The sequence below is a fragment of the Streptomyces sp. NBC_00252 genome, from assembly GCF_036187565.1.
Taxonomy (GTDB): Bacteria; Actinomycetota; Actinomycetes; order Streptomycetales; family Streptomycetaceae; genus Streptomyces.
In genome coordinates this window covers 461,374-576,716 of record NZ_CP108087.1, presented here as the reverse complement: position 1 = coordinate 576,716, position 115,343 = coordinate 461,374, and the positions used below count along the sequence as shown (strand labels likewise).

Genomic DNA, 115,343 nt, shown 5'->3' with positions numbered 1-115,343 from the left:
ACACCGTCTTCGCCAACATGCACCTCGCCTACGAACTGCTCTCCCCGGCGATGCAGAGCTTCCTCGGCACCCTCACCGCTCTCCACGACGGCGCCCTGCCGTGGACCGCCGCGGGACAGACCCCGCCGCCCGAGTACGAGGTGCCGCGCACCGAACAGCCCGTCGTCGTGCGCCACCCCGAGACCGACCGCAAGCTGCTGTTCGTCAACGCCCCCTACACCTCGCACATCACCCAGCTGTCCCGCCCCGAGAGCGACGCGCTCCTCGACATGCTGTACGCGCACATCGCGCGCACCCCGCTGCTGCACTGCCGGGTCCGCTGGCAGGAGCGCACCCTCGTCCTCTGGGACAACCGCAGCGTCCAACACCACGCCGTCTGGGACTACTTCCCGCACACCCGGGAGGGCCGCCGCATCGCGGTCGACGGCAGTCGCCTGCACGCCTGACCCGGTTCCCCGACGGAAGCGACCGTGCCCATGACCGCCGTCCCCGAGGACTTCCTCGCCGCACGACACACTCCCGCCCCGGCGCCCCCGGCCTGGCCGGGGCGGCTCGCCACCGCCCTCCACGAGGAGCTGCCGACGGACGCCCGGGACGCCTGGGCGGCTCGTCTGCACACCCTGCTCGGCGCGGGACCGGACACGGGCACGCTGCGCGCCGTCCACGTCTGGCACGCGGACACGGTCCTGCCGCTCCTGGGGGAGGACCCTGTGTTCGCGGCGCTCGGCGCCCTGCACCGCGACGCGGCACAGGGCGGGACGGCGGACCGGTGCGCCTGGCGGACGGCACTCACCCCGGTGCTCGTGCACCTCTACGACGCCGCCTACGACCGGACGGGCGCGTATGCCGAAGCCCACACCGGCGCCCGTGACTACGCGCTCGCCAACGGCTTCTCCGCGACCGACGCCGACGCCTACGGTCACGAGTACGCGTGGTTGAGCAGCGACGCGAACGCGTTGGCCTGTGCCGAGGCCCACGCGGAGGCACTCGGCCCGGCGCTGGCGCGCGCCTATGCGAGCGACGGGTGCGAGGCGTACGCCGACACGTTCCCCGAGGCCCAACTCCGTGCCGTGGCACGGGCCTTGGGGGCGGAACCCGTCACACGGCTGGCCGAGGGGTTCCTCTCGGCACTGGAGGCGTGTCGACCGTAGCGGCCGCTCTGGAGTATGCGGGTGCTTGTCCCCGGACGGTTCAGTCGTCGTCGCCGAACGGCAGGGAGTCGAGGTCGCCGGTGAAGTCCGCCGCGTCCGGGAACATCAACTCCAGTGCCTCGTCGGGGAGTTCGGGCCGGGCTCCGGAGATGTTGAGCGACTGCTCCGTCCAGATGCACTTGCCGGTCGGTGTGTAGCGGGTGCCCCAGCGCTGGGTGAGGGCGGTGACGAGTTGGAGCCCGCGGCCGCCTTCGTCGGTGTCCGTGGCGCGCCGGATGCGGGGCATCGTCAGGCTGCCGTCGAAGACCTCGCAGATCAGTTCGGCGCCGTGCAGGAGCCGTAGGCTGACCGGGCCCTTCGCGTGGCGTACGACGTTGCCGACCAGCTCGCTCGCGAGGAGTTCCGTGGTCGGTGTCAGGTCCTCCAGGCCCCAGGTGCGCAGCTGTTCACGGACGTGGCGGCGGGCCTGGCCGGCCGCGCGCGGGTCCTCGGGCAGCGGCCAGGAGGCGATCCTGTCGCCGGTCAGGGCGTGCAGCCGGGCCACGAGGAGGGCGGCGTCGTCGGCCGTCGGGTGCTCGGCGGGCAGCAGCCCCTCCGTGAGGGTGTCGCAGAGCTCCTCCAGGTCGGCCTCCCCACCGGACTCGGTGCGGTACGACGTACGCAGGAGGCGGGCCAGGTCGGCCATGCCCTCGTCCATCTCGCGCTTCGACGACTCGACGAGACCGTCGGTGTACAGCACCAGCAGACTGCCCTCCGGCACCTTCAACTCGACCGTCTCGAACGGCGGTTCACCCGCACCGAGCGGCGGATCGGCCGACAGCTCGGGGAAGTGCACGGTGCCGTCCGGGTGCACCACAGCCGGTGGCGGATGACCGGCCCCGGCGATGGAACAGATCTGGGTCGTCGAGTCGTAGAGCGCGTACAGACAGGTCACGTACGACTCCTCGCCCATCCCGGCGACGAGGTCGTTCAGGTGGCTCATGATCTCGTCGGGCGGCAGCTCCAGGTCGGCGAGGGTGTGCAGCGCGGTGCGCAGACGGCCCATCGTCGCCGCCTCCGGGAGGCCGTGGCCCATGACATCGCCCACCACCAGGGCCACTTGACCGCCGGAGAGCGGAATGACGTCGTACCAGTCGCCGCCCACGTCCATGCCCTGGCCCGCGGGCAGATAACGGGCCGCCGCGGTGCACGCCGGCACCTCGGGCAGGGCGCGGGGGAGCAGGCTGCGCTGGAGCTCGCGGGACCGGGTGTGCTCGGCGTCGTAGAGCCGGGCCCGCTCCAGGGCCTGGGCGACGAGGGCGCTGATCGTGGTGAGCAGCGTGCGTTCCTCGTCGGTGAGGCGCCGGGCGCGGTCGAACGCGACGACGCAGACGCCGAAGGTCTTCCCGGACGCCGTCAGCGGCAGGAACGCCCACGCCTGCTTGCCGGCCCGCGCCGGTCTGCCGATCAGGTCGGGGTAGCGGGCCCCGTACTCCTCGACCGAGGAGAGGAACATCGGCAGACCGGACTCGACGACGTCCCAGGACGGGTCGCCGGGCACCCGGGGGCGGCCGTCGACGGCGGCCAGGAAGTCGTCCGGGTAGCCGTCCGCCCCCACGTTGTACAGCCGGTCGCCCTCGATGGCCTGCACCAGGAGTCCGGTGGCGGCGAACGGCGGCAGCACCCGGCGGGCGACTGCGGCCACCACGTCCTGCGAGGTCGTCGCCTTGGCGAGAGCCGCCGTCAACTCCGCGATACGGGCGGCACGTTGGGCGGCGGAGCGCTCGGAGGCCCGACGTTCCTCCTCGTGCCGGCGCTTCTCGGTGACGTCGGTGATGTAGAGGGTGACGCCGTCGGGGCCCGGGACGACCCGCAGGTGGTAGCGGCGGCCGGTGTCGCCCACCCGCGCGTCGAAACCGACGGGCTTCTCCTCGGCGGCGGCCTTCCGGCAGCGGTCCTCCAGGCCGGGGACGTCACGAGCCGAGGGCAGCTCCCACAGCAGGCGCCCGAACAGCTCCTCCTCGGAGAGGCCGAGCGTGCGCTCCGCCTCCAGGTTGGCGAAGGTGATCCGCCACTCGTCGTCCACCGCGAGGAAACCGTCGCTCATGTGGCGCAGGGCGCGGCTCAGCGCGTCGCGAGCGGTCCGGGACTCGTCGCTCTCCCAGCCCACGCCGATCATCCGGAGGGGTTTGCCGTGCTCGTCGTAGGTCGCCCTGGCGCGGGCCTGCGTCCAGCCGTACATGCCGTCCAAGCGCCGTACCCGGTACTCCGCCTCGAACACGCCGTGCTCGCGGATCGCGCGGTCCACCGCGTCCAGCGTCGGCGCCAGGTCGTCGGGGTGGACGCACGCCATCCAGTTCTCGACCCGGGCGGTGTAGTCCTCGGGTCTGGTGCCGTAGAGCTCCAGGGCCGCCTCGTCCCAGATCAGCTCGCCGCCGCGGATGTCCCAGTCCCACGAGCCGACACTGACCTCCTTCAGCGCCTGCCGGAGCCGGTCACGGTTGCCGCTCAGCTCCGGGTGGAAGGGGCGCGAGGGCGGCGGTGCCTGCCGCATGCGCTCCTCGGTCCAGTCCGCCAGGTCCAGCAGGAACTTCCACTGCTCCGGGGTGGGCTCGCCCTGGTCGCCCATGAGAACCGTGATGGTGCCGATGCTGCGGTCCCCGCCGGACACCGGCACCGCGGCAAGACCGGTGCCGGGCCAGGCCGGGACCTGGCCCGCGGACGACGACCGCACCGGCACCCACACGCCGCTGCCCTGGTGCAGGGCGCGGGCCGGGGCCGTAGGACCCTCCTGGTCGATGATCTCCCACGGGCGGGTGAGCGCGGGCGGCAGACCGGTCGACGACACCAGCCGCAGCGCGGACATCGGACCGCGCAGATGAATCGCACCGCCCAGGGCACCCAACTCGGCAACCGTGTGCTGGAGCGCCAGCCGGAAGACCTCGCTCTCGGTGACACCGGGGTCGACGGCGGCGAGCAGTGCCAGACGCGCGTTCATACCGTGAATTTTACCGTTCCCGCCTCAGAAGACGCCGTGCTCCGCAGGACTCACACCTTCGTCCCCGATCACCGCACACGGCTCTCAACAGCGAGCATTCCAGCGCGAGTTGTGTCGGAGGTCCACCTGTGTTCCCTCCGGTGACAATACTCGGCATCCGGAGGAACGGGACGCCGTGATCAGGGTATGGAACCCCTTGATCATGTCCCCGCGTCGTCACCCCGTCAGGTTCCCCCCTCCCGGCACCACCCCACTCGTCCACGAGGAGCTGCATGGACATCGGCGTCTTCATCCCCATCGGCAACAACGGCTGGCTGATATCGAAGAGTTCACCCCAGTACCTGCCGAGCTTCGAGCTGAACAAGGCGATCGTCCAGAAGGCCGAGGAGCACGGGCTCGACTTCGCCCTGTCGATGATCAAACTCAAGGGCTTCGGCGGCGAGACCGAGTTCTGGGACCACAACCTGGAGTCCTTCACGCTGATGGCAGGCCTGGCCGCCGTCACGGAACGGATCAAGCTCTACGCCTCCACCCCGATCCTCGTCCTGCCCCCGGCGATCGTCGCGCGCATGGCCTCGACCATCGACTCGATCGCCCCCGGCCGCTTCGGCATCAACATCGTCACCGGCTGGGCCCCCGGCGAGTACTCCCAGATGGGCCTCTGGCCCGGCGACGCCCACTTCGGCAACCGCTACGCCCGCGCCGCCGAGTACGTCACCGTGATGAAGGAGCTGTGGAGCGAGGGCGTCAGCAACTTCAAGGGCGACTTCTACGAGATGGACGACTGCGTCCTCTCACCGCGCCCGGCGGACGGGCACATCGACATCGTCGCCGCAGGACAGAGCAACACCGGCATTCGGTTCGCCGCCGAACACGCCGAGTACAACTTCATCCTGGGCAGCGGCGTCAACACCCCCCTCGCCCTGTCCGACACCACCGCCACGCTCGTCGACGCGGCGGCCGGGACCGGTCGTGACGTCGGCGCGCTCTCCCTCTTCATGGTCATCGCGGACGAGACCGACGAGGCTGCCCGGGCGACCTGGCAGGACTACCACGACAACGCCGACCTCGCCGCGCTGGCGTACATGACCGGCGAATCCGCCAGCGACACCACCGCCGACGACACCTCCACCGCCCGCACCATCGTGCTGCCCGAAGGTGCGGTCAACCTGAACATGGGCACACTCGTCGGCTCCTACGAGACCGTCGCGAAGATGCTGGACGAGGTCGCCGAGGTCGAGGGCACCAAGGGGGTCATGCTCGTCTTCGACGACTTCCTCGTGGGGCTGGAGAACTTCGGCACGCGGATCCAGCCGCTGATGAAGTCGCGTTCGCTGCCGCGGTGACGGCGGGTCGGGAGGGGGCGCGGGTGCGGGTCGGCGCGGCGGTGCTCGGCGGTCCTGACGCGGGGCGCCGATGAGCGGGCGTGCCGTGCGCGGACCGTGGCGGGTGTTCTCCGCCACCGCCGTCGGTGTGGTCGCGGTGTTCCTGAACATGAGCGGGCTCGCCGTCGCCCTGCCCACGATCACACGGGAGTTGGGGGCCGACCCCGGGCAGGCCGACTGGATCCTGCTCGGCTACATGCTGGTCACCACCGCGCTGATCCTCGTCTTCGGCAGGCTCGCCGACATCGTGGGCCGCCGCAGCCTGTACCTCGCCGGGCTCGTCGTCTTCACCACCGGGACCGGGCTCGCGGCGCTCTCCCCGTCCGCCGGTCTCCTGATCGCGGCACGGATCGTGCAGGCCGTCGGCGCCGCCGCCGTGATCACCAACAACACGGCTCTCCTGACCGACGTGTTCCCCGCACGGACACTGGGGCGGGCCCTCGGCTGGAACGTCACGGTGGCGGCGACCGCCCAGGTCGCAGGACCGGTCGTGGGCGGCGCGGCGACCCAACTCCTCGGCTGGCGCGGCCTGTTCATCGTGTGTGTGCCGATAGGGCTGATCGCGATCGGCGCCTCGGTGCTGGCCGTTCCGGCGAACCGGAAGCGCGACGCCGGGATGCGGGAACCGTTCGACCTGCCGGGCGCGCTGCTGTCCACGGCGATGCTGACCGCCCTGGTCCTCACCCTGACACCCGGGGTCACGGGCGCCGTCGCCGACTGGCTGCCGTGGGCCTGCGGCGGAGCGACCGTGGCACTCTTCACGGCGTTCGCCGTCGTCCAGGCGCGGCGCGCACACCCGTTGGTCGACGTCGCGCTGCTGCGCACCCGGGCGATCGCCCTCGTGCTCGCGGCCGTACTCGCCAACGCGGTCGGCAGCTACGCCGTCGTACTGCTGGCGTCGTTGCACGAACAGGCGGTGGGCGGGGCCTCGTCCCTGGAGGCGGGAGTGCTGGTGACACCGGTCGCGGCCGGCACGCTCATCACCTCGGCCGCCGCCGGTTCCCTCTTCGACCGCTTCACCCCGCGAGCGCTGACCACGACAGGCATGGCGACGACGGCGTGCGGTCTGCTGGGCTTCTCCCTGACGCTCTCGACGACAGCGGTCCCCTTCTGGACGGTGGCCCCCTTCCTCTTCCTCGTCGGGGCAGGCACCGGACTCTTCATGACGCCCAGCACGAGCGCGCTGATGCTGAGCGCCCCGGCCGACCGACGCGGCATGGCCAACGGCCTGCGCTCCACCACCCAGAACGTCGGCTACCTCCTCAGCACGGCCCTCGCCCTCGCCTTCACGACGACGGGCCTCAGCGAACCGGCCCGCCAAGCCGCCTACGACGGCACACTGAACACCCTCAACGTCCTCGCGTCCGGTGAACTGCACCGCTTCGTCGCCAACATCCGCGTCACGGGGTTCGTCCTCACGGGCATCACCGTGATCGGGGGAGCGGTCTGCCTGGCGCTGCCGACATCGCTGCGGACGGACCGTACCGCCGACACCGCGGATGCCCGTTCCGCCGCGAACGGCCGCCCGGAGCCCGCCACTTCACGAAAGGCGTCGCCATGACCGGTTCCCGTTCCCCGCAGGAGGACTACGAGCGCGCCGGCTTCGACGGCCACCTCACCCCGGGCACCTCCCCGGCACTCCTCCTGGTGGACCCGGCCCGTGCCTACGTGGACCCCGACTGCCCGCTCTACGCCGGTGTCGAACAGGCGGCCGACGCGATGCGGCTCCTGCTGGCCGACGCACGCCGGGCCGGGATCCCGGTGATCGTCACACGGGTGCTGCTGCGCGCCGACGGCAGCGACGGCGGCCTCTTCCTGCGCAAGGTGCCCGCCGTACGGGCGTTCGCGGAGGACAGCCCCTTCAGCGCGTTCATCGACGGTCTCGCCCCGGCGCCGGACGAGCTGACCGTGACGAAGCAGTCCCCGAGCGCCTTCCACGACACCGCCCAGGCCGCCCACCTCACCGCCAGCGGCATCGACACCCTGCTGATCGGCGGACTCTCGACCAGCGGCTGCGTCCGCGCCACCGCACTGGACGCCATGCAGCACGGATTCGTACCGGTCGTGGTCGAAGAGGCCGTGGGCGACCGCGATCCCGACGTCCATGCCGCGAACCTCTTCGACATCAGGCACAAGATCGGCGAGGTCTGGCCGCTCGGGCGGGTTCAGGAGTACCTCACGTCCCCGCTCGGCTGAGTGCCGGGGCCCGGCCCGGAACGAAGTGCGCTAGGCCTGGGATTCCGGTGCACCGCGCAGGTGTCGGAGGCGGCCGCGCAGGGACGTGCGCCTCCGTCCGACGGTGCCCTGGGCCGCGGCCCGGGTGATGTTGCGGGCCATGCCGCCGAAGACGACCGAGTGGAAGGGGGAGACGGACCACCAGTAGACGTGGCCCAGCAGCCCGCGCGGGTGGAACAGGGCGCGCTGGCGGTACCGTGTGCGGCCGTCGTCCCCCGTCTCCGCGTACATCTCAAGCCAGGCGAGGCCGGGCAGCCGCATCTCGGCCCGCAGCCGCAGCAGTTCGCCGGGCGTGATCGCCTCGACCCGCCAGAAGTCCAGCGAGTCGCCGACCCTCAGGTGCTCGGCGTCGCGCCGTCCGCGACGCAGGCCGACACCGCCGACGAAGCGGTCCATCCAGCCCCGGACGGCCCAGGCGAGCGGGAACGAGTACCAGCCGTTGTCGCCGCCGATCCCCTCGATCACCCTCCACAGCGCCCGCGTCGACGCATCGACCGACCGCTCCCGTTCGTCCTCGTAGAGGCTGCCGCCCGCCCAGTCCGGGTCGGTGGGCAGCGGATCACTGGGTGCCCCCGGCACGGCGGCGGACGACCAGCGGGTGACGACCTGCGCCTCCCGCACCCTGCGCAGCGCCAGGGAGAGCGCCTCCTCGAACGGCAGCGGGCGGCCCGGCGCGTCGGGCACGTACCGGGCGATGTCGTGCTCGTGGCACACCACCTCGTGGCGCAGCGACTCCGTGAGCGGCCGGGCGATGGAGGCGGGCACGGGGGTGACCAGACCGACCCAGTGACTGGACAGCCTCGGGGTCAGCACCGGGACCGGCACGATGAGCCGTCGGGGCAGGCCCGCGACGACGGCGTATTGGCACATCATCTCGCGGTAGGTGACGACGTCCGGGCCGCCGATGTCGAACGTCCGGTTCACGTCCTCCGGCATCGTGGCGGAGCCGACCAGATAGCGCAGTACGTCCCGCACCCCGATGGGCTGGGTGCGCGTGTGGACCCAGCTCGGGGTGACCATCACCGGCAGCCGCTCGGTGAGGTAGCGCAGCATCTCGAACGAGGCGGACCCCGAGCCGATGACGACGCCGGCCCGCAGCACGGTGGCGGGCACTGGTGCGTCCAGGAAGACGCGACCGACCTCGGTGCGCGAACGCAGGTGCGGGGAAAGGGTGTTCTCGGGCACGCCTCGCGGGGTGAGCCCGCCGAGGTAGACGATCCGCCGCACACCGGCGGCCTGGGCCTGCTCGGCGAAGACCCGTGCGGCCCGCCGGTCCGTCTCCTCGAACCCGGAGCCGGACCCGAGGGAGTGCACCAGGTAGTAGGCGACGTCGATGCCGCGCAGGGCCTCGGCGACCGAGTCGGGGTCGGTGACGTCCCCGCGGACCGACTCGACGGCGGATGCCCAGGGGTGGTCACGGAGTTTGTCGGGCGACCGGGCCAGACAGCGGACACTGTGGCCGGCCTCCAACAGCTCGGGCACCAGGCGACCGCCGATGTAGCCGGACGCCCCGGTGACCAGGCAGTGCAGCCCCTCGGAATCGTGGCCACCGCCCGCCTCCGCGGTGTGCGGCGTGTTCCGCTGGTCGTCCGTGTTCACGATGGTGCCTCCACGCGCTTGGTCCGCAGCCGGTGCCCCGTCGTCCGATCATGACCGCAACGGCCGGGCCGTGCCCGTTACGGCGACGCCGGCCGGGGCGGATCGGCGGATCCCGCCCCTCTCGGTCGCGCCGCCGCCTCGGCCACGCCTCCACGTGCGGGTACCTCGTCCGGGTCGTGCACCGTCGGTCCGGATGTCACCGGCCCGCACTGCCACTTCGCACGGCGACACGCTGCCGGATGCACCGAAGTACCGTGTTCTCGGCCTCGTCCCCCGGCGGTGGACGGGTCAGGCCGCGGAGACACCGCCGGAACCGCTGTGCCCGTCGGCGGTCGTGGTGAGCTGGGCGTGGAGGCCGGCGAGTCCCTTGGCCAACGCACGGCGATCGGCGTGGGACATGCCGTTGATCGCCTGGTGGAGCATGTCCTCGCGCTCCTCGCGTATGCGGCGCATGTGGGCCTGCCCCGCCGGCGTCAGCCGGAGGGTGACCTCGCGCCCGCTGTCGGGGCACGGGAGCCGTTCCAGGAAGCCGATGGCCTGCAGGCGGTCGCACATGCGGGTGACGGAGGGAGGCGCGGTGGCGAGCCGCCCGCACAGGGCCCGCATGCGGATCGCGCCGGCACGGTCGACGACGTACATCAGGCGCAGTTGCGAGGCGGACGCCGGGGCGGGCGAGGACTCCCTCGCGCGCTCCCACAGCACGTCGAGCAGCTCGACCACGCCACCGGCGGACCGGGCGGCGTCGTGGGAGAGCGTGCCCGGGACGAGGTCTGGTGGTGGCATGGGCATCCCCGTCCGTGTCTCTGGCACTGGTGCATGCCCGGAGGGGTCATGCCGTCAGGTGGTGCTGTCCGGTCCGGTGGGGCGAGCCGACGTCCCTCTGCCCGGCAGGGAGGTCTTCGCGGTACAGCGGGCGGAGTCCGCGGCGCCGTGGGGTGGCGCCGTCAGGTGCTCCAGCGTACCCGTGACGGTCAGGAGCCGTTCCAGTTTCGCGCTGCGGGCGTCCAGGTGCAGGCGGACGCCGGCTTCACTGGTCCTGCGGCGGATCATCAGCAGGACGGACAGACCCAGGGAGTCGACGACGTCGAGCCCGCCGCAGTGCAGGTGCAGATCGTGCAGGCGGGGGTGCGCGGCGAGCTTCCCGCTCACCGTGGTCATGAGGCGGTCGGCGTTGTCGTAGTCGAGATCGCCGTGCAGTTCGATGCGGACCGTGGTCTCGGTGTCGACCGTGGTCAGGCGCAGGTGGGCGGGGGGCGTCGTGGTCATGCGTGATTCCTGGCGGTGATGCGGTGGACGGTATCGAGCGCGGTGGCGCCGTGTCGGAGGATGCGGGTGGCCCGCGGGAAGTCCTTGAGCTCGCGAGCGAGGATGTCCAGCGTCGGCGGCAGGCTGCGCGCGGGCACACCGCGGGCGGTGAGGATCTGCGCGGTCCAGGTGATGAACCCGGTGAAGAGGTCGTCGTCGTCGACGTACAGGGCGGTGGCGAGGAACTCCACGATGTGGGCGAGGTCCTCCGCCGTGCGCTCCCGCTGCGGGCCGTCGTAGGCGCGCATGGCCGGGAACGCGTCCTCCAGGCCCGCGAGGGCGGTGCGCACCAGGGACGTGCTGCTGCGGGCGACCACCGTGTATTCCTGGTCGGCCAGATGCGGCAGGTCGTCGATCTGCTGGTGGTCGGGGTGCGGGCGGCACAGCTGACCCTCGGCGAGCCGGTCGGCCGCGGCGCCGGCGTCGGGCGCCCAGGCGTCGGCACCGAGCAGACGGGCGTAGCGCCCGTCGGGTCCGAAGGCCGCGCCGCCGACGAGCACGGGCACGCCGACGGCCTGGCAGGCGGTGATCGCGGCGTGCGCGGTGGGCAGCAGGGTCGCGATCGAGCTGGAGAGCGCCACCGCGTCGGCATCGGTGCGGTGCAGATGGGTGATGAGGTGCGGGGCGGGCACCTGGGCGCCGAGGTAGTTCACGTGCCAGCCGCGCAGCTTCAGGACCTCTGCCAGTAGCCGGGCGGGCAGCGCGTGCCACTCGCCGTCGACGCAGGCCACCGTGATCCCGCCGCGCGTGGGAGTGGTAAGGGCGGCCGGGTGCAACGAAAGGGCCGCGACGGCCCTCTCGTTGATGGCCGTCGCGGCGTGTTCCTGGGCCACGTTGATGCGGTTGGCGGCCCACTCCTGGCCGACTCTGCGCTGCACCGGAGCGATCATGCCCAGCAGGACGTCCTCGGGGGGCACGCCGTCATCGAGCGCGCGCAGCACCACGGACGTGGCCGTGTACTCGTCGGCCGCCAGGACGGCTTCCCACAGCTCATCGGTGGGCGGCTCGGCCGGGAGACCGCCGGGAAGGCGTTGCTCGGTACCGGTACTCATGCAGTGAACCTGCCCCGAGTACGGCCGTTCACCGCACTGAGGTGATGCGTCCGGGGCGCGGAGATCACCACGACGGCCATGTCGTCGTGATGTCCCGTGCCGACCCATTGGGAGGCGAGCATCTGGATCCGTTCCACGATGCTCTCGGAGGGCATGCCCACGCACTCCGACAGGGCACGCTGGAGGCGCTCCTCGCCGTACTGCGTGTTGCCCAGCGGGCCGCCCTTCGCTTCGGTGACACCGTCGGTGTACAGGACGCAGGACTCCCCGGGCGCGAGCGTGAGGCCCGTGGTGCGGGCGACGGCGTCGGGGATCGCGCCGACCAAAGTGCCGCGTGTGTCGGCCTCCTCGACCGTGCCGTCCGAGCGGAGGATCAACGGGCTCGGATGGCCGGCGCTGGTCAGCCGCAGGCTCACCGTGCTGCCCTTGCGCACCGCGGAGGCCAGGACCAGGGTCGCGAAACGGGTGGTGTGGGAGTTGAGCAGCGCCGTGTTCAGCAGGCTGATCATCCGCTGGTGGTCGTCGGCCATGGGAAGCAGCGCGTGCAGGGTGTTGCGGATCTTCCCGGTGAGGACGGCCGCCTCCAGGCCCTTGCCGCACACATCCCCGAGCGTGACCAGCGATGCCTCGCCCTCGACCGCGGCCGGGTGCACGTCGTAGAAGTCCCCGCCGACCCGTTCGTGGTCCGCGGACGGCCGGTAGCCGCCGGCGAAGTCCACCCCCGAGACCTGGTGCAGCGACGGGGGAAGCAGCTCCCGCATCAGCACCTCGGTGATCGACGACTGCTCCGCGTACAGCCGGGCGGCCGACATCGCGGCACCCGCGCGAGCCGCGAACAGCCGTGCGAAGACCTCCTCGCCCTCGGTGAACAGCGCGGTGTCCGAACGGCGCAGCAGGACGAGCGCGCCGGCCGCGACACCGTGACCGGGCAGGGGAGTGATCACTATCGAACCGACCGGACCGAAGCCCGCGGGCACCATCCAGTCCGGGGCGGTGGAGGGGTCGATCCAGCGGGAGGGTACGGGCGGGAAGCCGCGCAGCGCCTCCGCGAGACCCGGCACGTCGTCCGGGGCCGCGGGCGCGTCCGAGGAGACCGGGCTTTCACCGCGCACGCAGGTGACCATCGGCAGCCGCTGCCCGCGCATCGGCGAGATGACCAGCGCAGCGTCGGCGAGATGCTCGGCGGCCAGCTGCGCGGTCGCGTCCATGCAGCGGCCGAGATTCAGTGAGGACAGCAGGGTGCTGGACGCGGTCGCCAGGAACGACGTCCGCTCCCGCTCAGTGCGCAGGGCTTCCCGCGCCAGCTGGTGATCGGTGTCGTCGGCCAGCCACCACACCACCGTGCCGTCGCTCCGCAGGCTCGGATGCGCCTCGAAGACGCAGCCGTCGATCAGGCCCGAGACCGGTGCGCCCGCCGTCTGACCCGCCCGTGGGCCGGGCAGCCGCACCGCGGGGTGCGCCGCCGACAGCCAGGCGGGAGTCACCTCCGCGAACCGCGCCCCTGGCCGGGCCGCGGGCAGCAGCGCACCCGCGGCGGCGTTACGCAGGACGACCGTGCCCTCCGCGTCGACCACGAGGGCCGGGTAGGGAGCGTGGTCCCACAGAGAGCCGTACGGTGTCGCGTCGGTCTGGGCTTGGGTCAGAGCCAAAAGTCGAGGACTCGCTGGGCGAATCCCTCACCTTCTTCCATTCGAAGAAACGTTGCCGTCAGGCAACCATCCCGCACTCCCCACCCGCCCCGCAACCAGCCCTCTGTTCCGCAACCGCCCTGTGTCCGGACGCACAGTGCGGCAGGTCGGGACCGGAACGCCGTCTCCGCAGTGGCCCAGGGGATCCACTCGTTCGGCGCAACAGCGCAGGCGCCAGGCTCAGATCCGGGAGGCCTATTTCACCTTTTTCGTGCGCTACGGCGCTCCGGACCACCTGGCGCATCTCGCGTTCCCCGCATCGCCCGACTCAAACAAGCGGGTGCTCAGGGCGCATTCCCTCGCCCGCGCCGACGACGCGGACGTCCGCCCTTCCCGACCGTGAGATCGACGGTCAGGAAGGGAGCGGGCCGTGCATCACGAGGGCGAGGCTGTATTCGGCGTCGTGGTTCAGGGCGTTGCGGAAGGCCTTCTCGTAGGCGTCGTCACCGACCGCCTTGCGGGCCTGCAGCTCCCATTCGTCGCGGACCTCGGAGAGCTCCGGGGTGCCGTGGTTCGGATGGCCGAGCATCCGCCAGAACGTGTTTCCGGTCCCGGAGGTGCGCGCGGCCGCGATGCCGTTGCCCTGGACCGCGTTCGCTCCGGTGAGGAGGTCGAGGGCGAGGGCGATGCCGAGGTTGTCGTTGAGGTTGTGCTTGCAGGCGAGCATCGCCCGGGCGTGTCGCTCGGCGTCGTTCGCGCGCCCCTGGAGGAGGTCTATGAACGCGAGTTGGTGGAACGCGTACGACCGGGCCCAGTGCTCGCCGTACCGGACGCTGAGGCGGCGCAGCGCTATGGCCGCTTCGTAGGCCTCGGACAGCCGGCCCAGCGCGGAGTGGGCGAAGACGCGGATCACCATGCAGCACAGCTGCGGCGCACCCGAGGGCGGCGAGGTGCCGTGGGCGATCAGGGCGTGGTCGCACACGTCGTACGCGTCCTGGGGGCGGCCGGCCATGAGGTGGGTGAGGCCGAGGGTGTGGGCGGCGAAGAGTTCGGACTGCGGGGTGCCGTCGGCGTGTGCGGCGGCGGCGCACTCCTCCCCGATGCGGAGGGCGCTGCGGTGGTCGCCCTGGAGGGTGAGCGTGATGCCGAGGGCCCAGAGGGCGCGGGTGTGCGACGGGCCCTTCGGGGTGTCGAGGGCGAGGGCGCGTTCGAGGTAGTCGCGGGACTCGTGGAGGTGTCCGCAGCAGGGCCAGAACAGACCCGTGCGGCCGGCCATCTCGACGGCCGCGTCGGGATCGGCCTCGATGAGGTGGTCGAGCGCGGCGCGTACGTCGCTGTGGCTCGCCGAGATCCGCGCGTACCAGGAGACCTGCCGGTCGCTGAGCCAGCCGGCCTCGGACTCGGACAATACGGTCGCGAAGTGCGCGGCGTGGCGCCGGACGAGGACGTCCTCCTCGCCCAGCTCCGCAAGCCACATGGCGCCGTACTCGCACAGCGTGTCGAGCATGCGGTAGCGGGTGCCCGTCTGCTGGAGGACGGACTGGTCCACCAGCCGGTCGAGGAGGGGCGGGATGTCGTCGGCTTCGAGCGGGCCGCCCGCGCAGACGGACTCGGCGTCGGCCGCTTCGAGAGGGCCGCGGAAGACGGACAGCCGTGCCCACAGCAGGCGTTCGAGGGGGGAGCACAGTTCGTGGCTCCAGCCGATCGCCGTGCGCAGCGCGCGGTGGCGCCGGGGCCACACCGTCTCGTCCACGAGCGTGTCGAGCCGTGAGGCGAGGCGCTCGGCGATCTCCGTGAGGCTGGTGTCCCGCAGGCGCGCGCAGGCGAGTTCGACGGCGAGCGGGATCCCCTCCAGGCGGTGGCAGATGTCGGAGATGACCTCGGCCGAGCCGGGGGCGTCCAGGGGCACGTCCGGCGCGGCTGTGGCGCAGCGCTCGCGGAACAGGCGTACGGCGTCCGCCGTGCCGGTGCCCGTGTCGCCGTCGTCGGTGGAGAGCGGGGACACCTCGATGCGGTGTTCACCCTTGACCTCGAGGGGCTGTCTGCTGGTGGTGAGGACCGTCAACTTCGGTGCGGCGGCGAGGAGTTCGCTGATCAGGAGATGGCAGGAGGACAGCACGCGCTCGCAGCAGTCGAAGACGAGCAGGACGTCCCGGCCGGTCAGCCACTCGCACAGCGCCTCGACGGGGGCACGCGGGTTGTGGTCCAGGAGGTCCACGGCATCGCAGACCGTGGCGGTGAAGAGGCGGTCGTCGTAGAGGTTCGACAGGTCGACCCACCACACGCCGTCGGCGTACCGCTCGCGGACCTCCTCCGCGGCGCGTAGCGCCAGACGACTCTTCCCGACACCGCCGCCGCCGGTGAGGGTGACTGTTCGATACCTGGTCAACGCTGTTTTGACCGCGGCGAGTTCGCTCTCACGGCCGACAAAGCTGGTCGTCATGACGGGGAGGTTGCCTAACACGGTCCCATCCTGCACGGCCCGCACGTGGGGCCAAACCCTCTCAACGAAAACGGTCGTAACTGATCGAAATAAGTCGCGATTCGATCGGGAGATTCCTGTGACGGAAGGGGTGAAACGCTTCGGCATGACAACGGGCTTCATCGGCGCGGGCAGAAGCATGGACCCGGTGCAGGCGGGCACTGTGAGTTCCATGGTCAGAGGGTGGGAGAAGGCGCGCTCCACAACCAAGGTGATGATCGGCAGCATCCGGCGACCGGACGGATCCCTCCCGCTGCTCGGAGCCGACCGCGCCGGAGTGGCGCCGCTCGCTCGGCCGGCGGCGCGAGGTTCCGCTCGCCCTCTTCGACCCGCGTCTGCGGGACCGCCCCTCGTCCCTCCCGGACCGACCCGATCCGGGGCCCGGAACTGATCCTGAGGAAGGAGAAGGGCGGCCGCCGTCGTCCGCGTGTCCGGGGGACGGTCAGATCGCGGCGTCGAGAACCGAGCGGATCACCAGCTCGCCGACGTCGACCTGCTCGGGCTGGTTCACGGCGTACACGATCGCGTCGGAGACGGCGGTCGCGGGAAGCGCGAGCTTGTCCGCCATGCCCTGGACCCACGCCATGGTGCCGGGGTCGCCGCCCTGGATCAGCTCCGACTCCACGAAAGCCGGACTGACGACGGTGACCCGGATGTCGCTGTTCTCCTTGCGGACACCCTCGGAGATGGCCCGCACCGCGTACTTCGTCGCGCTGTACACGGCGGTGGTGGGCGCCACCTCGTGCCCCAGGGTGGAGGAGATGGTGACGAAGTGCCCGGAGCCCTGGGCCTTCATCAGCGGCAGGGCCGCCGCGATGCCGTGCAGGACACCGCGCACGTTGACGTCGATCATCAGGTCCCAGTCGTCGGTCCGCCCCATGGCCAGCGGCGACAGAGGCATGACACCGGCGTTGTTGACCAGGACGTCGATCCGCCCGTGCCGTTCGTGCGCGTTGTTCACGAACGCCCGCACGCTGTCCGCGCTCGTCACGTCCAGTTCGGTGTGGTCGGCCGAGCCGCCGGCGGCCTTGATGCCGTCGGCGATGGCGGCCAGGCGGTCGACCCGGCGGGCGCCGAGCACGACATGGTGACCGGCGGCGGCGAGAGCCCTCGCGGTGGCCTCACCGATGCCACTGCTGGCTCCGGTGACCAGGACGATCTTGGGTGTAGGGGTGGTCATGGGATGCTCCGGTCTCTCGTCATGGCGAAGAAGGCAGACGGTTCTGCCGTGTGACTGCCCGGCCGCCCCAGCACATCGGCGCAGCGCCGTGCCGTGACGCACTGGTGCGGGGTCGCCGTGCCGCGCGCAAAGCGGCAGTCTCTGGCTGTGACCTGCGGGACGGTGCGACCGGGCCTGTCCTTGTCGAGACTGGCATCGCCGAGGCGGCGCCAGGGCTTCGGCGCTGGCCCAACGGAACGTAGGTCCGGCGGAACGTAGGTCCAGCTGGGCCACCCTCGGCTTCGGCGCCACCCCGTGTCGGGCACAGAATGGGTGTATGGACCAGAACACCGAGCTGGGGGAGTTCCTCCGTTTCCGCCGGGCACGCCTGACCCCCGAGGCGGTCGGAGTGGAGGCGGGCGGCCGGGCCCGCCGGGTGCCGGGTCTGCGCCGCGAGGAGGTGGCCCGGTTGGCCGGCGTGAGCACCGACTACTACACCCGCCTGGAACAGGGACGGCATCCCAACGTCTCCGAGAGCGTGCTGGCCGGTGTGGCTCGCGCCCTGCGGCTGGGCCCGGTCGAACGCGAACACCTCTTCCACCTCGCCCGCCCGCGCGGCGCACAGCCTTCGCGGGACCGGGCACGAGTCGAGCGGGTACGGCCGGAAGCGCACCAGATGCTGGAGGCGCTCGGGGCCGTCGCCCCGGCCTTCATCGTCAACCACCGGCTCGACGTCCTGGCCTCGAACCACCTGGTCCGGGCGCTCATCACGGATTTCGACGCGCTGCCGGCCCGAGAGCGCAACTTCGCGCGCTTCGTTCTCCTCTCCCCGGACGCGCGGAAGCTGTACGCCGACTGGGAGGCCATGGCACGGACCATCGTGGCCAACCTCCGCATGTCATCGGGACGCCACCCCGACGACACTCGCCTCAACGACCTCATCGGCGAGATCGGCGCCAAGGTGCCGGAGTCCAGGGCCTGGTGGGCGAGCCACCAACTGGACGACTGCGGTCACGGAACCCAGCTGTTCCACCACTCCGTGGTCGGTGAGCTGACCCTGCACCACGAAGCACTGAGTTTCTCGAACGACCCGGACCAGACCATGTGCCTCTACACCGCCGAGCCCGGCTCCTCCTCCGCCCAGACCCTGGCACTCCTCGCCAGCTGGAGCGCGCCCCGGACCTCGGTGGGCGCCCGTTCATCCGCCGCGTAGGGGCGGGACGCCGGCCGAACTCGTTGAGCTTGCCGGTGGCCACGCTGCGCGTGACTCATGCCACCCACGTGCCGCAGGGATCATGAACCGTGCGCCGCGCCGACACCACAATGTGAGGTTCGGTCCTGCACATGCTGGTACCAGCATGTGTCGACTTCGCGTCCGTCGCCCAGGGTGAAGCGTGCCGGTCCTGTCGCGGGGGTGAAGCCGACTGTCGTGAGTGCTCCTCGAGAGGCGGAGTTCGTGGGTTCGGCGCCTGCTCGTACGACCTTGAGTCCGAGATGCCGGTGGCCGAGCTGGACGGCAGCGCGGAACAGTTCGACGCCCAGTCCCTGCCGGCGGTAGCCCGGGGCCAGCCAGCCGCCGATCTCGCCGGATTCCAGCCTCACGTTCGTCGCGCCCGCGTATGTGCCGTCCGCCAGGTGGACGGCCGTCAGCCGAACGATGCCGTCGGAGGGGTTCTCGAGCTTCCTCATCATCGTCAAGCGGTCGCGGGTCTCGAACCATGACAGGTCGTCATCCGCGCGCATGGACAACAGGATCTCTCGCGTGTCCTCGTGCTGCACCAACTCATCGGCCCTGGACCCCAGCCACCGTTGTGCCTCGGCATCGGAAGCAGCCGCTGCGGGGGCAAGGACATCCAGACCGATGAGCGGGGTGTAGAGCAGCAACCGCTCGCTGCGCAGCACATGCCGACCCGCACCGCACTTACCGCGAACAGGTGGATGAAGTGGTCTCGCCGGTCGGCGGAACAGTGATTGCCACATGGTGCCCCGCCCCTGGTCGGAAGAGTGCTGAGGTGCTGTTCAGCACCGCGCGACGGCCGAATATAGCGCGCCTCCGCAGAGCGCCGGGAGCCTGGGGCGACCCGGGATCGCACCTACCGGACCCGAGCGCTCACCGAGGCGGCGATGACCGCTGTCCGGCCCTACGCGACCGGCTCCAGGTAGAAGTCCGCCTGCGCGGCGAGGTCGCCGACGGTGCGTGCGACGACCACGCCCCGCACCAGGAAGGGCGTGCCGTCGACGGCCGTCCCGGTCATCTCCCACTCGCTCCATACGACCTCGCCGTCCTCGACGGACCTCAGGACGCGCGCCTCGATGTCCGGCACCCGGGCGAAGAGACCGGTCCAGTTCGCGCGGACGACGTCCCGGCCCACGAAACCGCGTGCCGGGTGGGTCGGCATGTCACAGCGGTAGTCCTCCGTGAAGCAGGCGACGAGTGCCTCGATGTCGTGGGCCGAGATCGCCTTCTGGAGGTGGTCGAGGAACGCGGTCACACGGATTCCTTCCGTTCGAGCGGGATTCAAGCGGTGTTCGGGCAGGACAACAGCCGTCCCTGGCAGGTCAGTTAACCTCGAACGTCGCTCCGATGCCCATGCCGGTGATCCATTCCGGTACGGGCTCGTACGCGGTCCACACCAGGGGCGCCCGGACCGCCGCCTGCCCGATCAGCCAGGTGCGGATCTCGTGGCCGCCGCTGCCCGCCTGCTCCTCAAGGCCGGCGTCGCCGAGGGCCGCGACCGGCTCGGACTCCCCGGTGCCCAGCTGTTTGAGGAACCAGCGGTCCCACGCGCTGTTGACGTGCGCGTGCGGGTCGCCGCCCATCGCCCGGACCCGTGGCTCGCGCGCCGCCGCGAACGCGCGGGCGTCCTCGCGGCCGTGGATCACCGAGTGCCGGCGCTCCTCGGCCATCGCCGGGTCGCGCGGGTCGTTGCTGGGTAGCCAGTGCGACAGCCCGCCGCTCGCAACGACCAGCACCCGGTCGGCGCCCCCGCTGCCGCGCAGGGCGTCGCCGAGCGCGCGGCCGTAGGCGATGCAGCGTTCCATCGTGGGCAGCGGGGGCGCGGCGGTGTTGACGACGAGCGGGACCATCGGGATGTCGGTGCCGCCGCAGACCATCTCGTAGCTCTGGACGAGTCCGTGGTCGACGGTCAGCGAGTACGACAGCGACAGGTCGAAGCCCGCGCGGGTGAGGCCGTCGTAGGCGGACCAGGCCAGGTCGCGGGCGACGGGCAGTGGGCCCGGCCGGCTGCCGAAGTCGCCGAATCCCACGGCGTGTTCGACGCCGATGAGGAACGGCGGCATCGCGTCGTAGAAGTTCGCGTGGAAGTGGTCGGGGCCGATCACCACGACCGCGTCGGGCGCGAGCCGCGCGACCGTCCGGGAGAGCCGGGCCGCCTCGGCGAGGAACCGGCCGCCGGGCTGTTCGGGGCCGCCGGGCGGCAGCAGGGTCGCGAACGGGGAGTGGGACATGGCGACCAGGCCGATGATCTCGCTCATACCGGGTCCTTGCCGAGCAGGAGGAAGTCGCGGTGGGCGCGCAGGAATTGGGCGGGCTTCTCCCACTGCGGCCAGTGGCCGGCGTCCTCGATGACGTGCAGGCGGGCGTCGGGCAGCCAGCTCTGGAGCATGGCCGCTTCGTCGAGTCCGCCGGTCGGGTCGTGGTCGGTCCACAGGAGGAGGGTGGGCGCGGTGATCCGGCCGACCCACTCCGGATCCCACGCGAACTCCTTGCGGATCTCGGGGTCTTGGAGCACCAGCGTGTTCTCGATCGCGCGCAGGAAGCCGGGGCGGCCGTAGACAGCGCGTCGTAGATTCACCAACTCGTCGGTGACCATGGAGGTGTCGTGGAAGAGGAACTCGACGCGGCGGCGCACGGTTTCGTCGCTCGGGTCCCGGACGGCGGCCAGGGTGCTGTCGCGCATCCGGACCATCACCTCCGGCTTGTTGGCGATGTTCCCGGGGGTGTTGAGCACGAGCCGCTCGACGCGCTCGGGGTGGTACGCCGCCGTCCAGGCGGTCACCCAGCCGCCGAGCGACTCACCGGACAGATGCGCCGAGCCGATCCCCAACTCGTCCATCAGGCCCAGGAGATGGGCGGACAGTACGTCGATCGTGTACGGCCGGTCCGGCAGGTCGGACCAGCCGTGGCCGACCATGTCGTAGGCGGTGACACGGAAGTCGGCGGCAAGCCCTGCGATGTCCCGGGCGTACGCCTCCAGATGGCCACCGGTGCCGTGCAGCAGGACCAGGTCGGGGCCGGACCCCGCGCGCAGCACCCGGGTGCGGACGCCGGCGACGTCGACGAAGCTCAACTCGTGCGGTACGTCGGAGAGTTCGCCCCAGATGCCGATGTGGGCGGGCAACGGGCTCATGCGTGCTCCTCCTTGAAGCGTGCGCGGGCCTCGGCGACCGTGACCAGGCCCGCGCTCTGCCGCCGTCCGACGCCCAGCAGGTTCAGCAGACGGGAGTTCTCGATGGTGAGGAACTCGACCGGCTCGGTCGGTGAGTCGTTGTAGTGGCGGTGCCAGGTCCAGGGCGGGGTGTAGATGAAGTCGCCGGTGGCCCAGGGTTCGGTGTCGTCCTCGATCTCGCTGTGGCCGCTGCCGCTGATGACGAAGTGCACCGTCTCGTGGTGGTGGCGCTGCATGTCCGAGCTGAGGCCCGCCGGGATCGTCTGGCGGAAGAGTTCGAAGGTGGCCGTCGGCAGCAGTCCGGCGATCGCCAGCACCGTCGGGTTGTGCACCTGGTCGGCCGGGAGCGGCGCGAGCTCGTCGGCGTGCACGACGACCGGCCTCGCCTCGCCGGGCCGCACCGTGCCCTGGATCGAGCCGAGGAAGTCGGCCATGGTGAAGCGGGGTCCCGATGCCGTCATCAGATCGTCTCCGTCCGTCCGCCGTCGACCGTGAGTACGGTCCCGTTGATGTATGCCGCGTCGTCCGAGGCCAGGAACGCCACGGCCGCCGCGATCTCCGCCGGGCGCGCGGCGCGTCCGGCCGGGATGTGCGCGAGATCCCGCGCGTCGATCTCGTCGAGGTCGAGGTGTGCGGCGTGGGCCCGGTTGGCCAGGATCTGTGTGCGCCGCTCGGTCGAAGTGGCGCCCGGGGCAACGCAGTTGACGGTCACGCCGTGGGCCGCGTACTCGCGGGAGAGCAACTTGGCCGCGGCCGTCACCGCGGAGCGCAGCACCACGGACGCGGCCAGGTCCGGCTGCGGCTGGCGTACCGCGGTGGACGTCACGAACACCACGCGTCCGAAGCCCCGCTTCGCCATGCCGGGCAGCGCCAGCCGCGCCAGGCGGAGCGGGCCGAGCAGGAGCAGTTCGGACGCCTCCCGCCAGTGGGTGTCGTCCAGGTCGAGGATTCCGCCGGGGGGAGGACCGCCCGCGCTGAGCACGAGGACGTCGAGGCCGCCGTAGCGCTGCTCGACCTCTTCCATCGCCGCCGAAGCTGAGGCAGGGTCTGCCATGTCGCTGACCAGGGCGTGCACTTCGCGCGGCGCGCCGTCCCCCAGGGTGTCGCCGCCGAGCCGTGCGGCCGCCGTTTCGAGGGTGTCGGCGTGGCGGCCGGTGATCACCACCCGGTCGCCCGCACCCGCCAGGCGCTCCGCTATCGCGTGGCCGATCCCGCTCGCGCCGCCGCCGACCAATGCTGTCCGCATGATGCTGGCATCCTCCTGAGTCCGCCCGCTGTCCGTCGGCAGAGGGCCGGAGGGAGCGACAGCCGCGGCCGCGCGCCCCCCTTGTACGGCGGCCGGGTTGTCCGTCGGTCGGGGCAGCCTTAGCGTGACCGGCATGACCCCCGGTGAACAAGGGACGGGTCCCACTGCGCGGGACGGCACGGGCGAGACCAGGGGTCTCGAACGCGCGGCGGCGATCCTCGGCGCCTTCGACGCGGCCCACCGCGAACTGACCCTCTCCGCACTCGTCGCCCGCTGCGGACTGCCCCGCTCGACCACGCACCGCACCGCCGAGCGCATGATCCGGCTCGGCTGGCTGGACAAACCCAAGGGCCACTACCGGATCGGCAACCGGCTGTTCGAGATCGCGAGCCTGGCGCCGATCCGGCTCGAACTGCGCGAGGCCGTGCTGCCCTATCTGCAGGACCTGCACAGCGCGACCAGGACCACCGTGCAGCTCGGCGTCCTGGAGGGCGCGCAGATCCTGGTCGTCGAGAAGATCACCGGCCACCGCCCCATGCCGATGCTCTCCCAGGTCGGCGGAATCATCCCGGCGTACTGCTCGGCGCTGGGCCGGGCCATCCTCGCCTACAGCGAGACCGCGACCATCGACGCCGTACTCGACGCCGGACTGCCGGCGCGCACCCCGCGCACGCTGACCAGCAAGGAAGCCGTGATCCGCGAGCTGACCGCCGTGCCGGCCAGGGGCTGGGCGGTCGAGCGCGAGGAGGGCAACATCGGCGTGAGCTGCGTCGCCGCGCCGATCTTCGGCCCGTCCGGCGAGGTCGCCGCGGCCCTGTCCGTCACCGGGCCCACGGCCCTGGTCCGCGCCGACCGGGCCGGGCCCGCCGTACGGCTCGCCGCCGCCGCTGCCTCGCGCGCCTACAGCGCCCGGCGGTGAAATCGTCCCACCGGGTGGGACGTCTGATTGCGCTACGACCGCGCCGAACCGACGCTGAGCGCAGCGGACCAGCGCCGCGGCCGGCCCGGCCGCGGTGGCGACCGGAAGGAGACGACGGTGACTCTAGGCGGTGGCTACATGCTGCCCTCCCGCGCAGGACACCAGATCGCGGCGATCGGGCTGGGCATCACCCTCAAGGCGGACGGTGCGGCGACGCGCGACGCGTATTCGCTGTTCGAGTACACGGTCCCGCCCAAGACCGACGGGCCGCCGCCGCATCTGCACACCCGGGAGGACGAGTCCTTCATCTGCCTGGCAGGACGGCTCGACGTGCACCTCGGCGGCGAGGACTTCGTCCTCGAACACGGCGACTACCTCTACCTGCCGCGCGATGTGGTCCACGCCTTCCGCAACCCCTACCAGGAGGAGTCGCGCGTCATCTCCGTCGTCTCGCCCGCCGGCCTGGAGGCCTACTACCAGACGCTCGCTGACATGCCGCCGGGCCCGAAGGACATCGGCCTGATGAAGAAGATCATGGTCGACTTCGGCATCGAGCTCCAACTGCCGCCCGAGGTCGCCTGAGATGAGGATCGCCATCATCGGCGCCGGTGTCGCGGGCCTGGTCACCGCGAAGGTGCTCACCCAGGCCGGACACCGCACGGACGTGTTCGACAAGACCCCGGACGTCGGCGGCGTCTGGAGCCGCACCCGCCGCTACCCGGGCGTCACCACCCAGAGCCCGAAGGCGCAGTACTCCTTCTCCGACTTCCCCATGCCCGCCCACTTCCCGGAGTGGCCCGACGGCGCCCAGATCCAGTCCTACCTCACCGACTACACCGCGCACTTCGACCTCGAACCCACCCTGCGTCTCAACACCGAGGTGACCGCGGCCAGTCCGACCACCGAGGGCACCTGGAGCGTCGAGTGCCGCGACGCGAAAGGCACCCGCACCACACAGGTCTACGACCGTCTCGTCGTCGCCAACGGAGTGTTCTGCGAGCCCGCCGTACCGGCCTTCGACGGCCTCGCGGAGTTCACCGCGGCCGGCGGACAGGTGTGCGCGGGCACGGAGTTCCACGACGCCGAGCAGGCGCGCGACCGCAACGTCCTCGTCGTCGGCTACGGCAAGTCGGCCTGTGACGTCGCCGTACCGATCAGTGCCGTCGCCGCTCGTACCGACGTGATCGCACGCCAGCTCCTGTGGAAGGTCCCGCGGAAGATCGGCGGCCGGCTCAACTTCAAGATGCTGCTGCTCACCCGGCTCGGCGAGGGCCTGTTCCGCTACATCCGGCCCCGGGGCTTCGAACGTTTCCTGCACGGCCCCGGCAACGGCCTGCGCCGCCGGATGATCAACTCCATCGGCACCGTGTCGATACGCCAACTCGGCCTGAAGCGGCTCGATCTGGTGCCCGAGGGGGCGATGGAGGACATCGTGCGCGGCGCCATCGGGCTCGCGACCGAGGGCTTCTTCGAGGCCGTCACGGCGGGTGCCATCACCGTCCGCCGCGACCGCGTCATCGAGCAACTCCTCGTCGTGGACGGCGAACCCGCCGCCCGCCTGTCCGACGGCACCGTCCTGCCCGCGGGCCTGGTGGTCTGCGCCACCGGCTTCACCCAGGGCGTCCCGTTCCTGCCGGAGAAGGTCCGCGAGCAACTGCTCGACGAGCGCGGCAACTTCATGCTCTACCGCCAGATCCTGCCCCTCGGGATCCCCGGCCTGTACTTCAACGGCTACAACTCCTCCTTCTTCAGCCCCCTCAACGCCGAACTCGCCGCCCTGTGGATCGCCGCCGACCTCGCGGGCGCGGTGACGACCCCCGACACCGAGACGATGACCCGGGCGGTCGTCGACCAACTGGCCTTCATGGACAGCGCCACCGACACGCACCACTGTCGCGGCACCAAGATCATCCCGTTCTCCATGCACAACGCGGATGAAGTGCTCGGCGACCTCGGCCTCACCATCAACCCACTGATCCGCGCGGCCCATTGGCTCGGCCCGGTCGATCCGGCCGCGTACCGACGACTGACCCCCACGCTGCTGAAGCGCCTGGCGCCGGGTGAGCCCGGAGGACCCGATCGGCCAAGTCCCCTTCCCGGGCCGGGGAGTTCGGACTCGGCTTCGGGGCGCGGGGACACGGCGCCGGAGAGCCTGACGGGAACCTCAACGCAGGTCTGAGACCGGGCAGTTGAGCAGGTCGGGCACGTCCGCTGTGCGAACGATGTCGAACCCCGGCGCGAGACGGCCTCGCCGGGGTTCGACGCCTTGCCCACTGGGCTAAGGGAGGTGGTTCGGATCGGTCAGCCGCACGTCACGGTGATCGGCGTGCGGGCGCTCCGCGCCGGGAGCGTGACGGTCAGGGTGTGGGTTGTACTGTCGAAGTGGTAGGCGTGGGAGGACAGTTGGGCCCCGCCCACTCGGACGGTGCCCGGTGTGGTGACGCCGAGGAGGGAGACCGTCCACTGCCGGTTGCGGATCTGGCCGTGGAAGGTTCCCGTCGGCGGGGTGATCGTCACCGTGTGGCGGGTGCCGTTCTCCCGGTAGCGGATCTTCGTGACGGCGCTGTGGCCGCGCCCGGTGCCGGTGGTCCCGTCGTCCTCGTAGAGGCTGGAGGAGCCGGATGCGCCGGCGGCGACGCTGAGCGTGACCTTGGTCAGCGGGGCCTTGTCGTTGCTGGTGACGTTGTTCGTGCGGGTCGGGATGGCAGCGCCCGCTCGGACGAACACCGGCATGGTGTCGAGGCCGTTGGTGATGTTCTGGGTGGTGCCGCCGGCGTAGGTCTTCCCGGTGAAGTAGTCGGTCCACTGGCTGCCGGGCGGGAACCACACCGAGGTCGTCGTCGTGGTGCCGGGTGTGGTGACGGGGGCGACGAGCATGTCGGGTCCGTAGAAGTACTCGCTGTCCGAAGTGGCGTACGCCTGGGGCTCGTCGGGGTACTGCAGGTACATCGGGCGGGTGACCGGGACACCTGTGGTGTTGGCCTGCTGGGCGAGCGAGTAGGTGTAAGGCACCAGGTTCTCGCGGAGGTTGAGGAACTTGTCGGCGGAGGCGCGGGCCGCCGTGCCGTACTGCCAGGGCAGCCGGTCGCTGTGGTTGCTGTGCAGCCGGTCGATGGGCTGGAAGGTGCCGAGCTGGACCCAGCGGGCGTACATGTCGTCGGGGAGTTTGCGTGTGGTGTGGGTCGTGCCGTCGGCGGTGTAGGTCTCCGAACCGGTGAGGTTCGTCGTGTCGTTGTGGCCGCCGATGTCATGGCTGATGGCGGACATCCCGGTGGCGGCGGCCTCGCCCGGCGTGTAGCCGACCTCGGCCTTCAGGGTGCCCCAGGTGGAGGACGTGTCGCCGGTGAAGTGGACGGTGGTGCGCTTGTCGGCCCACGGACCGGTGGGCAGACCCTGCTGGCCGCTGTAACCGCCCGCCTGGAGCGAGCCGTAGGCACGGGAGACGGCGAAGCCGCGGCCGATGGTCTTGTCCGCGTCCGTGGCGTACTGCTGGTTGATCCACGCGTCGGGCGTCACACCGGGCAGCGAGGACTGGGAGTCGTCGCAGCACCAGTCCAGCCACCAGAAGTCGTTGCCCTGCTGGTCCATGGTCTGGTGCAGGTCCATGTACGCCTTGAGCTGGTCGGGGTCGCCCCAGTCGAAGGTGTAGCAGTCACCGGCACCGCTGCTCGCGGCCGACGCGCAACCACCCTTGTGCAGCTTGCCCTTGGCGGTCGCCTGGGCCTGCGCGAACTGCGGGTCGCTGCTCAGGATGCTCGGGTGGATGTTGAGCGTGTTGTGCAGCCCCTGGGACGCGGCCCAGTCGAAGAACCCCTTCGGATCGGGGAACTTGGACTGGTCGATCTCCCAACCGCTCCACGTGTTGGGCGACTTGAAGTCCGTGTCGGTGACGAGGACGTCGAGCGGCACGCCTTCGGAGCGGAACGCGGGCAGGATCCGGTTCTCGTAGTCGGCGGCGGTGCGGTCGATGTACTCCGAGTACCAGACGCCGTAGGCCCATTGGGGAAGCAGCTCGGGCGGTCCGGTGAGCGTCGCCAGGTCGGTCAGGGCCCGCTGGTAGTCGTGTCCGTAGCCGAAGACGTATCCGTCCTGGTACGGCGCTCCGCCGCGTGCGGGGCGCTGGGTGACCTTGTGGGTGGCGGTGTCGTACAGGGCGGAGGCGGTGTCGTCGAGGAGGTACCAGCCGTCCTTGTAGAGCAGGCCGGGTGTGGTGGCCGGAGCGCCGTTGTCGCCGTTGACTCCGTCGAGGCTGCGACGGTAGCCACCGAGCGCCAAGTGGGGTTGCGGGGCTGGGGAGTTGGAGGCGGTGACGGAGACCGTGTCGAGGTTGATGTGGCAACTCGCCGCGTCCGGGCAGCCGATCGCGATGTCGTTCGCTCCGGCCTTCAGGGTGACCGGGACGGAGGCGGTGCTCCAGGTGTTCCAGTCGGCGGTGACGGGCAGGGTGAGTGTCCGCGTGGTGCCGCCGGAGGACACCGTGGCCGTACGGGTCTGGTACTGCCCGTCGCGGCCGGTCGCGTTGGCGTAGCGGACCTGCAACGCGTAGGTGCCGTCGGCCGGTACGCCGACGACGTGGGTCGACACGCCTGCGCCCTGGTTGAGTTCGGCGAGGAAGCCGCTGCCGGAGTAGCCGGTGTGGTCGGTGGCGACCGCCGCGGTGCCGGAGGCGCGATCAGCTTCGGCCTCGCAGTTCACGCCGTACCCGCAACTCGTGATCGCGGTGGTGGAGGTGGCCGGGAAACCGCCGCCCTGATTCACCAGGGCGACACTGTCGAGATTGACGTCGCCGGAGTCGGCGGCGGTCCTCGTCAGCGTCAACGTGTGCTGCCCGGCGCCGAGTTGGACCGCGCTGCTCGCGAGACCCCAGGTGTCCCAGTTGGCGGTGGTCGGCAGGCTGAGGGTCCGGCTCGCGCCACCGTCAACCGAGAGGGTGAGGGTGCGGGCGGTGTTCTGACCGTCTCCGCCCACGGAGTTGGCGTAGCGCGCGTCGAAGGTGTAGGTCCCCGCGGCGGTCACATTGACGTCGGCGGACACGGAGTCGCCCGTGCCCTCGAAGCCTGCGAGGAATCCGGACCCGGTGTAGCCCGTGTGGTCGGAGGCGACGCCGATCCCGCTGTGGGCGAGTTGCTCGGCCTCGCACAGGGCGCCCAGACCGCATGTGAGCCGGTGCCAGGGGTTGGCGTCGACCGCGGCCGTGCCGGCCGAGAGGTGCACGGAGAGGTTCTGCGCGTCGAACGGCCCTGAGTTCACCTGGTACTTGAGGGTGAGCGCGCTCGTGGTGATGGTCAGCCAGCCGTTGGACGTGCTCGAGGTGTACGGGGGCGGCGTGAACGCGGTGCGGCCGATCGCGTTGAACGTCGCGCTGTCGGTGAACTTCCCGTCCTGCGCGTACTCCGTGCGGATCAGGGTCGGGGACAGGACCTGGAAGCGTGCGTTGCCCGAAGTCACCGACGCGGCACGGTGGTTCGCCGCCGCGTGCGCCGAGGCTTCGCCGGTTCCGGTTCCGGTCACGAGCATCGCGGCCAGGGTGCTGAGGAGGGCGAGGACCGTGACGCGTCTTCGCGGTAGGCGGGTGAGGTGTGTCGCCGATGGTCTTCTCACGGACGGCTCCGTCCTGGAAGTGGGGCCACGTGGGCCCGTGGTGGAGGTGTGCCGGTTCCCGATCGCGCCCGGTGGAATCTGCCGCCGGGCGACATCGTTGTCAAGAGTTCCGGCGTCCTCGACTGTCAGGTCCGGGACGGGTTCCGGCGTCGGCGAGCCCGTTCTGCCCAACTGGTTCCGGTTTCGGGGCCGCCGACCTTCGTCAACTGGGCGAGGACGTCGAAGTATTCGACGTGGAGCATTCACCGCGACGCCCGATGGTCACGCGGTGTCGGAGCCGTCGAGGATGCGCAGCAGCACGTCGGCCTCGGCGCGGAGCCGTGCGGCTCGGTGGGCGTGCGCGGGAGCGGTCAACTGCGCCGCGGCGTCCAGTCGTTCGTCGGCCTCGGCCTGCACCATCTCGACCACACGGTGCTCGCTCAGCTCACGCCGGGCCACGTCGGTCGCGCCGGCCCCCGTCGGCGACTGCTCAAGTGCCGATCCGTGCGGCTCGGCCCCCTCCACGGACACCGCCTCGGCGTTGTCGAGCGCGGCAAGTGCTGTGCGTAGGGCGCTCACCGCGGCCTTGTCACGTGCGCGCATCGCTTCGGGGAGCGCGCGACGCATGCGAAGACGTAGAGACATGCGGGCGACCCTACGGCGGCGGCACATGATCCACAACGAGATATGCGGATCACCGGGGCCGCCGTCACAGACGCAGGACGACCAGGGCCGTGTCGTCGGTGTTGCCCTCGGCCGGGAGCAGGTCGGCCAGCAGCGCGTCGGCCAGCGACTCGGGGTCCGCGTGCCGGTGGTGGACGAGGGAGTCGGCGAGTCGGGCCAGGCCGCGGTCGATGTCCTCCGTGCGCCGTTCGATCAGCCCGTCGGTGTACAGCACGAGGGTGGCGCCCTCTGCGAAGGGGACGCTCGTCTCGGGTCGGCCGACATGCTCGGGCCTGGCGCCCAGCGGCGGGTCGGTGGCCCGGTCGAGGAAGGTCACCGTGCCGTCGGGGGCCAGCAGTGCCGGGGGAGGGTGGCCCGCGCAGCTGTAGGTGATGGTGTGGTCGTCCCAGTCGATGAACGTCGTCACCGCGGTGGCCGACTCGGCGCCCTCGACGAAACGGGCGTACAGGCCGAGGGCCTCTAGGGCGGAGCCCGGCCCGTCGGCGACCCGGCAGGCCGCGCTCAGGGCACTGCGCAGCTGACCCATGGCGCAGGCGGCCGCCAGACCGTGCCCGACGACGTCACCGACGGCGACCGCCATCCCGCCGTCCGGCAGGTCGACCAGGTCGTACCAGTCGCCGCAGACGTTCAGGGCGTCCAGGGCGGGCTGGTAGCGGACGGCCGCCCGGTGGTGGCCGACAGGCCGCGGCGGGGGCAGCATCGCCGCCTGCAGGGTCAGGGCCACCTCGCGCTCATGGGCGTGTGCCTTGCGCAGCCGCTCGTTGACCTCCTGCAGCTCGCGTGCCCGGGTGTACAGCTCGGCCTCCAGCACCCGGGCCCGTCTGTCGTCGACCCGGCCGCCGAAGGCCCGGACGAACTCGGTGACCTCTTCCACCCGGTGGATGATCAGCGTCGCTTTTCCGTCGGTGCCGAGCACGGGTGCGTTGACCGGGCTCCAGAAGTGCTCCACCCATCGGCCGGGACGCAGCGGGTCCTCGATGTCGTAGCGGAGCAGGGCCATCGTGTCGCGCTCGCCGGTGGTCGCCGCGCGCAGCATCGACTCCCGGGTCTCGCGCATGCCTGCCGCCGCCGGGTCGCCCGGGTTCTCGGGGAAGACGTCGAAGATGTAGCGGCCGATCAGTTCCTCGCGGGTGCGTCCCGACAGGCGCTCGAAGTCCTCGTTGGCGTCGATGTACACCAGCTCGGGGGTGAGCAGGGCCACCATGCCGGGCAGGGCTCGGAAGACCGCCGCGTGGTCGATCTCCGGATCCTGCATGGCCTGCCCGCTTCGCCGCCGAGGGTCACTGTCTGGTTCCACGATAGGAGGGATCCGGACACGAAGCCCGGAAACAGCTCTTTTCGGTTCGATGAGCAGCGGCGATACGGTCAGGCCTCACCCGACCGAGTGGCCTGCTCGGGGAAGCCGCCCTGGAAGGCCCGATGATGGTACGGCCCGGTGAACGGCCGTTCCAGTCATGGGCCGGTCTCCGTCGAGCCGCCGACCTCCGTGGTGACCCGGCGATAGGCGGCCCGCGCGTGGCGGAGGCGGCCCAGGGCCGTGCCCACCAGGGCGGCGGTGCACAGGCAGGCGAGCCAGAACGCGTCGCGGTGGCCCGCCCAGGTGAGGGTGCCGGCGGGCGGCACGGCGAAGCCGTTGAGGAAGAGCCAGCACAGCACCGCGGTACCGGGCGCAGCCACGAAGCGGGCGCACAGGCCGAGCAGCACGGAGAACAGCGACAACGCGGCCAGGGCGGGCGACGGCCGGCCCGGCCCGACCAGGGCGTTGAGCAGCGCCACCAGCGCCAACGCTCCACCGGATGCCGCGGCCCAGACCAGCGGCGTGGCCACGGGCGACGGGACGGGCCGTGCTCCGGTACGGACAGGCACCCAATCGATCATGTCCGGGGCTCCTTCTGCTCGTCCCGCCTCTCCTGGCGACGGGTTGGTCAGCCTGCCCGAGTCCGCGCCCCCGGTACAACCCGGCCCCTTGGCTCAACTCCCGCTCTCCACCGCCTGCTTCGACGATTTCGTCGACCGGTGTTCGTAGCGGATCGGCCACAGGGCGATCAGGACGAGCAGCCAGACCACGGTCACGGTGCGGAGGTGCGCGCCGAACAGAGCCAGCAGCAGGGGCAGTACGCAGCAGGGGAGGGCCACGCACAGCAGCCACCGCCGTTCCCGCCCGGCCCGGCCCAGCCAGGCGAGTCCGCTCAGCAGGAAGTACCCGGCCAGAGCCGAGCAGAGCAGCCACCGGGTGGCGTCCGGCAGCGTCTCCAGGTGCTCGGCCGCGGCTCCCAGTCCGGCGGCCAGCGCGGCGAGGCAGCCGGACACGAAGCAGTGCAGGGGCAGCGCCGCACGGGCGGGCAACACCCCTGCCGCCAGGTGCGGCACGCCCGCGTATCCGTGCCGGAACGACAGCGACCACAGGGTGGCCAGCAGGAAGAATGCCGCGATGGCGAGCATGTACAACTTGGTGTCCCACTCCGCCTCGGACGTGGCTCCGACCACTTGGGCGACCCCCTCGCCCAGCACGATGATGACGAAGAGGCCGAGGCGCTCGCTCAGGTGCTCCGTCTGCGACCGTGCGAACGACGGGCTCCCTGCGGAGTCGCGCCGGGAGGGACGGTCGCCGCGGCGCTCCCGTGCCTCCTGGTGCTCGACGATGTCGCGTGCCGAGACCGCGAACGTGACGTAGAGATCGAGGGCCATGCCGAGCGCCCAGAGCCAGTAGCGCGTCGGGCTGTGCGTCCAGAGGGAGACGGTCCACGGGATCACGCCGAGCGACATCTGAGCGGCCGGCCAGTCGACGAGGATCTGACGACGGTGCTGCCAGGCGCGGCTCGCCAGCGCCCGGATCAACACGTAGGCGAGGGCGAACACCCGGGCGTGCCGGTCGTCCCCCTCGTGCACCCCCGCAACCGCCGCCGCCATGACGGCCATGCCGAACATCGCGGCGAGCACCGTACGGATGTGGGTGTTCTCGTAGGCCACGTTCGCGTAGAGGGTGAAGCAGATCCAGGCCGTCCAGAAGGCCAGGAACAGCAGCGCGTACAGACCCAGGTCGGCGAGGTCCGGGACGCCGTGCAGCAGGTGCGCGATCTGCGCCACGCCCGCCACGGCGACCAGGTCGAAGAACAGTTCCAGCCAACTGGCGTGCCGGTTCTCCTCGGAGGTGGGCTGCGGGGCCGGTGCGGTGGTGTCGTCGTCGCTCACCGCATCACTTTGCCCGATCACCGAACCGGTCGTCGACGCACCCGGGCCGGACCGGGTGTTGCTCAGCCGGCCGGACCGGTCCGGGCCGAGGTCGCGTTCCGTGACAGGTAACGGTGACCTGTCCGGCATTCACTCGTTTGACCTAACACCATCTCGCCACATCCCTCCCGGAAAGCGTCCCGTTCCATGCATCTTCGCTCGCTCCGGCCCGATGCCGGCGGAGCCAGGTCCCGGGTTCGGCAGGCCGAATCCGTCCTCGTCGAGCAGTACGGCGACCTGGTCCGCCTGGCGCACCTCGTCCTGCCCGCCTCGCTGGGCCGGCACCAGCGGGTCCTCGTGGCGCACTCCCTCGTCCAGCGCGCGCTCCGCCGCGCACGAGCGGCGCACAGCGCACCCGCCGTCCCCTCGCCGCGCGAGGAGTCAGGCGGTGGGGACACCGTCGAGCGACGCCTCCTGGTGGAAGTGCTGCGCGCCGCGCTGACCTACGGCAGGCGGCCGCGGATGTGGCCCGCGGGATGGGTTCACCCGGGCGCCCTGCGCCCCCGGCTGCCGTTGGTCTGGGGGTTGCGGCTGTTCCCGCGTTCGGGCGGGGTGGACGAACTCGCCCTGGCGCAACGGCTGTCCGCGGCCCCCGCCGCGGCCCGCGCGGCGTTCCTGCTGCGTACCGTCCACGGTCTCTCCGACGACACCGTCCATGACCTGCTGGAGGCGGCGGACGCGTCGGACGTGCCCGCCGCCCTGCGCACCGCGGGCATCCTGGAGGAGGAGTCGCGCAGGTCGCCCGCCGCGCTCCTCGCGTCGCAGGAGTTCGACGCCTGCGCCCTCCAGGCCGGCCCCACCGATCTGCTGCGCCGCACCAGACGGGCCCGCCTGGTCCTGGGAGTGGCCGCACTCGGTCTGGTCACGGCGGTCACCCTGGCCGTGGCCGACGACGGCACGACACACCGGACGGCTTCCCAAGTGCCCACGGCCCACGGCGTCCCGGGCACGGCGGACCTGGTGCGCACGTCCGCCGGGACGTGGGACAACACCTCGCGGGTCGACTTCACCGCATGGCCCGCCCGCGGCTCCCGCGCACACGACCGGAGCCTCCTCGACCGCGCCCTGTCCGCATGGACCCACCCGCGCTCCCGCATCGGCCTCGCCCCCGCCACCACCGCGACCCCGCCGACCACCGCACCCCAACTGCTCTACGCCGGCAACGTCGACGACCGTGCGGTGGTGCTGCTCTACGACGGCCAGCGCATCGCCCGCTACACCGAGACCCGTTCCGCCGCGCGCGACCCGGAGTTGAGCGTCGCCCGTGCCGACGACGCGGACGTCACCACAGCGGCGGCGGTCACCCTCACACCCTCAGGGGGCACAGCCCGCTATCTGCTGGCCCCCTGGGTCGCCGAGGCACAGACCCGCGACCTGCTGCACCCCGACGTCCTCGCCCGTGCCCTGCACGTCTCGAAGGACGGCGTCACGGACCCGGTGCCGACGATCCCCGCCTCGGAGCACTGCGACAGCCGCCCGGTCCTGCAACTGCGCTCCTCGGAACGCATCGCCGAACACCACGCCTTCCTGCTCGCCCCCGTGGGCGACCTGTCCCCGGTCCACCTCACCTACACCCCGCTGCCCGGGCACGGCACACCGCCTGCCCGCGCGCCCCGTGAGGCCACCGGCCCGCAGGCGCTGCTGGCCTGGGCCCACCAGGCCTGCTCCCTGCCGTCCCTGCGCGACACCGGCGTACGCGCCGTCAACAACTGGGACTTCGCCGAACAGGACCTGCCCGACGGAGGCGGCCACGCCGTGTGGACCTGCGCCCGCGCCGACACCTGGCGCGGCTCCGGCGACGTCACGGTGTCCTTCCGCACGAGTCGGTACGCGCCCGCCGAACCCGCCCGGACGGTCGCCCGGGCCCACGCGACCGCGGCGTGCAGCCGGTTCGGGCAGCACATCGTGGCCGCGAGCGGCTGGCGGTCCCCCAAGGGCCACTGGTACGCGCTGGCCGCAGGCAGCCGCGCGGTGACACGTCTTTCGGTGAGCGGAGACGTGACGGTCACGAAGCAGGCCCGCACCCTCGCCGCGCCCGCCGCCCACAAACCGCGCGTCACCGTCCGGGCCCATCTCTCCACCGGAGAGGATCTGGACGCCGTCGGCACACCCGGAACCTGACCTCAGGCGGGCACCGGGCCGGTTCACCATCTGCCGGTCCGGCCGCGGAGCGTGGCCCTACCGGCCTGCGGTCCTCGGCGGAGCGACCGAACCACGGGGCTTAGCCTCCGGGGCCAGCACCTTGCGACGGCTGAGCTTGTCCTCGTCGATCGCTTTGACCGTGCGCTTGACCACCAGGTCGACCAGGAGGTCCGCGGGCCACCGGTAACTGGACAGGGGCGGCGTCAGGAGCCGCGACAGCGGGTGGTCGTCGAAGCCCATGACGGAGACGTCGTCGGGCACGTCGAGCCCCAACTCCCGCGCCCCGGCGTAGACGCCGTAGGCCATCGAGTCGGCCAGGCACAGGAAGGCGGTCGGCGGGTTCGCGGAACTCAGCACGGTCCGCGCCACCGCGGTCGCGCCGTCCAGGTCGTGCGGGGAGGGGTGCAGGGTGACGTCCAGCCCGAGCCGCTGCGCGACCTGATGGGCGATCGCCTCGGCGGGACGGTCGGGCGTGGTGGGCCGACTCGGCGTCATGACGGCGATCCTCCGGTGCCCGCAGTCGACGAGTCGCTGGAGGGCGTCGGTGACCCCGGCCTCGTTGTCGAAGACGACCTCCGCCGCGGTGGCCGCCCCGGGCAACCCGTCGCCGATGGACGTCAGTACGGTCCGCCGGGCGACCTCTTTCCAGTGGGCGGCGGCCGGGTCGACCGGCAGCACGATCAGCGCGTCCACCCGCTGGTCGGCCAGCTGGGAGGCGAGCGTCGCCTCCAGCTCGGGGTCGTTGGAGGCGTCGACGATCAGGGCGTGCCGACCGACGCCGAGAAACCTGCGGCCCAGGGCGGCGGCGATGTCCTGCTGCCACACATCGGCGAGCGAACCGCACAGCACCCCGACGTATCCCGTGCGGCCGGAGGCCAGGGCCCGGGCGATCGGGTCGGCCTGGTAACCGAGCCGGTCGGCCACCTCGCGGACACGCCGTTGGGTCTCGGGGGGTACCTGAAGTCCGCGCAGCGCGTACGACACCGCGGCGGCGGAGAGCCCGGTCTCCTCCGCGATGTCGCGCAGGGTGATCCGCCGCGGCTGTTTTGGCACTTCGTCAGTGTAACGACCGCATGAACCGGGGAGCCGCTCCTGCGGCCCGGGGAGGGCGGGAGGCCTCCGGGCGAGCATTGACATCGGCTCAGCTTAAGCGCTTCACTGTATCGCATCACTGAACCGCTTAAGTAAGGAGACGGCGGTGCGAACACGGTACGACCGACCTTCGCCGACCCCTGTGCCCGGAAGCCCTCGTCGAGCGGTCGAGAATCCGCCCGCACCCGCCTCGCGCCGACGCCGGGATGTCGTACCTGCCGGGTGAACCGCCCTTCTGGGCAAGGCCGGAGGACATCGAGCGGCTGCGACGAGCCCGCCCGGACCCCGGCCCGCGACGATCGCCGGTACGGCCGCCGGGCGCAGGACGCGGTCACTCACGCCTGCGCGTCGCCGCCCTGGTCCTCCGCCGTCCCGCCCCACGCCGAACCCGGCGCGGCGGCGACACCCGACGTACGCGTCAGCAATCCACGCCACCCGCTCGAAGGAGTACGACCGTGACCGCACCGCTTCCGTCCCACGACCTCGACACGGCCGCCGCCCGCGACGCCGAGCCGTGGCACCACGTACGCGCGGCCGTCACGCTCGACGCGCTCCCGGGCCGCGACCTCGACAAGCGGGAACTGCTGGAGCTGGCCTCGTCGATAGCGGCGGACCCCGACACCTGGCGCGAGCACGTCGCCTACGACGACGACAACCGGCACTACGTCTCGCTGTACCGGGACGCCCACGTCGATGTCTGGGTGCTGTGCTGGACGCCCCGCAACGACACCGGCTGGCACGATCACGATGTGTCGTCCGGTGCCGTGGCGGTGGCCGAGGGAGCGCTCGTCGAACACAACCTGGCCGTCGGGGTGCCGAGCCTGGCGACCGAGGTTCCGGCCGGCCAGGTCTTCTGTTTCGGCCCGGACCACATCCACCGGCTCACCGGGCGCGACGCGGGCAGCGTGTCGATCCACACGTATTCGCCGCCGCTGTGGCGGATGGGGCAGTACACGGTCGCGCGCAACGGGATCCTTCGGCGCACCGCGGTCTCCTACGCCGACGAACTGCGTCCCCTGGACGACATGATCTGACGCGCTTCCGGTGGTCGGTCAGTCGGTGTACACCTCGGCCCGGTCCACGCTCACGAACGAGGCCGTCGCCTGGGCGTTGTGCTCGCCCGTCACCCGGATTCGCAGGGTGTGCCGGCCGGGGGCGAGTCTCGGGCTGACGTACTGGACGGTCTCGCCGGTGCGGATCGCCCCGTAGAAGTCGACCCGGGTCTCCGTCCCGCCGTCGACGCTGAGGGCGGCGATGCCGTTGCCGGTGTCGCGTACCGACAGCAGTGCGATCCGGGTGCCGGTGAAGGTGAAGGTCGCCGTGTTGCCTGCCTGGTCGCTCCAGTGGTCGTCGCCCCAGAAGCACTGCGTTCCGCACCCCGTGCCGGAGTTCCAGGTCCCGGTGTAGGCGAGGGTGCCGTCCGCGCTGGAGCGGCCGTCGTCGTTGATCCAGTGGTTGCCCGAACCGGGGTCTCCGGAAGGCAGGTTCTGGGTGGCGCCCATGGCGAGCGGGGTGCCCAGGTTCGGGCTGCCGTCGGCGTTCCAGCCGATCTTCTGGGCCCGGCTGGTGCGGTCGGTGTAGGTGTACTGGGACGTCGACTTCGCGTGGTAGACCATCCAGTCCTCCGTGCCGTCCGGGGACTTGAAGAAGGCGTGGTGGCCGGGGCCGTAGACCCCCACCGCGTCATTGCGCGAGAACACCGCCCCGCCACGCTGCTGCCAGTTGGACGCCACCAGCGGGTCAGCGCCGTCGGCCAGCGACATCATCCACAGCTGGTAGTCGGGCTTTCCGGTGTCGCACGTCGAATACGTCATCCACGTACGGCCGTTGCGGTTCAGGAACTCCGGTCCCTCGCGCACCTCCGCGCAGCCGCCCGCCGCGTCGATCGCGACCGCGTTGCCGGAGACGGTGTACGGGTTTGACAGGGGCGCGATGTTCAGGCCGTTGTGCTGGTAGGCGTTGATGCCGCTGTAGGCGAGGTACAGGCGGCCGTTGTGGGTGAAGACGCTGGGGTCGATCGCGAAGTCGTTGGTGTGGTTGGGCGGGATCAGCGCCGACTTGAAGTGGTACGGGCCGGTGGGGGAGTCGGCGTCGGACTCCAGGACGTAGACGCGGTGGTGGTCGTCAACGCCGTCGTCAGCCGTGTAGTAGAGGTACCAGCGGTTGCCGAAGCGGTAGAACTCCGACGCCCAGATGTTCTGGTTGCGGGAGGAGTTGGTATCGGTCCAGACGGTGACCGGGTCCGACTCCAGGAGGGTGGCCAGGGACGCCGAGCGCCACATGCGGATGCTGCCGCCCTGGGTCGTGGTCATGTAGTACGAGCCGTTCCAGTACGTCAGGTACGGGTCGGGCCCGGTGTTCAGCGGGTTGCGGAACGTCGTGCTGGTGACGGCCGCGGCCTGGGGCGCCGCGGTCGACGTGGGCGTGGAGACGAGCGAGAACACCACGGCCAGCAGCAGGGCGACCAGCGCCGCCGTGCGTGCCGTGCGGGGGGACGAACTCATGTGCGGCTCCAACGATCGTGGTGGATGACCGGGTTGGTCGCGCCTTTCAGGAAGGGGGCCGGCTCACTGGCCGCCGAGACCCGTCGTGGCGACGGACTTGACGATGTGCCGCTGGAAGAACAGGAAGACGACCACCAGCGGCAGTGCGGCCAGCACGGCCGACGCCATGGACTGCGCGTACTGGACGCCGTAGGCGTCCTTCACCGACGTGATGCCGACGGGCAGGGTCATCAGGTCGGGGTCCGAGGTGGAGACGAAGGGCCACAGGAAGTTGTTCCAGGCCCCGATGAACACGAAGATCGCCACCGCCGACAGCATCGGACGGGACAGCGGCAGCAGCACGGACCAGAAGATCCGGATGTGCCCCGCGCCGTCGATGCGGGCCGCCTCCTCCAACTCCCTCGGCAGGGAGTCGAAGTGCTTCTTCAGGATGAACACCATGACCGGTGCCACCGTCTGCGGGAGGATCACCGCCGCGTAGGTGTCGAGCAGGTTCAGCGTCAGCATCTGCTGGAACCACGGCACGATCAGCATCTGCGGTGGTACGAGGACGGCCGCCACCGTGATCGTGAACAGCCATCTGCGGCCGGTGAACCGGGTCCGGGAGAAGGCGTAGCCGGCCATCGCGGACACCGCGACCGTGATCACCGTGACGACGGCCGCGACCAGGAAGCTGTTGAACATCCACAGCGGCAGCTCGCCGCGGTCCCACACACTGCGGAACCCGGACAGGGTGAACCCGTGCTTCGGCCACAGCCAGTGCACCGGATCGCTCGCGTCCTGCTCGGACTTGAACGCCGTCAGCAGACCCCAGGCCATCGGCAGCAGCCACAGCAGCGCCAGGACGGTCAGCACCGTGAACGTGAGCGTTCGGGCGGTGCGGCTCTCGCCGAGGGAGAGATGGGTACGGCGGGCCTCGGCGCGGTACCGGCGGGCCGCCACCTCGCGGATGACCGGCGAGCGGGGCGTGGACTTGGGCCGGGGGGCGGGCAGTTCGGTGGTGGAGGTCATGTCACTTCTCCCGGCGGCGGAGGGCGGCGTACTGCGCCGCGGAGGCGAGGATGACGAGGGCGAAGAACACGTAGCTGATCGCCGAGGCGTAGCCGAGCCGGTAACCGGTGAAGCCGACGTCGTACATGTACTCGATGACCGGGCGGGTGGAGTTGTCCGGACCGCCCTTGGTCAGCAGGTAGATCTGGTCGAAGACCTTCAGCGAGGCCAGGATCTGCAGCACGGTGACGACCACCGTGATCCGGCTGAGCTGCGGCAGCGTGATGGAGAACAGCCGCCGCCAGGCGCCCGCGCCGTCGATCGCCGCCGCCTCGTACAGGTGGTCCGGCACCGACTGGAGGGCCGCCAGGTACAGCAGGAAGTTGAAGCCGACCGTCCACCACAGGGTGGTCAGCACGATCGCCCACATCGCGACCGACTTGTCGCTCAGCCAGGCCACCGAGTCGAGGCCCACCGCGTTCAACAGCTGGTTGTACAGGCCGAGATCGCCCTGGAAGAGCCAGACCCACAGCAGGCTCACCACGCCGACGGGCAACAGATACGGCGCGAAGAACGCCAGCCGCCACACCCACTGGCCGGGCAGCCCGGTGTGGACCAGCAGGGCCATGCCGAGCGCCACGACGACCAGCGGGACGGTCGACAGCACGGTGAACCACACCGTGTGGCCGAGCGCCCGCCACATCTCGGCGTCCCGCAGCGCCTCGGAGAAGTTGTCCAGGCCGACGAAGCTCGGCGCGTGGGCCGACAGCGAGGTGTCGGTGAAGCTCATCCAGAGTCCCTGGGCGAGCGGCCAGACCATGAAGAGGGCGAAGAGGATCAGGAAGGGGAGGGCGAACAGCAGGCCGGGGGAGAGGATCCGGCGCGCCGTGAGCGTCCCGGTCCGGGACGGGGGGAGAGGAGAGGACATCGTTGTGCCTCCTGCGCGGATGGTTCGCGGCCGGATCAGGCCGGGCTGGGCTTGGAGAGGAAGGTGTTGAGACGCCGGGTCATCGCGCGGGCCGCGCGGTCCGGGCTGGTGTCACCGAGCAGGGCCTGCTGGAGGACCTGGCACATGGCGTTCTGGAAGTCGGAGCCCGCCCCGGCGAACCACACCGACGGGTCGAGTACGACATGACCGGCGGCCTGGGCGTAGTGCGCCTGCGGCCGGAGTGCCGCGTAGGCGGCGGTCCGGGTCACCGGCTGGAACGCGGGAATGTGCCCCGCGGTGGCCCAGATCTGACCGGCCTTCAGCAGCGCGGCCACCGCCCGGTGGGTACGCCGGCGGTGCTCCTCGTCCGGGTGGTCCCGGTGAGGGAGGACGAAGGAGTGCGAGTCGGCGTAGACGGCCGGGGTGCCGAACACGGTCGGGAACGGCGCCGCGCCGACGTTCTTGTCGCCCGCGCGGAACGTGCCGAGCTCCCACTCGCCGGAGAGGATCATCGCCGTCTGGTTGTTGACGAAGGAGGCGATGGCGGACGCGTAGTCGAGGCTCTTCGGGTTCACCTTGCCGTCGACCACCTTGGCCATGAAGGCGATGACCTCGGCCATCCGGTCCTCGTCCACCTCGGCCGGTCCGCCCGCGGGCAGGTCGAACCGGCCGCCGGTCTGCCGGTACAGGCCGTAGAACAGCCGCCAGCACTGCGCGGTGTCGGTGACGTAGCCGAACGCGATGCCCTGCTTGCCGGACGCCTTGGCCAGTTCCTTCCCCGCGGCCAGGAAGCCGGCCGGGGAGGAGAACGCGTCCGCGTCCAGCGTGCCGTCGGCGGTCAGCAGGCCCGCCTTCTTCGCCGGTTCCTGGTGGTAGAAGACGATGAAGGGGTGGGTGTCCAGCGGGACGGCGTAGGTGTGGCCGTCGAACTGGGTGCGGGACCACACCGCGTCCGCGAAGTCGTTCCGGGTGATGCCGTACTCGGCCAGTACGTCCATGTCCCACGGGTCCAGCAGTCCGGTGGGCGCGTACCCGGCGAGCCGGGACATGTGCGAGACGGCGACATCGGGGCCGCGACCGCCGGCGGAGGCCATGGCGAGCTTGGTGTAGTACGGGGTGCCCCACTCCAGGACGGTGCGCTCGATGTGCGTGCCCGGCATGTCGGGCCGCGCCTTGGCCACCATCTCGTTGAGGAGACCGCCGTCGGCTCCGCTGAACAGGTCCCACAGACGGACCGTCGACCCGTCGTCGGCCGCGAGGGCCGAGCCGCAGCCGCTGAGCGCCCCGGCGCCGAGAGCCGCGGCGCCGGCGGCGAGTGCCGTCGTCAGGACACGGCGTCTGGTCGGTCCGCGGGGCGGGACCTGGGCGGGAGTGCCGGTCATGTGCTTCCTTCCCGGTGGGCGGCGACGCGGTGGACACTGCGGTCCGTGCGGCGATGCCGCCCACCATGCGTTCTTACATCGATGTAAATCTTGTGCGACGTGCGGTGCGTCCGCTCACTCGGAGCGGGGACCCGGGTGCTAGGTCGTCTCCTCGTACGCCGCCGGGCGCAGCTGGGCCGCGCGCAACTGCGCGGTGTCGGCCTTCTCGGAGCGGTCGAAGCGGTAGACGCCGTTGCGCTCCTGGAAGACGTCGGTTAGCTGCGTGTAGCAGTAGCCGAACATCCCGGGATCACCCAGCAGCACGCCGGTCAGACCGCGGAACCGCTCCACGAACTCCTCCTCGGTGCGCGGCCGTTCGCCGTACCCCCACGAGTCGGAGGTGTCGTCACCGGCCGCGGCGACGGTCTCCGGGTCCCACCAGATCCCGCCGAACTCGCTGCAGAAATACGGCTGTCCGCGATACGGCACCGACCAAGTGCGGCCCTCGGGACCGGTGTTGACATACGGCCGGTCCTCGGCGAGCCCGGCCATGATCTTGGCGAACGCCACCGGGTCCTGCTCGTAGCAGTGCGAGTCGTAGACGTCGGTCTCCGGCACCCGGTGCGCGTAGCCGGAGGCGTCCACGACCGGCCGGGTCGGGTCCGCCTGCTTGGTGGCGAGGAACATGCCCCGCGTGACGTCGTCCAGCACGGTGATGCGGTCGTGCAGGTTCTGGTACGTCTCGTTCAGCGGGCACCAGCCGACGATCGAGGGATGCGAGTGGTCCCGCTCCAGCGCCTCCAGCCACTGGGTGATGTACGAGGCGTCGGGCCGCTGGTTGTCGTCGCGGACCCCGGTCTCGCAGCCCCAGTCGCCGAACTCGCCCCACACCAGATAGCCGAGCCGGTCGGCGTGGTAGAGGTAGCGCTCCTCGAACACCTTCTGGTGCAGCCGGGCGCCGTTGAACCCGGCCGCGATCCCCAGCTCGATGTCCCGCAGCAGCGCGGCGTCGGTGGGCGCGGTCATCAGCCCGTCGGGGTAGTAGCCCTGGTCCAGCACCAGCCGCTGGAAGACGCGTTCGCCGTTGAGCAGCAGCTCCTTGCCGCGTACGGAGACCGAGCGCAGGCCGGCGTAGGACCGGGCGATGTCCACGACCTCGCCGTCCGGGCCGACCAGCTCCAGCGCGAGGTCGTACAGGTGCGGGTCGGCCGGTGACCAGGTCCGGCGACGGTTCTCGGGGACGGTGAGCACCAGGCGCGGGCACAGGTCCAGGTCCGCCCGGCCCTCGGCGGTGACGACGGTGCCGTCGGCGTCGCTCAGCGTGGCGCGCACCCGGTGCCCGGCGACGTTCGCCGACAGCGGCAGCTCGACCAGGAAGGACCCGGTGGCCAGGTCGGGTGTGATGCGGGGGCGGCGCAGGGCCACGGCGCGGGGGACCGGCTCCAGCCACACGGTCTGCCAGATGCCGGTGGTCCGGGTGTAGTGGCAGTGCGAGTTGGCGTACCAGGTGGCCTGCTTGCCGCGGGCCTGCACGGTGTGGCGGCTGTCCCGGGCGCGCACCACGAGCGTCAGTTCCTCGCCGGGCACGGCCACGTCGCCGAGGTCGGCGGTGAACGGGGTGAAGCCGCCGCGGTGCCGGGCGACCTCCTGGCCGCCCGCCCACACCGTGGTGTCGTGGTCGACCGCCCCGAAGTGCAGGAGGACCCGGGCGTCGGCCCACTCGGCGGGCACGGTCACCGTGCGCCGGTACCAGACGGCCTCCAGGAAGTCCGTCTCCGCGATGCCGGACAGCTCGGACTCCGGGCAGAACGGGACGAGGATGCGGCCGGTCAGTTCGCGGTCGGTCAGGCCGCGTTCCAGGCCGCTGTCGGACCGGTCGGTCTCGAACTGCCACTCGCCGTTGAGATTCAGCCAGGCGTCCCGCGTGAACTGCGGCCTGGGGTACTCGGGGCGGGGTGGCGCGTCCGGGAGGTACGGGTCGGGCATGGTGCTCCTCGTGACGAGAGTGCAGGTCGGTGCGTGGTGGAGGTCGTGCGGGGTCATGGCACCATGTCGATTACATCGATGTAAATAGCTCGGACGCAGTTTGTGTGCGAGCGGCTGGCCGGAAAGCGATGCGCAACGGTCGGTACGATCAAGCAAGTTCGGAAGGAAGGGCAGCGTGGCGGCCAGACCGAGGATCAAGGACGTGGCGGAGTACGCCGGCGTCTCGCCCAAGACCGTCTCCAACGTGATCAACGACTTCGAGCACGTCTCGGAGCAGACGCGCACGGTCGTCCGCGAGGCGATCGACGCCCTCGGCTACCGCGTCAACATCGCCGGCCGACAGCTCCGTCAGGGCCGTACGGGCATGATCACTCTCGCGGTGCCCGAGCTCGACGTCGCCTACTTCTCCGAGCTGGCCCGGCACATCATGGAGGCGGCGGGGAGCAACGGCCGGACCGTGCTGATCCACCAGACCGGAGCCGAACGTGACCGCGAACTGGCCGCGCTGCACGGCTTCGACACGCAGTTCTGCGACGGCGTCATCCTCAGCCCGCTCTCCCTGCTGCCCCGCGACCTCGCCACCCGCGACCGCCGGATGCCCGTGGTGCTGCTCGGTGAACGCTCCGCCGAGGGACACACCGACCACGTCGGCATCGACAACGTGCGCGCCGCGCGGGAGGCCACCGAGCACCTGCTGTCCCGCGGGCGCCGTCGCATCGCGGTGATCGGCGGTGCGGTCCGTGGCCAGCAGGGCACCGACCGGCTGCGCACCGACGGCTACCGCCAGGCGCTGACAGCGGCGGGCCTGCCCTTCGACGCCGGTCTGGTGGTGCCGGTGGAGGCCTACCACTGGCGGGACGGCGCCGAGGCGGCGGCCCGGCTGATGCGGGACGGAACCCGGCCCGACGCGCTGCTGTGCCTGAACGACAACATGGCGCTCGGCGCCCTGCGCACCCTGTACGAGAGCGGGGTGCGGGTGCCCGACGAGATGGACGTGGTCGGCTTCGACGGCATCGAGGCGACCGGCTTCAGCGTGCCCAGCCTCACCACCGTCTCGCCCGACAAGCGGGAGATCGCCCGCACGGCGGTGTCCCTGCTGCTGAACCGCATCGACACCCCGGACTCGGGCATCCCGTACCGCGACGAGGTGATCGGCCACCGGATCGTGGTCCGGGAGAGCAGCGGAGGCTGACGCCGACGGTCCCGGCTACGACCCCGTGTCGGCCGTGGCCGGGTCGCCGTCATGGGACTCCGGCGCGGGTGGATTCACGCGCCGACGCACCGTCAAGTTCTCGACGCGGTACGACAGTTCGGTGGTCCCGGGGTCCGGGCCGGGGTGGTAGCGGCCGGCGCAGACGGAGAGGTTGACGACGAGGTAGGCCCACCAGCCGGAGCCGACGCCCCGACCGTCGGCGAAGACCCGGGTGCCGTTCAGCGACCAGACGACGCTGCGCCGGCCGAAGGTCACGCCGAGGTCGACCACCGCGCCCGGACTCACCGCCGGATGGCGAAGGTACATCTGTCCCTCGCGTACGTGGTTGGTGAGCTCCAGCAGGTCGGGGTTGTCGGGGTGGTACTCGAAGACGTCGACCTCGTTGCCGCCGTCGCGCCAGGTCCAGACCGCCGGCCAGGCACCCAGTCCGGTGGGCAGGCACACCCGGACCTGGAGCCGGTCCCCGGTGCGGACCGTGAACGCCTCGTCGCTCCCCTCGGTGGTCAGCAGCCCGGTGTCCCAGCAGCCGTCGGTCCTGGGGGTGGCGCGGAAGGTACCGGTGCGGGAGTAGGCGGGGTCGGGGGTGAGGTGGTCCAGCTTGTTGTCGCCGGGGTTGGTGGGGCCGCCGTCGGGATAGGCCCAGGAACGGCCCGCCACCCATTGGCTGGCGGAGGTGAAATCGGCCGTGAAGACGACATCGCTCACATACGGCTCCCTCGATGGCGGACACGGAGTCGAGTGCCGCAGTGCTGCCCGGTCCGGCGGCCGGACATGCGGTGGCCGCCGAAGACCGGAGGATCGTCGCACCTGCGGGTTACGGGTCCGGCGTTCGCGCCCGAACGCGCACGTGGTCCACGGACACGTACTCGCACCACGGGTCCGGCGGCCTCGGCACCTCCGATGCCGGAGCCCCATGCCATCCGCTGCCGTGGGAGCGCATCCGGGCCGCGGTGTGTCTCCGCAGCCCGGGCGCGCGGGAGTTCCCCGGTGGATCAGGCGGTCACGAGGGTCAGGCCGTAGGTGCTGAGGATCTCGTTGACCGGCTGGAACCAGGTCTGACCGCCGTTGGTGCAGTCGCCCCAGCCGCCGGAGGTCACGCCCTGGGCCTGGTCGCCGGTGATGAACGAGCCGCCGGAGTCGCCCGGTTCGGCGCAGACGTTGGTGCCGGTCAGCTGGTAGACCGATCCCTGGCTGTAGTTGACGGTCTCGTTCTGGGTGAGCACGGTGCCGCAGTGCCAGTGCGTCGTCGAGCCGGAGCGGCAGATCGACGAGCCGACGGGCGCCACCCCGGAGCCGCGCACCAGGACATCGCTGACGGTGCCCCAGCCCAGCACGACCGGGACGGTCCACCACCCGTTGCCGATCCGGATGTACGAATAGTCGTTGCCCGGGAAGGACGAGCCGGCGAAGCTGCCCATCGCCGAACCGTCCCAGCCGACCACCGAGCTGCCGGGCGTTCCGCAGTGTCCGGCGCTGACGAAGCCGCCGACGACGGAGAAGCCTATGGAGCACCGGGTGTTGCCGTTGATGTAGTACGGGTCACCGCCGACGGTGCCCGCGGCGAAGGTCTGCGGTCGCTGAGCCGTGGCGACGCTGTTGATGGTGAGCAGTCCGGTCCTGCGCGCCGGGGCGAGGAACTTCGTTACGGCGGCGCTGTGTTCGGCTCCCTCGCGGACCTCCGCCACGACCTTGCTGGTGCGGGGGTCGACGTGCCAGCTCTGGACGGCCGCGGGGGCGCCGTCCGCCTTGGCGACGGTGTCGAGTGCCGACTTGGTGGCGTCCAGGGTGCGTGCGCTGTGCGCGACCCGCACCACGGTGGCGCCGGTGGACCGTACGGAATCGGCCGCCGCGCTGCCGGTGTCGGTGAGCCCGACGACGAGGGTGCCGTGCGCCGCGTCGTACCAGGAGCCGCCGTAGGTCGGTCCTGCCGCCCGTTCGGCCCGAGGCGCGAGCCGCGTGGCGCCGGCCTCGTGGGCCAGCCGGGTCCGGGCCTGCGACGCGGTGAGCCCGAGGTCGCGTTGGAGGGCGGTGGTCAGCCCGGGGGAGAGGGCTTTGGCCGACCGTGTCGGCTGCGAGGGCGAGGCGGCGGCGGGGGACAGGCCCAGGGCTCCGGTGCCGAGGGCCAGCAGGACGGACAGGCCGAGGCAGAGTTTCGTGGGGCTTCTCATGGAGCGCTCCTTCATTTCCGTGTGGGGCGGGAAAGGGGTGGATCTGTGTGGCGCCGCTCTCCGGTGTGGTGTGCTCATGACATCCGTGGGGGTGGGTCAGACGAGCCGCCAGAGGTGGTCGGAGGTGCCGTTGTCGTTCCACTGCGTCACCTGGGCGCCGTTGGCCTGGGATGCGCCGTCCACGGCCAGGAGCTTGCCGCTGTGCACGTTGACGATCTTCATCCAGCCGTCGCCGTTGTCGACGAACCGCCAGAGATGGTCCTGGGTGCCGTTGTCGTTGTACTGCTGGACGTGGGCGCCGTCGTCGAGGCTCTGGTCGTGGACGGCGAGCAGCTTGCCGCTGTTGCGGTTGTAGATCTTCACGGTGCCGTCGCCGTTGTCCACCACCGTCCACAGGTGGTCGGCGCTGCCGTTGTCCTCGTACTGGGTGACCTCGGCGGTGTCGGCCAGGGACATACCGCTGACGGCGAGCAGCTTGCCGGAGTTCTTGTTCTGGATACGTTTCCAGGCGACGGAGTCGGGCGCCGGGGCGTTCATCAGGGCGAGGACGCCGCCGATCACGGGCCGGTCGGCGAATCCTCGCTGGGCGCCGGAGGCGACGACGTACCAGTCGGTGAAGGGCACCCGCGAGGGCGTGCTGTTGGCGAAGCCGTAGACCCCGTTGATCAGCATGGTGCGGGCGTCGGCGTGGTCGGCCAGCCAGGCCGCGGTCCACATCTCCCAGTCGGTCTTGGTGTAGTCGTTGCGCGGGTCCAGGATCACGCCGTAGGTGCCCGCCTTGGACAGGTACCAGGCGGCCTCCTGCGCGGCCACCCCGGTCGGCACCAGGTTCACGCCCAGCAGGCGGTCGGCGTAGCCGTTGTACTTGAGGCTCCAGGTGCCGTCCTGGTCGTAGGCGAGTTTCAGGTGCGTGCCCGAGGAGTCCTGGGCCAGGGTGACCCAACGGCTGATGTAGCCCCGGGCTACGGCCTCGTAGTGCGCGGCGTCGGAGGAGTTGGACGCCGCCTTGGCCACCACGCTCATCGCGCCGATGCCGATGAGGCCCTTGAGCGCGAGGTTGGCGCTGTGCGCGATCCAGCCGGTGAAGTCGTCGGTCTGGTTCTGGTTCTCGGGGTCGAGCGCGTTGGCCACCAGGTAGTCGGCCCACCGGCGGAGGATCGCGTAGTGCGTGGTCGCGAAGGAGGCCGCGTCGGCTGCCGGAAGGCGTTGGGCCACGGCCGCCGCCATGATCAGCATGTTCGCAGACTCCTCGATCGGCATGGCCTCCTCGTTGCCGTCCAGGTGCCCGGTCGCGTTCGGATAGCTGGAGCCGAGATCGTGCTCGGCGTACGGCTCGGGCCAGCCCTGCTTCTCCGCGTAGTCGAAGTGCGGTTCGAGCAGCAGCCGCAGATACGCGGGTGAGAGGTGCAGGTACGCGGGGGACGCCGGGTACGTCACGTCCACGGTGGAGAAGTTGCCGTTGGAGGAGATCTCCTTGAGCATCGCCCACGGTGAGCCGTCGCGGTCGACGAGCTCCGTCCCCGCCACGGCCTGACGCACCGCCAGGGCACAGACGGCCGCGTAGCGTTCGCCGGTGTCGCCGCCACCGGCCGCGCTCGCGGCGTCGTCGTGGATCGCCTTGTCGAAGGCGACGGCGGAGGTGAGGGCGGCGGCGCGGTCGCTGTCGAACCAGTCGAGCATGGCGGTCCATGAGCCCCAGTAGTGCGTCCACCACGGGTTCAGGCGGGCGCCGAGGTAGCTCACCGCAGGGGTCCGCACATGGCCGACGACCACCTGGAACACCACCGAGGGGGCGGACGCGGTGACGGTGCCCAGGTTCTGGTTGAGGCCCAGCACGGGCCAGCGGTCGTTGATCGCCCGGGGCTGCGCGGTGTCGGAGGTGCCGGCCAGCGTCCCGTTCGCGGCGGACGCCGCCCGTACGACCGTGTCCTGGCCGATCTGCCAGGTCAGCCCGCTCACGGTGGGAGCGGCCAGCACCAGCGAACCCCACGAGGCCTGGTCGTTGTTCTCGGCCAGCACACCCGGGGAGGCCGGCTGGCAGGTCAGGGCGGTCATGCTCCCGGTCGCCTGCTTGGCCCAGGTGACCTGGGTGGCACTGTCGCCGTGCACCCACTCCGCGGAGGCGTCGACATGCACGTCCACCGTGTGGCTCGCCCCGTCACCGCTGGCGGCCTGAACGCTGATGTAGCTCAACGGCACGCACTGCCGCTGCAGGTTGCCGAGGTCCACGGGCGAGAAGAACGTGACCGTCAGCGTGACACCGCCCCCGGTGAGCGTGAAGATCGACCGGGTCGCCGTGAGCTGCAACGACGTCTGCGTCATCGTGCTGAGCGCGGGGCCGCCGGGCAGCGCGGGGGCGCCGAGGAAGACGTACGGCGTGCCGTCGATCCGCGCGATACCGGCCAGCGCGGTGATCCGCCCGTTCCAGAAGGTGGGCCAGGTGCCGGCCAGGTTGTCCCCGGCCAGCCAGGTGGTCAGATACGGGGACCGTACGGCGAGGGGAGTGGCGGGTGGGCGCAGCGGGGTGAACGTCGACGCCGCGGCCTGGACCGACACGGGGGCGGCGCGGGCCGTCGTTCCGTCGATGCCGAGGACGCCCAGGGCACCTGCGGCGGCCGCCCCTCCCCAGCGCAGCAGGTCACGTCTGGACAGTGCGGGCATTGCGGGCAGTGCGAGGGCGGGGATCGGGTGGTTGTCGTCTTCGGGGTGGTGCATGGGGGCTCCTTCGACGGGCAACGAGCGTTCGACATCGTTGTCAGCGCGCCATGCTGACGGGGTGTCACGGCAGAACGTGCTTCGTGCCGACAGCGCCGAGGGCGGACGGCCCGGAGTGTGTGGGGCGGGCCGCCGCATGCGGGTGCTGTGCCAACTCGCCTTCCACTGAAGGAAAGCGCGGTACTCAGGGATGACAGCAGTCCACGGGACCGCTGTCCAGCCCTCGCGCAACACCCGCCCCTCACCAGGGAGTTCAGGACCGCCACCGGCCTCCGGGACGAGCACTCCAAGGACCTGACTCCCGGACGACCCATCCGGCTGGGCTCTCCTCGCCGGTCGGCCGGTCTCGGGTCCTGCGGGAAATCGGCTCCCCGATCTGCATCCGACGGCGCGTCCCGCCCGGAAAGAAGAGCGGAATACGCGCTCGTGTCCCCCTGCACCGGGACCTGCGGGCCGCACTTTCCCCGGGACCCTCTGGGGTCGGCTACGGAGGGTCCCGGCAGAATGGGAGACAGGTCGGCGGAAGGCAGTGACCCATGAAACCCACCTGTGCCGGGTGGCCCGGTCCGCGTGAACGGCTGGGCACCGCCCTGTTCGCTCGGGTCGCGGGACCGGACGGCCCGCGCAACCGCGCCAGGATCCACGACACCCCCGGCCCGCGCTGGTTCGGCCCTGACCAGCCGGTCCGCCGTGTGCACGGCGACGCCTCGATGTTCATCGGCGGACTGTCCGCCCTGCTCCTGCAGTCCCTGCATCCGCTGGCCATGGCGGCCGTGGCCGCCCACTCCGGCTTCCGCGGAGACCCCTGGGGTCGGCTGCAGCGGACCAGCACCTTCCTGGCCACGACGACCTACGGAACCGCCGCCCAGGCACAGCGGGCCTGTGACCAGGTCCGAGCCGTGCACGAGCGGGTCCGGGGTGAGACCGACCGGGGCGAGCCGTACCACGCCGCCGATCCGGAGCTGCTGTGCTGGGTCCACGTCGCCGAGGTGGACAGCTTCCTGCGCGCCCACCAGAGCTATGGGGCGAACCCCCTGACGGACGCGGAGTGCGACGGGTACGTGGAGAACACCGCCAAGGTCGCCATGGCGCTCGGTGTGCCCGACCCGCCACGGAACCGCGCCGAGCTGACCGAGCGCCTGCTCGCCTACCGTCCGGACCTGGAAGCGACCCCGCAGGCACGCGACGCCGCGCGCTTCCTCCTCCTGAACCCGCCCCTCCCGCTGGCGGCCCGCCTGCCTTACGGCGCGCTCGCCGCCAACGCGGTCTCGCTCCTGCCGAGTTGGGCGGCGGCGGAACTACGGCTGCCCCGGCTCGCTGTGGTGGACACGCTGTGCGTGCGCCCGCTCGGCTCCGCCCTGACCTCGATGATCCGATGGGCGATGACACCCGCACCCCGCCCGGCCGGCGCGTGAGCCGGGAGCCGACCGACATGCCCCGCGTACGGCATGCTCGGCCGGGCAACCCGGCCGAGCAGCTGTCCGTAGTCACAGAGGCCGGATCAACCGGCCGTTGTGCTGCCGACGGCCCCCTGGACCGGCCGGTGCGGCACCGGGCCGTCAGGAATTCTTCAGGTAGACCGCCAGCTTGCCGATGAGCCGGGCGGCTTCGTCCAGGCCGCGGGCGGTCTCGCCCAGGTCACCGGCGAGGAGTTTCGGCAGGGCGTCCCCCGCGTCCTGGCCCTCCTGCTGACCGGGAGCGTCGGACCAGGGGCCCGGGACGGTCGTACCCCGGTAGCCGACCGGGTCCCCGCCGAGGGTCGTGCGGTAGCCGGTGAAGTCGGCGGCGCCGTGTGTCGGGCCGAGGGACGGGGCGTCGTCGGCGAGGAACTGGATCCGGGAGAGCTGGGTCATGTCGGAGCCGCGGTTGCCTTCGATATCGAGGCGGTAGCGGGCGTAGGACGCGGGGGAGGCGACCTGGTATTCCTTCGTCTCGTGCCTGCCCCTGAAGGACTCACTGGTGCGGGTGTCCAGGGTCGTCCAGTGACCGCCGTCGTGCGATCCCTGCAGTTTCCAGTCCTGCGGGTCCCGGTCCGGGCAGTCGTTCCCGGAGGTCAGCCGGTAGGTGGCCACGGCGGCGGGCTGCGCGAAGGTGAAGGTCAGCTCGGCCGTGTCCTCGTGCGCCAGCCACTTGTTGTGGGACTTGCTGAGCAGGTTCTCGGCGACCTCGCCCCACTCGGCGAACTCGTCGCTCGCCTCGACGTCCTCGACCGTGCGCGTGATGTCCCGCAGTTCGCCGCCTGGCTGCCGTACGGCGGGTGCGGCGACGGGGCCCACGCCGCTCAGGGCGATCGAGGCGGTGGTGCCGCGCCGGTCCGTCCAGGACACGCGTTCCAGGGGTGCCCCTCCGTCGTCGAGCAGCAGCCGCAGCTCGCCCGACGGAGCCCACGCGTTGTCGTGCCCCGACTCCGTGGAGAACCGGTGCAGTCGCGCCCCGGCCGTGCCCTCCGGGTAGGCCCAGCGCTCGGCGAGTGAGCCGCGGTACTCGGTGACCGTGCCGTCGGCGGTCCTGCGGTGACCCAGGAAACCCGTCAGGTCGGCGCGCAGCCCGATCGCCGCCTCCGCTCCGTCCGCCGTGCGCCAGGAGAGCTGCGAGGGCAGTGCGGACCCGCCGAGGTCGACATGGAGGAGCAGCCGGGGCGCGGGCTGCCAGGCGGTGGTGCCGGGCGTACGGACCTCGGCGCTGAAGGCGACGACGGACCGGTTGGCAGCCCGGGCCGCCAAGGCGCGCTGTGCCTGGTCCTGTTCGCGGGCGGGGGCGACGGTGACGGCACGCAGCCGCAGCAGGGTGTCCGATCCCTCCGGGCTGCGTATCTCAAGAATGTTCGTGCCGGCGGCCAGGAGGTCGCCCGGCGCACTGAGCACGGTGTCCCGCGGTTCGCTGTGGCCCCCGTCCGCCGGTATCGCGAGCCGCTCCCCGAGAGTTTTGCCGTTGAGCAGGACGTCCATGGGAGCGCCCGTACCGAGCACGGTCACCGTGACGACGGCCTCCTCGTTCTCCTTCCACCCGTCGACGGTGAAGTCCACCTTGATGTGACCGCCGGCGCCCAGCGCGAGGTGCGAGGGGGCGATGCCGCACCGGTGGTGGGTGACCAGGGCGTTCGAGAGCTGGGCCGGGGTGGTGGAGAAGTCGGCGAATACGGGTTCCATGCGTGTCCCTACGTCGTGCTGTCTGGGCGTACCGGGCTACCGGTTGCGATGCGAGTGGCGCGGCCTTGCGGTCCGTGGCACGTGCAGAACGTATCGGGAGCCACTGACAACACGCCGCACCCGCCCATGAGTTGAACCTCTATGTAAGGCAACGCCCCTTCTGGTGGCCGCACTTGGTCCTCACATGTGCGGTGGTGGAGAAGTGATCAGGAGGTGCAGGAGAACGGTCCACAGGCAGGTCGCGGTCGCCATGACGCGAAGTCTGCGACGGCGCGCGGGAGTGACCGGGTCAGGTCCTGCTCCCACGGGAAGGGCGACCGCGGCTGGCGCGCGCCGGGCGGATACCGGTGGAGGGGACGGCTGGAGTGCTGGCCGGGGCTGCGGACGACCGGCCGGGCGTTCTGGGCGTCGCCTTTCCGCGCGCCGGGGCGGGTGCACCGCTGGCGGCACGGTCCCGGCTTCGGCTGCCGACGGAGCCAGCCCCTGGGCCAGGCCGCTCAGGAACGCGGCGTAGGCGGCCCGCCGTAGACCCGTCGGGGTGGTGCGGCCGGTTTCCCAGGAGCGCACCGTCGCCGTGGTCACGCCGAACGCCGCGGCGACCTGCTCGTCGGTGAGCCGCCATGCCCGGCGCAGGCGGGCGCGGTCCTCGGGGGCGGGCAACGGCGCTCGACCGTCCCTGCGGCGCGGGTGGGACGGCATGGGGTGCTGGGTCGGAAGCTCGATCGTCATGACCGTATGACAACCCGTCAGATGGTGATGTGACTCCATGACGGGAAATACACCCGTGTGCCCTAATGCCGTCGGGACGGCTCGGGGCGTAACCGCACCGTGTGCGGGCCGAGTTGAGTCTCGGCCCGCACACGGTTGTCCTGTGGGGTGCGGGTGACCTCGCGGGGTCAGCCCGTGTACGTCGCGAAGAGCTTGGAGAACTGGTACGGGGTCTGCGGGATGTTCGTGCACTCGCTCAGGCCGCCGGTGCAGGCGTTGCCGTCACGGGTGACGTCCCAGAAGCCCAGCTCGCCCAGGTGGTTCTGGCGGGCGAAGGTGAGCACCTGCTGTGCGTCGGCGACGGTGAACACCTCGCTGGCGGTGTCGTTCTGACCGAGCATCGGGGTGAGTCCGACCATCGCCCAGGTCTGGGCGGTGGTGAGGTTCGGCCACACCGAGGCGATCTGGGCGCGGGTGGAGGTCGCGGCCTGGATGGCGTACGTGCCCATCTTCCCGGAGGGGCTGGGCGCGGCGCTGTCGCCGTAGTCCATGGCCATCAGGTTGACGGTGTCGACGTTCAGGTTGTGCGACTTGGCGGAGTTGAGGATGTAGAGGCCGTCCGCGGTCAGGCCACTGGGCAGCACCGGGAGGGTGAGCGTGACCTTGAGGTCGCGACCCTTGGCGCGCTGCGCGGCCTGGACGGCGGCGACGGCCGTCGAGCGCCGGTCGATCGAGGCGTGGTCGACGGTCGCGGCGCCCTCGATGTCGAAGTCGACGCGGTCGAGGGCGTAGGCGTCCACGACCTTCTGGTACTGCGCCTGGAGCGCGGTCGTGCTGGTGCAGGCGAGGGCGAGTTCGGTGCCCGCCTCGCCGCCGAAGGACGGCCGTACGTCACCGCCCATCGCGCGCAGCGAGTCGAAGTCCGCGCGGTCCCAGGCGGCGCCCGGGTCGAAGGAGTTGAACCAGCTCGCGTTGCAGCCGGTCGACCCGGCGGTGATGAAGCCGAGCGAGAACTGCCGCAGCCCGGTGGTCGTGGCGATCTGCGTGAGGTTCGGCGTCGGGTAGGCACCGAGGTCGATGAAGGGGGCCGCCACGCCGGGAGTCGTGCCGCTGCCCGCGGTCGCGGTGAGCGTCGCGGAGTGCGCCGACTCGTTGTTGGAGTCGTCGAGCGCGGTCACCGTGAAGCTGTGGCTGCTGCCGGCGAGGAGGCCGATCACCTTGAAGGTGGTGCCGGTGCCGGAGGTGGTGGCGATGACGTTGCTGCCCTCGTAGACCCGGTAGCCGACCACGCCGACGTTGTCGGTCGAGGCGTTCCAGCCCAGCGTGACGCTGCCGGGGCCGGTGTCCCGGACGGCGAGGCCGGAGGGGGTCGAGGGGGCGACGGTGTCGGCGGGGACGCCGGCGCAGGGGCCGTTGTTGATCAGGCAGGCGCTCGGCGCGACGACCGAGCCGCTGTAGCTGAAGTCCATGCCGACGACGGGCGCGGAGTCACCGGGGGCGAGCGGGGCCTCCCAGGAGGGGGAGGTGATCGTGTACTGCGTCCCGCTGTGGGTGACCGTGCCGTTCCACGAGCTGGTGACGGCCTCGGTGGCGGGCAGGGTGAAGGTGATGGTCCATGAACTGACTGTGTGGGTGGACTTGTTGGTGACCGTGTAGCCGCCCTCGAAGCCGGCACCCCAGGTGGAGGTGATGCCGAAGGACGCGATCAGACCGGTGTTGTCGGCCGCGTGGGCGGCCGGGGCGGCGGTCGTGGCCAGGCCGCCGGCCATCAGGGCGGCGGTCAACGCGGCGCGCAGCGACGCACGTCTCATGCGGATGCTCCTCCGTGGGGCGAGGCCGCGCACGGCGTCGCGCCGGTACGCGGATTGCGGTGCCCTGCACGTCCGTCGCACGGTGGAGAGGTGCGGGTGGGGAGGCGCCGTGCGACGTGATCAGGGCGGGGTGGGGCAGCGGGAAATCGTCGAACGGCAAGTCGTGAAGTTAATCGGAAACTTTCCTTACTTCTGCCTGCGTAGCGAAGCGTGGCTGCCCGCGTCGGTCTGCGTCAAGAGATCCGGGGAAGATTCGTCTAGACCAATTTCGGTTCCGTGGGTGCGAGTTGTCGCCGGAGGTGGACGTCAACTGCCTTCGCCGGTAAGCAATCTGACGTCACGTCATACCGAGGCGCCGCTCCACGGAGAGAGCCCGGGACGTGATATTGCCGGACGCAGGAGACCGTGGCACGATCGACAAAATATTCGCCCTGACGGCAGTGAGGTGTTCATGAAACGGACACGGCGCCTGATGGCTCACCTGGTGGGTCGCAAGCGGGTCAGCGGACGCTACATCTACTGGCCCTACCACGCCCGGTAGCCCGACCTGCTCAGCGCGAACGCCGATCGCAGGATCCCTGGCAGGGGGTCCTGCGATTCACCGGGGGAGGGCGGCGCATGGCGCAGGGCGAGGAGCACAGATGGCCGCCGGGCCCGCGCGGACACCGGCTGACGGGCAACACCCGCGCCTACGAGGCCGACCGGATCGGATTCCTGCGTCGCTCCCACCGGGAGTACGGTGACGTCTTCTCCTACGACGAGCACACCCTCTTCGTCATCGACCCCGAACTCGCCCACGAGGCGCTCATCCGCACCGGCGACACGTTCGTCACCGAGCTGGCGCCTTTTGACATGCGGCGGGACACCGACCGGGCCGCCGAACACGCCGCCTCCTGGATGCCCGAACGGCGCTCCGCGTGGCCCGGCCTCAACCGGACGGCGGCGGCCACGACCGACGAGCGGACCGTCGCGATCCTCGACGCGGTCATCGCCGACGGGGCCGGGCAGGACGTCGACGTCCTCACCGCCATGCGGACGCTCACCGCCCGGACGATCGCCGAGTACTGCTTCGGCGCGGACCACGCCGGTGTCGCCGAGCTGCTCCACGAGACCGTCCGTGCCACCCAGGCCTTCGCTGAGGCGTCCCGCGAGTTCCCCGCGTGGCTGCCGCTTCCCCGTCACCGCCGCTACTTCCGCACCTACCGGCGCCTGACGGCAACGCTGACCGGCCTGGTCCGCGAGCGGCGTGCGTCGCCGTCCGGCCGGTCCCGTGACGACCTGCTCGGATTTCTCCTCGCCGGCGAACCGGCCCTCTCCGTGGATACCGTGGTGTCGACACTGCACAGCGTCCTCATGGGCGGACACGGCGTGCCCGCCGCCGCCCTCACCTCCCTCGTCTGGGAACTCGCCCGGCGCCCGCGGCTCGTGCACGACCTCCGCGACGAGGCGGACGGAGCGCAGGCCGGCGGCACCCCGCTGGCCGAGGCCGTGGTCCGGGAGACGCTCCGGCTGTATCCGCCCGCGTGGCTGATGACCCGAACCGCCGCTACGGCGACCACTCTGGGCGCGTGGTCGCTCGGCCCCGGCGACGACGTACTGCTCAATCCGTACCTGATCCACCGGGACCCCCGCTGGTGGCCCCGGCCGGACGAGTTCGACCCCGCCCGATGGCTGGCGGGACAAGCGGCCCCCGGATCGGCCTATCTCCCGTTCGGCGCCGGACCACGGGTGTGCCTCGGTGCCACGCTGACCATGCGCCAACTGACGCTGACCACCTCCTGGTTGGCCCGCCGCTTCACCGTCGCGTCACCGAACGCGGAGTCGGTGACACTGGAGTTCGTCGACCGGCTGGCCCCGGCACACCTCAGGGCCCGCTTCCTGCCGGTGGAGTCCGCGCGTCGAGTCGACAGCTAGGTCAACAACGCGCTTCAGTGGGCCAGTTGGCGGCAGAACAGGGCGGCGGGGCCCGGAGAGCTGCCGACGCGTGAGGTGTAGGCGATGCCCGCCGCGTACTCGTCGTCCGCGCACTGGCCCTTGTAGTCACCACTGGCGAAGTCACCGCCGCCGGCGGGCCGGTTGTCGGACCGGTCGAACCACACGGTGCGTCCCGTGCCCGCCAGTGCGACACCGGCGGGCGCACAGAGGGCGGCCGACGTCCGCACACCTCGGTGGCTGTAACCGATGAGGAACTGACCCTGGGCGCACTGGAGTTTGGTATAACCCGAGGCCCAGTCGCCGCCCTGGGGGACGTTGCGTTCGTCGGTGACGACCGACTGGGCGCCGTCCGCGGCACGCAGGTCCCCGGCCGTGACGTCCGTGCACAGGCCCCGGCCCGAGGTGTGCCCGAGACCGATCAGCCGCAGACCGTCCGGACAGGCCGCCTTGGTGGCTCCAGGGTCCCAGTCGCCGGTCGCGCGCACCCGTACGGACTCGACGTAGTCGCCGTGGTCGGTGGCGAGCATCTGCCAGGCGGGGACCCTGGTGACCGGACCGGTGAGCGAGGCGGCCGACATCAGCCGCTGCCATCCGGCGCCGCGCCAGTCCGCGTCGTCCAGCAGGCCGTGCCGGGTGCCGTCCGTGTCGTAACGCAGCAGGGCCCAGTCGTCGTGGCCCTGCCAGTCGACCAGCGGCCAGTAGGCGAAGTCGGCGTCGTGGTCGGCGAAGTAGTCGGTGACATTGCCGAACCAGGTGCGGGCCGCGGCGCCGGTCTCGCCCGCTCCGATGCCGAACTCGCTGATCCACACGGGAGCGGTGTAATGCCTGCCGTCGTCCTGGGAGACGAAGAACGCCTCGTCGTAGAGGGTCTGGAACAGCGCGTCGCGACTGAGGTCCTGGTAACGGGGGTCGCTGGTCTCGCCGATGCCGGTGGCACCGCTGTGGTGGGGGCCGGTGTAGCCGTAGAAGTGGGCCGAGTAGACGAGTTTGTGGGTGGCGACCAGGGTGTGCGACAGCGTGCGTGCGGGGGTGAGCAGGGGGCGGCCGTGGGCGAATCCGTCGACGGGCAGGCCGGTCCAGTTGATGCCCTCGATGACGATCAGCAGATTCGGATCGGCCTCGGTGAGGATGCGGTCGGCGGCGAGTTGGGCGGCGGCGAACCAGTCGTGCGCGTCGCCGCTGCCCCAGTTCGGGTCGTCCCAGACGTCACGGCGCACCTCGTTGTAGAGGTCGGCACCCACCACGCGGGGGTCGGAGGCGTAGCGGCGAGCCATGAACACCCAGTCGTCCGCCCACTGCGTGGTCGACTGGCTGCTGTTCCACCGCTCGTTGCCGTCGACCCCGCAGCACCAACGGGACGTATTGGTGTGGTTGTTGAGGATGACCGCGAAGTCGGCCGAGGTCAGTGCGGAGACCACGGCGTCGAACACCCCGAGCGGCGTCCGGCCACGCAGCTGCGGGTTGGCCGCCAAGGCGGCGTCCGGGACGGCGGTGGCGTCATGGATCATCGCGTTGGAGAACGGCAGCCGGATGCTGTTGATGCCCAACTCGTGGAAGTCGGCCATGAGTTGGGCGAGGGGTACGCGGTCCAGGCCCAGGGGGATGCCGTAGGAGTTCTGCCCGGCGTGGTGGTTGGCGCTGTCGGCCTCGCTGCCGCTGCCCGTCCAAGAGCCCTGGGCGCCGTCCCAGTTGGCGGATCTGAGCCGGAAGCGGTTGCCGTTCGCGTCGACGATGTAGCGCCCGCGCGTGGACAGGGGCGGTTGCCAGGCGCTCGCGGTGGTGGCGGCCACGGCACCGGCCGTCGGAGGCGGGGAGGCCGCCGCGGTGGAGGACGGGAACAGGAGGGAAGCACCCAGGACGAGTAGTGTCAGGTACCGGACAAGTCTGGCCATGGGATGCCCTCCGTGCTGATACCGGCAGATGGCCTCGCTCCGGGAACGTGGGGGGCGACGGCTTGTGGGAGGTTACCCGCGGCCTGCCGACCCGTCGACCGGTCAACACCACTCCGTGCCGGTCCTGCTCCGACACCCCGAGCGGTTGGCCCACTTGAACGATGACCCGTCGCTGATCCTCACGGGGGCCCGCGTTTTGCCGGAGCAGCAAAGAGATTGGTGTGACCAGGACCTGGTGGGTGACCGTGGGCAGGTGACTGACAACATCGCAGGATCTTCCGCGTCCGACACGTCCCTGTCCGCCGACGCATACGTCGGGGACCCCGAGGTGCGGGCGGAGTGGGACAACCGGTACGCGGACCGACAGCAACTGTGGAGCGGCCGGCCCAACGGCGCGCTCGTGGCCGAGGTCGCCGGGCTCCCACTCGGCCGGGTACTGGACGTCGGCTGCGGCGAGGGCGCGGATGCCGTCTGGCTCGCGCGCGGCGGCTGGGAGGTGACCGCGCTCGAAGTCTCGGGCGTGGCCCTGGAGCGGGCCGCGGGGCACGCGAGGGACGCCGGTGTCACCGTCCACTGGGTACACGCCGGACTGGCGGAGGCGGCGCTTCCCCCGGCCTCCTTCGACCTGGTCTCCGCGCAGTACCCGGCGCTGCTGCGGACACCCGACGCCGCGGCCGAGCGAGCGCTGCTCGCGGCCGTCGCGCCCGGTGGCGTGCTGCTGCTCGTGCACCACGCCGGGATGGACACCCGGCATGAACACGATGCCGCCTTCGACCCGGCCGACTACGTCTGGCCCTCCATGGTCGCCGCTCTGCTCGACGAGGACTGGAGGGTGGAGGTGGACGAGCAGCGGCCGCGCGTGGCACCTGACGGCGGCGCCGGTGCGCACCACACCGACGACGTGGTGCTGCGGGCGCGTCGGCTGCGCTGAGGGCTGGGCTCACTGCCTGAGGGAGGGGCATCCTTCCGCGCCGTGGGCCACCTGCTGCCCCTGTCGCGTGGGGCCTACAGGTCGAGGACGGCGCGGAGGGCGTTGTCGACGAGTTCCTGCTGTTCGGGGCCGATGTTGCCGTGCGGGGTGCCGGACTCGAAGCGCAGCGTGGAGAGCTGGAGGAGGTTGACCGCGACGGCGGAGGCGTCGACCGGGGCGGTCAGGTGCACGCTCATCGCCGTGTCGGGGTGCTGCGCCGGGGCGTGCAGGACCAGGACCAGGACGGCGCCGTAGGCGTCGGCGAGTCCGTCGAGGCTGACGACGAGAACGGTGCGGGTTCCCTTGCCGGTGTCGACGTCCCAGACGTCGCCCTTCCGGATGCTCACAGGGTGTCGCCCTCGCCCGCCAGGTCGAGGGGGGCGACGGAGGCCAGTTTGCGTGCGGCGTCGAGGGTCATCTGCCGTCGTACGGCGCGCACGATGTAGTCGTTCAGGGACGCGGCGCCCGCGGCGGCGTCACGCAGTTGTTTGTCCATGGCGTCGGGGATGCGCAGGGTGATGGCAGTCATGACACCAATTCTAGTGTCACAGGTGCCGTCATGGGTGCTGCGGAGAGTTTTCCGGGCGGGTGGGCGCAGTCGGGCCGGGCGTCTGGTCGTAGGCGTGGTGCGAGGGCCGGTTCGTGGATGAACCAGCCCTCGCGTCAGGTGGGCCCGAGGGCGACCGTCAGCAGTAGAGGTTGCTGCCGGGGCTGACCCCGAGGATGGAGGTGAAGCGGTTGTAGGCGTCGACGCGGCTCTGGACCTGCGCGGGGTTGCGGCCGTCGCACTCCAGGGAGCCGTTGATGGAACGGATGGTCTGGCCGAAGCCGGCGCCGTTGACCATGGCGTTGTGCGGGGTCATCGTGCCCGGGCCGGACTGGGTGTTCCAGTACCACAGGCCGGTCTTCCAGGCGACGGCCGAGTCGTTCTGCACCAGCCAGGGGTTGTTGAGGAGGTCGATGCCCAACGCGTCGCCCGCGGCCTTGTAGTTGAAGTTCCAGGACAGCTGGATGGGTCCGCGCCCGTAGTAGGCGGCCTGTCCGGCCGGGCAGCCGTAGGACTGGCTCGTGTCGCAGTAGTGGGGGTAGTTGGCGGTGTTCTGCTCGACGACGTAGACGAGTCCGCCGGTCTCGTGGTTGACGTTGGCGAGGAAGGCGGCGGCCTCCTGCTTCTTGACCGTGTCGGAGCCGGTCTTGGCGAAGCCGGGGTAGGCGGACAGGGCGGCGGTCAGGCCCTGGTAGGTGTAGAAGCCGTTCCGGCTCGGGAACATCTGGTTGAACTGGGCCTCACTGACGACGAAGCCGGACGGCGTGGTGCCGCCGCCGCTCGCGGGAGCGTTCCACTTCTGGTTGGCGCCGCCCGAGCAGGTCCAGATCTGGAGCCGGGTGCTGTTGGCGGAGTTGTTGCCCGTGACGTCCAGGCACTTGTTGGCCTGCGGGTTGACGATGTCGTTGGCGGAGCTGACGGCCCACTTCTGGGCGGCGCTGCCGTTGCAGTCGTAGAGCTGGACCGCCGTGCCGTCGGCCGTGCCGCCGGAGGCCACGTCGAGACACTTGCCGAGCGCGCGCAGCGTTCCGTCACCGGGGTTGGACCAGGTCTGGGCGCTGGTGCCGTTGCAGTCGTAGAGCTGTACGGCGGTCCCGTTGGCGGTGTTCGCCCCGGCGACGTCGACGCACTTGCCGGCCAGGCCGGTGATCCGGCCGTCCGCCGCACGGGCGGGGGAGATGGTGAACAGGGCGGACAGGGCCGCGGCGAGCAGCATGACGAGGGTCAGTCTGCTCAGAGCCGTGAGTCTGTGCGGACTCGGTGTCAAGTGGGGGGTGGTCATGGGGCGTTGCTCCTGTGGTCGGGGGGAGGACGAGGGCGGTCGGTCTGGGTCGGCCGTCCGGTACGCGAGCCGGGCGGGCCGCGGTCGTCAGCCCAGAACCGTCTGGGTGACGACGATGTGTCCGGCGTCCGGGTCGAGGACGCCGCCGAGGCGGCCGAAGGCGCCGTCGGTGAGATCGAGGCACTTCGGTTCCTGCGGGGTCTGGGCGAACGTCCCGCGGTCGTTGATCCGTACGGTCAGGGAGCGGCCGTTGGCGACATTGGTGACCTGGACCCGTGTGCCGAAGGGCAGTTGGGGCTGACGCGAGAGCGAAGTGGCCGCCGTGTCCGCGTTGTTGTCGAAGACCTCACCGCTGGCCGTGAGGGCGCCGGCGGGCTGGGGACCGTAGTGCGTGGCCCAGCACTGCTCTCCCGACTGCTGCGCGGGGGCGTTCCACTTCTGGTTGGTTCCTCCGGTGCAGGTCCAGAGCTGGATGCGCGCCCCGTTGGCGGAGGAGTTGTCGGAGACGTCGAGGCACTTGTTCGCGGCCGGGTTGACGATGTCGTTCGCGGCGGTGACGGTCCAGCGCTGGTTCGCGCCGCCGGTGCAGGTCCACAGCTGGATCCTGGCGCCGTCGGCGGTCGAGTTGCCGGTGACGTCGAGGCATTTGCCCAGCGCGCGAACGGTGTTGTCGGTGCCGACCGTCCACTGTTGGGCGCCGGTGCCGTTGCAGTCGTAGAGCTGGACCGGTGTGCCGTCGGCGGAGTCGGCTCCGGCGACGTCGAGGCACTTGCCGGCGAGGCCGGTGATGGAGCCGGTCGCCGCGGCGGCCGGTGTCGCGGTGAGGAGGCCGGTCAGCAGGGCGAGCATCGCGAGGACGGGGGTGCCGCGTAACGCGAGGCGGAGGGGGGAACGAGTGGTCATGGGGGTGGCGGGGCCCTTTCGAGCGGTTCGGCGCGCGCGGAAGAGGGCGCAGTCTCAACTCGGCGTGTGCCGAGGGGAGTTGACCACTTGAAAGTAAAAGTCTAGACCAATAAGGTCAAGGTGTGTGCATGACAGCATTCGTCGGTGTCGAGAGATCCGGCAAGGGCTCGTCCGGAGCATCTCCGCGCCCAGGGGCGCGAGTTGTCACCGGAGTCCGCTGTACGCGGCCATGATGATCTCCATGCCGCGGCCGTCCTCCTGACGCTCCCGGTCGATCATCTGGTTCATCACGTAGGCCACCGTCAGCCGCGCGTCGGGGTCGCTCGCGACCAGTGAGCCGCCCCAACCGCCCCAGCCGAAGGTGTTGCCGAACTTCCCGAAGCCCGCGGTCCAGGACATCGGCGTTCGCAGCACCCGGTCCTCGCCGCGGAACACCTCCTGCCACGCGGGCTCGCAGCCCTCGGGAGACAGCAACCGCACCCCACCGGCGGAACCCCGGTTCGCCAGGACCGACTGGACGAGGGCGACGGACCGGGCGTTGCCGAAGCCGTTCACCGCGGGGAGCTGCGCACGGCGCCAGGCAACGGAGTTGGCGTCCCTGACCCGGACCGCGACGCCGGTGTGCTCCCGGCGTGTGCCGTCCGGTCCGAGCGGCGCGCCGGCGGTGAACTCGTCGGTTTCTGACGGCGGCGGGATGAGCGGTGCGACGCGATGGTCGTCGGCGGGGGAGAGCCCGATGTGGAAGTCCGCGCCCAGCGGTCCGGCCACTTCCTCGGCGAAGAAATCACCGAGGCTGCGACCGGTGACACGGCGGACGATCTCACCGATCAGGAACCCGAAGGTGAGCGCGTGATACCCGGCGGCGGTGCCCGGTTCCCATTCGGGGGACTGCGCGGCCAGCGCCGCCGTCACGCGCTGCCAGTCGTAGAGATCCTCGACCGCCGTCAGCCCGGGCAGGTCCGGCAACCCCGCGGTGTGGGACAGCGCATGGCGTACGAGGAGACGCTCCTTGCCCGCCGCCGCGAACTCGGGCCAGTACGCGGCCACCGGTGCGGACAGGTCGAGCAGGCCCCGGTCGGCCAGGACGAGCGCGCACAGGGCGGTCATGTTCTTGGTCGTCGAGTTCACGCCCGTGAGTGTGTCGCGCTCCCAGCCGACGGTGCGGTCCGCGTCGGCGTAGCCGCCCCAGAGGTCCACCACCGGTTCGCCTTCGAGACGGACGGCGACCGAGGCGCCCACATCGTCCTTGCCGAGCGAAGCCGCGAAAGCCGCCTCGACCGCGGCGAACCGCGGCTCGCACCACCCCTTGAGATCATTCATGTGGGCAAGCCTCAGACAGGGCCGCAGCTCGCGGCCCGACAATTCCCGTACGGCTTCTGTCGGGCGGAGCGCGGCGGATCACCTGCACCATCACTTCCACACCTAGGGACGGACGCACGTGCTGGAGCGGCTGAACGAAGCGCTGGACCACCTGGAGGCCGGACTCGACCGCGAGGTCGACGTGGCCGAGGCGGCCCGGATCGCCGCGGTGTCGGAGTACCACTTCCGGCGGCTGTTCTCCGCCCTCGCCGGAATGCCCCTTCCGGTCTACCTGCGGCGCCGGAGGATGACGCTCGCCGCGGCCGAAGTGCTGGCCGGTGAGCGCACGTTGCTCGATGTCGCGGTGCGCTACGGCTACGGCTCGGGCGAGGCCTTCGCCCGGGCGTTCCGGTCGGTGCACGGCATCGGGCCCGGCGAGGCCCGGCGCACGGGTGCGTTGCTCACGGCACAGCCGCGCATGTCCTTCCGCGTCGTCGTCGAAGGCAGTACGACCATGCGGTACCGGATCGTGGAGAAGGAGGCGTTCAGGGTCGTCGGCAGGAAGGCCCGGGTCCCGCTCGTGCACGAGGGGGTCAACGAGGCCGCCGCGACGCACCTTGAAAGCCTCGACGAGCAGGCGATCGTACGCATGAAGGAACTGGGCGGCCGGGAACCGGAGGGGGTTCTGTCGGCGGCGGTGTACCTGACCGACGGCCGGGAGGAGGGCGACGGGGCGGACTACTGGATCGGCGTGGCCACCGGCCCGGAGACGGTCGTCGAGGAACTGGACGCCCTTGACGTGCCGGCCGGGACCTGGGCGGTCTTCGACAACGATGGTCCCTATCCGACCGCGCTTCAGGAACTGTGGCGTGACGTGTTCACCCAGTGGTTCCCCTCGAACCCGTACACGAGCCGGCCCGGCCCGGAACTCCTGGTCACGCAGCCGGTGGAGCTCGGCGAGGAGACCCACTCCCAGCTGTGGATCCCGGTCGAGCGGAGCAGGGGGAACGCGGGCCGGTGAACACCGGTCCGCGAACCGGCGGGGAGGCTCGGACTTCGAGCGCCAGGACGACAAGTAGACAAGACGATGAGGCGACTGTGACGCAGGCCATGCTCCGCGTCGGCCGATCTTGGAATGCGTGCGTACGTGCCGCGGCTGAACCGCTCGTAGACTTTCTCTGCCCTCAAGGGCGCATCGGGCAACGGTGGCCGACGCGACAGACTACAGAAACAGGGCGAAAAGGACGTACGACGGTCCTGCCCTCTTTACCCGCAACCGCACGCACACCACCGCCCGCGAAAGGTACTCGCGCTCCATGCCACTGGCCCTGCTGGCCCTTGCCCTCGTCGCGTTCGGTATAGGTACGACCGAATTCGCCACGATGGGACTCCTGCCCCAGATCGCCCACGGGGTCGGCGTGTCCGTGCCGCACGCCGGCAACCTCGTCTCCGCCTACGCGCTCGGTGTCGTCGTCGGAGCGCCCCTCCTGACCGGCCTCGGCGCGCGCATCGCCCACAAACGCCTGCTGCTCCTGCTGTCCGCACTCTTCGTGATCGGCAACGTCGCCTCCGCTCTCGCTCCGAACTTCGGCCTGCTGTTCGCCGCACGGTTCCTCGCGGGCCTGCCCCACGGAGCGCTGTTCGGCGTCGGAGCCGTCGTCGCCTCCCGGCTGGTCGCCCCCGAACGAGCCGGGCGGGCCGTGTCCAGGATGTTCCTCGGACTCACCGTCGCCAACATCGTCGGCGTCCCGGCCGGCACCGCCCTCGGGCAGCAGCTCGGCTGGCGGTACGCCTACTGCGCCGTCGCCGTCATCGGCGTGGTCGCGCTCGCCGCGCTGGCCGCCTTCGTCCCGCATCAGCCCCGCAGCGACCAGGCCGGCATCCGGCACGAGCTGCGGGCGATGGGCAACCGGCAGGTCGCCCTCGGCCTGGCCACCGCCGTCGTCGGATTCGGTGGCTTCTTCGCCGTCTACAGCTACCTGGTGCCGATCCTGACCCACCTGACCGGCCTCTCCGACGGCTCCACGACCTGGGTCCTCGCGCTCTACGGCATCGGAATGACGCTCGGCACCCTGATCGCGGGCCCGCTGACGGACCGGGCCCTGCGCCCCACGCTGTACGGCGGCCTCTTCCTGCTCGGCGCGACGCTCCTGGTGTTCTACTTCACCGTTCACAGCACCGTCCCCGCCTTGGTGACCCTCGCCTTCATGGGCGCGATGGGCGCCCTGGTCACCACCCCCGTGCAGATGCTGCTCATGGCCAAGGCGAAGAACGCCCCGACGATGGCCGCGGCCTCCAACCACTCCGCCTTCAACCTGGCCAACGCGGGCGGCGCCTGGCTCGGCGGCCTGGCGATCTCGGCCGGCTGGGGCTGGGCCTCACCGGCCCTGGTCGGCGCGACGCTCGCCGCGGCTGGCCTCGGCCTCGCCCTCTTCGCGGGATACACGGACCGCGACACCGGCAGCTCCACACTGATCACGTCCTCACCGGCCCGGACCTCGTCGGAGCCCGTGCCGACGACGTCCCACACGCAGACCGGTGGCGACGCCTGACCGGTGACGTCGGCCGCACCGGGCCGAGCGGAGCCGGAGGTGGTGGCGAGGATGAGAGCTAGCTCCCGGTGCTCACCGCGGTGGCTGGCCGCGCGGGCTGGGGCGCGATCAGGTCCAACAGCGCCTCTGTGCCGCCTTTCGCGAGCGCCGCGCGTTGCCGTGCGGCCCCCGTCCCCTGGTCAAGCAGCCGTTGGACGCCCGAGGTCACCCGGTCGACGTCCCCGAGTTCCTCGAGCGCGGGCGTGAGGTGATCGAGCAGGGCGGCCACCACCGTGGCCGCCGGCGCGGACGTGGCGGTGCGGGGGTCGACCAGATCCGCGCTCAGGCCGCGGCGCGCCGCGTGCCATCCGGCGGCCTGCAGTATCTCGGGCGAGGGGTTCAGGGCGAGCAGATCACGACCGTTCTCGCGCAGCGCGGTCACCACCAGCGCGCGGGTGAGCCCGGCGAGGGTGACGGCGCTGTCGACGTCCAACTGGACGTCGGGCGCGCGTACTTCCAACGTCGGGTAGTCCTCGGACAGCCGGGCATGCCAGTACAGCTGTCGCCGCTCGGACACGACTCCGGTGGCCAGCAGCGAGGCCACCAGCTCCTCGTAGTGCGCGGCGCCGGTGAAGAACGGGGGCGAGCCGCTGATCGGCCAGCGGCCGAAGACCACGGTGCGCCAGCTCGCGAAACCGGTGTCCTGCCCCTCCCAGAACGGGGAGTTGGCGCCCAGGGCCACCAGCACCGGCAGCCAGGGCCGCAACCGGCCCAGCGCGGCGGCACCGGCCTGTCGGTCGGGCACGGCGACATGGATGTGCATGCCGCAGATCAGCTGTTCGTCGACCAGCCGGGCCGCCTCGGCCCGCATGGTCCGGTAGCGCTCCTGCGCGGTGACGGGCACCAGCGGTGTGCCGGCCCGCGGCGCGCCACCGGTCGCCGCCAGCAGGCAGTTCGCGCGGCGGGCGGCGCCTCCCACCGCGCGCCGGAACCGGGTGAGGTGCCCGGCGACCTCGTCGAGGTCGGAACACACCGGGGTAGCGACCTCCAGCTGCGCCTGGAGCAGTTCGGTGTCGATGTCCTCCCGCCGCACCCCGGGCTCCTGTCCCGCGGCGGCACGGACCTCGCCGATGCGCGGCGTCGGCAGGCCCGTCTCGCGATCGAGCAGCAGGAACTCTTCTTCGACGCCGAGCGTCACACCTGTCGTCATAGTGGTGGGGTGCCCCCGATCCGCCCCGTCACGTCAGAATCGCGGTCCTGACGGCTCGCGGCGTCCGGCCGCGGGGTCAGAGCTTCGCCCGCCGGGTCCCGGCCTGGCCGCCGGGCAGGCTCACATCCTGGGGGACCGTGGCGCGAAGTTCCCGGACCAGGGCGCGTACGACCGTGGATCCCGCCAGCTCGGCGGTGGTGACGTAGCCGACCTGCCGTGTCGGGCCGTCGGGACCGAGATCGGCGATGCCGACCGAGGCCGGTGCTCCGGACAGGGAGAGCGCGGGCATGATCGCCATTCCGTGGCCCGCGCTCACCAGGGACAGCACCGCTCCGTCGTCCTCGGCCTCGACGGTGGCCCGGGGGATCCAGTCCTGCGCGGCCCACCAGCCGCGCGTGTGGGAGCCGCAGTTCTCGGCCCAGTCGGCCAGCGGCAGCGAACGCGGTGCGGCGTGACCGGACGCGTGCACCAGGGCGTACGGCTCCTCGAAGAGCCCGCTCGCGACCAGCCCCGGGGGAAGCGGTGCGGAGCCGCCCAGTGTGGCGATGGCGATGTCGGCCTTCCCGTCGGCCACTTCGCCGGCGGTACCGCGCCCCACCTCGCGCACGATCCGCACCCGCGGTTCGATGCCGGGATGGCGGGCGCGCAGCCGCTGGAGCGCGGGCGGCAGCAGGTGGAGAGCCGCGCTGCGGAACGCCGTGATCCGCAGCGGCCCTTCCGCGGCCCCGGACCGGGCCGCACCGCGGGCCTCGGCGGTCAGGAGTTCCAGCAGGCGCAGGATGCGGCGGGCGTGCGCGACGGCCGCCTCTCCGGCGGGAGTTGGGCGGGCACCGGTTCGGCCGCGTTCGAAGAGGACCGCCCCGATCTTGCGTTCGCTGCCGCGCACCGAGTGGGAGACCGCGGACTGCGTCAGGCCGAGTGCCCCGGCCGCGGCGGAGAAGCCGCCGGTGTCCGCGACCGCCACCAGGACGCGCAGTTCGTGCGGGGCCAGATCGGAGTCGGTCGTACGGGCCACGGGGTGCTCACCTCGGCGTATGAGAACTGCTCATGGAACGGGCCGTCACATGAGCCCAACTGGCTGCCCACCAGGCACATTCCCAGCCTACGGTCCGGCCATGAACGAGACCGCGCTCACCGTGCACCAGACCGCCCGCCCGCACGGATTCCCCACCGCCGAGCACTTCGCCCTCGTCGAGTCCGCGCTCCCCGAACCCCCGGCGGGCAGCGCGCTCGTGGAGAACCTCTACTGGTCCGTCGACCCCTACCACCGCGAGATGATGGACGACGTCCCCGACGGCTTCGCGCTCGGCGCACCGCTGGAGGGGCGCGCGATCGGACGGATCACCGCCTCGCGCACGCCTCTGCTGACCGAGGGTGAGATCGTGTTCCACCGACGCGGCTGGCGCACGCACGCGGTGGTCGCCCCGGATGAGATCCGGCGCCTGCCGCGCTTCGATGGGGTGCCGTTGACCGCGTATCTGAGCATCCTCGGCGGAACCGGCCTGACCGCCTATGTGGGCCTGACCCGGATCGCCCGCCTCCAGGAGGGCGAGGACCTGTTCGTGTCGGCCGCCGCGGGCGGGGTCGGCACCGCGACTGGACGGTTCGCCCGGCTGCTCGGCGCCGGACGGCTGGTGGGGAGCGCCGGTTCGACGGCGAAGGCGGACCATCTCACCCGCGAGGTCGGTTACGACGCCGCCTTCGACTACCACGCGCGTCCGCCCGCCGAGCTGCTCCGCAAGGCCGCGCCGGACGGCATCGACGTGTTCGTCGACAACGTCGGCGGCCCGCAACTCGCCGCGGCGATAGGGCAGTTGCGCGAGCTCGGACGCGTCGTCCGCATCGGGACGATCAGCCAGTACAACGACCCCGACGCGCCGTCACCACACTTCAACTACGCGGACATCGTCGAAAAGAGCCTCCGGATGGAGGGCTTCCTTGTGAGCAACTACCGTGACGTGCAGGACGAGTTGTACGACTTCGCGGTCCCGCATCTCCAGAGCGGCCGGCTCGCCCTGGACGAGACGGTCGTCGACGGCTTCGAGCACATCGTGGACGCGTTCCTGCTGATGCTGCGCGGCGGGAACACGGGCAAGATCATCGTGCGGGACCGTACGGAGGTCTCGTCCGTGGGCTGAGGACCGGATCCGGCGCCGATTTCCTGCATCAGCCCATCGACCTGGCGGTCGCCGCCGAGGCACACCACGCCAAGCTGGCGAGCAGACCCGTGCCCTGCTCCACTGGTCGAAACGCAGGGCTGCTTCGGTGCGTTGGTACTCTCCACAACCAGGGCGAGGCGGGGGAGACGATCATGGGAGCAGAGCCGTCGAGTCCTCCGGGCCGCCGGTTCACGGGCGTTGGGAGCGGTGTCCTCCTCGGTGGCCTGACCGCAGTGGTGACCATTTTTGCGATCGAGAGGGCTTGGGCTGCTTGTGACGTCGGCGTCAACGCCGGAGCCAACGGCATAACTCTGCTGTTTCTTGCGCCTCTCATATGGATCGCCACCGCGGTTTCGTGGGTGATCCTGGGCAGTACTTTCGGAAGACGTCATCGCAGGACGGCCCTGATGGCAGGGCTCATCTTCACCTTGTGGTTCAGCTGGTTCCTCGTCACGTGGCTCGGGATGCCGGACTCCTACCCCGACCCGTTCTGCCCGGGCAACATCCCACCCTGGTGGCCGAGTTTCGTCCCGGCCTGATCGACATGGGCTACGGGAACCCGCTGCGCGTGTCCCGGAACTCGGGCGCCGATCCTCAGGCCGTCCAGACGCGGTCGGCGTAGGCGAGGAAGTTGCGGCCGAGGATCTTCTCGATGCGGTCGGAGTGGTAGCCGCGCTTTTCCAGGAGGCGGGTCAGGTCGCGGAACTGGTCGACGCCGCGCAGGTCCACGACGAAGGGGTAGGTGTCGGCCCGTTCGCCCGCCGCGCCGACGCCGGCCGCCTGGCGGGCGGCCACGTGTTCGGCGAGCGCGGCGCGATAGGCGTCGAGGTCGTCCACGGCGGTGACGCTGCCGTCGGTGCCGATGCCGACGTGGTCCTCTCCGCAGACGTCGACCGCGTGCACGATGTGGTCGACGACGTCGGCGGCGGTGGCGTGGCCGGTCGGGTTGAGGAAGGGCATGAAGTAGATGCCGACGAACCCGCCCCGGTCGGCGACCAGGCGGAGTTCCTCGTCCGTCTTGTTGCGCGGAAGGTCGGCCAGGGCGCGGCAGCCGGTGTGGTTGATCGACACGGGCTGCCGGGAGTGCCGGGCCGCGTCCAGGCAGGTGTTCTCCCCGCTGTGGGAGAGGTCGACCATCACGTGGTGGTCGTTGAGGGCCTCGACGACCTGGCGGCCGAACGGGGTCAGGCCCCGGTTGGCGGTGGCCATGGAGCCGTCGCCGAGGTGGTTAGCCTGGTTGTAGGTGAGCTGGACCACCCGTACGCCCGCCTCCGCGAACCCGGCGACGCGGCTCTCGGCCAGGGCGGGGTCCTCGCCGACGGCGACGGCGTTCTGGAAGCCGTAGATGACGCCGATCCGGCGCTCGCGGTGGGCGCGCCGGATGTCGTCGGCCGTACGGACCTTGAGCAGGTCGGCCGGGTGTGCGTCGAGGATGCCGTCCCAGACCGCGATCTCGTCGAGCGTGTGCTCGTACGGGGGGAGGTCGCCCATGGTGTATCCGAGGGTGATGTTCACGGCGGTCAGGCCGGAGGCGCGGGCCTCGGCGATCGCCCGCGCGTCGACCGCGAGTTGGCCGCTGTCGGGATTGAGCTGCGTGGCGGCGGCCTGGGCGGCGGGGGTGTTGGGGTTGTCGAGCTGTCCCAGCGCGTTGACGATCATCGGGTGGGCGGCGGTGGTCACTGGGCGTCCTTCTCGAAGTCGGCGCGGTCGAAGCGGCGGCCGCGTTTCACGGTGAGGGTGATGGTGCGCAGGTTGGCGATGTCCCGGAGCGGGTCTTCGTCCAGGACGGCGAAGTTCGCGAGCTTTCCGGCTTCGACGCTGCCCATGTCCGCCTCGGTGCCGGCGGCCTTGGCGCCGACCAGGGTTGCCGCGCGCAGGACGTCGGCGGCGGACATCCCGCAACGGTCGACGAGGAAGGCGAGTTCGCCGTACAGGGCGGGGAACGGGTCGTCGGGATCGGTCTCGAAGTCCGTGCCGGTGCAGACGCCGACTCCGGCGCGGTGTGCCTGGGCGGTGACGGCGGCGGCCAACTCGGTGTTGCGGCGGGCCCGTTCGGCGGACTCTGCGGTGTCGCCCTTGAGTTCGTCACTGGTCCACATGGACGCGGTGGCGTCGAGGACTGTGCCCCGGCGGCGCATCTCGGCGAAGAGCGCGGCCAGTCGCGGGTCGTCGCCCGCGGCGAAACGGTCGTGGTCCACGGCGGGCTTGGTCTTGTAGCTACTCAACGGCTCGGCGGGGTTCTCGAAGGCGAGCAGGGTGACGTGGGAGACGCTGTCCACGCCTGCGGCGACGACCTCGCCGGGCGCGGCCGGGAAGACGGTGGCGTGTGCCCACACGGCGATGCCCTGGCGGTGCGCCTCGGCGGTGACGGCGGCGACGGTCGCGGCGTCCAGGTCGGCGTAGACCTTGATCGCGGCGGCGTAGGTGCCGCGGGCCAGGGCGACGGCGATGGTGAGGTCGGTGTCGGGGGTGATGGCCTGCATCCAGGGGACGGCACCGGGCGTGGCGCCCCGGGAGACCTCGTGGGTGCGCGGGTCGTCGAAGAAGGAGGGGCCCGCCATGAGTGCCGCGTAACGGATGTCGGGGCCGGGGATCTCGCCGACCAGGGTGGCCCGGGCGAGGTCGCCGATCTGCCGCAGGTCGTCGGCCATGTCACGGACGGCGGTGACCCCGCTGTGCACCAGGCGCCGGAGCACCGCCTCGGCGACGGGCCGGTCGGGCGGGGTGGCCAGGTGCTGGTGGGTGTCGATCAGGCCGGGGACCACGAACCTGCCGTCGAGGTCGACGCGGGGCGCGTCGGCGGCGAGCGGGGGCAACGGGTCGCCGTCGCCGAGGACGGCGTGGATCCGGGCGCCGTCCGTGACGATCGTGGTGTCCGCGCGGGGCCGGTCGCCGGTGCCGTCGAAGAGGGTGGCGCCGCGGTAGACCGTGACGGTTCCGGCGGGCGGTGCGGCCCAGGGGGTCGGGGCACCCGGGGGCAGATCGGTCATGGTCACCTTCAGTCCGCGAGAATCTGTGTTGTTACGCTCTGGGTAACATCTGTATCGTGTGGTGAAAACGCGGTTACTGTACTCCGTGACCGGTGGATCACCGCAAGGACCCGAACCGGACAGGACGAGAGGGAAGAACCGCTGCCATGCCCGTCGCCCCCCTTACCCCGGCGCCGCCCAGGTCCGCCGTGGACAAGGCCCTCGACCTGGTCGAGGCCGTCTCGCGCGCACCGCACCCGGTGCGGCTGACCGATCTCGCCGCCGAGGTGGGCCTGCACCGCGCCACCGCCTACCGGATCCTGCTGGACCTGGTCCGGCGGGGCTGGGTGCTGCGGGCCGGTGACCGCTATCTGCCCGGTGCCGCCGTGCTCCGGATGTCGGCCTCGGCGGCGGGCAACTCGCTGACCGCGCTGGCCCGTCCGGTGCTGGAGCGGCTGGCCGCCGCGACCTCGATGATGGTCAACCTCCAGGTGCTGGAGGAGGGTGGCGCCCGGGTGATCGACGTGGTCAGGCCCGAACGGCTGGCCATGATCAGCCACTTGAGGGGCGAACTGCTGCCGGTACGACGGTTCGCCGGGCCCCTCGCCCTGGTCGCCGCCCTCGAACCGGACGCGAGGACAAGGTGGTTGGCCGGACTCGGCGACGAAGCCGCCGACGTGGCATGGGAGTTGGCCGAGGTGGAACGGACCGGCATCGCCGTGGAGCGCGGTCGTAACGACAAACTGGTGGCCTCCGTCAGCCGGGCGGTGGTGCCCGACCCAGGCGCCCCGGTGTGCGCACTGACGGTCGTGGGACCGGACGCCGAGTTCGACGGGCCGGAACTGGCCGCCGTGGAGCGGGAGTTGCGCGCGGCGACGGACGAGCTGGGGACGGCCCTGACCGCCGGAAGCGCGGAGACCGACAGGTGAGCGGCCTGCTGGTGCTCGACCGTCGGCTGACGGCAGCCGCCCTGCGACCCGACGCCGTCCTCGACGCGGTGGGCCGGGCGCTGGTCTCCGTCGCCCGCGACGAGGTCTCCGTACCGCCACGGATCGCCGCCCTGACCCCGACCGGCCTGCTCGGCGCGATGCCGGGCTACGTTCCCGGGCTCGGGCTGGCCGCGAAGCTGGTGACCGTGACCGCCGATCCGCGGCACCCCGGACGCGGTTTCCACCGGGGGCTGGTGGCCCTGTTCGACGAACACGACGGGCGGGCGCTGGCGCTCGTGGACGGCGAGTCCCTGACCGAGGTCCGCACGGCGGCGGTCGCCACCCGCAGCGCGCTGGCCCTGGCTGTCCACCCTGGTCTCGGCCGGGTGGCCGTGGTGGGGACGGGCGCCCAGGCCCGCGCCCAGCTGACGCTGCTCGCGACGGTGTGTCCGGAGGCCGAGGTGACGGTGGCCGGCCGCGATCCGGCACGGGCCGCTGCGGCGGCCGCGTTGTATCCCGGCGCTAGGGTCGCCGCCGATGTCGAGGGGGCGGTGCGCGGGGCCGACGTGGTGTTCTGCTGCACCGGCGCCACCACGCCCGTCGTCCGGCGCGAGTGGCTCGGTCCCGGCGTCCATGTCTCCTCGGTCGGCGGTTCCCGGGGGCCCGAACTGGATCCCGAGACCGTCCGGGACGCGGTCCTCTTCGCCGAGTGGACCGGAGCGGCCACCGAGCCGCCACCGGCGGGCGCCCATGAACTCCAGGACCTCGCCCCCGGCCGGCCGGTGACCCTCCTCGGAACCGTCCTCGACGGCGCCCACCCGGGCCGGGGCGGTGACACCGACGCCCTCACCGTCTTCAAGTCCACCGGCCACGCCGCCCTGGACGTCGCGGCGGTCCGGGTCGCCTACGACGTGGCGCTCGAACGGGGTTGGGGCGTACACGTGGACCTGTGAGGTCCGGGGGCCCGCTCGACCGGCACGCAGCGGGATCGTCACGTACCTGGACGGCTGCGAGAAGAACCGGAGCGATGCCCGCCGTTCCGACGCTTTCCCCTCCCGCAAGGGGGCACCATCCCCGGGCCTCGCGAGCGATCCGATCGGTACCCCTGATCAAGCAACTCGCGCGCGATTCGGCCGAGTTCACCGACGCTCGGCGGGGTCAACTCCCCAATGAGGCAAGTGCAGCCGCCACCCGTGCGCACGCCTCAGGGGGAGTCGAGGCGTGCGGGGAGAACCGGAGGGAGTCGGCGCGGACGGTCGGCGTGACCCCCTCGCCGTGCAACGCCTTCGCGACGACCGACGGATCGTGCCCCGGCATCGTGAAGGAGAGGACGCCCGCCCGCCGCGCCGGGTCGGCGGGGGAGAGGACCCGACCGCCGTGCTCCTCGACGACCTCGGTCAACTCGGCGACCCGCAGGGCGATCGCGGCCTCGATCGCCGCGACCGTGTACCGCTCGACGAGCCCGAGGGCGGCAGCGAACGCGGCGGCCGTCACCGGGCTGAGGTTGGTGATCGACCACCGCCGCGCGTCCCCGGCGGGTGCATGCTCGGTCCCGTCGAAGACACCGACGTCCTCGACACCCGTCCAGCCGGTGAGGACCGGCTCCAGGGACTCCAGGGCGCGGTCGGAGAGCGCCGCGAAACCGGTGGCCCATCCCGCGCGCAGCCACTTCTGGCCGCCCGCGACCACCACGTCGGCCGCGTCCCAGGCCATCCGCGCCACCCCGAACGCCTGGATGGCGTCCACGATCAGCAGCCGGTCCGGTCCGATCGCCTCGCGCAGTGCGGCGAGGTCGGCACGGAAGCCGGTGCGGAAGTCGACGGCGCTGACCGACACACCGACGACGTCGTCGGTCAGCGCGGCGCGGACGAGGTCGGGCGTGACGCCCGCACCGGGTGCGGGATCGAGCCAGCGCGGTGTGGCCCGGCCGAGTTCGGCGCTGCGCCGCCACGGATAGTGGTTGGCCGGGAAGTCGGTGCGCGGTGCGAGGACGACGCCCGCCCGGATTCCGAGAGCCGCGTGGAACAACCCGGTGGACGCGTTGGGGAGGAGCACTGTGTGGCGGCCGTCGGTACCGGCCAGGCGGGCGGCCGTATCGCGTGCCACGGCTTCCGTGTCCATCAGGCCGTCGACGGTGGTGTGGTCGGCACGCGCGGACTCCTCCATGGCCCGAGCCGTCGCGGCCACCACGTCCCGCGACGGCGGACCGAACCGCGCGAAGTCGAGATATTCCGCAGGCGTGTCGAAGTGGTCTGCGTACGACGCGAGCACGGGGCTCGTCCTTCCGGGAGGGGGCGGGCGTGCGCGGCGGGGTGTCGCGCGGTCGGCGAGCTGTGTCCTCTTCCAGCCGGCGCGTGCGTCCTCCCGCCTGCCCGCACGATACGCGGCGCCCGCGGACCGTGCCTGACCGGGGTGAACGGCTCCGCCCCGCACGGCGTTCCCGGTGGCCGGGCATCTCGGGGGCGGGCGGCCGTAGTGACGAATTGGTTCCCGGCGAGTTGCCGCTGGGGCCAGTGGAAGAGGCTGCCCGGCGGGCTGGAGCCGGTGAATGGTCCGTCGGCGTCTCGCGTGGCTACCCGCGCCCGTCAGGTATGCGGACGGCTGCGACAGCCGACCTCGGGCCACGCCGTACGCCCGTGAACGCATGCCCATTGCCACAGCACCCCGACCTCGGACCCGGGCCGTGCCCCTCAGGCCCGCTCGCTTGCCGTGTCGGCACGGGATGCGGGGCGGTCGTAGCCCCCAAAAGGGTCTACGACCGCCCCGTGCGCGCTGGTTGCAGCCCGGACTCAGTGTCCGGCGGCTCCCTCGGGGCGGGCTTGGCGCGGCAGGAGGAAGGAGAGCAGGAAGGTCAGTGCGAGCATGCCGTCGACGATCCACAGCAGCGTCTGCATGACGGAACCGAAACCGCTGCGGAAGGCCGACGAGGCGGTGGCCTCCAGCGCGGCCGGTATCCGGGCACCTGCCTCGGACGAGGTCACCGCGGACCGGGTGTCCTTCTCCAGGAGCGCGCAGGACGCCGGGGTCGCGGCGGGGTCCTTGGCGGTGGCACGGTCCGAGGCGCACCGGCGCAGGTCGGCGACGACGCGGTCCTGCGTCGCCGGAGCGACGTGAGCCGCGGTCAGCCGGCCGCGCAGATCGTCCGAGCGGTGGTCGACCGCTCCGGCGATCCCGCCGCCCAGCAGACCGAAGAACACGGTGCCGAGGATGGCCACGCCGAAGGCGCCGCCGAGCTGCTGCATCGCGGTCATCGTGCCGGACGCCGAACCGGTCTCGTGCTGTTCGACGCTGGCGAGGACGATGTCGAAGAAGGGCGCCATGAGCAGGCCCATGCCGATGCCGGTGACGAGCAGCGACGGCAGGAGCTGCCAGGGGCCGACGCCGGACCCCGCCTGGTCGAGGGTCAGCCAGACACCGAACACTCCGAGCGCCATGACCACCGTGCCGGCCTGGAGCACGGCGCGCCCGAAGCGGACGACCCCCTGCGCGATCCCGAAGCCGACGATCATGCCGCCGGACCAGGGCACCATCACCAGGCCCGCCTTGAGCGGCGAGTAGCCGAGGCCGATCTGGGTGTAGAGGTTGAAGACCAGCATGAAGCCCTGCATGGTCGAGAAGAAGACCAGGCCGAGGACCATGCCACCGCTGAAGCCGCGCTTGCGGAAGAGGCTCGGGACGACGAGCGGGTCCTGGCCGTTGCTGCTGCGGTACGACTCGTAGCGGGCGAACACGGCGAAGACGGCGATCGACGCGGCCATCATCACGAACGCCCACACGGGCCAGTCGTACTCACGCCCCTGGACCAGCGGGAAGATCAGCAGCAGCGCGGCCAGCGAGACCAGGAGCATGCCCGGGATGTCGAGGCGCGGCTTGGCCTCGGAGCGCCCCCGCGGCAGGTAGCGCAGGGCGCCGAGGATCGCCGCGGCCCCGAGCGGCAGGTTGATCAGGAAGATCATGCGCCAGCCGGTGCCGAAGTAGTCCGCGTCCACGAGCCAGCCGGCCAGGATCGGCCCGCACACCGCGGACAGGCCCATGACCGGACCGAACATGCCGAACGCCTTCTGCGACTCCTTGGGCGGGAACATCTCCTTGATCATGCCGAGGCCCTGCGGCAGCATCACCGCGCCGAACAGGCCCTGCACGATTCGCGCGCCGATCAGCATCTGGGGCGACACGGATATCGCGCAGAGCAGGGAACCCAGCGTGAATCCGGCGGCTCCCACCAGGAACATCCGGCGGCGGCCGTGGATGTCGCCGAGCCGTCCGCCGGTGACGAGCCCGACCGCCATCGACAGGGTGTAGGCGGCGGCCAGCCACTGCAGCGTGGAGGCGCCGCCGCCGAGGTCGGCCCGCATGGAGGGGCCGGCGATGTTCGTGACGACGGCGTCGAGGAGGTCCATCACCTCGGCGGCCAGGATCACGAAGAGCGCGGCCCAGCGCCACCGGTACGGCGCTGGCGAGTCGATGGGCGTCTCGGTGGACGCGACACCGGTGGTGGACATCGGGACTCCTCGGCAAGGGGCCGCGCGCGGTGAGGATCTGCGGGCGCGGTGGGACGGATGAAGGCGACTGCCCGGCTCCCTGGCGGGGGCGGGCAGAGACGACCGCACGCCGGAGAACACTGTTCACCGTAGCAGAACAGTGCTCACCGAAAGAACGGCGTTCATCAAGATATAGCGCAACCTGGAGACAGAGACAAGATATATCGCGTCTTGGATGGGTGAACGCTGCTCACCCGGAGAGAACACCGCTCTCCCGGCGCCTAGACTGTCCCCATGACTGACGCGGACGCCGACACCCCCGCACCGCCTCCACCCTCTCCCTGGGAGCGCGACCGCCCGGCACCTGCACGTGTCACCCCGGCCCGGACTCCGCTGTCACGCGAGCGGGTCGTCGACGCCGCGTTCACCGTGCTCGACCGTCAGGGACTCGACGGCCTGTCGATGCGTCAGGTCGCGGCCGAACTCGGGGTCACCGTCTCCGCCCTGTACGCGCACGTCAGCTCCAAGGACGACGTCCTGGAACTCATGTACACCCGCCTCTTCGACGGCTTCGAGCCGCCCGCGGTCGACCCGGAGCGCTGGCAGGAGGAGGTGCGCGCGTACGCCCTCGAGGGGCGGCGGCGCCTTCTGGCGCACCGGGACATGGCCAGGATCTCCATGGCCCACGTCCCCTTCACCGCCGAACTCCTGCCACATGTCGAGGCGTTGCTCGGGGTGTTCCGGACGGCCGGACTGCCCGACCGCATCGCGGCGGAGGCCAGCGACCTCATCTCGACGTACATCGACGGGTTCGTCCTGGAGGAGGGCATGTGGCGGGACCGGGCCGCCGAGCAGAACGTCGACACCTCCTCGCCCGCCCGCCCCGACTGGCGTGAGATGGCCGACGAGATGCAGAACTACTTCGCGTCCCTTCCCGCCGAGGACTTCCCCCATCTGCGCGCCCTGGCCGGCGTCATGGTGACGGACTCCTCCGACAAGCGGTTCGACATCGGCCTGGAGATCATCCTGCGCGGCCTCGCGAGCTATCTGCCCTCGGACCCGGCCTGACCCGAACCGGCCGCGCATCCGGGTCAGTTCACGATCGGTTCCGTGGGGTGGTCTGTCGCGACCGGTGGCCGACTGGTCACCGGTCACGACAGAGAGCGGGTCGGTGGTCAGACGGTGATGCGGTCGAGGTTGGGTGCTCCGGCGGTGGGGTTGGAGAACTGGATGGTGTTGGTGCCGGCTTTGAGTTGGACGGTGACGTTCTTGGTGACCACGGTGTTGTAGTCGGGTGTCTCGGGGAAGCTGACGGTCTGCTTGACGCCGTTGACGGTGACGACGGCGGTGCGGGCCTGGCCGACGCTCATGAAGGAGACGGTCATGGTGTAGCTGCCGGCGGCGGGTTCGGAGATGTTGTTGAAGGTGGCGGTGCCGCCGTTGCCGAGGTAGCTGAGTTTCTGTCCGCCCGAGCAGTGGGCGCAGTTGGTGACGGTGGTGCCGCCGGCCAGGGTCGCCGCTTCGGCCTCGTAGGACACGTTCCCGCCCGGCGGAGGCGACGAGGGCGGCGGACTCGACGGAGGAGTCCCACCGTTCATGCTCGCCCCGAGGCTGTCCAGGGCCGTCTGGACCAGGGCCTGGGTGTTGGTGTTGAGGTTGGAGTTGGTGCCGTTGACGACCCACTTCGAGCCGGAGAACATCACCACGGTCACGCCGTTGTCGACGCCGCCGGTGGTTCCGCTGCTGGGTATGCCGAGCAGTTGGGCCGCCTTCACGGACGCCTCACCCAGTTCGCGGGAGTCGTTGTCCGAGGTGGTCTGGCTGTTCGCGGTCTGGGTGTCGCCGAAGATCGAGCCGATGACCTTGCCGTTGTAGAACATGAGCGCGAACTGCCTGCCCGACATGCCGTGCTCTTTGTAGAAGAAGTGCGGGCACGGGGACTTCTCGTCCCAGCAGTCGTCGCCCAGCACGTAGAACGGCACGTGATGTGCGCCCAGGGCCTGGCCGTTGCTGTCTTCCCAGGTCGTCTCGCCCTGGTGGTCGGGGTCGGGATCGGAGTCGCTGCCGTCGGTGTCGATGGCCATGCCGGAGGTGTAGGAGTACACGCCCGGGGCGACCTGGTACACGTTCACGTTCTGAGCCCGCGTCATGGTGTTGATGTGGGGCTTGGAGTTGACCTGGTTCGCGGCCGTCGAGTTCTGCTGGACGCCCGCCAGGACCTGAGCGGCGGTGTACGAGGTGGCGGCCGGGGCCGCCCCGGCTGCTGTGGGGGTCGTCGCTGCGTCGGCGTGGCCGACGGCGAACGGTGCGGCGAGCGCGATGGCTGAGGCGGCTGCCACAGCGAGGCGCGTACGGATCGATGACATGGCGGTGTAGGGCCTCCATCGTTCGTTAGTAATGTTTCCTAACAGACGGAAGCAGTCGTGACCGCAGTCACACAATCGTCTCGTTAAGTAGCTTTACTAAGTCCATACCTGCAACGAGGCGCCCGGCTCGGCGTCCTGACGGCATGTCAATCTTTAAGTGTGCAGGTCAAGCGCGGTTCGCGGTCCCGGCGACGGTAGTCATCGGGGCGGGGGTCGGGAGAGGGTGCCGCCCCGGTCCCGATCCCGGCGTCGGTGGTCGGTCAAGTGGCTCTCGGAGAAGGCTGGTTGGTCGCCTCGGTGCATCCCCGGCGGAACGGCTCCCCAGGGAACGACTCTGTTAGGAAACTTTCCATTCCATTGTCTTGACGGGTCTCGTCACGGAGGGATTGACTGCGGGCGCTGCCGACGCGACGTCACCACATCCCCCACCCCACCGCTTGCGCACGCATCACCTCGACACGCCTCGCGGCACTGGAACTGCGCTCGGAAGCACCGCAGTTGCTGTCGAGCGTCGCATCCCGCCGCTCCTCTGCGCAGGCGTCCCGCTTCGCGCCACTCTCCCAGATCACCTGCATGTTACAGCTCCGGTCAGCCGCCGGGACCAGGAGCCGGCTTCTCGGACATGCCCTGTCTAGATCCAACTGGAGGACACACGTGACATGGTCACGACTTACCAAGGGGCTTGTTGCTTCCGCTCTTCCGATAGCGGTGGCGGCGGTGGGCATCAACGCGACCGCCAGCGCCAGCCCGCAGGCGGCGAACGCGTTCCCGGCCCACTACGCCGCGCCCTACCTCGAGCTCTCCAGCGGCACCGCCGGTGACATGGCAGCCGACATGAGAGCCACCGGGCTCAAGAACTACACCCTGGCCTTCCTCATCCCCAAGTCCGGCTGCACTCCGCAGTGGGAGGCAGGCAACAGCGCCCTGGGCGCCTTCACCTCGCAGGTCGACGCCCTCAAGGCGGCCGGCGGCGACGTCATCATCTCCTTCGGCGGAGCGGAAGGCGGAGAACTGGCGCAGACCTGCACGTCCGTCTCGGCACTCACCGCCGCCTACGCCAGCGTGGTCAACACGTACGGCATCACCCGGCTCGACTTCGACATCGAAGGCGACACCCTGGGCGACACCGCGGCCACCACCCGGCGCAACCAGGCTCTCGCCGCCCTCCAGGCCCAGAACCCCGGCGTCGAGGTCGACTACACCCTCGCCGTCGACCCGTCCGGCCTGGAATCCGACACGCTCAACCTGCTCAAGGACGCCAAGAGCAAAGGCGTCAAGGTCAACCTGGTCAACATCATGACCATGGACTTCGGCGACGGCGAGAACGCCCTCAACGACTCGCTGTCCGCGGCCAAGGCCACCGCCGCACAACTGGCCACCCTCTACGGCATCTCGACCGCCCAGGCCTACGGCCGCATGGGCCTGACCCCGATCGCCGGCCAGAACGACGACGACGAGAACTTCACCCAGGCCAACGCCACCACCCTGGAGTCCTTCGCCGCCACCAACGGCGTCCAGGAGCTGTCCTTCTGGGAGGTCGACGGCTACGACAAGGGAACCGGCTACGCCTACTCCCGGATCTTCGACAAGATCACCGGTGGTGGGACTCCTCCGTCGAGTCCGCCGCCCTCGTCGCCTCCGCCGGGCGGGAACGTGTCCTACGAGGCCGAGGCGGCGACCCTGGCCGGCGGCACCACCGTCACCAGCTGCGCGCACTGCTCGGGCGGGCAGAAACTCAGCTACCTCGGCAACGGCGGCACCGCCACCTTCAACAACATCTCCGAACCCGCCGCCGGCAGCTACACCATGGCCGTCTCCTTCATGAGCGTCGGCCAGGCCCGCACCGCCGTCGTCACCGTCAACGGCGTCAAGCAGACCGTCAGCTTCCCCGAGACACCCGACTACAACACCGTGGTCACCAAGAACGTCACCGTCCAACTCAAAGCCGGCACCAACACCATCCAGTTCTCCAACCCCACCGCCGGAGCACCCAACCTCGACCGCATCACCGTCTGACGACGATCCGGGCCCCGCGTGATCCGCTCGGCGGTCAGCGGGGCTGCAGGACGAAGTCGAACTCGGCGTGCAGGTACGGCACTTCGAGCGTGTTGCCGTCGGGCGTGGGGCCGGCCGGACGTTCGGTGAACGGGATGATCAGTGCGTCCTTGGTGCCGAAGACGACGTCGGAGTCGAGGTAGTCGCTGCCCGCCTGGAACAGATGGGTGATCAGTTTCCGGTAGTCCGGCTCGTCGATCAGGAAGTGGACGTGGGCCGGGCGGAAGTGGCTGATGTCCGTCCTGCGCATCAGATCGCCGACGGGGCCGTCCATGGGAATGGCGTATCCACGCGGCGCGATGGTGCGGATGCAGTAGGTGCCGTCCTCGCGGGTGCGGTACTTGGCCCGCAGGCGTGCCTCGTCGATCTCGGGGAGCTGGGACTCGTAGGCGCCTTCCGCGTCGGCCTGCCAGACATCCAGGACGGCGCCGGCGAGGGGCTTGCCCTCGGTGTCGGTCACCCGGCCGGTGAAGAACAGCGGTGTGCCCGGGACGCCGTCCGACATGTCGAAGCCGTGGGGCGCGGTCGGTGAGCCGTCGATGTGGAACGGCCCGAGCACGGTGGCCGGGGTCGCCTGCGGTGTGAACGTGTTGTTCAACTGGACGACCAGCGTGCTCAGCCCGAGCACGTCGGAGGTCAGGATCAGTTCCTGCCGCTTGTCGTCGCTGATCCCGCCGGCCGCGGTCAGCCACTCGATCGCCGCCATCCACTCGTCCTCGGTCAGCCGCACCTCACGCGAGAAATCGTGCAGATGACGGACCAGCGCGGTCATCAGCTCGCCCAGCCGCGGGGAGTGAGCGGTGGCCCACCGCTCGACGGCCAGCTCGGTGATGTTGTCCTCGTCGACGAACACGGTCGTGGCTCCTTGGTCTGCGGTGCGGGTGGACGGTGGCGGGGCGGGCGCGGGGTCAGTCCTCGCGTCGGTCCTTGGTGAGCGGGTCCGGCCTGTAGGGCTCGGGCTGGACCGGGGTGTTGTTGAGGTCGACGGACAGGAAGACGTCCTGTGCGACGGGGTGGCGCAGTTCCTCGGCGAGCTGGCCGATCAGTCCGGCGGTACGGGCCAACAGGGCGAAGCCGCGCAGCAGTTGGAGGGGGAGGCCGAGATCCGCGAGAGCGGCGCCGCACACCCCCGCTCCGTTCAGCGGAAGCGTCCGGTGCAGCACCTTCGGGTGCACCCGGCCGATGGCGGCGAACAGCCGCAGGTGCGGGCCGTAGACGTCCTCCTCCTGGGCGATCCGCATCAGCCTCGGCGTACGGGGGTCGCCCTCCTTGTGCACGTGGTGTCCCAGTCCGGGGACGAACTCCCCTGCCGTGCGCCGCAGTTCGACCGTGCGCAGGGCGACCGCGTCCCAGCCGGCGTCGTCGGTGGGCAGGTCTCCGTCGAGGGACTCCAGTACGTCGTGGAGGAAGCGGCCGGTGTCCTCGGTGACGCCGAGGAAGCGGGAGCCGCCGCCGAGCAGTCCGGCGGCGAGTGCGCCCTGGACCGAGTCGGGAGCGGAGAGGTAGGTGAGGCGGGTGACGATGGCCGTGGGGGTGAAGCCGTGGTCGGCCAGGGCCGCGAGCACGGCCTCGAAGACGCGGGTCTCGCCGGGGGTGGGCCGCCGTTGGGTGGCGAGCCAGAAGGCGAGTTCACCGAAGCCGACCGAGCCCATGATGTCCTCGGCCAGGTCGTGCCCGAGCAGGGTGATGGTCCGCAGGTCGGAGGCGCCGAGGGCCGTCGGGTAGGCGGGGCGCGGTGTCGGCTCAGCCATGGTCGGCCTCCTCGGGTCCGGACAGCCAGGTGCGCAACTCCACGCCGTGCTCGTCGAGTTGGGGTGGCGGCAGCCGGTAGGAGGCGGGTGTGGCGGAGAACCGGATCGGGTGCCGGGTGGTGGGCACCGCGCGGTCTCCCTCTCCTACGGTGACGACCGGGTCGAGTCCGAACCGGTCGGCCATCGCGAAGCCGCCGTCGATCGTGTTGATCGGCCCGCTCGGTACCCCGGCCTCCACCAGCGCCTCGAACCACTCGGTGGCCCCACGTGTCTTCAGCCGCTCGGCCAGCAGCGGCCGCAGGAGGTCCCGGTGGGCGGTGCGGTCGGCGTTGCGCGCGAACCGCGGGTCGTCGGCCACCTCCGGGATGCCGAGGACCTCGCACAGCTTGCGGAACTGGCCGTCGTTGGCGGCCGTCACGATGAGGTCGTTGTCGGCGGTGGGCAGCGGCTCGTAGGGGAAGACGCTGGGGTGGGCGTTGCCCATCCGGTAGGGCACCGTGTCGCCGGCGACGTAGGCCGAGCTGTGGTTGACCAGTCCGGTCAGGGCCGAGGACAGCAAGTTCACCTCGACGAGCTGGCCCGTCCCTGTGGCGTCGCGGTGGCGCAGTGCGGCGAGGATGCCGATCGTGGCGTGGTTGCCGGCCATCACGTCGAATACGGATATCCCGGCCCGGTAGGGCGGCCCGTCCGGGTCTCCCGTCAGGCTCATGAGGCCCGAGATGGCCTGCACCATGAGGTCGTAGCCGGGGACGTGCCGGCCGGGTCCGGTGCCGAAGCCGGTGATCGACGTGTAGATCAGCCCGGGGTTGTCCTGCCGGACCGAGTCGTAGTCCAGTCCGTACTTCGCCATGCCGCCGGGCTTGAGGTTCTCGATCAGGACGTCCGCCCGGCGGGCGAGGCTCCGGGCGACCTCGGCGTCGTCCGCGTCCCGCAGGTCGAGCGCGATCGAACGCTTCCCCCGGTTGACTCCGAGGTAGTAGGTCGAGACCTCGTCACGTGTCGGGGGCATCCAGGCGCGGGTGTCGTCGCCGGCCGGTCCCTCGACCTTCACGACGTCGGCCCCCAGGTCGGCGAGCAGCATCGTGGCGTACGGCCCGGCAAGGATCCGTGAGAAGTCCGCGACCAGCACGCCGGAGAGCGGGCCCGCCGTGCCCGGCGGTGTGGGCTTGGCGTTCTGCGACATGAACCGCGCCTTCCTGTCCGTACACCGGACAGTCGTCCGGACAGCGATTCTCTGTCCGGGACGGCGGAGGCGTCAAGACGTCACGGTCGCGCCGGACGGCCGGACGGCCGGACGGCATGGGGCGCGGACTCCAGCCGGGCGAAGTCCACGCTGATCTCGCCGGCGGCCTGGAGGAGCAGCGGCAGATAGTCGTTGAGCAGCACCTCCACCGAGGTCTCGGCGGCGTGCGCGTTCACGTTGACGCTCGCGACGACGCGGCCGGAGCCGTCGCGCAGCGGAGCGGCCACCGAGCGGATGCCCCGGGCCAGTTGCTCGTCGGTCATCGCCCAGCCCCGCGCGCGCACCTCCCGCAGCTCCGCCTCCCATTCGGCCCGGCCGGGGTGCCACACCGACTCCAGGCCCGAGCGGCTGGGCTCGGCGACGACCCGGGCCGCCTCGTCGGGCGGCAGCGCGGCCAGCAGGACCTTGCCCAGGGATGTGGGCAGCGCCGGGAAGCGGGTGCCGATCTGCACGGCGAGGGTCACGATCTTGGGCACTGAGACCCGGGAGACGTAGACGATGTCCGAACCGTCGAGCTGGGCGATCGAGCAGGACTCGTTCGTGCGCTCCACCAGCCACTCCAGGTGCGGGCGGGCCACGTCCCACAGCCCCGTCGAGCGGACGTAGGCGACGCCGAGGTCCAGCACGCGCGGGGTCAGCACGAAACCGCCGGACTGCTGGCGTACGTAACCCAGTTCGGTCAGCGTGAGCAGGATCCGGCGCGCGGTCGGCCTGGCGAGCCCTGTCGCGGTCGCCACGTCGGACAGCGACATCACCGGCTGCCGGGGCCGGAAGGCGGTGATGACCTCCAGGCCCCGGGCCAGCGCCTCGATGAAATCGGGTCCGGTTCCTTCGCGCGGCATGGTGGCTCCTCTGATCGCCGTCGGCTTCGCTCCCGGGTGTCCGCCGTACGGACACCTCGTCGAGGGCACTCTACGCAGCAGGGCGGGCCTACGTCGTCAGGGATCGCGCGCGACAACCCGAGCGGGACCGTACAGCGGACAGCGGTGGACATTCCCGGGCGGAATTCGGAATCCGCGGAGTATTGACACTGGACAGGACCCTGACGACGATCGGTCACCAATCAAGGGCCGCCATACGGACAATCGTCCGATGTCGAGTGGGAGATCCAGTGATGAGCCAGTCCACCCCATTCCAGGCGGGACGCCCCGTCGTCCTGCGCGGCGGCACCGTACTGCCCATGGACCGTGCGCGGCGGGTGCTGAGCGACACCGACGTGCTGGTGACGGGGGACCGGATCACCGCGGTCGGCCCGCGGCTCGCCGTGCCCGAGGGGACCGCGGAGATCGACGCGTCCGACGGCATCGTGATGCCCGGCATGATCGACACGCACCGGCACATGTGGCAGACGGCGATGCGCGGCTACGGCGCCGACTGGACCCTGACCCAGTACTTCGTCTGGTACTACCTCGAACACGGCAAGGCCTTCCGGCCCGAGGATGTGCACGCCGGGAACCTCTTGGCCGCCGTCGAAGCGCTGGACGCCGGGGTGACCACGGTCGTCGACTGGTCGCACGGACTGCAGACCGTCGACCACGCGGACGCGGCGGTCGACGCGCTGCGGGCCGTGCCCGGCCGGTTCGTCCTCGCCTACGGCAACATCCAGCAGGCCCCGGCGGAATGGACCGCGGCACCGCAGTTCCGGGACTTCGTGCGCCGCCGCATCACCGGCGACGACATGCTCGGCTTCCAGATCGCCTTCGACGTCACCGGCGATCCGGCCTTCCCCGAGAAGCCCGCCTTCGAGGTCGCGCGCGACCTGGGCGTGGCCGTCACCACCCACGCCGGAGTCTGGGGCGCCACCAACGACGACGGCATCCGGCTCATGCACGAGCACGGGTTCATGACCCCGGAGACGGTCTACGTCCACGCCTCCACCCTGTCCGCCGACTCCTACCAGCGCATCGCGGCCACGGGCGGCTCGGTCTCGGTGTCCACGGAGAGCGAGCAGAGTGCGGGCCAGGGCTATCCGACGACCTGGGCGGTCCGCTCCCACGGCATCCCCGTCTCCTTGTCGATGGACACGAGCGTGTGGTGGAGCGGGGACCTGTTCTCCGCGATGCGCACCACACTCGGCGCCGACCGTGCCCGTGAGCACCTGGAGGCCCATGCCGAGGGCGAGACCGTCACGCATGTCGCGCTGCGGGCCGAGCAGGTGGTGGAGTGGGCAACGCGCGGCGGTGCCAGGGCACTTGGCCGTGAACACGACCTGGGCAGTATCGAGGAGGGCAAGAAGGCCGACCTCGTCCTGCTGAAGAACGACCACTCGCCGGTCTCGTTCCCGGTCCTCAACCCGTACGGCCATGTCGCCTTCCAGGCCCAGCGGGGCGACGTGCACACCGTCATCGTCGACGGCCGGGTGGTCAAGCACGAGCACCGTCTGCTCGACACCGACCTGGCCGCGGTGCGGCGCACCGTCGAGCGGACCGTGGACCACCTGCGGTCGACGATGGGCGAGGACGCCTGGGCGAAGGGCATGAACCCGGACATCCCCGAGACCAAGATCCTCGACAACCCGTACACGTACACCGACTACCGCAGCACCTCGACACACGACCGCTGAGCCGCCCGCGCGGGACGTCCATGCCCTTTGGGGCAGGCCGAACGGGCATCCGGGCCGACCGGTCAGGCAGGTGTGAGGAACGGTCGGGCAGAAGTCCGTTCACATGGCGAGGCCCCCACGGTCCGACCGCGAAACTCTCTCTTCAAGATCACGCCCCGTCCGGGATGCCCGCCCGGGGGCTCGCCCCCGCACCCGTGGGCGCGGGCCGTGGCGTCAGCGACAAGAGAGGCCGACCAGTGAACCGACCGCCGTTCTCGCCCGACATCGCCAGGTCGGCCCGGCAGGACCTGGGTCTGTCGCCCCACCAGGTGACGGAACAGATGAACGTCTACGGAGTCGTCGTCGACATCCCACTGGTCCACGCCTGGGAGGCCGGTGAGTACCGCCCCACGGAGGAGGAGCTGTTCGCCCTCGCGGACGTCCTCTGGTGCCGGGCCAAGGACCTGATGGGGATCGAGTCTCCGCGCACCCTGACGGAACACCGGCTGGTACGGCAGTTCAGTACGGACAGGCTGGCCCGCTCGATCGGCATGGACACCGCGCAGTACGAGCGGGCCGAGGAGACCAACAGCTGGAGCGGTGACGGACAGCAGACGTCGGCCCTGCTGCGCGTGCTGGACCTCACCCTCCTCCAGCTGACCCAGGCCACCGGGCAGCCCGTCGCACCGCAGCCGGTGATCCCGAGACAGTCGAGGCCGACATGGAGCCGCGACAGATCACGCTGACTCGGGCCGCTGCACTGCGAGTTGGAGGGGCCGCCCCTGGTCCCGCGTCCGCCGATGCCGGTTCGACGCGAGCCCGAACGCGCGGCTCCGCGACCTCGCCGCACCGCTCAGGGTGACCCCCTTCGCCATGCCTTTCCGGCCTTGAGACCGTCGTACCGGCGTGAGTGAGGGCTTCGTCCTCAACGGCGGGCAGCACGACGCCTGTCCGGGCGCCGACACCGTGCCCCTGACCGAGGCGTTCAGGATCGCGAGCCACATCGTACGGACGGGGAACCGGCCGTCCGACGCGACCTGGGTGACAGACCGCTGACGGGTTCGCGGCCCGGACGGAACCACCCGGACCGCGACCCCTTCAGCGTCGGCCTGACCGTGCCCTCACCCGTCACTCGCGCCGTGCGAACACCCCTGGCCGCGCCCGCAGTTCGGGCTACGCGTCGTCCGATCCATGCCCCCCACCGTGACCTGATCCATCGTCAGATCCACGCCCGCGGCCGTGACCCGACCCGTCGTCCGTCCCCTCGTGCGACCGGTGGTGACCCGCCGTGGCGTCGTCGGTGCCCGCACCGGACCGGTCGTCGTCCGCGTCGTGGCGGGACGGGCTGTCCTCGCCCGCGTGCCGGTCGGGACGGTCCTCGGGGGTGGAGTGGCGGGTCCCGTTGTCGTCCGTGGTCCGGCCGGTGGCGTCGTCGTCGGTGCCGTGGCGGCCCCGGTCGTCCGTCCCGGCGGTGGAGTGGGCATACGGGCTCACGGCGGCGACCTTCCCGGAGCCGGCGGCGACCGTCACCTCGTGCGCGGTGCCGTCCGTGCCCGCGATCTCCACCTCCCAGGCGGCCGACCCGCCCAGGTCGTCGACCTCCACGGACGTGGCCGACCCGGGGACCCGGGCCAGTGCGGTGCGTACCGCCGCGGCCAGACCCGTGCGGGCCGAGCGTGCCAGGGCGGCATCGCCGTCGTCGGCGCCGTCGGGCCTGCTGCCGGTGACCGTGCCGTCGGCCGTGTTCACGGTGACCTCGTGCCGGGCGCCCCCGGTGGAGACGATCTCGACCTTCCAGACGGTCCGTCCGCGGTGCTCGTCGAGTTCGACGGCGGTGACCGTGCCCGGCAGTTCCGCCACCCCCGCGGTGGCGGCCCGCACGAGGTCGGTCGCCGTGCCCGTCACGGCACTTCGGTGTGAGGGGGACGGGGATTCGTCCGCGCCCTCGGGGTGGTGGGTGCCGGAGGCGGCCGGCGACGTGCCGTGGTGACCGCCGTCGTCGGCGACGGCCACCGCCGTGACGGCACCCGCGCCACCGAGCACCGCGGTCACCGCGAGCACGGCGACCACGGTGCGCCGACGGCCGGTCGGGGAGCCCTGGGAAGCGTTCATCATGCGTGGTCCTTTCCCTCGGTCACGGCCGGAACGTGCCCCGGAGGAGCACGCCCGGCCCGATGTCGACCACCCTGCGGGAGCGACCCTGAAGCCACGCTGAAGCTTCCTGAAGACCGCTTCAGGAACGGTCTGCCACCCTGTGCCCATGCGCCTGCTGATCGTGGAGGACGAAAGACGCCTCGCCGCCGCCCTAGCGCGCGGCCTGTCCGCCGAGGGGTTCGTCGTCGACGTGGCCCACGACGGGCTCGCCGGTCTGCGCCTGGCGCAGGACCGGGACTACGACCTGATCGTGCTCGACATCATGCTGCCCGGCCTCAACGGCTACCGGATCTGCGCCCGGTTGAGGGCCGAGGGCGACGAGACCCCGATCCTGGTGCTCACGGCGAAGGACGGCGAGTACGACGAGGCGGAGGGCCTCGACACCGGCGCCGACGACTACCTCACCAAACCCTTCTCCTACGTCGTTCTCCAGGCCCGCATCCGCGCGCTGCTGCGCCGCCGCAACCGTGCCGGCACCGCCCCCGTCCTGCGCTTCGGGGACCTCGCCGTCGACCAGGCGGCCCGCCGCGTCGAACGGGCGGGCACCGACATAGCCCTGACCGCACGGGAGTTCGCGGTCCTGGAGCACCTAGCCCTGCACGCGGGCCAGGTGGTGTCGAAGTCCGACATCCTCGCCCAGGTCTGGGACTTCGCCTACGACGGCGACCCCAACGTCGTCGAGGTCCACGTCAGCGCCCTGCGCCGCAAACTCGACACACCCTTCGGCCGACGCACCATCACGACCGTGCGGGGCGCCGGTTACCGGCTGGAGACCGACGGCGGTCTTCTTGCCTAGGCCGCTCGCCTCCGTCCGCGCCCGCGCCGCGCTCGCCGCGACCCTGGTCGTCTCCTTCGCCCTCGTGGTCACCGGCATCGCCGTCATCGCCGTACTGCGGCACAACCTCACCGACCGGGCGGCCCTGGAGTCCGAGGTCACCGCCCGTACGGTGGCGGGCGCGCAGGCGGCGCTCACCGGGGACTTCACCGCCCTGGACCTGCCCGACGACCGGGACCGGCTGGTCCAGGTCGTCGACTCCGGAGGCCGGGTCCTCGCGGCAGGCGACGCGCTGCACGGACGCGCCGCCCTCACGAACTTCGCGCCCGCCCCCGCCCCGACCGGCACACCGAGCCCGACGCCCACCCGCTCCGCGGTCCCCACCGCCACCTCGACCGGCGACGATGACGACGACAGCGGCGACGACCACGGCGGCGGCCGGGGGAGCGGCCGGGGCAGCGGTCGCGGAGGCGGCGAGAGCGACGACACCAGGACCGAGGACACCTCGACCGACGACGACGCGACCGGTGCTCCGGCGCGCGGCAAGGTGAGCACGGACGTGGAACGCGAGACGCTGGCCGTGCGGTTCGGCGACCGCAGCCACGACTACGGCTTCGCCGCCGTGCAGGGCACGACGTACGACGGCCGCACCTACACCGTCTACGCCGGCACCTCGCTCGCGGACGAACAGGCCACCCTCGACCAGGTCACCCGCACCATGCTCGCCGCCCTGCCGTTCCTGCTGCTCGTCGTGGCCGGGGTGACCTGGCTGGTCACCCGGCGCGCCCTGCGCCCGGTGGAGGGCATCCGCGCCGAGATGGCCGCGATCACCGGCAGCGGCGACCTGACCCGACGGGTCCCGGTACCCCGCTCCCGCGACGAGGTCGGCCGCCTCGCCCGCACCACGAACCAGACCCTGGCCGCGCTGGAGCAGTCCGTCGAACGCCAGCACCGCTTCGTCGCCGACGCCTCCCACGAACTCCGCAGCCCCATCGCCTCGTTGCGCACCCAGATAGAGGTCGCGGACCAGCACCCCGGGCTTCTGGACACCGGGGATCTCCATCACGACGTCGTACGGCTCCAGCACCTCGCCGCCGACCTGCTGCTGCTCGCCCGGCTCGACGCGGGCGAACAACCCGGCCACGCCCTCCTCGACCTGACCGCACTCGTACGGGAGGAGGTCGCCCGGCGCGCCCCGACGGACCGGGTGGCGCCCGAGGTGGTGGCCGACGACGAGGAAGTGCCCCAAGTCCTGGGCAGCCGCAGCCAGTTGGCCCGCGTCCTCGGCAACCTCCTGGACAACGCCCAGCGGCACACCGCCACCGCGATCACCGTGACCCTGGCCCGAGCGGGCGACGACGTCGTGCTCACGGTCGCCGACGACGGCCACGGCATCGCGCCCGCCGACCGGCCCCGGGTCTTCGAGCGCTTCGTCCGCCTCGACGAGGCACGCAGTCGCGACGACGGCGGGGCCGGCCTCGGACTGGCCATCGCACGGGACGTCGTACGCAACCACGGAGGCGACCTCACCGTCGCCGAGTCCCCGTCGGGCGGCGCGGCCTTCCTGGTCACCCTGCCGCGCGCAGCGCAGAGCACGGGCGCCGCCCACGCCTGACCGCACCCGCTCCGCCGACGCCCGGACACCCGCGACCAGGTCCTCGGGCGGCACGAATCGGTCGCGGACGCTTTGGTATCGTCGCGGCACCGGACCACCCCACCCCCACGGTCCGCACAACCAAGGCATTCCCAGCCGGTGAACCAGGCCTTCGAGCCGTCAGCCCGGCCCCAGTCGCCAGGATCCAGCGTGTCCGAGGCGGGGCGTGCTCCCGCACTCAGAGGCAGACCGTCATGTGCAAGTCCCGGGCCGGCTCCCGCCGCGTCACCATGCCCCTCTCCGCCGTCCTCACCGCGACCGCCCTCGCCGCCGTCGGCTGCTCCGGCTCCGCCACCGACGCCTCGCCGAAGACCCCGGAGACGAAGGTGTCGGCACCACCCGTCCACGCCGGCGTCGACTACCAACTCGGCGGCGCGTACACCCCGCCGAAGGGCGTCTCCGTCGTCTCCCGGGACCACACGGCCTCGCCCGCCCCGGGCCTCTACAACATCTGCTACGTCAACGCGTTCCAGGCCCAGCCGGACGCGGAGGGCGACTGGGACGCCGACCTCCTGCTGCGGGACCGCTCCGGGAAGGTCGTCATGGACAAGGACTGGGGCGAGGCGATGCTCGACATCGGCACCCCGGCCAAGCGCGCGCGGATCGCGGAGAAGGTGGACGACTGGATCGACTCGTGCGCCGACAAGGGATTCGACGCCGTCGAGCCGGACAACTACGACAGCTACACCCGCGCCCCGCGCGGACTGCTCACCGCGGCCGACGCCGAGGCGTTCCAGGCGCTGCTCGCCCGCCACGCGCACGCCCGGCATCTCGCCATCGCCCAGAAGAACACCCTCGAACTCGCCAAGGACCGCAAGCGGGTCGGCCTCGACTTCGCGGTGGTGGAGGAGTGCGGACAGTACGACGAATGCGGGTCCTACCTCGACGCTTTCGGCGACCACGTCATCGTCGTCGAGTACACCGAGAAGGGTATGGAAAAGGCCTGCGCGGGCTGGGGCGACCGGATCAGCATCGTGCGGCGGGACCTCGACGTCACTCCGGCCGGCCACGACGGCTACGTCCGCGAGACCTGCGACCGCTACTGACGGGCGGCCGAGGCAGCACAGCTCGTCGCCCTCGGGGCCGCCCATGTCCCGACCCTCTCCGACGGGCGCTCGGCCGCCGGACCCCACCGGGGCGGTCCGGCGGCCGAGCGCTCGCGATCCGACGAAACGCGGCGAATCGCCGGCCCGTCACGTCCGCTTCGCGGACACCGCCAGAGCCTTGAACTCGTCCCACTGGACCCGGGGGCGGTCGAGCCCGCGACGCTCCAGATAGCGGGCGGTGGCGCGGCGCGTGCTGCGCAGGACGCGGATCGCGTCGGTCGGGCGGCCCGTGCCCATGGGCTCCACCACGTTCGTGGGGACCAGCAGCCGGCGGTCGCCGGCCGTCAGGGTGCCGCGTACAAGGGCGTTGTGCATGTGGTTGAGCTGCTCGTCGTGCCGGTGCACCAGGAGCGAAGCGGGACCAGCGGTCGCCGCGCAGTCGGCGGGCACCTCCACCGCGAAGCCCTCGTCGGTCGGAACGGGCCGGGTCCGGGCGAGCACCGGTGCCCCGGAGGCGTCCCGCGCGGCGAGCACCGCCGAGGGGAAACCGGCGAGTTGGGCCGAGCCCGGCAGCGCATTCGGCGCCTCAGGGTCCCGCGGGGCGGACGGGGGGAGGGGCGGCCGTACGACGAGCTGGTCCGGGGTGACGGTGATCAGCAGCCGGAGGTAGTACCAGTCCATCAGCCGCCGCAAGGGAGCGGTGACATACGCCCTGCTGTGCGGCTGTCGCTCGAAGAGCATCCGCCAGTAGTCCTCGGCTCCCTGAGGGCCGGTCATGATCTCGTCGGGGCATTCGGCCCGGCCGCCGACGAAGATCTGCGGCGCGTGGGCGAGGCCGCTGCCGGTGGGATCGGAGAAGAGGAGGGCGACGCGGTCGTCGCGGCGGATGTTCAGCGCTTTCTGGCTGAAGGCCAGGGAGGTGCTCAGCAGAAGCGTGCCGTCCTTCTGCCGCCGCACCGCGGTCGGCCAGGCCGCTGGGGTGCCGTCGCGGCCAAGAGTGACGAACTCGCAGGTGCGGTAGGCGTCCAGGACGTCGAGCGGCGCGGAGTCGAGAAGGGTCACCGGCCCTGCTCCCCGTCCAGCGGCCCGCGCATCACCCGGCAGGCGGCGGCGTACTGGCGGCGGCCCACGGCCTTCCACAGCAGCCGGCCCACCAGCGGGGTCCTGTCCAGGAAGTAGGCCCGCTCCTCGGGAGCGGCGTCCTCCAGGATCGCACCGAGCGCGATCAGGAGCCGGTTCCTGGGTATCCGGTCCAGCCCGCGGCGTCCGACCAGATCCCACTCGGCGACCGTCAGATGCGCGGCGACCAGCGGGAGGACCAACCGCTCCTCGTCGTCGAGGTGTTCGAGCAGCACGGTGCGATGCTGCTCCAGCGCGAGAGCCAGTTCCTCCCCGGCGATGCGGTCCGCCGCCCGCTCCCACGCGGCCGTCCACTCGGCCACGACCGTCAGGCTCACGTCGATGCGCTGGTGCTGCTCCTCCATGCGGGCGACCAACCCGTCGTCTGCGGCACGGGTGTGCAGGTGCGGCCAGATGAGCTCGTCCTCGAGGGAGTGGTGGCTGTGCAGGCCCGACACGTACTCACGCAGGTGGTCGGCGACCTTCGCCGCTCGTGCCGTGTCGCCGTCGCGGACGGCGCGTACGAGGCGGGGCAGATACGCCGACTCGCGCCGGAAGACGCGGTGGACCACGACCATCTCGTGGGTGTACGGACGCTCGGCCGTGGGAAGTTCGTCCGTGGTGCTGCTGGGGGACACGCTTGCTTGCTCCAACGATCGGATGTCGACAACAGCGGCCCAGGGTCGTGCGTCCCCCTTGGCATCCGCTTGGCGCGTCACTTGGCGACGGCTTGGCGCCCGGGCCCGGCGCGGTCCCCGCCGGCCTGCGGGAGGGGCGTTTATCGTCTGTTGACGGCTCTGACCCATGGCTCGGGTAGATTCCCGCGCCGTGCTGCGTATTCGAGTCCTGGGTTCACTGAGTGCCGATGACGGGGGGCGACCGGTCGACCTCGGCGCTCCACGCCAACGTGCGGTGCTGGCGCTGCTGATCGCCGCCCACGGCGGTGTCGTGCCCGTCGACCGGATCACGGACGCGGTGTGGCGGGGGACACCGCCCGACCGGGTCACGGTCTCCCTGCACACCTACGTGTCCAACCTGCGCCGCTCCCTCGAACCCGGTCGGCCGTCGCGCGCCCCGGCGACCGTGCTGGTCACCGCGGCCCCCGGCTACGCCCTGCGGCTGCCCCCGGACGCGGTGGACGCCTGGCGCTTCGAGACCTGGGTGAGGCGCGCCCGGACCGCCCCGGCGGCGGAGGCCCGTGTTCTGCTCGCCGAGGCGCTCGGCTGGTGGCAGGGACCGGCCTTCGCGGAACACGCGGACGAGACGTGGGCCCGGCCCGAGGTGACCCGTCTGACCGCACTGCTCGCCGAGGCCCGCGAACTCGCCGTCGCGGCCGATCTGAACACCGGGCGCCCGGCGGAAGCGGTACCCGCGGCCGAACTCCTCGTACGGGAGAACCCGTTGAGGGAAGAGGGCTGGCGGCTGCTCGCCCTCGCCCAGTGGGCCTGCGGCCGCCAGGCCGACGCCGTCGCGTCACTGCGCGGCGCGGCGCGCGTGCTCCGCGACGAACTCGGCTGCGCCCCCGGTCCGGCGCTGACCGAACTGGAGTCGGCGGTGCTGGACGGCAGGGCCGACGTGCTGCGCGCGCAGGTGCCGGACGGGACAGGGTCGGCGTCTCTCGCCACGGTGTCCCCGGGAGGCCCCGACACGTTCGACGGCGGTCGCGCCCGACCGGGCACGGAGGTCGATGTCGTCACGAGCCACGACGGTGAACCGCGCACCGCATCCGGCCTCTTCGTGGGCCGCGCCGACGAACTGCGCACCGTGGAGGCCGCCGCGCGCGCCGCCCGTCGGCAGGGCGGTGTCGTGCTGGTCACCGGGGAGGCAGGGGTGGGCAAGTCGGCGCTGCTCGGCCGGATCGAGGGACAGCTGCGGTCGGACGGGTGGACGGTGGTGGTGGGCCGGTGCCCCGAGTACGAGGGAGCACCGCCCGCCTGGGCCTGGGCGGAGGCGCTCGGCGCGCTGGCCCGTGAGGCGCCGCCCGCGCGGCCCGAGGAGCTGGCGGTGCTGCTGCGGGATCAGGACAGCGTGGCCGTCGCGACCCGGGACGAGGCGACCGTCGGACGCTTCCGGATGCACCGCGCCTTCGCCGCGTGGCTGCGCGCGGTGGCCGGCGAGTCCCCGCTCGCCGTCCTCCTGGAGGATCTCCACCGCGCCGACGGCGAGACCCTCGCCCTGCTGGACGCGGCGGCAGCGGTGACCGGCGTCCCGCTGCTCACCGTCGCCAGTTACCGTCCCGCCGAGGTGGGGGAGCACCTGGTCAAGACCCTCGCCCAACTCGCTCCCTCGGCCCCCGCGAGGATCGCACTGCGGGGGCTGGCGCCGCACGACGTGGCCACCGTCGTCGAGGCCGTGTGCGATGAGCCCGTGGACGCGACGACCGTCGCGGCGCTCGCCGAACGCACCGGCGGCAACCCGTTCTACGTCCTGGAGAGCGCACGCCTGCTGTCCAGCGAGGGCGCCCTGGTCGCCGTCTCCGAGGTACCCCAAGGCGTACGCGACGTGCTGCGCAGACGGCTGGCCCTGCTGCCCGCCGGCGCCCGCTCCGCCGTACAACTGACCGCCGCCGTCGGCCTGGAGGCCGATGTGGCCGTTCTGGCCGACGCGGCCGACACCGAGGAGGACGCGCTGCTGGATGGTCTCGACGCCGCCCTCGCCGCCGACCTGCTGGCCGAGTCCGGCCCCGGACGCGTCCGCTTCGTGCACGCCCTGGTCCGCGACACCGTCTACACCGACCTCCCGGGTCTGCGGCGGGCCCGGCTGCACGCCCGGATCGCGCAGGTGCTGCGGCGCCACCGCCCGCACGAACTCGCCGCCCTGGCCCACCACTTCGCCCGCTCGGGCAGCCCCGAGCACACGTCCCTCGCGGTCGACTACGCGCTGCGGGCCGCCGAGGCCGCGGAGCGGCGCTACGCCCACGAGGTCGCCGTGGAACTGATCGAGCAGGCGCTCGAGGTGCACTCCGCGGCCACGGGCGCGGCGACGGAAGCCGCCCAACCGGACGACACCGTGCGCCTGTTGGTGCAGCTCCTCGGTGCGCAGATCCGCGCGGGCTCCACGGACGCGGCCCGCCACACCCGCCGACGCGCGATCGAACTCGCCGAACTGGCCGACCGCGGCGACCTGGTGGCCGCGGTCTACGGCGCGTGGACCGAACCCTCGCCCTGGCGCAGCAGACTGGAGGGCTTCTACGACCGCACCTCGCTGGAGCGCATAGAGCGCCTGGTCGCCGACACCGGCCTCGACGACCACACCCGCGCCCGGGTGCTGCAGGCCTACGTCGAGGCGGTCGCCGTGGAGGACGCGCCCCGGGCCCTGGAAGCGGCCCGCAGCCAGCTCGCCCTCGCGCGCGCGAACGGCGAACCGCGCCTGCTGGCCGCCGCGTTGATGACCTCGGCGAGACTGCTGCCGCACGAGACCCAGACCGCCGTACGGGCTCCGCTGGTCACCGAACTGCGCCGGATCGCCCACACCCACGACCTCCCCGCCTACCGCTGGGTGTGCGAACACCTCGACGGCATGACCGCCGCCGCGCTCAACGACCCCGCCGCGGTACGCCGCCACACCGAACGCGGACTCGACATCGCCCGCCGCTACCGGATGGTGTGGGCGCAGGGCCTGGGGGCGGCGACCTCGGCGATGCTCGCGACGATCGCCGGCCGCTTCGACGTCGCCGAGGCCGAGTACGCCGAGGCCGACGTCCTCCTGCGCCGCGCGGGCTCCCGTCACGCCAGCGGGCTGCGCATCCTCGGCCTGACCACGATCCGGCTCGCCCAGGACCGCCCGGCCGAGATCGAGCCCGTGATGCGCGCGGTCTACGAGACGGTGGGCGCCCCCGTCGGCGTGGCGCTCGCCCTCATCCTGGCCCGCCTCGGCAGGCTCGAGGAGGCGCTCGCGGTGCGGTGCCCGCCCGAGCCCGTGACGGATCACCTGCACGGCCTGGAACTCGACTACCGCGCCCAACTCGCCGTCCTGTACGCCGACACGGACACCGCGTCGAACCTCGTCACGCACCTGCTGCCGATCCGCGACCAGCTCGCCGGCGCGGCCGGAGCGGCCTACGCGACCCGCCCCCTGGCCCACGCCCTGGCCGACCTGTACCGACTCCTCGGCGAGGACCGCTCCGCGGCCGACAACTACGCCCTGGCCGAACACACCGCGCTGGCCTGGGGTTCACCCCACCTCGCCGCCCGCGCCCGCGAGGCTGCGGCAGACCTCGCCGCGGAGTGCGCACGACGGCGCACCTTCACGCTGTAGGAGAAACCATGCAGGAGAAACAGGGAGCACTGTCGGCTGGTCGCGCACCACGCTGCTCGCCTTCGCCATTGTTCAAGCCGACTCGCGTACGACCAGTTCCGGGTCGAAGACGACCGACGTCGGCTCGGTGCGTACGCCGTGGATGTGTTCGTCGAGTAGGCGGGCCATCTCCGCCGCCATCTCCTCGACCGGCTGACGGATCGTGGTCAGCCGGGGGTGGCAGGTCACGGCGATGCTCGAGTCGTCGAAGCCGACCACCGCGACGTCGTCGGGCACTCGGAGCCCGTGTTGTTGTACGGCCTGGCAGGCGCCCTGCGCCATGAGGTCGTTGGCGGCGAACACCCCGTCAAGGCCGGGCTGGCGGGCCAGGAGGTCCGACATCGCCGCGAGTCCGCTGTCCAGGGTGAACTCGCCCTCGGCGACCGGGACATGGGGGTGGCCGTGGCGGGCGAGCGTGTCACGGAACCCGGCCAGCCGCTCCTGGCTCGCCGCCACGTCCAGGGGGCCGCAGACCGTGGCGGGCCGGCGGCAGCCGCGGGCGAGGAGGTGTTCGGCGGCGAGGCGCCCGCCGTCCCGGTGTGCCAGGTCCACGTAGCTGAGCGGGACCGGTCGGGAGGGGCGGGCGAAGAGCACCGCCGGCAGCCGGGCGTCGGCGAGAAGGGCGGGCAGCGGGTCGTCGGAGTGGGTGGAGACCACCAGTGCGCCGTCGGCGCGGCCCTGGCGCAGATAGGTCAGCACCTCCTCCCGTGCCTCGGCCGACTCGGCGAACATCAGGACGGGGTGCAGCGAGCGCGGGCGCAGGAAGCCGACGATCCCGCCGACTACCCGTCCGAAGAACGGATCGGCGAACACCCTTGTGGCGAAGGTGTCCTGGCCTGCCTCGGTGATGTCCCCCGCGCCGGACACCACCAGGGCCACGGTCTCGGCCCGCCGGGTCACCAGGGAGCGGGCGGCCCTGTTGGGCGCGTAACCCGTCCGTTCGATGGCCCGGCGGACCACTTCCTGTATCTCCGGATCCACGTTGCGGATGCCGTTGACGACCCGGGACACGGTGGCCCGGGAGACGCCGGCCTCTCGGGCGACGTCCTCCAGCGTCGGGGCCTGTCTGCTCATGCGGGCACCCTAACGGACGTGCGGCGCACGGCAATAGAGCGCTCTCCCGGAGCGGTCAGGACGCTCCGGGAGAGGCCCGTCCGTCAGGCGTAGACGCCGAACTCGTACAGCGAATACCCATAACCCGTGCCCCGCGCCGTGCCGTTGACGCGGACGTAGCGGCCGGTCCCGGTGACGTCGAAGTCGTCGATCCCTCCGTTGCCGTCGGAAACGGTGCGCACGGTCTGCCAGTTCTGGCCGTCGTCGGAGGTCTGGATCGTGTAGGCCTTGGCGTACGAGGCCTCCCAGGACAACTGGACGTGCCGGAACGTGGTGCGGGTGCCGAGATCGACCTGGAGCCACTGGGGGTCGCTCCAGTCACTGGCCCAGCGCGTGGCCTGGTTGCCGTCCACCGCGTTGGCCGCGGTGCAGGGGCAGTCGCCGTAACTCGCCTGGTAGGACGAGGCGGTGGCGGGTTTGCCCCGGGCCACGTTGGTGCCGGACGGCACCGGTGGGACGACCCGGATCGAGCGGGTCTCGACGCCGACGTTGCCCCGTCCGTCCGTCGCCTTGACGTACACCTTCCAGACGCCCGGACGGTCCGGCGCGGTGACCTTGAGTCGGCCGCCGCCGAGGTTGGTGGACGGCAGCGAGACCAGGTTCTTGCTCTGGTCGATGTAGTTGCTGTTGTCGAGGACCTCGTACGAGATCGGGTCGCCGTCGGGATCGGTGGCCCGCACGGACAGCACCAGGTCGCGACCCGCCTGCACCTGGCTCGCGCCGCCCTCCACAGTCAGGTCGGAGATGACCGGCGGGGTGTTGTCGTGGCTGGTGTCGCCGCCGTAGGCCCTCTTCACCGCGTAGTACGACAGCCGCTTCTGGCCCGCGGGCAGCAGGTTGAACCAGATGCCGCCGAAGTCGTACTCGGTGCCGTAGTGGAACATCGTGGCGCCGAGTGCGACCCCCTTGTGCCCGGTGATGCAGTTCCAGGCGCGGGTGTAGCCGTCGGCCTTGGCCTGGTCGGAGGGTTCCAGCGGAACGCCGTTGGCGTCGTTCGGGACCTCCCACTCGCCGGCCGGGCCGGTCTCGGTGACGATGTAGGGCTTGGTGTAACCCCCTTGCTGCCAGGCGGACTTGACGTCGCAGACCGCGTTGTAGGAGTTGACGGCGTACAGGTCGAGGTCCGGCGCGTTCTTCTTGAAGTAGGGCCAGGCGCCGACCCACGCGTCGGTGGACGTGACCGGGTGGTTGGGGTCGACGGCGTGGATCTTCTTGGTGATGTCGTTGACGAGGGTGGTGTAGGCGTCGCGCTGTCGCTCCAACTCGTCGCCGCTGTAGCAGTTCTGGAGCCCGAGGACCGACTCGTTGCCGACGTCCCACATGAGAACGCCGGGGTTGTCCTTGTAGGTCTGGACCCACTGGGGGAACTCGGTGAGGACCTGGTTCTTGTAGGCGGTGTCCGTCAGGTAGTTGACGCAGCCGCCGCTGCCGGGTCCGCCGCCCGGCTGGAGCCAGAAGCCCGCGACGACCTTGATCCCGTGGGCCGCCGCCGAGTCGAACAGCGGCTTGCTGGAGGCGTCCGTGCCCCAGGTGCGGATCGTGTTGACGCCCATGGACTGCAGGTCCGGCATGTACTTCTCGGCGTCGGCGACGCCCGGGCCCCAGGTCAGTCCCTTGACCTGGTACGGCTGCCCGTTAACCGTCAGCTGCCAGGCGCCCTGGCTGCCGGTGACCTTGACGACGCTGTCCGCGGCGTGGGCCTGGACGGCGGGGAGTGCGGCGAGGAGTCCGGCCGTCAGTACGCCGGCGGTGAGGGGTGCCGCGATGCGGCGTGTGCGGGTTCGCGTTCGTGTACGGATGCGGGTGCGTGGGGGCATGCGCGGGCTCCTTACGGCAGTCGGTAGTTCGCGTCGAGCGCGGCGCCCGCCTCCGGGTGGGTCTGGTCGTAGCCGCGCGCGTCGCACTGCAGCCCGCCGACGACGCAGTGGTCGACGAGTGCCTTGAGCGTGGGGGCGTCCCAGGCGTTGAAGAAGTCGTAGTGGAAGCTGTGGCCGGTACCGCTGGCCAGCCGCACCTGCGACATGTCGCCGTTGACGGGGAAGGCCATCTTGAACTCGATCATCGGCAGCGCGACCGGGTGGTCGGCCGGGCACATGTTGTCGTTCGTGCCGGGCTTCACGATGGGGTAGGCCATGTGGCTCTTGTGGTCGGGGGTGTCGAGGTACTTGCCGTCCCAGCAACTGGGCGCCTGGAAGCGGATGTTGAGCTGGACGTCCGCGCGGTTCGGGCAGGTCGAGGGGAACTCGGTGTTGAAGAAGCTGTCACCGCACTCCCAGCCCTCGACGAAGCCGGGGTGGTGCCGGAACTCGTCGGCGCTCTGCGTGGGGCTGCCGACGACGAAGCGCAGGCCCTTGGGGAACGGCCGGACGCTCGTGTAGTCGGTGACCCCGGCCTTGTAGTAGATGACCTGCGGGCCGACGGGAAGGATCTGCTGGTTGCCGTTGTAGAGCGTGGGCATCCAGTAGCCGGACAGGTCGCCGGGAGCCTTGCACGTGGTGCCGCCGGCCGACAGCGAGGCGGTGGTGCTGTTGGCGTCGGTCGTCGTGTTGCCCATGAAGGTGTGGTCGTGGGACTTGCCCGGCTGCTGCGGATAGACGATGGGGTCGTCCGGCCGGGTGTGCGTGACCGAACAGTTGGCCTGGAACTCGTGGAAGTAGGCGTGCGGCGGATTCTGCGTGGACGGGGTCACGCCGGTGACCGGCGGGTTGGCGGGGATGTAGCCGTCGCCGTCCGGGTCCTCGGGGGAGTTGGCCGTGGACGCGGCCATCGCGTGACCGGAGTGGGTGGCCGCGAACGACTGCGCGGCCGCGGTGTGCGGTGCGGGTGCCCCGGCGCTGATGGCGACGCCGCCGAGGCCGAGCGAGGTCAGCAGGAGCGCGCCGGTGATCAGCGTGGCTGACAGGCCTTTCGATCTCCTGGACATGGAGACCTCCTCCTGAACGGTGGGGGTGTCAGAGGTGGTTGCCCGGTGCCCTCATGACGTGACGTCCGGCGAGATGACGTGACGTCGGACGCGCTGGTGCGAGGGGATGCCGGGAGAGGATGGGAGAGCGCTCTCCCGCCGAGGAGTGTTGGGGCCATGTCATCAAGGTGTCAAGGGATCCGGCAGAAGTGGACGCCACCGGTTTTCAACTCCCGTAGCGCTGCCGGAAGTTGAGACTCACGGGTTAAATCAAGACGTGAACTAAGCGTCGCAGGTGAGGCCTTGGCCGATCGACCCGCCCCGACCGCCGGCTCGGTGGAGGGGGAGTGGGGGCGGGACCTGCTCCTGGCGGTAGCGGCGCTTCGCGGGTATGTCACCGCCCGGTGCCGCCTCGACCCCGGTGCCGCCCCGCCTCGCTTCGCCTTCAAGGCTTGACGGGATCCGCGCCGTGTCCGCTTCGTCCGCCCCGCCTTCGTCGAGGTCGTGCGGTTCTCGGTGGTCCGCCGACTCGGCGTTCATGAAAGGAAGTTAAGAAACTCGCGTCACGACTCTTGCCACCCCGATGGTTCATTCCTTAAATCAAACCGTGAACTAAGTACGACGTACGGCCAGTTCGTACAGACCGAGCGCTGGGCAGAGCCTGCCCCGGCGTTCCGGTTCCGTGTGTCCGCTTCGCTCGTCACCCCACCCGCATGGAGTCACGGCATGAAACTCAGATCCTTGGGTGTCGCGCTGGCCGCAATGGCCGCGCTCGTCACCCTGCCCCTGCACAGCAGCCCGGCCGCAGCGGCGGACCTGCCGCTGTCCCAGGGCAAGACGGCCACCTCGTCCTCCGACGAGAACGCGGGCACCGTCGCCGCCAACGCCGTCGACGGCAACACCGCCACCCGCTGGTCCTCCGCCGCCACCGACACCCAGTGGCTCCAGGTCGACCTCGGTTCCACGGCCACCATCACCCAGGTCGTCCTCAACTGGGAGACCGCGTACGGCAGCGACTACAAGATCCAGACGTCCGCGGACGGGAACACCTGGACCGACGTCAAGTCCGTGACCGGCGGTGACGGCGGCACCGACACGCTCGACGTCTCCGGCCAGGGCCGCTACGTCCGGATGGCCGGCGTCCACCGCGCCACCCAGTACGGCTACTCCCTCTGGGAGTTCCAGGTCTTCGGCAGCACCGGCGGCACCACCACTCCGCCCGCCGGCTGCGACACGGCCAACGCCGCCCAGGGCAAGACGGCGACGGCCTCCTCCACCGAGAACGCCGGCACCCCGGCATCGGCCGCCTTCGACGGCAACACCGGCACCCGCTGGTCCAGCGCCGCCGCCGACCCGCAGTGGATCCAGGTCGACCTCGGGTCGTCCCAGAGCCTGTGCCGGGTCGACCTCAACTGGGAGGCCGCCTACGGCAAGTCCTTCCAGATCCAGGCCTCGGCCGACGGCCAGACCTGGACCACGCTCAAGTCCGTCACCGACGGCACCGCCGGCTCGACGTCCTACGACGTCTCCGGCCAGGGCCGCTATGTGCGGATCAACGGAACGGTCCGTGGCACCGGCTACGGCTACTCGCTCTGGGAGGTGGCTGTCCACACCGGTTCGGGCGGTGGCAGCGGTCCGGTCCAGGGCGGCGGCGACCTCGGCCCCAACGTGATCGTCGTCGACCCCTCGACACCCAACCTCCAGGCGAAGTTCGACCAGGTCTTCGCGCAGCAGGAGTCGAACCAGTTCGGCACCGGCCGCTACCAGTTCCTCATGAAGCCCGGCACCTACAACGGGATCAACGCGCAGGTGGGCTTCTACACCTCGATCTCGGGCCTCGGCCTCAACCCCGACGACGTCCACATCAACGGTGACGTCACCGTCGACGCGGGCTGGTTCAACGGCAACGCGACCCAGAACTTCTGGCGTTCGGCGGAGAACCTGTCGATCACGCCTTCCAACGGCACCGACCGCTGGGCGGTGGCCCAGGCGGCCCCCTTCCGCCGCATCCACGTGCAGGGCGGCCTCAACCTCGCCCCGAACGGCTACGGTTGGGCCTCCGGCGGCTACATCGCCGACTCCAAGATCGACGGTACGGTCGGCCCGTACTCCCAGCAGCAGTGGTACACCCGTGACAGCTCCGTCGGCGGCTGGACCAACGGCGTCTGGAACATGACGTTCTCCGGCGTGCAGGGCGCTCCGGCCACCAACTTCGACTCCGGCCCGTACACCACCCTGGACAACACCCCGGTCTCGCGCGAGAAGCCGTACCTCTACCTGGACGGCAACGCGTACAAGGTGTTCGTGCCCGCCAAGCGCACCAACGCACGCGGCGTCTCCTGGCCCAACACGGCCGGTTCGTCGATTCCGCTGGACCAGTTCTACGTGGTCAAGCCCGGCGCGACCGCGGCCACCATCAACACCGCCCTCGCCCAGGGTCTGAACCTGCTCTTCACCCCGGGCGTCTACCACCTCGACCAGACCATCAACGTGACCCGGGCGAACACCGTCGTCCTCGGTCTCGGCCTGGCGACCATCGTTCCGGACAACGGCGTCGACGCCATGCACGTGGCCGACGTCGACGGAGTCAAGCTCGCCGGCTTCCTGATCGACGCCGGCAGCTCCAACTCCAACACCCTGCTGCAGATCGGCCCGGCCGGCAGCTCCGCCGACCACTCCGCCAACCCGACCACCATGCAGGACGTGTTCGTGCGCATCGGCGGCGCGGGCCCCGGCCTCGCCACCAACTCGGTCGTGGTCAACAGCGACGACGTCATCGTCGACCACACCTGGCTCTGGCGCGCCGACCACGGCCAAGGCGTCGGCTGGGAGACCAACAGAGCCGACTACGGCCTCGTGGTCAACGGCGACGACGTCCTCGCCACCGGCCTGTTCGTCGAGCACTTCAACAAGTACGACGTGCTGTGGAACGGCGAACGCGGGCGCACGATCTTCTTCCAGAACGAGAAGGCCTACGACGTCCCGAACGCCGCGGCCATCACCCATGACGGCATCGTCGGCTACGCGGCCTACAAGGTCGCCGACTCCGTCAACGTGCACGAGGCATGGGGCCTGGGAAGTTACTGCAACTTCACCTCGGACCCATCGATCGTGCAGGCCCACGGCTTCCAGGTGCCGGTCAAGACAGGGATCAAACTGCACGACATCCTGGTGATCTCCCTGGGCGGCAAGGGCCAGTACGCCCACGTCGTCAACAACACCGGCGCACCCACGTCGGGCACGGACACCGTTCCTTCGAAGATCACGTCGTTCCCCTGACGGTGACCGCGTCGGCGGTCTGACCGCCGACGCCGAGCACTGACAGGGCGCGGATGCCGGGTTCTCCTTTGGGGAGGGGGCCCGGCATCCGCATGTCGCTGATCCGGAACGCGGTCGCGAGCGCGGCGAACGCAGAGCGGCCGAGGTAGCCGTCGGCGTCTACTGTGCGGCTGTCGCCGCTGCGCCCGTGCGCAGAATGCCCTCGACGCCGTGCAGGAACGTCTCGCAGATCAGCGTCGGGTCGAAGAGGCAGCCGGCTGCCATGGCGCCGTCACGGAGCATGACGAAGTGCCGGCCCGCGGCGTCGGAGGGCACGCAGCCGGCCTCTTCCAGCAGCTGCGTGGCGGTGTCCAGGAACCACTGCCGATGAGCCAACACGACCTGGTGGACGGGGTGCGCCGGGTCGGGATACTCCGCCGCCGCGTTGAGAAAGGCGCAGCCTCGGAAACCGGGGGACTGGATGCCCTCACCGATGGACCGGCTCACGGCCCTGACCTTGTCGGCCGCGGACAGATCCCCGGCCCGGGCGGCTTCCACCTGGGCCCGGATGCCGCGGTCGGCTTCCTGGAGGTAGGAGACGATCAGCTCCTCCTTGCCCTTGAAATGCCGGTACAGGGTGGCGCGGGTGACCTGGGCCTCCGCGATGATCCGGTCCACGCCGACGGAGTGGATCCCCTCGGCGTAGAAGATCCGGGTCGCCGTGCCGAGCAGCCGCTCCCGCGCCCCGGACGTGCCCTCGACCTCTGTGCTCGCACTCATGCCGTCACCCTATCAACCGGTGAGGGAGAACGTTCGGTCTTGACAGGCGGAGGCGGGGAGCCCTTTGATGGAAGAGCGAGACCGAACGTTCTATCTCACTCTGTCCCGTCGTGAACTTCCGTCGTTCGCCGCTTCGCCCGCCTTCGCCGAAAGGACCTTCCGTGAACACCTCTCCCGCAGCCCCTGCTTCTGCCCCCGCACCTGGTCTCGCCCTGGCCGTGAGTGACACGGCGGCGCTGCGCCGCCTGTACTTCCTGCGCTTCGCGTTCGCCGTGTTGTGGGCCGCCCTGCTGTTCGCCTCGGCCGGTGATCTGGGTCCCCTGAGCGCGACCCTGTTGGTGATCTATCCGCTGTTCGACGCGGCGTGCGCGGTCGTCGACGTCAGGTCCGCCAGGGCGCATAGCGGGCCGGTGCGCGGTCTCTACGCCAACATCGCGCTCAGCACCCTGACCGCAGCGGGGTTGGCGGCTGCCGCGACCTCCGGCATTCCGGCCGTGCTCCGGGTCTGGGGTGCCTGGGCCGTCACCGCGGGGCTGGTCCAACTGCTTGTAGGCGTCCTGCGCCGTGCAATGGGTGGGCAGTGGCCGATGATCGTCAGCGGCGCCATCTCCACTCTCGCCGGTTCCTCCTTCATCGCCCAGTCGGCCAAGGACAACGCCTCCTTGAGCACCCTGGCCGGTTACGCCACGCTCGGCGGCGTCTTCTTCCTCATCTCGGCACTCCGCCTGGGGCGAGCCGGCAGGGCTACTCGGCTTCCTGGAACTGCCGATCGCGCGGTGTAGTCGGAGAGCGCTTGAGGGTGCGGGCGGGTTGCGGCAGCTGCTTCGTGGGCTGGCGCAACCCGGTTTTGTCTGTCGACGCTGGTCCTCAACTCCCGGGTTCGCGAAGGGAGTTCATCCCCTTCTCCACGGTGAAGCTGCGGACGATGGGCGGACCACTGCCCGACGCCCATATGCGAGCGCGCGCCGGCGACAACCCCGCTCGGTGCGAGGCGACTTGGGAAGGTCACTCAGTTCAACCCGAGCTCCGCTGGGTGCGTGACGGTCCGCCCTGGCTCGCGCTCCTCGGACAGTCGTGGCCTGCGGACCCTCAGGGCTGGTCGTACCAGGAGAACGCCGCGATCCGCCAGCCCTCCGGGGTGCGGACGAACTGGATGGTCTTGGTCCCGCCGCCCTCGAACGGCTCGCCGTCCAGGATGCCGGCCTTCCGGTACTCGCCGAAGCGCGACGCGATGTCGCCCGCGATCTCGGTTCGCTCGGAGGTTTCCCACTCCGAGAACTCGACCAACCGGCCGTCGGCGAGCAGGCGTTCGCGCGGCTCGATGAACTCGTCCACGGTGTAGACCGTGTACTTCGGCCCGGTCAGCACGATCACACCACCAGGAATGACGAGCCGGCGGATCCGGGCCACGTCCGCGGCCTTGCCGCCGCGGTTGTCGAAGGCTCCGAAGAACTCGGCGGCTATCGCGTCGATCTCGATCTTGGACATGGCGCGACGGTAACACCGGCAGGGGGAGGCGGTACGAACTCATCGTCGACGAGCTGACCGCAAAGGTGCACAACGCGCTCTCGGCGCCGGTCACCGCCCTCTACCCGGCTCTCGCGCAGTAGCCGGAGCTTGAATTCGCGTTGCCCTTGTTGGTGAGGGAGAGCCCGATTCCGGCGAGCATCCGTCAAAGGCGCGGGGCGGAACGGCTCTTCCTCATCACGCTGGATCAACTCGAAGAACCGTTGGCCGGATGGACCGTCGAACTCCCGGCCGCGCCCCTGTCTCCCGTCTCGCCCGCGAGGCCGTCCATCGACCGGCAGCAGCAGGTCAGCGCCTTGGGATACGTGCGAGAGGGGAACACCGGTGCGGCTGAGAACATCCCTTTGTGTGGGATAACGGGAGAATCAGGCGCCCGCATTTGTGAGGGCGTTGTGGGGGTAGGCGAAGGTGACCGCCGCTGTGCCGGAAAGGGCGAGCGGGCTTTGAGAAAGTGGTGGGCATGGACATCGGTCACAGGAACAACGTCACCATCACCGGGAACCCCGAGGGGCGCACGGTGGTGCTGGCGCACGGGTTCGGTTGTGACCAGAACATGTGGCGGCTGACAGCGCCGGCCCTGGCCGAGGAGTACCAGGTGGTGCTCTTCGACTACGTGGGCGCGGGCCGCTCCGACCTCTCCGCCTTCTCCGAGGCTCGCTACTCCTCCCTGGAGGGCTACGCCCAGGACGTGGAGGAGATCTGCGAGGCGCTCGACCTGCGGGACGCGGTCTTCGTGGGCCACTCCGTCAGCGCCATGATCGGCGTCCTGGCCGCCGCTCGCGTCCCTGAGCGCATCGGGGCACTGGTGATGGTCGCTCCCTCTCCCCGCTACATCGACGACGTCGGCTATCACGGCGGATTCAGCGCCGAGGACATCGACGAACTCCTGGCCTCTCTGGATTCGAACTACCTGGGCTGGTCGGCCGCGATGGGTCCGGTGATCATGGGCAACGCGGAACGTCCCGAACTGGGGCAGGAGCTGGTCACGAGCTTCTGTGCCACCGACCCTGAGATGGCGAGCGTTTTCGCCCGCACCACCTTCCTGTCGGACTCGCGCGCCGAGCTGAAGAGCGTGCAGGTGCCGACGCTGGTGCTGGAGAGCAGTCAGGACGCCATCGCTCCCCGCGAGGTCGGAGCCTTCGTCCACCAGGCGATCCCGGGCTCCGCCCTGGTCACCCTGGAAGCGACCGGACATTGCCCGCACCTGTCCGCCCCCGAGGCCACCAACCAGGCGATCACGAAGTTCCTGGACGGCCTTCGATGATGTGCCGAACCGACCAGGAGCCCGATCCCCAGCGGGGCAGCGGAGACGAGCAGACCTCCAACGCGGCGTTCGCGGCGCTGCTGGAGGACAGCGTCGAGGAGCTGTACGAGAGCGCCCCGTGCGGATATCTGTCCACCCTGATGGACGGCACCATCGCCAAGATCAACACGAGGCTGCTCGAGTGGCTCGGCCTGGCGGAGGACGACGTGGTGGGCCGCATGCGGTTCACCGACCTGCTCACCGTGGGCGGCAAGCTGTACCACGAGACGCACTTCGCGCCGCTCCTGCAGATGCGCGGCGAGATAGGAGGCATCGCGCTGGAGATGAAACAAGCCGGCGGCGGACGGATGCCGGTCCTGGTCTCCTCCGTCGTCAAACACGGCGCCACCGGTGGGCCCCTGCTGATCCGCACCACCGTCTTCGACGCGCGCGACCGCCGCGCCTACGAAGAGGAACTGCTGCGCGCCCGCAGGGCGGCCGAAGCCGCCCACCGTCAGGCCGAGACCGACCGGGCCCGTCTCCAGGACGCCCTCGCCGCGCTCCAGCAGTCCCTCCTGCCCGACCGACTGCCCTCGGTGCCCGGGGTCGAGACAGCGGTCCACTACCGCACCGCCTCCCCCGACCACCTCGGCGGGGACTTCTACGACCTTTTCCCCATCGACGGCAAACGCTTCGGCTTCTTCCTCGGTGACGTGTGCGGCAAGGGCCCCCAGGCCGCCGCGGTCACCTCATTGGCCCGCTACACCCTGCGCGCCGCCGCCCTGCACGACCCCGATCCCATCTCCGCCCTGTCCACCCTCAACCAGGCGGTCTACGAGCGCTACACCAGCGGGGACCCGCGCTACTGCACCACCGTCTTCGGCACCATCGAACCCGACCTCGCCACCGGGCACGCCACCATCCACCTCGCCTCGGGCGGCCACCCTCCAGCGCTCGTCCTGCGCGCGGACGGTGCTGCCGACTTCCTGCCGACCCCGGGCGGCCTGCTCGTCGGCATCCTTCCGTCCGCGCACTTCGTCACCGCAACCGCCACCCTCGGCCCCGGCGACACCCTCCTGCTCTACACCGACGGTCTCACCGAGGCCCGCACGGGTGAGGACCGCAGCGCCCTCTTCGGCGACGAGGCCCTGCGCAGTTTCACCGCCCGCCACGCCGGCCGGCCCGCCCAGGCCGTCGTAGAGGCGCTGATCGGGCTGCTGGACGACTTCGCCGACGGACTGGAAGACGACACAGCCTTGCTGGCACTCGGCGTGCCCGCCCCTCAGCCACAGGAGTGAAGCCCTTTCCCATGAGCCCACTGAATCTCACCGTCCATGCAGCCCCGACCGGCACCGTCGTCGCAGTCGTCGGGGAACTCGACTACGCCACCGCCTCCGAACTGCGGGAGCTGATCAGCGGTCTGACCCTCCGACCCGGCCAGCGCCTTGTCCTGGACCTGGGCGGCATGGAGTTCTGCGACTCCAGCGGTCTCACGGCCCTGATCATCGCGCACAATCTCACCAAGGCTGCCGGCGGCGACCTCGTCCTGACCGACATCCCCGCCCACACCCAGCGCGTACTGCGCACGGTCGGCCTGGACCAGATCTTCGGTATCAGCTCCGACAGCGACGCGGCAACCGCCTGAGCCGCGCGTGCCGGTGCGGGCAGGCGCTGAGCGCTTGTCAGTGGCGGGGGAGAGGTCGATCCGCTCTGGGGCGGCTCGGCAGGTCGTGTGCGGGGTCGGGCTGAGACGCGAGCCCGCCGGCTTCACCGCTGCCCGCACTTCCCGATCCGATCCCCTAGCGTTTTCCGGCGCGGCCGTCGTACTCCTCGCGGGCGGCGAGGACTTCCTCGATATGGCCGACCGACCATTCCGTGAGCGCCTTCAGGGGACCTCGCAGCGTCTGGCCGAGCGGGGTCAGCTCGTACTCCACGCGGGTCGGCACCTCGGGGTACACCGTCCGCAGGACCAGGCCGTCGCGTTCGAGGGTGCGCAGCGTCTGGGTGAGCATCTTCTCGCTCACTCCCGCCAGCTGCTGCCGCAGCCGGGTGAACCGGCACGGTCCGTGCCTGCCGAGTTCCCCGAGCACGAGAACCGACCACTTGCTGCCGATCTGGTCGAGCAGGTCACGCGAAGGGCAGCCACGCGCGTACGGGTCCCATGACGGTATGGGCTCGGTCACATCCTCGGCGGTCGCCACACTGCTCACCTCATTGCTTTCCTGCGGGTTGCCACCTTACCGAGAAGTGGCTCCTTACCAAAAGAGAGTGACCAGTTCAGGCTATGTCTCGTGCCGCGGGAGGTCCGCGGCAAGAAGGGACAAGCCCATGTCGATCGTGATCACCGGAGCCTCCGGTCAGCTCGGCGGACTCACCGTCGAAGCACTGCTGGCGCGCGGAGTGCCGGCCGCCGACATCGTCGCGACCGGCAGGGACATCGCCACGCTCAAGGGCTTCGCCGACCGCGGCGTCGTGGTGCGCCGGGCCGACTTCGCGGAGCCGGACAGTCTCGCGGCAGCCTTCGACGGCGCGGACCGGCTGCTGCTCATCTCGACCACGACCGTGGACGAGCGGGTCGCCAACCACCGCCGGGCCATCGACGCGGCAGTGGCTGCTGGCGTCTCGCTGGTGGCGTACACGAGCATGTCGCACGCGGACAGGGCCACCACGATCCTCGCCGCCACCCATCGCGCCACGGAGGAGTACCTCCGGGAGCGCGCCGTCCCCGGCGTGATGCTGCGCAACAGCTGGTACTTGGAGAACTACACCGCCCAACTCCCGCAGATACTGGGCAACGGAGCAGTTGTCGGGGCGGCCGGCCAGGGCAGGATCAGTGCCGCGTCCCGCGCCGACTACGCCGACGCCGCAGCGGTCGTACTGACCACCGAGGGCCATGCCGGCGAGGTGTACGAGCTGGGCGGCGACGAGGCGTTCACCCTGGCCGGGCTCGCGGCGACGATCTCGGCCGTCAGCGGGAAGCGGATCACGTACACCGACCTCCCGGCCGACGGACTCACCCAGGCGCTGACCCGTGCAGGCCTGCCCGCCGAGTTGGCGCACGTCCTCGTCGACGCCGACCTCGGCATGAGCCGCGGCGAGTTGTTCACCGCTTCCGGTGACCTGCGGCGCCTGATCGGACGGCCGACCACGCCGCCGGCCGACGCGATCGCCGACGCACTCCACTGACGGGGCCTACGGCCACCGACTCGCTTCTCTCACTTGCCCACGTCCCTCCCGGTCACCCGGGGAAAGGTCCTCGATCATGTCCACCCGCACCACCGCGCACGCCACTTGGCAGCGCACGCTCCTGACCCTCACCTCGGCGTCCGCCGCCCTGGCTGCCCTCACGCTTCCCGCCACTGCCGCGCCCGCCCACGACCGCGAGGGCAACGACCACACGATCACGGTCGACGGCAGCGGGGCCTTCCCCGAGAGCGTCGCGGCCGACCGTCACTACGTCTACACCGCCAGCATCGCCGACGGCACCGTCTACCGCGGGCGCCTGGGGGCGAAGACCCTGGAACCCTTCCTGCCGGGCGGCCAGGAGGGCCGTACCCAGGCCACCGGGATCAAGACCACCGGCAACCGTCTGCTGGTCGCCGGCGCTTTCACCGGCCGCTTCTTCGTCTACACGAACACCGGGAAGCTCGTCTCCTCCTACACCGTCCCCGACACCGGCACGCCGACCCTCGTCAACGACCAGACCGTCGCCCCCGACGGGGACGTCTACATCACCGATTCCTTCCGAGCCGTCGTCTACCGGATCCCGGCCGCCGAGGTGAACGCCCCCGCCACCGGCGCGCATCGGACCCTCGAGGTGGCCTACCGCCTGCCGGACTACGTGGCCGGCCAGTCCAACGGCAACGGCATCGTCACCACCCCCGACGGCAAGTCGCTGATCATCGGCTACTGGTACAGCGGCGCGCTCTACCGGCTCACCCTCGCCACCGGCGAGATCCACAGAATCGCCGCACCGGCTCTGCCGAGCGCCGACGGGATCGCACGGAGAGGGAACACCCTGTACATCGCCCGTTCCGTGAACAACGAGGTCGACGCCCTGCGCCTGTCCGGCGACGGCACCCGGGCCGCCGTACTCTCCGCCCGCACCTACCCCGGAGCGGACACCACCACCGGTGTCGCCGTGAGCGGCAACCGGCTGCTGGTGACCAACTCCCAGATGGACACCTTCTTTTACGGCGATCCACTGACCAGCCCGGTCTTCACCCTGGACAGCCTGCCGCTGCGCTGACCCCGCACCTCTGACACGCGACGGAGCTCCTCCGAAGGTAAGGAGTCAGGGCTGTAGATTGACGGGTCATGCTCAACGTGAAGATCCTGGGAACCATCGGCGCGGACATCGACGGTGCGCCGGTCAACCTGGGAGGTCCCCGGCAGCGGGCCGTCCTCGCCCTCCTGCTGGCCGACCGGGGTCGTGTGGTGTCCGTCGACGGACTCATCGACCGTCTGTGGCGGGGGCGGCCCCCGGAGAAGGCGGCGGCCTCCCTGCATGTCTACGTGTCCAACCTGCGGCGCGCGCTCGAACCCGGCCGACCGCCCCGCACCCCGGCCGGCGTCCTGGTCAGTGCCCCGCCCGGGTACGCGC

At 71.1% G+C, this 115,343-nt stretch carries 96 protein-coding genes (2 of these 96 only partly in view); 38 read left to right on the top strand and 58 right to left on the bottom strand.

Annotation, left to right across the window (positions count from 1 at the left end):
- Both OHT77_RS02470 and OHT77_RS02465 read left to right on the top strand, forming a co-directional pair.
- A protein-coding gene (locus tag OHT77_RS02470) for a TauD/TfdA dioxygenase family protein (RefSeq protein ID WP_328826255.1) crosses the window boundary here: on the top strand, positions 1-446 show its 3' portion. Its footprint begins 433 nt before the window's first position; 446 of the gene's 879 nt are visible here — the last part of the coding sequence; its start codon lies beyond the left edge, outside the window; the stop codon is at positions 444-446.
- A 30-nt stretch (positions 447-476) separates the two neighbouring features.
- Positions 477-1,151: a hypothetical protein gene (locus tag OHT77_RS02465; protein ID WP_328834128.1), complete on the top strand. Its 675-nt coding sequence runs from the start codon at positions 477-479 to the stop codon at positions 1,149-1,151.
- A 40-nt stretch (positions 1,152-1,191) separates the two neighbouring features.
- On the opposite strand, the gene OHT77_RS02460 is transcribed toward OHT77_RS02465, so the two are convergent.
- Entirely contained in the window at positions 1,192-4,128 is a 2,937-nt protein-coding gene (locus OHT77_RS02460) for a SpoIIE family protein phosphatase (RefSeq protein ID WP_328826254.1), read from the bottom strand.
- Between the two features lie 272 nt (positions 4,129-4,400).
- Here OHT77_RS02460 and rutA point away from each other — a divergent pair, with 272 nt between their 5' ends.
- The 3 genes from rutA (at position 4,401) to OHT77_RS02445 (ending at position 7,709) form a co-directional block, all read left to right on the top strand.
- Complete coding sequence (gene rutA, locus OHT77_RS02455; protein ID WP_328826253.1) at positions 4,401-5,474, top strand: pyrimidine utilization protein A; 1,074 nt, start codon at positions 4,401-4,403, stop codon at positions 5,472-5,474.
- Between the two features lie 70 nt (positions 5,475-5,544).
- Positions 5,545-7,074, top strand: coding sequence for an MFS transporter (locus tag OHT77_RS02450; RefSeq protein ID WP_328826252.1), 1,530 nt, complete (start codon positions 5,545-5,547; stop codon positions 7,072-7,074).
- Positions 7,071-7,709 carry an isochorismatase family protein gene (locus OHT77_RS02445; RefSeq protein WP_328826250.1) on the top strand — a complete coding sequence of 213 codons (639 nt, stop codon included), beginning with the start codon at positions 7,071-7,073 and terminating at the stop codon, positions 7,707-7,709. Before OHT77_RS02450 ends, OHT77_RS02445 begins: the two co-directional genes overlap by 4 nt.
- 30 nt (positions 7,710-7,739) lie before the next feature.
- Here the strand turns inward: OHT77_RS02445 and OHT77_RS02440 are convergent, their stop codons facing one another.
- From OHT77_RS02440 to OHT77_RS02410, 7 genes are all read right to left on the bottom strand, one after another.
- Positions 7,740-9,278: an SDR family oxidoreductase gene (locus tag OHT77_RS02440; protein WP_328834127.1), complete on the bottom strand. Its 1,539-nt coding sequence runs from the start codon at positions 9,276-9,278 to the stop codon at positions 7,740-7,742.
- Between the two features lie 357 nt (positions 9,279-9,635).
- Positions 9,636-10,130: a MarR family winged helix-turn-helix transcriptional regulator gene (locus tag OHT77_RS02435; protein ID WP_328826249.1), complete on the bottom strand. Its 495-nt coding sequence runs from the start codon at positions 10,128-10,130 to the stop codon at positions 9,636-9,638.
- A 54-nt stretch (positions 10,131-10,184) separates the two neighbouring features.
- A complete protein-coding gene (locus OHT77_RS02430) occupies positions 10,185-10,613 on the bottom strand; it encodes an STAS domain-containing protein (RefSeq protein WP_328826248.1) in 429 nt (142 codons plus the stop codon).
- On the bottom strand, positions 10,610-11,704 hold the full coding sequence (locus OHT77_RS02425; protein ID WP_328826247.1) for a cobalamin B12-binding domain-containing protein: 1,095 nt from the start codon (positions 11,702-11,704) through the stop codon (positions 10,610-10,612). Before OHT77_RS02425 ends, OHT77_RS02430 begins: the two co-directional genes overlap by 4 nt.
- Positions 11,701-13,278 (bottom strand): PP2C family protein-serine/threonine phosphatase, encoded by a 1,578-nt coding sequence (locus OHT77_RS02420; protein ID WP_328834126.1) that lies wholly within the window; start codon positions 13,276-13,278, stop codon positions 11,701-11,703. The genes OHT77_RS02425 and OHT77_RS02420 overlap by 4 nt, the downstream gene beginning before the upstream one ends.
- Positions 13,279-13,744: 466 nt before the next feature.
- Positions 13,745-15,775, bottom strand: a complete 2,031-nt coding sequence (locus OHT77_RS02415) for an ATP-binding protein (protein ID WP_328826246.1) — start codon at positions 15,773-15,775, stop codon at positions 13,745-13,747.
- Positions 15,776-16,256: 481 nt separating this feature from the next.
- The gene (locus tag OHT77_RS02410) at positions 16,257-16,994 is read right to left on the bottom strand and encodes an SDR family oxidoreductase (RefSeq protein WP_328826245.1); all 738 of its coding nucleotides are present in this window, start codon (positions 16,992-16,994) and stop codon (positions 16,257-16,259) included.
- Positions 16,995-17,310: 316 nt separating this feature from the next.
- On the opposite strand from OHT77_RS02410, the gene OHT77_RS02405 reads away from it, so the two are divergent.
- Positions 17,311-18,186, top strand: coding sequence for a helix-turn-helix transcriptional regulator (locus OHT77_RS02405; protein WP_328826244.1), 876 nt, complete (start codon positions 17,311-17,313; stop codon positions 18,184-18,186).
- A gap of 80 nt (positions 18,187-18,266) precedes the next feature.
- On the opposite strand, the gene OHT77_RS02400 is transcribed toward OHT77_RS02405, so the two are convergent.
- The 6 genes from OHT77_RS02400 to OHT77_RS02375 all read right to left on the bottom strand — a co-directional run bounded on the left by OHT77_RS02400 (position 18,267) and on the right by OHT77_RS02375 (position 22,628).
- Positions 18,267-18,875, bottom strand: a complete 609-nt coding sequence (locus tag OHT77_RS02400; protein ID WP_328826243.1) for a GNAT family N-acetyltransferase — start codon at positions 18,873-18,875, stop codon at positions 18,267-18,269.
- A 239-nt stretch (positions 18,876-19,114) separates the two neighbouring features.
- Entirely contained in the window at positions 19,115-19,465 is a 351-nt protein-coding gene (locus tag OHT77_RS02395) for a nuclear transport factor 2 family protein (protein ID WP_328826242.1), read from the bottom strand.
- Positions 19,466-19,532: 67 nt separating this feature from the next.
- Complete coding sequence (locus tag OHT77_RS02390; protein WP_328826241.1) at positions 19,533-20,468, bottom strand: 2,3-dihydroxyphenylpropionate 1,2-dioxygenase; 936 nt, start codon at positions 20,466-20,468, stop codon at positions 19,533-19,535.
- Positions 20,465-21,343: an alpha/beta fold hydrolase gene (locus tag OHT77_RS02385; RefSeq protein WP_328826240.1), complete on the bottom strand. Its 879-nt coding sequence runs from the start codon at positions 21,341-21,343 to the stop codon at positions 20,465-20,467. Before OHT77_RS02385 ends, OHT77_RS02390 begins: the two co-directional genes overlap by 4 nt.
- Positions 21,340-21,843, bottom strand: a complete 504-nt coding sequence (locus OHT77_RS02380; protein ID WP_328826239.1) for a cupin domain-containing protein — start codon at positions 21,841-21,843, stop codon at positions 21,340-21,342. The genes OHT77_RS02385 and OHT77_RS02380 overlap by 4 nt, the downstream gene beginning before the upstream one ends.
- Complete coding sequence (locus OHT77_RS02375) at positions 21,843-22,628, bottom strand: SDR family oxidoreductase (protein WP_328826238.1); 786 nt, start codon at positions 22,626-22,628, stop codon at positions 21,843-21,845. Before OHT77_RS02375 ends, OHT77_RS02380 begins: the two co-directional genes overlap by 1 nt.
- A gap of 133 nt (positions 22,629-22,761) precedes the next feature.
- Here OHT77_RS02375 and OHT77_RS02370 point away from each other — a divergent pair, with 133 nt between their 5' ends.
- The 3 genes from OHT77_RS02370 (at position 22,762) to OHT77_RS02360 (ending at position 25,726) form a co-directional block, all read left to right on the top strand.
- Positions 22,762-23,547 carry an IclR family transcriptional regulator gene (locus OHT77_RS02370; protein WP_328826237.1) on the top strand — a complete coding sequence of 262 codons (786 nt, stop codon included), beginning with the start codon at positions 22,762-22,764 and terminating at the stop codon, positions 23,545-23,547.
- Between the two features lie 117 nt (positions 23,548-23,664).
- Positions 23,665-24,129 (top strand): cupin domain-containing protein, encoded by a 465-nt coding sequence (locus OHT77_RS02365; RefSeq protein WP_328826236.1) that lies wholly within the window; start codon positions 23,665-23,667, stop codon positions 24,127-24,129.
- 1 nt (position 24,130) lies between these two features.
- Complete coding sequence (locus OHT77_RS02360) at positions 24,131-25,726, top strand: flavin-containing monooxygenase (protein ID WP_328826235.1); 1,596 nt, start codon at positions 24,131-24,133, stop codon at positions 25,724-25,726.
- Between the two features lie 122 nt (positions 25,727-25,848).
- On the opposite strand, the gene OHT77_RS02355 is transcribed toward OHT77_RS02360, so the two are convergent.
- The 5 genes from OHT77_RS02355 to OHT77_RS02335 all read right to left on the bottom strand — a co-directional run bounded on the left by OHT77_RS02355 (position 25,849) and on the right by OHT77_RS02335 (position 33,003).
- Positions 25,849-29,064: a TIM-barrel domain-containing protein gene (locus OHT77_RS02355; RefSeq protein ID WP_328834125.1), complete on the bottom strand. Its 3,216-nt coding sequence runs from the start codon at positions 29,062-29,064 to the stop codon at positions 25,849-25,851.
- Between the two features lie 345 nt (positions 29,065-29,409).
- Entirely contained in the window at positions 29,410-29,730 is a 321-nt protein-coding gene (locus OHT77_RS02350) for a hypothetical protein (RefSeq protein ID WP_328834124.1), read from the bottom strand.
- 106 nt (positions 29,731-29,836) lie between these two features.
- Positions 29,837-31,066 (bottom strand): PP2C family protein-serine/threonine phosphatase, encoded by a 1,230-nt coding sequence (locus OHT77_RS02345; RefSeq protein WP_328826234.1) that lies wholly within the window; start codon positions 31,064-31,066, stop codon positions 29,837-29,839.
- Positions 31,067-31,263: 197 nt separating this feature from the next.
- A complete protein-coding gene (locus OHT77_RS02340; protein ID WP_328826233.1) occupies positions 31,264-31,689 on the bottom strand; it encodes a hypothetical protein in 426 nt (141 codons plus the stop codon).
- A gap of 93 nt (positions 31,690-31,782) precedes the next feature.
- The gene (locus tag OHT77_RS02335; protein WP_328826232.1) at positions 31,783-33,003 is read right to left on the bottom strand and encodes a low temperature requirement protein A; all 1,221 of its coding nucleotides are present in this window, start codon (positions 33,001-33,003) and stop codon (positions 31,783-31,785) included.
- A gap of 186 nt (positions 33,004-33,189) precedes the next feature.
- On the opposite strand from OHT77_RS02335, the gene OHT77_RS02330 reads away from it, so the two are divergent.
- Positions 33,190-35,163: a hypothetical protein gene (locus tag OHT77_RS02330; protein WP_328826231.1), complete on the top strand. Its 1,974-nt coding sequence runs from the start codon at positions 33,190-33,192 to the stop codon at positions 35,161-35,163.
- 57 nt (positions 35,164-35,220) lie between these two features.
- On the opposite strand, the gene OHT77_RS02325 is transcribed toward OHT77_RS02330, so the two are convergent.
- Positions 35,221-36,237, bottom strand: a complete 1,017-nt coding sequence (locus OHT77_RS02325; protein ID WP_328826230.1) for a LacI family DNA-binding transcriptional regulator — start codon at positions 36,235-36,237, stop codon at positions 35,221-35,223.
- A gap of 494 nt (positions 36,238-36,731) precedes the next feature.
- On the opposite strand from OHT77_RS02325, the gene OHT77_RS02320 reads away from it, so the two are divergent.
- Positions 36,732-37,310, top strand: coding sequence for a cysteine dioxygenase (locus tag OHT77_RS02320; protein WP_328826229.1), 579 nt, complete (start codon positions 36,732-36,734; stop codon positions 37,308-37,310).
- Positions 37,311-37,328: 18 nt separating this feature from the next.
- On the opposite strand, the gene OHT77_RS02315 is transcribed toward OHT77_RS02320, so the two are convergent.
- From OHT77_RS02315 to OHT77_RS02295, 5 genes are all read right to left on the bottom strand, one after another.
- Positions 37,329-38,780, bottom strand: coding sequence for a glycoside hydrolase family 43 protein (locus OHT77_RS02315; RefSeq protein ID WP_328826227.1), 1,452 nt, complete (start codon positions 38,778-38,780; stop codon positions 37,329-37,331).
- A gap of 63 nt (positions 38,781-38,843) precedes the next feature.
- Positions 38,844-39,791, bottom strand: coding sequence for a carbohydrate ABC transporter permease (locus OHT77_RS02310; protein WP_328826225.1), 948 nt, complete (start codon positions 39,789-39,791; stop codon positions 38,844-38,846).
- Between the two features lies 1 nt (position 39,792).
- Positions 39,793-40,698, bottom strand: coding sequence for a carbohydrate ABC transporter permease (locus OHT77_RS02305; protein WP_328826224.1), 906 nt, complete (start codon positions 40,696-40,698; stop codon positions 39,793-39,795).
- 35 nt (positions 40,699-40,733) lie between these two features.
- Positions 40,734-42,080 (bottom strand): extracellular solute-binding protein, encoded by a 1,347-nt coding sequence (locus OHT77_RS02300; RefSeq protein ID WP_328826223.1) that lies wholly within the window; start codon positions 42,078-42,080, stop codon positions 40,734-40,736.
- Positions 42,081-42,218: 138 nt separating this feature from the next.
- Positions 42,219-44,045 carry a glycoside hydrolase family 2 protein gene (locus OHT77_RS02295; protein WP_328826222.1) on the bottom strand — a complete coding sequence of 609 codons (1,827 nt, stop codon included), beginning with the start codon at positions 44,043-44,045 and terminating at the stop codon, positions 42,219-42,221.
- 175 nt (positions 44,046-44,220) lie between these two features.
- On the opposite strand from OHT77_RS02295, the gene OHT77_RS02290 reads away from it, so the two are divergent.
- Positions 44,221-45,237, top strand: coding sequence for a LacI family DNA-binding transcriptional regulator (locus OHT77_RS02290; RefSeq protein ID WP_328826221.1), 1,017 nt, complete (start codon positions 44,221-44,223; stop codon positions 45,235-45,237).
- Between the two features lie 15 nt (positions 45,238-45,252).
- Here OHT77_RS02290 and OHT77_RS02285 read toward each other — a convergent pair whose 3' ends face one another.
- The 3 genes from OHT77_RS02285 to OHT77_RS02275 form a co-directional block, all read right to left on the bottom strand.
- Entirely contained in the window at positions 45,253-45,963 is a 711-nt protein-coding gene (locus OHT77_RS02285) for a beta-glucanase (protein WP_328826219.1), read from the bottom strand.
- A 287-nt stretch (positions 45,964-46,250) separates the two neighbouring features.
- Complete coding sequence (locus tag OHT77_RS02280) at positions 46,251-47,426, bottom strand: S1 family peptidase (RefSeq protein WP_328826218.1); 1,176 nt, start codon at positions 47,424-47,426, stop codon at positions 46,251-46,253.
- A gap of 96 nt (positions 47,427-47,522) precedes the next feature.
- Positions 47,523-50,141 carry a glutaminase domain-containing protein gene (locus tag OHT77_RS02275; protein ID WP_328826217.1) on the bottom strand — a complete coding sequence of 873 codons (2,619 nt, stop codon included), beginning with the start codon at positions 50,139-50,141 and terminating at the stop codon, positions 47,523-47,525.
- Between the two features lie 536 nt (positions 50,142-50,677).
- Between OHT77_RS02275 and OHT77_RS02270 the strand changes: the two genes are divergently transcribed.
- Positions 50,678-51,556, top strand: a complete 879-nt coding sequence (locus tag OHT77_RS02270) for an oxygenase MpaB family protein (protein ID WP_328826216.1) — start codon at positions 50,678-50,680, stop codon at positions 51,554-51,556.
- 144 nt (positions 51,557-51,700) lie between these two features.
- Here OHT77_RS02270 and OHT77_RS02265 read toward each other — a convergent pair whose 3' ends face one another.
- From OHT77_RS02265 to OHT77_RS02255, 3 genes are all read right to left on the bottom strand, one after another.
- Complete coding sequence (locus tag OHT77_RS02265) at positions 51,701-53,290, bottom strand: alpha-1,2-mannosidase (protein ID WP_328826215.1); 1,590 nt, start codon at positions 53,288-53,290, stop codon at positions 51,701-51,703.
- 180 nt (positions 53,291-53,470) lie between these two features.
- The gene (locus tag OHT77_RS02260) at positions 53,471-54,019 is read right to left on the bottom strand and encodes a helix-turn-helix domain-containing protein (protein ID WP_328826214.1); all 549 of its coding nucleotides are present in this window, start codon (positions 54,017-54,019) and stop codon (positions 53,471-53,473) included.
- 167 nt (positions 54,020-54,186) lie between these two features.
- On the bottom strand, positions 54,187-55,809 hold the full coding sequence (locus OHT77_RS02255) for a cellulose binding domain-containing protein (RefSeq protein WP_328826213.1): 1,623 nt from the start codon (positions 55,807-55,809) through the stop codon (positions 54,187-54,189).
- A 618-nt stretch (positions 55,810-56,427) separates the two neighbouring features.
- Between OHT77_RS02255 and OHT77_RS02250 the strand changes: the two genes are divergently transcribed.
- Positions 56,428-57,723, top strand: coding sequence for a cytochrome P450 (locus OHT77_RS02250; RefSeq protein ID WP_328826211.1), 1,296 nt, complete (start codon positions 56,428-56,430; stop codon positions 57,721-57,723).
- Between the two features lie 14 nt (positions 57,724-57,737).
- Here OHT77_RS02250 and OHT77_RS02245 read toward each other — a convergent pair whose 3' ends face one another.
- The gene (locus tag OHT77_RS02245; RefSeq protein ID WP_328826210.1) at positions 57,738-59,636 is read right to left on the bottom strand and encodes a glycoside hydrolase family 5 protein; all 1,899 of its coding nucleotides are present in this window, start codon (positions 59,634-59,636) and stop codon (positions 57,738-57,740) included.
- 253 nt (positions 59,637-59,889) lie between these two features.
- On the opposite strand from OHT77_RS02245, the gene OHT77_RS02240 reads away from it, so the two are divergent.
- A complete protein-coding gene (locus OHT77_RS02240; RefSeq protein ID WP_328826209.1) occupies positions 59,890-60,567 on the top strand; it encodes a class I SAM-dependent methyltransferase in 678 nt (225 codons plus the stop codon).
- 74 nt (positions 60,568-60,641) lie between these two features.
- Here the strand turns inward: OHT77_RS02240 and OHT77_RS02235 are convergent, their stop codons facing one another.
- From OHT77_RS02235 to OHT77_RS02210, 5 genes are all read right to left on the bottom strand, one after another.
- Positions 60,642-60,953 carry a type II toxin-antitoxin system PemK/MazF family toxin gene (locus OHT77_RS02235; protein ID WP_328826208.1) on the bottom strand — a complete coding sequence of 104 codons (312 nt, stop codon included), beginning with the start codon at positions 60,951-60,953 and terminating at the stop codon, positions 60,642-60,644.
- Positions 60,950-61,135: a hypothetical protein gene (locus tag OHT77_RS02230; RefSeq protein ID WP_328826207.1), complete on the bottom strand. Its 186-nt coding sequence runs from the start codon at positions 61,133-61,135 to the stop codon at positions 60,950-60,952. Before OHT77_RS02230 ends, OHT77_RS02235 begins: the two co-directional genes overlap by 4 nt.
- 157 nt (positions 61,136-61,292) lie before the next feature.
- Complete coding sequence (locus tag OHT77_RS02225) at positions 61,293-62,369, bottom strand: glycoside hydrolase family 19 protein (RefSeq protein WP_328834123.1); 1,077 nt, start codon at positions 62,367-62,369, stop codon at positions 61,293-61,295.
- Positions 62,370-62,522: 153 nt separating this feature from the next.
- Positions 62,523-63,338, bottom strand: coding sequence for a lectin (locus OHT77_RS44975; protein WP_405881595.1), 816 nt, complete (start codon positions 63,336-63,338; stop codon positions 62,523-62,525).
- A gap of 204 nt (positions 63,339-63,542) precedes the next feature.
- The gene (locus OHT77_RS02210; protein WP_328826206.1) at positions 63,543-64,658 is read right to left on the bottom strand and encodes a serine hydrolase domain-containing protein; all 1,116 of its coding nucleotides are present in this window, start codon (positions 64,656-64,658) and stop codon (positions 63,543-63,545) included.
- 118 nt (positions 64,659-64,776) lie between these two features.
- Here OHT77_RS02210 and OHT77_RS02205 point away from each other — a divergent pair, with 118 nt between their 5' ends.
- Together OHT77_RS02205 and OHT77_RS02200 are read left to right on the top strand one after the other, a co-directional pair.
- Positions 64,777-65,658, top strand: coding sequence for an AraC family transcriptional regulator (locus OHT77_RS02205; RefSeq protein ID WP_328826205.1), 882 nt, complete (start codon positions 64,777-64,779; stop codon positions 65,656-65,658).
- Positions 65,659-65,953: 295 nt separating this feature from the next.
- On the top strand, positions 65,954-67,189 hold the full coding sequence (locus OHT77_RS02200) for an MFS transporter (protein WP_328826204.1): 1,236 nt from the start codon (positions 65,954-65,956) through the stop codon (positions 67,187-67,189).
- 58 nt (positions 67,190-67,247) lie between these two features.
- Here the strand turns inward: OHT77_RS02200 and OHT77_RS02195 are convergent, their stop codons facing one another.
- Positions 67,248-68,378 carry a carboxylate-amine ligase gene (locus OHT77_RS02195; protein WP_328826203.1) on the bottom strand — a complete coding sequence of 377 codons (1,131 nt, stop codon included), beginning with the start codon at positions 68,376-68,378 and terminating at the stop codon, positions 67,248-67,250.
- Between the two features lie 76 nt (positions 68,379-68,454).
- Positions 68,455-69,393 (bottom strand): LysR family transcriptional regulator, encoded by a 939-nt coding sequence (locus tag OHT77_RS02190; RefSeq protein ID WP_328826202.1) that lies wholly within the window; start codon positions 69,391-69,393, stop codon positions 68,455-68,457.
- Between the two features lie 100 nt (positions 69,394-69,493).
- Between OHT77_RS02190 and OHT77_RS02185 the strand changes: the two genes are divergently transcribed.
- Together OHT77_RS02185 and OHT77_RS02180 are read left to right on the top strand one after the other, a co-directional pair.
- The gene (locus OHT77_RS02185; RefSeq protein WP_328826201.1) at positions 69,494-70,516 is read left to right on the top strand and encodes an NADP-dependent oxidoreductase; all 1,023 of its coding nucleotides are present in this window, start codon (positions 69,494-69,496) and stop codon (positions 70,514-70,516) included.
- 428 nt (positions 70,517-70,944) lie between these two features.
- Positions 70,945-71,076: a hypothetical protein gene (locus tag OHT77_RS02180; RefSeq protein ID WP_328826200.1), complete on the top strand. Its 132-nt coding sequence runs from the start codon at positions 70,945-70,947 to the stop codon at positions 71,074-71,076.
- 55 nt (positions 71,077-71,131) lie between these two features.
- Here OHT77_RS02180 and OHT77_RS02175 read toward each other — a convergent pair whose 3' ends face one another.
- Positions 71,132-72,217: a dipeptidase gene (locus OHT77_RS02175; protein ID WP_328826198.1), complete on the bottom strand. Its 1,086-nt coding sequence runs from the start codon at positions 72,215-72,217 to the stop codon at positions 71,132-71,134.
- Complete coding sequence (locus OHT77_RS02170; protein WP_328826196.1) at positions 72,214-73,527, bottom strand: amidohydrolase family protein; 1,314 nt, start codon at positions 73,525-73,527, stop codon at positions 72,214-72,216. The genes OHT77_RS02175 and OHT77_RS02170 overlap by 4 nt, the downstream gene beginning before the upstream one ends.
- Positions 73,528-73,673: 146 nt before the next feature.
- Here OHT77_RS02170 and OHT77_RS02165 point away from each other — a divergent pair, with 146 nt between their 5' ends.
- Positions 73,674-74,435: an IclR family transcriptional regulator gene (locus OHT77_RS02165; RefSeq protein ID WP_328826195.1), complete on the top strand. Its 762-nt coding sequence runs from the start codon at positions 73,674-73,676 to the stop codon at positions 74,433-74,435.
- On the top strand, positions 74,432-75,388 hold the full coding sequence (locus OHT77_RS02160; RefSeq protein WP_328826194.1) for an ornithine cyclodeaminase family protein: 957 nt from the start codon (positions 74,432-74,434) through the stop codon (positions 75,386-75,388). Before OHT77_RS02165 ends, OHT77_RS02160 begins: the two co-directional genes overlap by 4 nt.
- A 205-nt stretch (positions 75,389-75,593) precedes the next feature.
- On the opposite strand, the gene OHT77_RS02155 is transcribed toward OHT77_RS02160, so the two are convergent.
- Positions 75,594-76,706 carry an aminotransferase class V-fold PLP-dependent enzyme gene (locus OHT77_RS02155; RefSeq protein ID WP_328826192.1) on the bottom strand — a complete coding sequence of 371 codons (1,113 nt, stop codon included), beginning with the start codon at positions 76,704-76,706 and terminating at the stop codon, positions 75,594-75,596.
- Positions 76,707-77,224: 518 nt separating this feature from the next.
- The gene (locus tag OHT77_RS02150; RefSeq protein ID WP_328826191.1) at positions 77,225-78,937 is read right to left on the bottom strand and encodes an MFS transporter; all 1,713 of its coding nucleotides are present in this window, start codon (positions 78,935-78,937) and stop codon (positions 77,225-77,227) included.
- A 273-nt stretch (positions 78,938-79,210) separates the two neighbouring features.
- Between OHT77_RS02150 and OHT77_RS02145 the strand changes: the two genes are divergently transcribed.
- Positions 79,211-79,984, top strand: coding sequence for a TetR/AcrR family transcriptional regulator (locus OHT77_RS02145; RefSeq protein WP_328826190.1), 774 nt, complete (start codon positions 79,211-79,213; stop codon positions 79,982-79,984).
- 107 nt (positions 79,985-80,091) lie between these two features.
- Here OHT77_RS02145 and OHT77_RS02140 read toward each other — a convergent pair whose 3' ends face one another.
- Complete coding sequence (locus OHT77_RS02140; RefSeq protein ID WP_328826189.1) at positions 80,092-81,255, bottom strand: glycoside hydrolase family 75 protein; 1,164 nt, start codon at positions 81,253-81,255, stop codon at positions 80,092-80,094.
- A gap of 744 nt (positions 81,256-81,999) precedes the next feature.
- Between OHT77_RS02140 and OHT77_RS02135 the strand changes: the two genes are divergently transcribed.
- Positions 82,000-83,298: a CBM35 domain-containing protein gene (locus tag OHT77_RS02135; protein ID WP_328826188.1), complete on the top strand. Its 1,299-nt coding sequence runs from the start codon at positions 82,000-82,002 to the stop codon at positions 83,296-83,298.
- 34 nt (positions 83,299-83,332) lie between these two features.
- Here the strand turns inward: OHT77_RS02135 and OHT77_RS02130 are convergent, their stop codons facing one another.
- From OHT77_RS02130 to OHT77_RS02115, 4 genes are all read right to left on the bottom strand, one after another.
- Positions 83,333-84,190, bottom strand: coding sequence for a dioxygenase family protein (locus tag OHT77_RS02130; RefSeq protein ID WP_328826186.1), 858 nt, complete (start codon positions 84,188-84,190; stop codon positions 83,333-83,335).
- 55 nt (positions 84,191-84,245) lie between these two features.
- The gene (locus tag OHT77_RS02125) at positions 84,246-85,088 is read right to left on the bottom strand and encodes a citryl-CoA lyase (RefSeq protein ID WP_328826185.1); all 843 of its coding nucleotides are present in this window, start codon (positions 85,086-85,088) and stop codon (positions 84,246-84,248) included.
- On the bottom strand, positions 85,081-86,271 hold the full coding sequence (locus tag OHT77_RS02120) for a CaiB/BaiF CoA transferase family protein (protein WP_328826184.1): 1,191 nt from the start codon (positions 86,269-86,271) through the stop codon (positions 85,081-85,083). The genes OHT77_RS02125 and OHT77_RS02120 overlap by 8 nt, the downstream gene beginning before the upstream one ends.
- 80 nt (positions 86,272-86,351) lie before the next feature.
- Positions 86,352-87,173 (bottom strand): IclR family transcriptional regulator domain-containing protein, encoded by an 822-nt coding sequence (locus OHT77_RS02115; protein ID WP_328826183.1) that lies wholly within the window; start codon positions 87,171-87,173, stop codon positions 86,352-86,354.
- Between the two features lie 272 nt (positions 87,174-87,445).
- Between OHT77_RS02115 and OHT77_RS02110 the strand changes: the two genes are divergently transcribed.
- The 3 genes from OHT77_RS02110 to OHT77_RS02100 all read left to right on the top strand — a co-directional run bounded on the left by OHT77_RS02110 (position 87,446) and on the right by OHT77_RS02100 (position 89,929).
- The gene (locus tag OHT77_RS02110) at positions 87,446-88,894 is read left to right on the top strand and encodes an amidohydrolase family protein (protein ID WP_328826182.1); all 1,449 of its coding nucleotides are present in this window, start codon (positions 87,446-87,448) and stop codon (positions 88,892-88,894) included.
- A 236-nt stretch (positions 88,895-89,130) separates the two neighbouring features.
- The gene (locus OHT77_RS02105) at positions 89,131-89,619 is read left to right on the top strand and encodes a helix-turn-helix domain-containing protein (protein WP_328826181.1); all 489 of its coding nucleotides are present in this window, start codon (positions 89,131-89,133) and stop codon (positions 89,617-89,619) included.
- Positions 89,620-89,779: 160 nt separating this feature from the next.
- Positions 89,780-89,929 (top strand): hypothetical protein, encoded by a 150-nt coding sequence (locus OHT77_RS02100; RefSeq protein ID WP_328826179.1) that lies wholly within the window; start codon positions 89,780-89,782, stop codon positions 89,927-89,929.
- Positions 89,930-90,046: 117 nt separating this feature from the next.
- Here the strand turns inward: OHT77_RS02100 and OHT77_RS02095 are convergent, their stop codons facing one another.
- Positions 90,047-90,988 carry a PepSY domain-containing protein gene (locus OHT77_RS02095; protein WP_328826178.1) on the bottom strand — a complete coding sequence of 314 codons (942 nt, stop codon included), beginning with the start codon at positions 90,986-90,988 and terminating at the stop codon, positions 90,047-90,049.
- A gap of 145 nt (positions 90,989-91,133) precedes the next feature.
- Between OHT77_RS02095 and OHT77_RS02090 the strand changes: the two genes are divergently transcribed.
- From OHT77_RS02090 to OHT77_RS02080, 3 genes are all read left to right on the top strand, one after another.
- Positions 91,134-91,823 (top strand): response regulator transcription factor, encoded by a 690-nt coding sequence (locus OHT77_RS02090; RefSeq protein ID WP_328826177.1) that lies wholly within the window; start codon positions 91,134-91,136, stop codon positions 91,821-91,823.
- Positions 91,816-93,417, top strand: a complete 1,602-nt coding sequence (locus OHT77_RS02085; protein ID WP_328826176.1) for a sensor histidine kinase — start codon at positions 91,816-91,818, stop codon at positions 93,415-93,417. The genes OHT77_RS02090 and OHT77_RS02085 overlap by 8 nt, the downstream gene beginning before the upstream one ends.
- A gap of 233 nt (positions 93,418-93,650) precedes the next feature.
- Entirely contained in the window at positions 93,651-94,502 is an 852-nt protein-coding gene (locus OHT77_RS02080; RefSeq protein WP_328826175.1) for an endo alpha-1,4 polygalactosaminidase, read from the top strand.
- Positions 94,503-94,649: 147 nt separating this feature from the next.
- Here the strand turns inward: OHT77_RS02080 and OHT77_RS02075 are convergent, their stop codons facing one another.
- Complete coding sequence (locus OHT77_RS02075) at positions 94,650-95,564, bottom strand: pyridoxamine 5'-phosphate oxidase family protein (protein ID WP_328826174.1); 915 nt, start codon at positions 95,562-95,564, stop codon at positions 94,650-94,652.
- Positions 95,561-96,259 (bottom strand): hemerythrin domain-containing protein, encoded by a 699-nt coding sequence (locus tag OHT77_RS02070; RefSeq protein WP_328826173.1) that lies wholly within the window; start codon positions 96,257-96,259, stop codon positions 95,561-95,563. The genes OHT77_RS02075 and OHT77_RS02070 overlap by 4 nt, the downstream gene beginning before the upstream one ends.
- 190 nt (positions 96,260-96,449) lie before the next feature.
- Here OHT77_RS02070 and OHT77_RS02065 point away from each other — a divergent pair, with 190 nt between their 5' ends.
- The gene (locus OHT77_RS02065) at positions 96,450-99,878 is read left to right on the top strand and encodes a BTAD domain-containing putative transcriptional regulator (RefSeq protein WP_328826172.1); all 3,429 of its coding nucleotides are present in this window, start codon (positions 96,450-96,452) and stop codon (positions 99,876-99,878) included.
- A 72-nt stretch (positions 99,879-99,950) separates the two neighbouring features.
- On the opposite strand, the gene OHT77_RS02060 is transcribed toward OHT77_RS02065, so the two are convergent.
- The 4 genes from OHT77_RS02060 to OHT77_RS02045 all read right to left on the bottom strand — a co-directional run bounded on the left by OHT77_RS02060 (position 99,951) and on the right by OHT77_RS02045 (position 104,472).
- Positions 99,951-100,991 carry a LacI family DNA-binding transcriptional regulator gene (locus OHT77_RS02060; protein WP_328826171.1) on the bottom strand — a complete coding sequence of 347 codons (1,041 nt, stop codon included), beginning with the start codon at positions 100,989-100,991 and terminating at the stop codon, positions 99,951-99,953.
- Between the two features lie 83 nt (positions 100,992-101,074).
- Entirely contained in the window at positions 101,075-102,847 is a 1,773-nt protein-coding gene (locus tag OHT77_RS02055; protein ID WP_328826170.1) for a discoidin domain-containing protein, read from the bottom strand.
- A gap of 11 nt (positions 102,848-102,858) precedes the next feature.
- Positions 102,859-103,953, bottom strand: a complete 1,095-nt coding sequence (locus OHT77_RS02050; protein WP_328826169.1) for a DUF1996 domain-containing protein — start codon at positions 103,951-103,953, stop codon at positions 102,859-102,861.
- 261 nt (positions 103,954-104,214) lie between these two features.
- Positions 104,215-104,472, bottom strand: coding sequence for a hypothetical protein (locus OHT77_RS02045; protein ID WP_328826168.1), 258 nt, complete (start codon positions 104,470-104,472; stop codon positions 104,215-104,217).
- Positions 104,473-104,658: 186 nt separating this feature from the next.
- Here OHT77_RS02045 and OHT77_RS02040 point away from each other — a divergent pair, with 186 nt between their 5' ends.
- The gene (locus tag OHT77_RS02040) at positions 104,659-107,211 is read left to right on the top strand and encodes a discoidin domain-containing protein (protein ID WP_328826167.1); all 2,553 of its coding nucleotides are present in this window, start codon (positions 104,659-104,661) and stop codon (positions 107,209-107,211) included.
- A gap of 159 nt (positions 107,212-107,370) precedes the next feature.
- Here the strand turns inward: OHT77_RS02040 and OHT77_RS02035 are convergent, their stop codons facing one another.
- Positions 107,371-107,970: a TetR/AcrR family transcriptional regulator gene (locus OHT77_RS02035; RefSeq protein ID WP_328826166.1), complete on the bottom strand. Its 600-nt coding sequence runs from the start codon at positions 107,968-107,970 to the stop codon at positions 107,371-107,373.
- 161 nt (positions 107,971-108,131) lie between these two features.
- Between OHT77_RS02035 and OHT77_RS02030 the strand changes: the two genes are divergently transcribed.
- Positions 108,132-108,752: a hypothetical protein gene (locus tag OHT77_RS02030; RefSeq protein WP_443047891.1), complete on the top strand. Its 621-nt coding sequence runs from the start codon at positions 108,132-108,134 to the stop codon at positions 108,750-108,752.
- 307 nt (positions 108,753-109,059) lie between these two features.
- Here the strand turns inward: OHT77_RS02030 and OHT77_RS02025 are convergent, their stop codons facing one another.
- Positions 109,060-109,458, bottom strand: coding sequence for a nuclear transport factor 2 family protein (locus OHT77_RS02025; RefSeq protein WP_054229745.1), 399 nt, complete (start codon positions 109,456-109,458; stop codon positions 109,060-109,062).
- A gap of 499 nt (positions 109,459-109,957) precedes the next feature.
- Here OHT77_RS02025 and OHT77_RS02020 point away from each other — a divergent pair, with 499 nt between their 5' ends.
- From OHT77_RS02020 to OHT77_RS02010, 3 genes are read left to right on the top strand one after another with little or no spacing between them, the layout of a single operon-like run.
- Positions 109,958-110,761, top strand: coding sequence for an alpha/beta fold hydrolase (locus OHT77_RS02020; protein ID WP_328826165.1), 804 nt, complete (start codon positions 109,958-109,960; stop codon positions 110,759-110,761).
- Positions 110,761-112,038 (top strand): PP2C family protein-serine/threonine phosphatase, encoded by a 1,278-nt coding sequence (locus OHT77_RS02015; protein ID WP_328834121.1) that lies wholly within the window; start codon positions 110,761-110,763, stop codon positions 112,036-112,038. The genes OHT77_RS02020 and OHT77_RS02015 overlap by 1 nt, the downstream gene beginning before the upstream one ends.
- Positions 112,039-112,049: 11 nt before the next feature.
- The gene (locus tag OHT77_RS02010) at positions 112,050-112,385 is read left to right on the top strand and encodes an STAS domain-containing protein (RefSeq protein ID WP_328826164.1); all 336 of its coding nucleotides are present in this window, start codon (positions 112,050-112,052) and stop codon (positions 112,383-112,385) included.
- Between the two features lie 154 nt (positions 112,386-112,539).
- Here the strand turns inward: OHT77_RS02010 and OHT77_RS02005 are convergent, their stop codons facing one another.
- Positions 112,540-112,941, bottom strand: coding sequence for a winged helix-turn-helix transcriptional regulator (locus tag OHT77_RS02005; protein ID WP_328834120.1), 402 nt, complete (start codon positions 112,939-112,941; stop codon positions 112,540-112,542).
- Between the two features lie 127 nt (positions 112,942-113,068).
- Here OHT77_RS02005 and OHT77_RS02000 point away from each other — a divergent pair, with 127 nt between their 5' ends.
- The 3 genes from OHT77_RS02000 to OHT77_RS01990 all read left to right on the top strand — a co-directional run.
- On the top strand, positions 113,069-113,926 hold the full coding sequence (locus OHT77_RS02000; RefSeq protein ID WP_328826163.1) for an SDR family oxidoreductase: 858 nt from the start codon (positions 113,069-113,071) through the stop codon (positions 113,924-113,926).
- A gap of 76 nt (positions 113,927-114,002) precedes the next feature.
- Complete coding sequence (locus OHT77_RS01995; protein WP_328826161.1) at positions 114,003-114,989, top strand: SMP-30/gluconolactonase/LRE family protein; 987 nt, start codon at positions 114,003-114,005, stop codon at positions 114,987-114,989.
- Between the two features lie 68 nt (positions 114,990-115,057).
- Positions 115,058-115,343: the 5' portion of a BTAD domain-containing putative transcriptional regulator gene (locus OHT77_RS01990; protein ID WP_328826160.1), read on the top strand. The gene runs 3,293 nt beyond the window's last position; the window shows 286 of its 3,579 coding nt (coding positions 1-286); the start codon lies at positions 115,058-115,060; its stop codon lies beyond the right edge, outside the window.

Excerpts from the sequence above, each read along its gene's own strand:
- OHT77_RS02045 (WP_328826168.1), bottom strand. The coding sequence starts at position 104,472 with ATGAACGCCGAGTCGGCGGACCACCGAGAACCGCACGACCTCGACGAA.
- OHT77_RS02435 (WP_328826249.1), bottom strand. The coding sequence starts at position 10,130 with ATGCCACCACCAGACCTCGTCCCGGGCACGCTCTCCCACGACGCCGCC.
- OHT77_RS02115 (WP_328826183.1), bottom strand. The coding sequence starts at position 87,173 with ATGCCGCGCGAAGGAACCGGACCCGATTTCATCGAGGCGCTGGCCCGG.
- OHT77_RS02330 (WP_328826231.1), top strand. The coding sequence starts at position 33,190 with ATGCATCTTCGCTCGCTCCGGCCCGATGCCGGCGGAGCCAGGTCCCGG.
- OHT77_RS02170 (WP_328826196.1), bottom strand. The coding sequence starts at position 73,527 with ATGACCGATCTGCCCCCGGGTGCCCCGACCCCCTGGGCCGCACCGCCC.
- OHT77_RS02375 (WP_328826238.1), bottom strand. The coding sequence starts at position 22,628 with ATGCGGACAGCATTGGTCGGCGGCGGCGCGAGCGGGATCGGCCACGCG.
- OHT77_RS02125 (WP_328826185.1), bottom strand. The coding sequence starts at position 85,088 with ATGGCTGAGCCGACACCGCGCCCCGCCTACCCGACGGCCCTCGGCGCC.
- OHT77_RS02020 (WP_328826165.1), top strand. The coding sequence starts at position 109,958 with ATGGACATCGGTCACAGGAACAACGTCACCATCACCGGGAACCCCGAG.
- OHT77_RS02270 (WP_328826216.1), top strand. The coding sequence starts at position 50,678 with ATGAAACCCACCTGTGCCGGGTGGCCCGGTCCGCGTGAACGGCTGGGC.
- OHT77_RS02210 (WP_328826206.1), bottom strand. The coding sequence starts at position 64,658 with ATGAATGATCTCAAGGGGTGGTGCGAGCCGCGGTTCGCCGCGGTCGAG.
- OHT77_RS02055 (WP_328826170.1), bottom strand. The coding sequence starts at position 102,847 with ATGCCCCCACGCACCCGCATCCGTACACGAACGCGAACCCGCACACGC.
- OHT77_RS02405 (WP_328826244.1), top strand. The coding sequence starts at position 17,311 with ATGGACCAGAACACCGAGCTGGGGGAGTTCCTCCGTTTCCGCCGGGCA.
- OHT77_RS02000 (WP_328826163.1), top strand. The coding sequence starts at position 113,069 with ATGTCGATCGTGATCACCGGAGCCTCCGGTCAGCTCGGCGGACTCACC.
- OHT77_RS02360 (WP_328826235.1), top strand. The coding sequence starts at position 24,131 with ATGAGGATCGCCATCATCGGCGCCGGTGTCGCGGGCCTGGTCACCGCG.
- OHT77_RS02305 (WP_328826224.1), bottom strand. The coding sequence starts at position 40,698 with ATGTCCTCTCCTCTCCCCCCGTCCCGGACCGGGACGCTCACGGCGCGC.
- OHT77_RS02050 (WP_328826169.1), bottom strand. The coding sequence starts at position 103,953 with ATGTCCAGGAGATCGAAAGGCCTGTCAGCCACGCTGATCACCGGCGCG.
- OHT77_RS02340 (WP_328826233.1), bottom strand. The coding sequence starts at position 31,689 with ATGATCGATTGGGTGCCTGTCCGTACCGGAGCACGGCCCGTCCCGTCG.
- OHT77_RS02260 (WP_328826214.1), bottom strand. The coding sequence starts at position 54,019 with ATGACGATCGAGCTTCCGACCCAGCACCCCATGCCGTCCCACCCGCGC.
- OHT77_RS02415 (WP_328826246.1), bottom strand. The coding sequence starts at position 15,775 with ATGACGACCAGCTTTGTCGGCCGTGAGAGCGAACTCGCCGCGGTCAAA.
- OHT77_RS02225 (WP_328834123.1), bottom strand. The coding sequence starts at position 62,369 with ATGCTGCTCGCCGCGGCCCTGTCCGCCCTGTTCACCATCTCCCCCGCC.
- OHT77_RS02385 (WP_328826240.1), bottom strand. The coding sequence starts at position 21,343 with ATGAGCCCGTTGCCCGCCCACATCGGCATCTGGGGCGAACTCTCCGAC.
- OHT77_RS02425 (WP_328826247.1), bottom strand. The coding sequence starts at position 11,704 with ATGAGTACCGGTACCGAGCAACGCCTTCCCGGCGGTCTCCCGGCCGAG.
- OHT77_RS02090 (WP_328826177.1), top strand. The coding sequence starts at position 91,134 with ATGCGCCTGCTGATCGTGGAGGACGAAAGACGCCTCGCCGCCGCCCTA.
- rutA (WP_328826253.1), top strand. The coding sequence starts at position 4,401 with ATGGACATCGGCGTCTTCATCCCCATCGGCAACAACGGCTGGCTGATA.
- OHT77_RS02095 (WP_328826178.1), bottom strand. The coding sequence starts at position 90,988 with ATGATGAACGCTTCCCAGGGCTCCCCGACCGGCCGTCGGCGCACCGTG.
- OHT77_RS02180 (WP_328826200.1), top strand. The coding sequence starts at position 70,945 with ATGGCAGGGCTCATCTTCACCTTGTGGTTCAGCTGGTTCCTCGTCACG.
- OHT77_RS02300 (WP_328826223.1), bottom strand. The coding sequence starts at position 42,080 with ATGACCGGCACTCCCGCCCAGGTCCCGCCCCGCGGACCGACCAGACGC.
- OHT77_RS02025 (WP_054229745.1), bottom strand. The coding sequence starts at position 109,458 with ATGTCCAAGATCGAGATCGACGCGATAGCCGCCGAGTTCTTCGGAGCC.
- OHT77_RS02185 (WP_328826201.1), top strand. The coding sequence starts at position 69,494 with ATGAACGAGACCGCGCTCACCGTGCACCAGACCGCCCGCCCGCACGGA.
- OHT77_RS02370 (WP_328826237.1), top strand. The coding sequence starts at position 22,762 with ATGACCCCCGGTGAACAAGGGACGGGTCCCACTGCGCGGGACGGCACG.
- OHT77_RS02355 (WP_328834125.1), bottom strand. The coding sequence starts at position 29,064 with ATGCTCGTGACCGGAACCGGAACCGGCGAAGCCTCGGCGCACGCGGCG.
- OHT77_RS01995 (WP_328826161.1), top strand. The coding sequence starts at position 114,003 with ATGTCCACCCGCACCACCGCGCACGCCACTTGGCAGCGCACGCTCCTG.
- OHT77_RS44975 (WP_405881595.1), bottom strand. The coding sequence starts at position 63,338 with ATGACCACTCGTTCCCCCCTCCGCCTCGCGTTACGCGGCACCCCCGTC.
- OHT77_RS02350 (WP_328834124.1), bottom strand. The coding sequence starts at position 29,730 with ATGCGCGCACGTGACAAGGCCGCGGTGAGCGCCCTACGCACAGCACTT.
- OHT77_RS02015 (WP_328834121.1), top strand. The coding sequence starts at position 110,761 with ATGTGCCGAACCGACCAGGAGCCCGATCCCCAGCGGGGCAGCGGAGAC.
- OHT77_RS02410 (WP_328826245.1), bottom strand. The coding sequence starts at position 16,994 with ATGACCACCCCTACACCCAAGATCGTCCTGGTCACCGGAGCCAGCAGT.
- OHT77_RS02280 (WP_328826218.1), bottom strand. The coding sequence starts at position 47,426 with ATGAGAAGCCCCACGAAACTCTGCCTCGGCCTGTCCGTCCTGCTGGCC.
- OHT77_RS02295 (WP_328826222.1), bottom strand. The coding sequence starts at position 44,045 with ATGCCCGACCCGTACCTCCCGGACGCGCCACCCCGCCCCGAGTACCCC.
- OHT77_RS02080 (WP_328826175.1), top strand. The coding sequence starts at position 93,651 with ATGTGCAAGTCCCGGGCCGGCTCCCGCCGCGTCACCATGCCCCTCTCC.
- OHT77_RS02345 (WP_328826234.1), bottom strand. The coding sequence starts at position 31,066 with ATGCAGGATCCGGAGATCGACCACGCGGCGGTCTTCCGAGCCCTGCCC.
- OHT77_RS02165 (WP_328826195.1), top strand. The coding sequence starts at position 73,674 with ATGCCCGTCGCCCCCCTTACCCCGGCGCCGCCCAGGTCCGCCGTGGAC.
- OHT77_RS02120 (WP_328826184.1), bottom strand. The coding sequence starts at position 86,271 with ATGTCGCAGAACGCCAAGCCCACACCGCCGGGCACGGCGGGCCCGCTC.
- OHT77_RS02230 (WP_328826207.1), bottom strand. The coding sequence starts at position 61,135 with ATGACTGCCATCACCCTGCGCATCCCCGACGCCATGGACAAACAACTG.
- OHT77_RS02035 (WP_328826166.1), bottom strand. The coding sequence starts at position 107,970 with ATGAGTGCGAGCACAGAGGTCGAGGGCACGTCCGGGGCGCGGGAGCGG.
- OHT77_RS02255 (WP_328826213.1), bottom strand. The coding sequence starts at position 55,809 with ATGAGACGTGCGTCGCTGCGCGCCGCGTTGACCGCCGCCCTGATGGCC.
- OHT77_RS02145 (WP_328826190.1), top strand. The coding sequence starts at position 79,211 with ATGACTGACGCGGACGCCGACACCCCCGCACCGCCTCCACCCTCTCCC.
- OHT77_RS02450 (WP_328826252.1), top strand. The coding sequence starts at position 5,545 with ATGAGCGGGCGTGCCGTGCGCGGACCGTGGCGGGTGTTCTCCGCCACC.
- OHT77_RS02265 (WP_328826215.1), bottom strand. The coding sequence starts at position 53,290 with ATGGAACCCGTATTCGCCGACTTCTCCACCACCCCGGCCCAGCTCTCG.
- OHT77_RS02150 (WP_328826191.1), bottom strand. The coding sequence starts at position 78,937 with ATGTCCACCACCGGTGTCGCGTCCACCGAGACGCCCATCGACTCGCCA.
- OHT77_RS02445 (WP_328826250.1), top strand. The coding sequence starts at position 7,071 with ATGACCGGTTCCCGTTCCCCGCAGGAGGACTACGAGCGCGCCGGCTTC.
- OHT77_RS02195 (WP_328826203.1), bottom strand. The coding sequence starts at position 68,378 with ATGACGACAGGTGTGACGCTCGGCGTCGAAGAAGAGTTCCTGCTGCTC.
- OHT77_RS02040 (WP_328826167.1), top strand. The coding sequence starts at position 104,659 with ATGAAACTCAGATCCTTGGGTGTCGCGCTGGCCGCAATGGCCGCGCTC.
- OHT77_RS02430 (WP_328826248.1), bottom strand. The coding sequence starts at position 10,613 with ATGACCACGACGCCCCCCGCCCACCTGCGCCTGACCACGGTCGACACC.
- OHT77_RS02200 (WP_328826204.1), top strand. The coding sequence starts at position 65,954 with ATGCCACTGGCCCTGCTGGCCCTTGCCCTCGTCGCGTTCGGTATAGGT.
- OHT77_RS02310 (WP_328826225.1), bottom strand. The coding sequence starts at position 39,791 with ATGACCTCCACCACCGAACTGCCCGCCCCCCGGCCCAAGTCCACGCCC.
- OHT77_RS02465 (WP_328834128.1), top strand. The coding sequence starts at position 477 with ATGACCGCCGTCCCCGAGGACTTCCTCGCCGCACGACACACTCCCGCC.
- OHT77_RS02380 (WP_328826239.1), bottom strand. The coding sequence starts at position 21,843 with ATGACGGCATCGGGACCCCGCTTCACCATGGCCGACTTCCTCGGCTCG.
- OHT77_RS02250 (WP_328826211.1), top strand. The coding sequence starts at position 56,428 with ATGGCGCAGGGCGAGGAGCACAGATGGCCGCCGGGCCCGCGCGGACAC.
- OHT77_RS02010 (WP_328826164.1), top strand. The coding sequence starts at position 112,050 with ATGAGCCCACTGAATCTCACCGTCCATGCAGCCCCGACCGGCACCGTC.
- OHT77_RS02275 (WP_328826217.1), bottom strand. The coding sequence starts at position 50,141 with ATGCACCACCCCGAAGACGACAACCACCCGATCCCCGCCCTCGCACTG.
- OHT77_RS02060 (WP_328826171.1), bottom strand. The coding sequence starts at position 100,991 with ATGAGCAGACAGGCCCCGACGCTGGAGGACGTCGCCCGAGAGGCCGGC.
- OHT77_RS02460 (WP_328826254.1), bottom strand. The coding sequence starts at position 4,128 with ATGAACGCGCGTCTGGCACTGCTCGCCGCCGTCGACCCCGGTGTCACC.
- OHT77_RS02315 (WP_328826227.1), bottom strand. The coding sequence starts at position 38,780 with ATGAGTTCGTCCCCCCGCACGGCACGCACGGCGGCGCTGGTCGCCCTG.
- OHT77_RS02245 (WP_328826210.1), bottom strand. The coding sequence starts at position 59,636 with ATGGCCAGACTTGTCCGGTACCTGACACTACTCGTCCTGGGTGCTTCC.
- OHT77_RS02110 (WP_328826182.1), top strand. The coding sequence starts at position 87,446 with ATGAGCCAGTCCACCCCATTCCAGGCGGGACGCCCCGTCGTCCTGCGC.
- OHT77_RS02390 (WP_328826241.1), bottom strand. The coding sequence starts at position 20,468 with ATGAGCGAGATCATCGGCCTGGTCGCCATGTCCCACTCCCCGTTCGCG.